This is a genomic window from Mesobacillus maritimus (assembly GCF_023715205.1).
Classification (GTDB): Bacteria; Bacillota; Bacilli; order Bacillales; family Cytobacillaceae; genus Mesobacillus_B; species Mesobacillus_B maritimus_C.
Map to the genome: position 1 here is coordinate 115,344 of NZ_JAMBNR010000003.1, position 115,343 is coordinate 230,686.

Genomic DNA, 115,343 nt, shown 5'->3' on the forward strand with positions numbered 1-115,343 from the left:
CGACTCGAATTCTCCCGATTTAATGAAAATTCAGGATGTCCCTGAACTTGTGCGAACATTTAAAAGTTTGTTAACATAAACTAAGAAAGGAGGAATGACTCCAAAAGTAAGAATTCAGGTCATAGGCTAAAAAAAGGAATTCTTTTTCCTACTTTCACAATGTGTCTTCTTTGCTAAAAAGAAGGGGAACTTTCTTAAGCAAAGAACGATTGGGTCCTTCTCGGATTTCGCAGCCGAGCTAGGCTCCAAAGTGAAGGAGACTGTTAAATTGTGAAGATAGGAAAACGTATTCTCGCCGAATTTTTACCACTATCTCTAACCTCATGAGCGCCTCTTGCTCTATGTTTATCGTGGTGACCCCCTTCGTTCTTACTTTTCAACATTTTATTTGCGGAAAAAAAGATCCGGAAAGGGAGAGTTGATGTTTAACAACAAATTAAATAGTGTCTTTTGGGTTTCAGCCATTACTTTAGGTATCTTTGTATTAGTTGGAGCTTTATTTCCTACTACCTTTGCTAAAGGTGCGAATGCTGCATTAAATTTCACTACTACATCCTTTGGCTGGCTCTATCTACTAGCTATCTTTATCTTCACGGCTTTTCTGATTTTCCTTATTTTTAGTAAGTATGGGAATATCCGCCTTGGTGGCCAAGATGAGAAACCTGCCTATTCCGTCTTCACGTGGATTGGAATGTTATTTTCTGCTGGTTTTGGAATCGCTCTCGTTTTTTATGGAGTAGGAGAACCAATGACGCATTTTAATGATGTTCCAGTCACCGGTGTGGAACCACTTTCCGAACAAGCTGCGCGAATCGCGATGGGTTACTCCTTTTTCCATTACGGAGTTAGTCAGTGGACAGTCTTTGCCATTGTTGGCCTAATCATGGCCTATTTCCAGTTTAAAAAGAAGAAAAATGGCTTAGTCTCTACGTCGTTAACACCGCTAATTGGAAATCGGAAAAAGCTAAAAAATGGAATTGATATTCTTGCAGTTGTGGCAACCGTTATGGGGGTAGCGACCTCTTTAGGAATGGGTATTATGCAAATCAATGGAGGGTTAAACTCTGTATTTGGAATTCCTACTGGTATTTGGCCACAACTAGCAATTGTTGCTGTGATGACGGGTTTATTCTTAATTTCGTCCTCGACCGGTTTGGATAAAGGAATTAAGTGGTTAAGCAACCTCAATCTTGGTGCAGCCTTAGTATTGATGTTATTTGTTTTCATCACAGGACCGACAGTGTTTATTCTTGATACCTTCATCGTCGGAATCGGTGATTATTTGTCCAACTTTATCAACTATAGTTTCCGTCTAAATCCTTATACCGAGGATAATTGGTCACGTGAATGGACGGTCTTCTATTGGGCTTGGGCAATTGCATGGTCCCCATTCGTCGGTGCTTTCGTCGCTAGGGTCTCAAGAGGACGTACGGTGCGTGAATTTATCCTTGGTGTCATGTTCGCCCCACCTGCAGTCGCATTAATGTGGATTGCCGTATTTGGTGGCACAGCTTTACACATGGATTTATTCGGTGGTACCAATATCGCTGCAGCCGTAAATACCGATATTACCAATGCATTATTTAGCTTGTTCGACCAGCTGCCATTGTCTTTTATGGTGTCTGTGTTAACTATGTTGTTAATTTTAACCTTCTTGGTCACATCAGCCGACTCAGCGGTCTATATCTTAAGTAGTATGACAACGGGTGGTAGCTTGAATCCACCGATTCGAGTTCGTGTAATTTGGGGAGTATTAATGAGTTCCATTGCAACCGTTCTCCTAATAACAAGCGGTTTAGCTGGACTTCAGACGGCATCAATTGTAGCCGCTTTACCATTCACGATCATCCTCTTGATGATGACCTTTACGCTTTATAAAGTGCTAAAACAAGATGTAGCTTCAACGGATGCGAACCAAGTAAAGGCCAAAAAGAAAAAGAATACAGCTTAATAAAAAAACAGCGAATTCCCTTCGCTGTTTTTTTGCGTGTTTTTTGACGGGCAGTGTTGCATTTCCAACAAGTTCGCCTGCCTCGATGACCGTTCTCTTCTTTTTTTACCTTGTGCGGGCACTGATGACGACTCTCGGTTACCGTTCTCTTCTTTTTTTACCTTTCACGGGCATTGACGACGGCTCTCGCTGACGGCTCTCGGTTACCGTTCTCTTCTTACTTTACCTCGCACGGGCACCGATAACAGCTCTCGGTTACCGTCCTCTCCTTTTTTTACCTTCTTCGGGCACCGATAACGGCTCTTGGTTACCGTCCTCTCCTTTTTTTACCTTCTTCGGGCACCGACGACGGCTCTCGATGACCGTTCACTCTTTTTTTCTCCGCGCACGGGCACCGATAACGGCTCTCGGTTACCGTCCTCTCCTTTTTTTACCTTCTTCGGGCACCGACGACGGCTCTCGATGACCGTTCCCTCTTTTTTTCTCCGCGCACGGGCACCGATAACAGCTCTCGGTTACCGTCCTCTCTTTTTTTACCTTCTTCGGGCACCGACGACAGCTCTCGATGACCGTTCCCTCTCTTTTTCTCCACGCACGGGCACCGACGACAGCTCTCGATGACCGTTCCCTCTTTTTTTCTCCGCGCACGGGCACCGATAACGGCTCTCGATGACCGTTCCCTCTCTTTTTCTCCACGCACGGGCATTGACGACAGCTCTCGATGACCGTTCCCTCTTTTTTTCTCCGCGCACGGGCACCGATAACGGCTCTCGGTTACCGTTCTCTCCTTTCTTCTCCGCTCTTGGCACAAAAATAACCTACCTTTCAACACCTACACAAATGCACGTTCTCCTACTTCTCTCCCCTTAAACTCAAACGAGCACAGTAAAAAACCTGTAGCGTCCCTAGCTACAGGTTTGTTTTCTTCCCATATATCGGATCATCGGCCCAGCGCTCTGCCAATTGCTCCTTCGTATAAATGACTCGCATCGGATTGCCACCAACAAAGGCGCCAGCTGGCACATCTTTATGGACAATGGTTCCAGCCGAGACAAACGCACCATCCCCAATTGTTACTCCTGGCAAAATAGTCGAGTTTGCCCCAATCATCACTTCATCGCCAATGAGGACATCCCCGAGTCGGTATTCTTTGATTAAATATTCATGAGCTAGAATGGTTGTGTTGTAACCGATGACTGTATTGCGGCCAACACTAATTTTCTCCGGAAACATCACATCTAGCATGACCATCAACGCAAAACTCGTTTGGTCACCAACTTTGACTTTTAAAAACGTCCGATACATCCAATTTTTCACCGCTAAAAAAGGTGTGTAACGTCCAAGTTGGATCACAATAAAATTTTTAACAACCTTCAAGAAAGGAACGGTTTTGTAAATATGCCAAAGCGAATTTGCGCCTTCAACGGGATAGCGAACCGTTTTTCTCATGTCACTTCACCCCAAGGATGGGTAGCAAATCTGGCATACGATCCAACATATAATCTGGATTGTATGTCGCAAGATGGTCTTTTCCTTTCAATGTCCAAGCGACTCCTGCCGTTGTAGTCCCAGCATTTTTTCCAGCTAGAACATCATGATGGTTATCACCAACCATTATCGCAGTCTCAGGCTTTGAGTCTAAAATATCCAATGCTTTATAGATTGGCTCAGGATCTGGCTTCGCTTTCGTCACATCATCAAGGGCAACAAGCACTTTGATATACTTATCCAAACCTGTCAACGCCAAGCCCATTTTTGCTACATCCGCAAGCTTTGTTGTCACAACTGCAAGTTTATAACCATTTTCGCTTAGAGTTCGAATTGTATCATTTACCCCTTCGAACTCAGTCACGAGACGATCATGATTCGCAATATTGTACTTCCGGTAAGTACGAATCATATCTTCAGCTTTTGTTACATCCATCCCCTCGAAAACCTCTTTTAATGGAGGCCCCATGAATGGAAGGACATCGTTCCGTTTATACTGACCAGGGTAGTATTGCTCCAATGTATGAAGATACGAAGAAACAATAAGTTCATTTGTGTCAATTAAAGTACCATCTAAATCAAATAATAGTGTATCAATTTGATTGTTCATAGATTGCTGCCTCTCCTTTCGCAACGTCGACTCTATTCCAGATAAACGCCACCGTCATGGTTAATAAAATGGCTACTACTACGCGAATGAGCAGCAAGGGAAGCACTGGAATCCCAAGCGGAATAAAAATCAATGTATCCTCAATCACCGCATGACATGCTACTAAAAAGATAAAGGCAATCGTTGCGTCTTTTTTCGTTACTCCATCCTCTTTTACTGCTTGAATCATCACACCTGCACCCATCGCCAATCCAATCAGTAAACCGGAAGCAAGGGTCATCGAGGTATTCTCCTTCATTCCCAACATTCTTGTGAATGGGGAAATCCATTTAGAAAACAGATCAAGCCATTTCAAATCTTTTAAAATCTGAATCATTATCATCAATGGAATGACAATAATCGCAATTTGTAAGATTCCTAAACCTGCTTTTTCTACTCCTTCGATTGCAATTGCACCCCAACCAGTTGGCTGTGCCTCTTGAGCAGGTATCATACCGTATTTGGCGATTTCAGAACCACCGTTCCACACCAAATTAATTACTATTGCCGACAAAAACGCTAACCCGAGCCGCACAACAAGAACAATCCATAGTTTAACGCCAACCTTTAACGCAACCCCTGATTCGATGAATAAATTATGCGAAAATGAAAGCATAACGGCAATGATGAAAACTTCTTTCACCGTTAATTCTAGCGAGAGGATTGCGCCAATCCCCGCGTAAAGATTTAAAAAGTTCCCTAGTACAAGCGGAATGGCTGCATCCCCTGATAAACCAATCAATGCCATTAAGGGTGTAATTGCCTCAATGACCCAAGGCAAGACTGGAGTATATTGTAAAATAGTCACAATCAGTGTCACTGGAAAAATAATCTTTCCAAGTGTCCACACAGTTTGCAAACCAACTAGACTCCCTTTTTTTAATGAAGACACCATTGAAGCATTTCCCCCTAAATTGATTCTCTTTTATTTCTTCGCTTTTTTTGTTTGCTTGGTCTGTTGCTTCGATTCAACATCTAAATATCTTTCCGTCGCATAACCACTCATTCTACGGTAAATCCATAAAGCGACAGCCGCGGCGACCAATACAATTGAAATCACTTGTGCAATTCTTAAAAAGTCTGTCAGCATTAAACTGTCTGTTCTTAGCCCCTCGACAAAGAAACGACCGATTGAATACCAAATTACGTAGCTAAGGAAAAGTTCTCCCCGTCGTAAATTCACTCTTCGAAGTCCAATTAACAAAACAAAACCAATTATATTCCAAATGGATTCATATAAAAAAGTCGGATGGTAATAGGTACCATTAATATACATTTGGTTAATGATAAACTCAGGCAACATTAAATTTTCTAGGAAAGCGCGACTAACTTCGCCTCCATGCGCTTCTTGGTTAATGAAGTTTCCCCAACGACCAATGGCTTGGCCAAGTATAATACTTGGTGCGGCAATATCTGCTACCTTCCAGAAAGAAACATCTCTTTTTTTACAAAAAACATACGCCGTTACGACCGCTCCAATTAACGCTCCATGAATAGCGATTCCACCATTCCAAATCGCAATGATTTCGGCCGGATGCTGAGAATAGTAATCCCATTGGAAAATAACATAGTAAATCCTCGCACTAATAATCGCAATTGGAATCGCAAATAACATTAAGTCTGCAAATAAATCCTTATCTAAACCGCGCTTTTCCCCTTCGCGCATCGCAATCCATAAGGCCAGAGCAATCCCTAACCCGATAATGACACCATACCAATGGACTTGAATCGGGCCTAAAGAAAAGGCGACTGGATCAATCAGTTGAAAGTTTTCTTCCATGTACAAATTCTCCTTTGCATTCTATCTCTTTTTCTTGGATATAAGAAGCGTGCCTCCTATGTACACTTGGTTACTCTCTTGCTCTAAATATCCTCATGGTCCCCGTCTTCAATAACATCAGCTAAACGATTCGAGAATTGTTCCGCCGCATTCATTCCCATGCGCTTTAGACGGAAGTTCATCGCTGCAACCTCAATAATGACCGCAAGATTTCGACCCGGACGTACTGGCAAAGTCAACTTGGTAATTTCCGAATCAATAATTTTCAACTTATCTTCATCTAACCCAAGTCGATCATAAGTTTTGTTTTTATCCCATAATTCTAAATCAATGTTTAAAGAAATTCGCTTATGCGTGCGAACGGCACCCGCTCCAAACAAGGTCATTACATTGATAATTCCAAGACCACGAATTTCGAGGAGATGTTCAATTAACTCTGGTGAGGTTCCGACTAGCGTATCTTGGTCTTCTTGTCGAATCTCAACGCAGTCATCTGCTACTAAACGATGGCCTCGTTTAACAAGCTCCAAAGCAGTTTCACTTTTACCAACACCACTTTTTCCGGTAATAAGTACACCAATCCCATAAATATCCACCAAGACACCATGAACCGCTGTTGTCGGCGCAAGTTTACTTTCAAGATAATTTGTTAAATGACTCGATAATCTAGTCGTTTTGTGATTCGATCTCATCAATGGTACTGATTCACGCTCAGCCGCTTCCTTAAGTTCCTCAGGTACTTCTAATTCTCTAGTAACAATAATCCCAGGGGTCAGGTCTGTACATAGCTGACTTAACCGGTATTCTCTTTCACTACTGCTTAATTTTTCAATAAAAGTAAGTTCAGTTTTCCCAAGTAATTGAACACGCTCAGCAGGGTAATATTCAAAAAAGCCTGCCATTTCTAGCGCAGGTCGAGACAAGTCACTAGTTGTAATTGGGCGGTTAATTCCTTCTTCACCACTGATCAATTCAAGTTTAAATTTTTTGATAATATCTTTTGTTCGTACTTTCGGCAATGAGGAATCCTCCTTCATTTTATTCAAAATTCAATACTACTTATTTTAGCATTATTTCTAACAGAACAAAACGCAGGAGATTGAAAATGGACATAAGAAAAGTAATAAACTTCCTTTAGAATCTAATTGAAATAGATGCGAAAAGTCCGACCACATTTGTGATCGGACTTCTCTACTCTTTTTTAAAAATTGTACTCTGGATAATAATGTTAAAGACAGACATGATGACTGCAGTAAGTAGCGCCATACCAAACCCACCTATTTGAAAAGCCTCACCCATTAAGCTGTCTGTTAACATCAATGTAATGGCATTAATGACGAATAAAAAGAATCCCAGAGTTAGCAGTGTAACCGGCAAAGTAAAGAGAATTAAAATGGGACGTACTAAAATGTTTAGAATGGACAGCAAAAAGCTTGCACCAAGTGCTGCTCCAAAACTCGAAACATAAAAGGATTCAAAGTAGCCTGCAATTGCAATAAAAAGTACGGCGTTGATGCCGATTCCTAGCAACCACTTCATATTGTTTTACTTAGTGAAATTGTTCCTGACTTGGACTCGGCAAAAATTCTCGTTGGATTGGCTTCCAATTCTCTCGTTGTAAACCGAAGCATCTTCTGAACCATCTCACTTTTTTCCTCTAGTATTTCTATTCCTTCAAGTTCGAGTTTAAATTGACCTAAATTAGTTTTCAGTTCGCCCCGTACCGGTGTTCCTACTGGAACTTGAACATTCACGGAGGCTGTAGCGGATGTAGCCTCAATACTTTCGCAATTCTGGTTTCGAACCGTACATGTGATACTGCCGCTGAACGATTGTAAATCGAGGGTATTGAAGTCACCTTCTACATTTATTGCGCCATTTAATGTTTCAGCTTCTAGGTCATAAATATGACTCGCCAATACATTGATTGCTCCATTCGCTGTCTCACTTTCAACCTTTTTACTACTCACGTTTTGAAGGCTTACCTTCCCATTTGCTGTTTTCGCTTTAAGGTCTGTTACTTTGAGGTTCTCTCCTGAAATCGCTCCATTAAAGAGGCGAATGCGAACTTTCTCATATTCTAGCCTTGGGATATAAAGAGTAACATCAAGTTTCATCCACTTTTGTTGGTTTGAGAAAATTAGTTTTTGCCCATCAATCGTAAATAATACTTCATCTAAAAGCTTCCTTCGCGCTTCTTCTTGATCATTCACTCGATAAACTTTAGCGGCACATTCTGCCCGAACATCCTCCTGGTCCCATGGAATTACTTGTAAGGACCCATTTGCAAGATCTACATCAATTTGAGTTAAATTCATTTGTGGCTGTTGAAATATATGGGTGATATCAACAGATTGACCAAAGTTCAAATCTAAGTCGACATCTTTGATTTTCTTAAACGCTGAATCAACAAAATCTACAATCTTATCAACAGCGGATTGCAGTTTCGGACCTGTTGCTTCCTCTTTCTTAAATGAACCTTGATAGGTGTGATCTTGCTTTACCGTTGTTGAAAGCTCGGTAATTAATTCAGCCTTCTTGTCTTCCATTGATTTTTCCTTTTTCTCTAATTCTTCAATTAAGAATAAGGCCTCTTCAACAGTTAACCTACCTTCCTCAACCATCTTTAATATTTTCTTTCGTTCTTCCTTCATTCACATTACCTCCCCGCATACTCAGTGTATTCAAGTTTTTTCATCTTAAGCCCTCTTTCCATACCCCGTTGCAATCTTAACTATTATTACGAAAAAGAGGGATGTAAAGTTTCACCTCTTATTCTTTCGAAGGCTGTTTTGTTATAGATTGTTGTTAAAATCCTAAAGGCGATTTTAACGATCTAGCAGCCATTTCGTATGTTTATATTTAGTTTGCAAGCTCTTTTCTCATAAAATGTAGCAATTTTTTTGAATAACCTAGCTTACACAGACGTATTTCTAGGTCAAAAGCAGCAAAGTTTGAGAAAAGAGCCTTCAAGAAAGACAACAGCTTATCATCCCTAGAACAACCATTAAGTAAGAAATTTTTATGAACTTCCATTAAGAAAGAAGACCCGCCAATAGGCGAGTCTTAAGGTGAAAAACAGAGACGTAATAGCCTTGAAATTCAGAGGATCGTTTCCGATTCACTTTGAGATCTATTCTTCAAGATGGTTCATGTACTGCTAATGCTCTCTTTTTCTTCCACTTGTTGCTTCATCCTGAGTCGGTCTCGCTCAAGAATTGGTTTTAAATATTTTCCTGTATAGGATTCTTTTACTTCCGCGACTTGCTCTGGAGTCCCTGTGGCGACAATCGTACCACCTTTGTCTCCGCCTTCTGGGCCAAGGTCGGTAAGGTAATCCGCTGTTTTGATAACATCAAGATTATGTTCGATCACAAGTACGGTATCACCATTTTCCACTAGGCGTTGCAACACGACTAGCAACCTTGAGATATCATCTACATGTAAACCTGTCGTTGGTTCGTCCAGAATATATAAAGACCGACCTGTTGAACGACGATGAAGCTCAGAAGCTAGTTTAACACGCTGGGCTTCTCCACCCGAGAGAGTAGTAGCAGGCTGTCCAAGCTTAACATAACCTAATCCAACATCTGCAATGGTTTGTAGCTTTCGCTTGATTTTAGGGATATTGCTAAAAAACTCCACTGCATCCTCTACAGTCATATCGAGGATATCTGAAATGTTTTTTCCTTTGTATTGAACCTCAAGCGTTTCACGATTATACCGTTTACCATGGCATACTTCACAAGGAACATAAACGTCAGGCAGGAAATGCATTTCAATTTTAATAATCCCGTCGCCACGGCAGGCTTCACAGCGCCCACCCTTCACATTAAAACTAAAGCGCCCCTTTTTATAACCCCGAACCTTTGCCTCATTCGTTGAAGCAAACACATCACGGATATCATCAAACACACCCGTATAAGTTGCAGGGTTTGAGCGAGGGGTCCTACCAATTGGAGATTGGTCAATATCGACAACTTTATCTAGATGCTCGACACCTTTGATTTCACGAAACGCACCTGGTTTGCTTTTCGCACGATGAAGCTGCATCGCTAATGACTTATGCAGGATTTCATTGACTAACGTACTTTTCCCAGAACCCGAAACCCCTGTCACAGCAATAAATGTCCCTAACGGAAACTTCACATTCACATTTTTCAAGTTGTTTTCTTTCGCACCTTTTATCTCAATATATTTTCCGTTCGGCTTACGTCTTTCGAGCGGTAAAGGAATAAATTTCTTGCCAGAGAGATATTGTCCTGTTAGCGATCTTGGGTCATTCATCACTTCTTCCGGTGATCCAGCAGAAATGATTTCCCCCCCGTGTACACCGGCGCCTGGACCGATATCGATTAAATAATCAGCTGCGAGCATCGTGTCTTCATCATGTTCAACAACAATTAAGGTATTCCCGATATTGCGCATATTTCTCAACGTATCAATCAAGCGATCATTATCACGCTGATGAAGCCCAATAGACGGCTCATCGAGGATATAAAGAACCCCTGTTAACCTCGAGCCAATTTGTGTCGCAAGTCGAATCCGTTGGGCTTCTCCACCTGAAAGTGTGCCTGCCGCTCGGTTGAGCGTTAAATAATCAAGTCCTACATTAAGAAGGAAGCCAAGTCGTTCTTTTATTTCTCTAAAAATAAGATTCCCAATCTGCATTTCCTTCTCAGAAAGTTGAAGGTTATTGAAAAAGTCTAAAGCCTCTTCAATCGATAGAGCAGTAATATGCCCTATATGGTGATTGTCGATCAAAACGGCAAGGGTCTCTGGTTTTAACCGGTATCCTCCACATGAAGCACAAGAATATTCACCCATATACTTTACCATTTGTTCCCGAATAAAATCAGAACCAGTTTCTTTATAACGTCGTTCTACATTGCGGAGTACCCCTTCAAATTGAATATAATTCTCTCGGATTTGGCCAAAATCACTTTCATAGCGGAAATAAATTCGGTCACTACCTGATCCATAAAGAATTTTATCCAGTTGATCTTTTGGTAAGTCCTTAACCGGAATGTCTAAGTCGATGCCATAATGATTGCAAATGGCTTCAAGAAGTTGCGGGTAGTATTGCGAACTTGTTGGTTCCCACGGAGCAATTGCATGCTGTCTTAAGGTTAATTCTTTATTAGGAATGACAAGGTCAGGATCCACCTTTATTTTAACGCCAAGTCCGTCACATTCAGGGCAGGCTCCAAAAGGGCTGTTAAAAGAAAACATTCTTGGTTCGAGTTCACCGATTGAAAATCCGCAAAATGGACACGCATGATTTTCACTAAACAACAGCTCTTCATCCCCGATGACATCAACAAGAACCTTTCCTTCTCCAAGCCTTAAGGCCGTTTCAAGGGAATCCGCTACCCGAGCTGAAATCCCTTCTTTAACGACAATCCGGTCAACGACAACTTCAATCGAGTGCTTTTTATTTTTCTCAAGTTCGATTTCATCATTGACATCATATAACTCGCCATCGATTCGGACACGAACATACCCTTGTTTCTTAATATCTTCTAGCACTTTCACATGTGCTCCTTTGCGTCCAGAAACAATCGGCGCTAAAATTTGCATCTTTGTACGTTCAGGGTATTCTAAAATCCGATCAACCATTTGCTCAATGGTTTGTGAAGAAATTTCAATTTTATGTATGGGACATACCGGGTGCCCCACTCTAGCAAACAACAAACGAAAATAATCGTAAATCTCTGTTACAGTTGCCACCGTTGACCGAGGGTTTCGGCTTGTAGTTTTTTGATCAATTGAAATCGCAGGGGAAAGCCCATCGATTGAGTCAATATCTGGCTTGTCCATTTGACCAAGAAATTGTCGGGCATATGCCGATAGGGACTCAACGTAACGACGTTGCCCCTCTGCATAGATGGTATCAAAAGCCAAGGAGGACTTTCCTGAACCGGAAAGCCCTGTTACAACAACAAGCTTATCTCTCGGAATGGTGACATCAATATTTTTTAAATTATGGGCTCTGGCGCCTTTCACCACTATTTTATCCATCGCCATGATTCTGTCATCCTTCCGCTTTTAACTCTAGAATTAAATCACGCAGCTCAGCCGCACGTTCGAAATTAAGCGCCTTGGCTGCTTCCTTCATTTCTTTTTCCATATTGACGATTAGCTCGTCACGTTCTTTCTTAGTTAGCTTCTTTAAACCTTCTGTAGGGTTGTATTCCTCTTGTTCCTCCGCTGCCACTGTCGCTCGAATGACATCACGAATTTCTTTTTGAATCGTTTGTGGCGTAATACCATGCTTTTCATTATATTCTTCCTGAATGGAACGACGACGCTTTGTCTCGCTAATCGCCATTTCCATTGAATGAGTCATTTTATCTGCATACATAATGACATGGCCGTTCGCATTACGAGCCGCACGTCCTATAGTCTGAATCAATGAACGCTCTGAGCGAAGGAATCCTTCTTTATCCGCATCTAGAATGGTTACAAGGGAAACTTCAGGAATATCCAACCCTTCTCTCAAAAGGTTAATTCCGACAAGAACATCGTATTTTCCAAGTCGAAGTTCGCGGATAATTTCTATACGTTCTAGTGTTTTTATTTCGGAATGGAGGTACTGCACCTTAATCCCAATCTCTTTTAAATAATCCGTTAAGTCCTCGGACATTTTTTTCGTTAGGGTTGTTACAAGGACACGCTCATTTCGTTTAACACGTTCTTGAATTTCCCCAATAAGGTCATCAATCTGACCTTCGATTGGCCGGACATCAATAGTTGGATCTAAAAGACCTGTTGGACGAATGATTTGTTCAACCATCTCTCGTGTATGTTCAATTTCATATGGTCCTGGTGTCGCCGAGACATAGACCGCATTATGAATGTGCTTCTCAAACTCGTCAAACGTGAGCGGGCGGTTATCAAGTGCTGATGGCAACCGGAATCCATGTTCAACAAGAACATTCTTTCTTGCTTGGTCCCCGTTGTACATGCCTCGAATTTGTGGCAGTGTCACGTGAGACTCATCGATGATCAGTAAAAAATCATCTGGAAAATAATCGAGCAACGTATAAGGGGTAGAACCCGGTGGTCGTAAAGTAAGATGACGAGAGTAGTTTTCAATTCCTGAACAAAAACCCATTTCGCGCATCATTTCTAAGTCATAACGAGTTCGCTGCTCCAAGCGTTGTGCTTCTAGTAGTTTATCGTTATCACGTAGCTCTTTAAGACGCTCTTCTAATTCTTTTTCAATATTTTCAATCGCCACTTTCATCTTCTCTTCTCGTGTGACGAAGTGGGACGCTGGGAAGATCGCTACATGTTCACGCTCGCCAAGAATTTCACCTGTCAGTGCGTCAACCTCACGAATCCGGTCGATTTCATCACCAAAGAATTCAATGCGAAGACAATGTTCATCCCGTGAGGCAGGGAAAATTTCAACAACATCGCCACGCACTCGGAAAGTTCCCCGTTTAAAATCGATATCATTCCGTTCATATTGGACATCAACGAGTTTACGTAAAAGTTGGTTGCGTTCAATTTCCATACCTGTTCTTAATGAAACAACCATTTCCCGGTATTCCTCAGGAGAACCGAGACCGTAAATACAACTCACACTAGCTATGATAATGACATCGTCACGTTCAAACAACGAAGATGTCGCCGAGTGACGAAGTTTGTCAATTTCATCATTGATACTAGCGTCCTTTTCAATGAAGGTATCTGTTTGTGGTACATATGCTTCTGGTTGATAATAATCATAATAGCTGACGAAATACTCTACCGCATTGTTTGGAAAAAACTCCTTGAACTCACTATAAAGCTGTCCTGCTAATGTTTTATTATGGGCAATGACCAAAGTCGGTTTGTTTATTTCCTTAATGACATTGGAAACGGTAAAAGTTTTTCCCGTACCAGTTGCCCCGAGAAGCGTCTGGTGCCGCTTGTCTTCCTTAATCCCCTGAACCAGTTGTCTAATTGCCTCAGGCTGATCACCTTGTGGGGAGTATTTTGATACTAATTCAAACTGGTCCACAACAAAGCCTCCTGTATAGTTAAATTCTAATTTTCAGTATGTATCCTGCTGTTTCATTCTCTATATCAACATTCTACCACAAAGCATGATAAACTAACCACTTTAAAGCAAACAAGTGTTCTAAAATAGGTGATAATGGGTCGTTTTTTGCGACGTCACCCATATCGGATACAAGATTAGGTGTTTTCTTTAGGTTTTTTTTCTGGTTGAGGTCGTATTAGATCATGTGAATGGAGGGGGTTTTTTAATTGGGTGATTGTTATAAAATGGTGCTTTGAAACAGCTTTAATGAATTCCTCCTTAAAGTTTGTCTTTTAAGTAGGGGGCGATTGGGACACTTTGATAAGGCATTGCTGTATTCCGTCTTATGAACCAGCTTTGTTAGACACCTTCTCTTTTGCTTCCTGCCTTTCTGTCTTTTAAACCACCTTTGTCAGACACTTTCTCTTGCTCTTCCTACTTTTCTGTCTTACAAACCAAATTTGTCAGACACTTTCACAACGGCAACCTGGAATTCTGTCTATTAACACAAGCTTTGTCAATCCCTTCACAAATCCTCCTCCCTATTCTGTGATCCCACATCCCCGTCTCTTATCCAAGCTTCCTATGGCCATTTTACTAGTTGCCCGTTAAATCAAATATAAAAAACTTGTTTAAAACCGTAGAAAGTGTGATATGCTCAACAGCTTTATTTAGAAACTTACGTTAAAATTGAAAGGTAGATTGCCCGAAAGGAAGTGACCTTCTTGTTTTATGACGAAATGGACCGTTTTTTTTACCTTCCAGTCGGTCTATGGCTGATTCAAATTTTAATGATTCTATTTCCTACGCTTTTTTACCAATCTTATTTTAAAAGAAAATTCCAATCGAAATCACAAAGAAAATTAGGGCTTATCTTTCTATATGGTGTTTCCATTCTAGCGTGTATGGCCTTTCCGGTTTCGATTAACGAGGGGTTTATGTTGGATTTTCGTTACATCCCCTTAATCTTAGGGTTCTTATATGGGGGCTATCAAGTGGGGCTTCCGCTCATGGGGCTGACCGTTCTAATGCGCATCTTTATTGGTGGCCCTGGACTATACTTAACGATTCTCATTTGTATCATTCTTCTAGGGTTATTCCGGGTGACTCTTCAAAAATACGAGAACTATAATTCTCAACAAAAAAGGATGTATGTACTCACCTTATTGTGGATTGCCCTCATGATGTTTGGATTTGGAACACAATTTTTAGATGATCGTGCTTTATCGGGGAAAGAGTTTAGTTTATGGATTCTTTTTGCGGTTTTAAATATTATCACGATGCTCGCCACAAGGCATATTCATGAATCTTTGTTAGAGTTGGACAAGATGTATTTTGAAGCGACCGATTATGAAAGAATGCATTTATTAAGCCAGTTTTCAATTAGCATTGCCCATAAATTGCAAAAACCGATTGAGCAATCTCAAGAACAGTTGAGTGCCCTTCAGCAAACAGAGCTTCTAGGAAATCAGCGAGCCTTGGTTTCTGAAGTGTCAGAGGAGTTGGAGGTTGCTCAAGATATTATTAACGATTACCTAGTGTTAGCAAAAGACCGGAAAAGCAAGAATACAAACCTAGATGTTCATCAAGAAATAGAGGGCATCATTCAGTCAATCCAATCTTATGCTCATTTACATGATGTGGAGTTGAAATTTTTCCCGGCAATTGATCGGAATTTATTCATTAAAGGTGACCCCTATCAATTTAGACATGCTCTATTAAATTTAACCAAAAATGGAATTGAAGCAACAAATGAAAATGGCTTAGTTGAACTGGCTGTTCATGAAATGCTAGATTCAATTTATATCATTATTGAGGATAACGGAAAAGGGATGAGCAATGAAGAGGTTGCGAATATCGGATCCCCGATTCAATCACAGAAAAAAAAATGGAACAGGATTAGGTACTCTTGTTGCCTTTAACATTTTACAAGCAATGAATGGGAAAATTGAGGTATCAAGTCAACTTGGCAAGGGCACTACTTTCTCCATCATACTTCCTAAAGTGATTAATTAATAAAGCGAAAAAAATAGCAATAGCTGTACAGTAGATAAAACCTACCACAGCTATTGCTTTTTGCGGTGTACCATTTGATTGGCAAAATAAAATCCGACTGTTAGAGAAAACGCATCGATAATAATGAGCAGCATAGAATCTGTATACCCTCGGTAAACAGAAGCGGCAATCAAAGCCACGGTTAGCACAAGTCCAAGATAATGGTTGTACACAACTCTTGTGAAAAACAACACAAAGGTTCCTGGTAACAGCAATGCCAACATATATTTCAATCCCATCATACACCTCTTCAAAGATTTTCTTTTCTTCAATAGCATACTTGTTTTCCCTTTCGCAGACAAGAAAAGATTCTTGAGAAGAATAGATTAAAAAGGACGTTTTAGATTCGTTCGTAACAGATGGACGCAACCCAACCTGCAATAAAAATCGTTAGCGTCGAAAATAGCAAACTCTCAAAACCTAAAGTCGGGTATCCTGCCAACACAATGACACCATCGATTAAAAAAATGAGAAATCCAATGTTTAATGGCGTTGCCTTCGATATAAAGTAAGCAAGAAGGTCTGTCCCACCAGTGCTTGTCTTATATCTCAACATTAGCCCGATGCCAGCCCCACTAACCACGCCTCCGATAACCGAACTTAACCAAATAGGCAAAGAGATTTGATGACTCAATGGAGCTAGGATATCAATAAAAAGCGAAGTCATCAGCATGCCTTGGAAACTACCATAAAACTGCTTCCGTTCATGAAACCATGCATAAACACTTAAAGGGATACTCAATAACGCCGTCCATAGACCTGTCCTGAAATCAAAATAATAATGGAGAATGAGCGCAATCCCCACAATTCCTCCATCTAATAAACGATGTGGAACGAGAAAACCATTAATAGCAATTCCAATTAATAAGCTTCCGATGGTCATAGCTGCTAATTTTGAATAAATGATCCCACCTCATTTCCCGCCATCAAAAAAGCTACCATTATACTTATGGTAGCTGTCCAATAATTATTCATTTTTATCGTAGACAATCCTATACTGTAGGCTGTTCATTCTCATAAAACTTTTCTAATGCAATGATGCCGCTGCCCATTCTTTCTAAATCGGGGACTACGACTCTCTTCAGTCCTTCATCTCGTAACGATGCAGCTGTCACTTTGCCCACTGCCACAGCAACAACTTCTTTTTCAAAAGCAGCTAACAACTTTTCTAGTTTCCCTTGTTCACGTGCGAATGAAAACAGAAATCGGCCTTGTGGTGTACTTGTAAAATAAACGGCATCGACTTCCGCGGACACAACTTCGTCTACTAATTGTTCCAGAATTTCTTGTTTTGGAGGGATATGTTGATAAGGAAGGATTTCCTTATAATCAGCCTGCATTTCGTCTAAAAAGGAAATTAATTTTGGTGCAGGGTCTCCATGTAATTGAAGAGCGACCTTGGTGTTCCGTGGAAACTCATTCTTCAGAGCCCTAACCAAACCAGCCGTGCTCCCATCGTCATCCCGCACAAGAGGAATGACGTCCATTTTCTTTAGCGCGTTCACGGTTTTATATCCTCGTGCGGCAACTTTAGATTGGCGGATGGTAGTTAAAAACTCTTGTCCAATCCCAAGATTCTCCGCTGTTTTATACAGAGTCTCAATCCCTAACCCAGTCGTAAAGATCAACCAATCATATTTACCAGTCACGAATTCACGGAGATCGTCTTCAAGCCGTGAATCATCTAAAAAAGTGGTTCCTTGTGCCGGGCGTAGGACTGGAATTCCCCCTAAATTCGTAATGATTTTACTCATTTCCTCTAGTTTCCGTGAACCTGCCAACACAACGCGCTTGCCTTCTAACCGTTTCATCCTGCCCCTCCTTTTTTCTAACTATACCATTTTCTGTTGGAAATTAGCATGCAACGTTATGAACGTTTCTGACTTTTCGTTAATTCCCAAATCTCCTTTAAAACGGGCATTTCTTCCTTTTCTTCATCTGTGACCAAATCCCATTGAATTCCGTTTGGCTTCGGATAGGGTGTATTCGTTGGAATGAATTCATTTTCTGTCGCAATAAAATCGACCGTCAAGTCATAGGGTTCTCTTGGCACATCAGCATCCGTTAATTGAGCGCTATGAATCGTACCGATAACCGGAATCTCCGGATTGCCTAATTCTCGAATAATGGCATATTCCCGATCAGCATATCCTTCTCCTTTGCCGACTCTCCGGCCATCGCGATGCAAAGCGACCGAACCAGCAAAAAACAAATCGATTCTAGGCAAATTCGCTATTGGAATTTCTTTTCCATACGACTTAATATGGGAAAGACTCGCAGCTTTTCGTTCTTCCCCTGCTGGTACCCTTTCCGGCTTAACCATAATAAAACCTGCACGAAGACGCGGTGTCGGGACAAGCAATGTCTTACCATCCCGTAAAATTTGGGCTCTTATTGGTAACTGCGGAGAATCCGGATTCACTTTAATCACTTGTGCTTGTTGATATTCAGGCATCTGAAAGACAAAGCTTGCCGCTTTTTCAGCTCCCTTAAAATTTGGAATTCGATTTTTTAATGGAAATGGAAACCGCCCAAACTTGTTTTTCTCTAAAATCTCCCAAGTATGTTCGCGGATTTCTTGCTTCGAAGTCTTCATATACTCTTCCTTTCTCTCCGAGGACATTGAACGAAAAAAAGCTAATTCCCAACACGGAAATCAGCTCTTTTCTTGATGAATCAAATTTTTTAAACAGATTTTTCACCTTTTACTCCGTTAATTGAGTAGCTAGCTGTTAGGTTCGCACTTAAAGAGTGAGAAACAGAGCAATATTTGTCCTTCGATAAAGTAATCGCACGCACAACTTTATCTTCAGGTAAATCGCCTTCTAACGCATAGTGAATATGAATGTCTGTAAACTTTTTTGGATGATCGTCGGCACGGTCTCCATGAACCTCCATTTTAAAAGAGGTCGGCTCTAATCTCATTTTTGTTAGGATGGAAATAATATCAATGCCAGTACATCCTGCAACAGCATTTAAAAGGAGTTCCGTCGGTCTTGCTCCTGTATTTTCTCCACCGATCTCCGGTGCTGCATCCATCTTAATTTCATGTCCAGACGGTGTCTCACTCGAGAAAGCCATCTTTTGATTCCAATTAATCGTTAAATCCATTGCTTACATCCAGCCCCTTTCGTTTGTTTTTTCATCCATTCTGTTAAAAGCTATTCGGTTTAAACTGGAAACAAGTCTGAAGACAAATAACGCTCTCCGGTATCTGGTGCTAAACAAAGAACCCTTGCTTCAGCTGGGAGGTTTTTGGCAATTTCAATCGCAAAGTGGGCAGAAGCTGCACCCGAAGCCCCAATAAAAATCCCCTCTTCAGCAGCTAAACGACGAGCCATTGTCTGAGCATCCTCATCATTAATATGAAGTATTTCATCATAGACTTCGCGATTTAAAATTTTTGGAATGAACCCTGGTCCTGTGCCTGGAATTTTATGCGGCCCTGGTTGTCCACCAGATAGAACGGGTGAACCAGCTGGCTCAACAACATAAATCTTAATGTTTGGGATTTTCTTTTTCAACTCTTCTCCAACCCCAGTCACCGTACCACCTGTTCCAGCAGTTAAAACAAGACCATCTAGTTTTCCTTCAAATGCTTCGTAAATCTCTACAGCGGTCGTTTCACGATGCGCATCAGCGTTGGCTTGGTTCTCAAATTGCATTGGAATAAATGTATCTGGAAGGTCCTCAGCCAAAAGGTTTGCTTTATCAATCGCCCCTTGCATTCGCTGATCAGCTGGAGTTAAATGAACCTCTGCTCCATAAGCTTTTAAAATTTTCACACGTTCTGCAGTAGCGTTTGCTGGCATGGTAATAATGCATCGATAGCCTTTCACCGCACAAACCATTGCAATACCGATTCCCGTATTTCCAGATGTCGGTTCAATGACAATGCTTTTTCCAGGAATAAGTTTTCCTTGTGCCTCGGCAGTTTCAATCATATTAATCGAGGCACGGTCTTTTACACTTCCTCCTGGATTAAAGGATTCTAACTTCATGTATACATCTCCACCCGTTGGAGCAGGTAGTTTATTTAATTTTACAATCGGCGTGTTGCCAATCAAATCTAAGATCGAATTGTATAATTTCATCTTTTTCCAACCTTTCACATCCATCATTACTGTAAAAAATAGTGCATGCTTTGCCATGTAAGTGGACTTAGTTAGAGCTAAATTTAATAGCTATAGTACTTAATTACAATTACATGCTCCTACACGTGCAGGCAGTCCTATCTTAGTTTTCCATAAATGAAGGGAAAATTGCAAAGAAAATGCCTACTATGTTCATCAACAATTAAGGATTAAGGAGCACCCTTCCTTATTCTTTGTTCTTTAATGATTTGTCTCTGTTTTCGCGTGACCAATTGATTCTAAAAGTCTTAATGGGAGAGCCATATGTTCCTCGTTTACATTGATTAATAGAGCTTCTTCATTCATGGAGTCATTTTCTTTAAAAACATTGATTTCTTTATTAATTCGTTCCATTTTCGCATCTAACTCTGCGGCTGCAGTTGCCGCATCTTTTAGTTCAGTTAACAAATGCTCTGGAACTTCCTTGTTGTATTTATAATAAATTTTATGCTCCAAACTTGCCCAGAAATCCATCGCAATGGTGCGGATTTGAATCTCAACTGGAATCAACTCCTCACCACTTGATAGAAAAACAGGGATTTCAAGTATTAAATGCAAACTTCGATAGCCGTTTGGCTTTGGACTTTTTATATAGTCTTTACATTCCAACACATTTATATCTTTCTGATTTTTAAGCATATCCTGGATTTTATAGATGTCTGATTCAAACGAACATGTGATGCGGACTCCTGCAATATCCTTAATGTTCTTTCGAATACTTTGCATATTTAAGTCGAGGTTTTTACGAACCACTTTTTTCAAAATACTTTCCGGGGATTTTACTCGTGATTTTACATGTTCAATCGGATTATAATCATGGATATAATTGAACTCTTCTTTTAAGATATTGATTTTTGTATTCATTTCATCTAACGCAAACTTATAAGCCATCATAAATCTTGTTAACTCGACTTTTAAAGCCTTCATATCAGTTAAACTTACGTTTTTCACTGTGCCCATCTTCTTTCTCTAAATCGTTGTTTTCTTTCAGGTCGAATCTTTTCTTTTTGATAAAAATCCTCCTTAACCCGATAAATACGGTAATGCCTATAAAAAGGAGCATACCAATTTCGTATTCATTTAAATCTGCAGTCAAAATGCCCGCTGGAATTAAAGATAGGAAGATAAAAAAGAGGAAGTTTCCCGCTATCGTTCCAAGTAAAAAGTGCTTGAAGCGGACAGAACTTAAACCTGCTAAAATGTTAATTAAGCTTGTAGGTACAAATGGAAAAATCCTTGCTTGAAACACATAGGTGAAGCCATTTTCCTCAACCTTTTTAATCAGTTCTGGGGAAAAACGATGGATTAACATGCTTCTAAATAAAAAACGAACACAAATAAAAACGAGAACACCTGCTAGAATACTCGTAAGCCAGCTCCATAAGAAACCATTTACGGCTCCAAATAAAGCAATATTTAGGGTAATCACCAATATCAGTGGAATGATTGTAAAACTATTTTGGACAGTCATTACAACCATCATAAAAAAATAGGCATAAAGTGAATTTCCAGCAAGAGTAGCTCGAATCGTTTCCGTATCCCCATCTAAAAGGGCATTAAACACATCGCGATTGACTAAAAGCAATAAAGGGAACAGCAGGAGTAGTAGCATCAGACCGACTACTAAAATGCCCCTTTTTAATTTATGGTCTTCTGTAAAAATTAGCTTGCCCCATTTAATTTTCATAATCACCTTATTCTCCACCTTAAACGAAGTGAGCATACTTTTAAAATAGCTGGAATTGTTAGAGGAAAGAATGAACAGTCGTAGTAAAAAAATTTCTATATCTCGCGCTGAGTGTGAAATAATTATCTCATTAATACAAGAAGGAGAGCAAGAAAAATACAGTGGTGAACTGGTTGAATATAGATGACTTAACCGTATTTTATTCAGTTATAAAAGCGAAAGGAGAGCCAGCCTAGGCCCTCCTGCTTTTTAAGCTTCTTTAAAATTTTCTCGATACCATTTGCCTGCGGCCTCTACTTCACCAAGTGTCAACTGATGCCCAAAGTTTTCCCAGTGAAGTTGTACGGATGCCTTAGCGGTTTCAAGCAATGACTTAAGTTCTTCTGATTCTTGAGCAGGACAAATCGGGTCATTCGTCCCTGCCCCAATAAAAACAGGTGTGCCCGTTAAATCCGGTAACTGTATTCCTCGACGCGGGACCATCGGGTGATGCAGAATGGCTCCTCTTAAAGCATTTTTATAATGGAACAACAAGCTCCCAGCGATATTCGCTCCGTTTGAATAACCAACAGCGACAAGATTATCACGGTCAAATTCATACTTTTCGGCCGCATCATTAAGGAAATCATTTAATTCTTTCGTTCGAAAAATTAGATCCTCTTCATCAAATACACCTTCCGCTAAACGCCTAAAAAATCGAGGCATGCCATGCTCGAGAACATTCCCACGCACACTCAGAACAGACGCTTGGTCATCGATTCTCTCTGCAAGCGGCAATAAGTCTTGCTCCGTGCCTCCTGTACCATGAAGCAATAATAAAGTTGGTTTTGTAAGGTCTGTCCCTTTTCGAAAAATATGTTTCATTGTTATCCTCCCTGCCTTTAATAAGATGTTCGTAATTACCTTGGTCGTTTAATGGTAAAAACCTCACCAATTTTTGCATAATCATTCCCTGCTAAACGGCTGACTGCAGCTAAGCCCTTAGCGTCAATTCTTCCTTGGTTGTAAATATCTTCTTCAATATGAAACTGAACGATTCTTCCAATGATAAAATCGGTACCATTCCCAATTTCCAAAGCGTGCTCCAAGACACACTCCATCCGGACTTTTGCTTCCTCTACTCCCGGCACGGAAACCTTCTTACTAGGAATCGTTGAAAAGTTGGCCATCTCTACTTCACTCTGGTCTGGTGGCAAACTGGCTGCTGTTTCATTCACCATATTAACGTTTTTTTCATCCACAATATGAACAACAAACTCTTTCATATCGGTAATATTCCGGGCGGTATCCTTTTGTTGGCCATTTGTCCTTTGAATGGATAATGAGATCATTGGTGGGTTTGCTGAAACGATATTAAAATAACTAAATGGTGCCCCATTTACAACTCCCGCTTTGGACACACTGGTCACAAAGGCAATCGGCCTTGGAATAATACTCCCAGTTAACAGCTTATAATTTTCTCTTTCGGTTTGGACTGAAGGATCAATGGAATGCATGTAAATCGCCTCCCTTAATTTTCCTTATTGTCTCACATTTTAAAAAAGGCTGTCACTAAACAACGTTAGGACAGCCTTTTACTACTTTCAGTTTATCTTAAAGTTTTTAAAGCCCCGCTCCATGCAACTACTTCTTCAAGCATAGCATTTACATTATCAAGATGTAAGTCTTGTGGCTTAAACTCAGACATGTTTTCAAAATCCGTAAATAAGCTCAAAGTTGGATGTGTGCGAACATCAGCCACTTTCACTTCACCTAAAATTCCACGTATGTGTTCAGCAGCACGAGCACCACCTGTTGACCCATAGCTTACAATTCCAGCAGCTTTGTTATACCATGCTTCACGAGCAAAGTCGATTGCATTTTTTAAGGCACCAGTAATGCTGTGGTTGTATTCTTGAACAACAAATACAAAACCATCTAAGCTTGCTAGTTTTTCATTCCATGCAGCAATTCCTGGCTCTGTGCCATCTGTTGTTCCTAAGAATGGCAAGTTATAATCAGCAATATCAACAATTTCAAATTCTGCGTCTGTACGCTTATCCGCAATTCCTTTTACCCATTCCGCTACTTGTGGACTAACACGACCTTGACGAGTACTTCCTAAAACGATTCCAATTTTAAGCATGAACCTTACCTCCATATATTTAATTCAAGTATTTTTATTTCGAGATATCAGACGAAAAAAATTCAAAAACCATTTAAGTCCCTGTTTATCTCGATTTCAAAGTAATTATAAGACACTAGATTGAAAGTGTCAAAGAAATAGTTTCTGTTCCAATTTCAGAAGGAGTCATAAGAAAGACGTGAACTTTTAACTGTTCACGTCTTTCTCATCTTTCATCGGTAGGTTTATACAGCCGCACTATCCCATTTCTTATCATCTTGTACAAAAAGGATCCCAAGTTGATGATGATCGCCTTCATATAAAGCACGTTGAGCAAATCGAATCTGCCCATTCGTATCAAGAACTTCAAGTTTGCAATGTGCCGCATTTTTTTGAATACCCTCATAAAAGCTTTTTTCATTATTTACAGGAATTCCATTGACCTTTGTGACCATCTCACCGACTTGCAATCCCATTTTATCTGCAGGAGAATGTGGAATGACTCCTAGAATCATAACAGCATGATTCTGCTTGGAGAAATAAAAAGGGCGATTTTCGTCTTTCATTCGCTGTACAAAATAAATCATTTCTCTTCCAATCATTGCAACACCTACAGCAGCAATAGATGCTAGTGGGTACCAATAACCAGCAACTCCAATAGCTAAAATGAACATACCCAGTGTGATTACCTTGCGACCATGAGCACGGACAGCCTCTATTGGTAGCATCCCTTGAATTTGTTGATGAAACCCGACTGCAAATGGAACGAGAATGAAGGAATATAGGTGATCCCCGATTGAAAATACTGGCCACCAAGAAAACATCGCTTCAATTTGCGCCCCTGGTACAATCAAAAACACCGGTAACATCCACAATCTTTTCGCTTCATGAATCCCAACTGTCTGACCTCGTCTGCTTTTCATCAACTTAGGCGAAGTGCCTTTCCCCCCATTTTTCCGAATGAGAAGTCCTTCTCCAATTAAAAGAAGCGCCAGAAGGAGAGCAATCGCAGGATAAATTTTCTCTGTTAATGAAGAAAAATACTCACCAACCAATGGGATTCCCCAGTCCTGTCCAGCCACAAGAATGAGCGCAAAAAACGCGGCTCCTACTACATGAACAGGTGAAAGAAATCTAACTCTTACAGGTAAACTAAATAGCAGAGTCACGACTGCCGTTAAGAGTACGAATGCAAATGGAACCACTAATCCTAAAGCAATCGTAATAACCGATAAGATAAGACCAATCAGTAATCCACTAGGAATCAGTTGCCTGAGTTCAAAGTAAGCATTCTCGGCGCGGACATGAAAATTTTTTCGCTCTCGCTTAACACGAGCAACTCCCATGTATGCGGCCATAAATAAAAAATAATAGAACAAAGGGTGCAGAAAAAATTTACCGAACCCCTTTAGTAACTCCATCAACCAAATGACCGTCACCCCATGTCACCAGCCTTTATATCAAGATTTATCGTTTCGATGTCAGTTATTACTATTCTATCAAAACTGGTCTATAAAACATATTACTAGTTTTGGAAAATATCACAATATGAAAAATTACCTGAATGGTAATGGAGAGAAGAGGGCATTATTACACCTTAGAATCCTGAAATAAAACTTATGCTTCTTAAGCTAATTGAAAACGCATGGATCCTTATGGACCCATGCGTTTTCAAAGCACTTTAGCGCTTTATCGAATAGATTGTTTGGTTCCTGTCACACTGATTTCCGTTAGTTCCTATTTTTAACGTACTAACAATTTAATCGCGGTTTGTAGCTGAGCATCATTCGCTTCTTTACGCATTTCCTCGCGAGCTGCTTCCTCTAGTGCGGTGGCTGTGTCACCATCAATAATTCCTGTCACCTTTAAATTTTGCTTTCGTTGAAAAGCTTTAACAGCCATTTCGGTCTTATCACTAAAATAACCATCTCTTCGCCCTGGCTCATAGCCAATACCTTCAAGAATTTCTTGTGCGTTTTTTACTTGCTCGTTATTCATATCCAGCTTTAGCGGCTTTTCGGCTTGGATTGGATGAGTATGATAAATACTAGGCTGTTCTACTGGCACAGTCGGCTCGATTCCTTGTTTATGAATCCAATTTCCATCCGGGGTTAACCATTTAAACAGCGTGAGTTTAATATTACTGCCATCCCCCATTGGCACTGCTTGCTGAACCGTTCCCTTTCCAAACGTTTTTTCACCAACGACTGGATACCCACCAGCCTCTTTCAAAGCACCAGCTAAAATCTCTGAAGCAGAGGCGCTTCCTTTATCCGTTAGAACGACAATTGGATATTCCTTTGCCTTTTTTAACGCAGAGAAATACCTCGTCCTTTCTCCGTCTCGTTCCTCAATTTGATATAAAGGCTTTTTATCTGGTACCAATTCTCTTAAAATGTCTTGCACACTGGTTAAGAATCCACCAGGATTACCTCGCACATCGATTACTAGCCCCTCCAAACCTTTGTTTTCAAGTTGGGTTAGTTCTTTGCTAAACTCTTTTGCCGTTTCTTCTGAAAAAGAAGTGATTTCGAGATAACCGATTTTCTCCCCTGCATGTTGTTTCATATCAGCGTGTACAGTGATTTGCGGGATTTCATCTCTTTTAACCTCAATCGTTAACGGCTCCTTCAAACCTTGGCGGGCAATTTCTAGTTCCACCTTGGTCCCTTTTTCGCCTCTAATTTTCATCGTGGCTTCATATAAATCTAATCCTTCAACACTCTCTCCATCAACCTTAAGGATTTGGTCATTTGGTTTTAATCCTGCCTTTTCTGCTGGTGAGTCCTTGAATGGGGAGACAATCACAATTTTATTGTTCACCATGCTCACTTCCGCACCAATTCCTTCAAATGAGGACTCTAACGTTTCATTAAACTGTTTCGCCGTTTCAGCATCCATATAAACAGAATAAGGATCTTCTAGCGTTGTGAGCATACCTTGAATGGCACCTTCAATAAGCTTTTCTTCTTCTACTTTCTCGACATAGCTACTTAAAATCAAACTATAGGCTTGTTCAACTTTATCGAGTTTTTTCGTAGAAAGAACATTTGGCTGGTCATCTTCATTCTTTTCGATTCCGAACCCTACATTATTATCTCCCGCTTCAGCCCATTGAACACCAACATATGTGCCACCTGCTCCGATAAGCAAGGAACCAGTCATTAGTAGAGCAATCCACTTTCGCTTCATCGTCGTCCTCCTCGCCTCTTCTGTCCGACCTTTTTATTTATTGGACTTGCTTTCCATTATATGACGACTATGGACGAGTTATGAAGCAATAATTTCTCTGAGTCCTGTTAAAACGAAACAGTCGAGCCATAAGGAGCTGCATTCGTTTTAGACGATCACCATATTCTTGGGGTCTGTTAATCAAGGATAAACAGGACATACTATAAAAAAACTTTAGGAGGCTAACAAATGGCTAGAAGAAATCGACGTCCATTGATACCAGGTGCACGTGAAGCACTGAACCAGCTAAAAGCAGATGTCATGAAGAAACAAGGATATGACGTCAACCCCGACCAACCTGACGATGTAAAATATGAAGTTTCCAAAGAAGTGGATGTTCCCCTTCACCGTGGCTATAACGGTGCACTCACTTCAAAAGAAGCAGGGAAAGTTGGCGGACCAATTGGGGGCAATATGGTAAAAGAAATGATCCGAATGGCACAAGAACAGATGAGAAATAAATAATTAGAGAAAAGTGGAGGGGACTCGTTTAACTACGACTGTCGTAAGACAAGCATTTATGAAGTATTTTACCTAATGAGCTGACTAGCATATGCGCGGATTTCCTAGGTGCTGCTGCTGGATTATAAAAGGTGGGGATGACTGTTTATCCCCAGAAACGCTGGAAGGCTGGCAGATGAGTCTCTCGCTGACTTCAACTTGTTGTTAGACTGATTTTTTGAGCGGCCCTTTCTTTCTTTCCTTCAACCACCTGTTGTTAGACAGTTATCTCGCTCTGACGCTTCTTTCCGTCTTACAAACGGTGATTACTAGACAATCTCCTCGCTCGGACTCTTCTTTCTGTCCTTCAACTGCTTTTTGTTAGACTGTTTGCTCGCTCGAACACTCCTTTCTGTCCGATAAACACTTTTACAAACCAAAGCGCTTCGAGTCCCCAACAGACACATCAAGCTACACCTATTACCCGCAGAGGAATAGAAAATTCTCAAAACTATAGGGTCTGGAGTTCATGATTATACAAGTTTAAAACTTTAATACTTAAGAAAGCCAGAGCATATCCAATGAGGATATGCTTTTTTGTTAAATTTATCCACACACATAGAGTTGTCCAAGCAAAATCCTAGTAAATTCATATAGTAGAGTAAGCAAGCTGAAATGGAGGTGAGGAAGTGGAATTTTTGCTTGATTTTTTAAATGAAAACTATTATATGCTTGTTCCTGCGTTATGGGTTATTGGTTACGGATTAAAACAAACACCTCGAATCCCTGATTGGACAATTATCTGGATTTTACTAGTCGTTTCCGTCGCTTTTGGTACTTTTGCCTTTGGTTTTTCCACTGAAGGAATCATCAATGGCATCATTGCAGCCGGTGTCGCGGTACTCGGTCACCAGATGTTCAAGCAAACAATCAACTCAAGGCGTGATAAAAAGGAAGTTATTAAAATTGAAGCAAAGATTGATCCTAGGGATGAAAAAGTCGAAGAAATCGATATAAATGTAGACGAGAACAAGGATAAGGCAGAGGACATAAACAAATCCAATTAAATCAGACTCATTTAACTTACAAGTTTATTGCGAGCTTTTTAGGGAATAGAAAAAAGGAGAGATTCACTCTCTCCTTTTGTTATTTGTCTTATGGTAGGTATGACAATGGGTTAACTGCATTGGATTTAGACATATTCCAGGCTCCTTTATGAAGCTCAAAATGTAAATGCTGTCCAAAAGACTGTCCTGTGTTGCCCATCGTTCCAATTCTTTGACCCTTTTTAACGACTGCACCACTTCCAACAGCGCGGTTGCTCATGTGGGCATAAACTGTTGTGTAAACTTGTCCATTTATTGAATGGCTAATAAAAATCGCATTTCCGTAACTAGAAGAATAGTAAGATCGAATTACGACACCGTCCGCTGCCGCAACAATCGGTACATTTCCGCCCTTCGCAATATCGATTCCATGATGGTTCCCAAGTGAACGAGACCCATAACCAGAAGATACATATCCAGATGCCGGCCAAGTGAATGACCCTCCAGAAACAGGAGGCGGTGTTGAAGCTGCTTGAACTGAATTAGAAGAACTAGATGAGCTAGAGCTTCCTCCATCATTAGAGCTGGTAGCTTTTGCACTTGCAGCAGCTGCAGCAGCCGCTGCTTCTGCTTCTCTTTGCTTCTCAAGTTCTGCTTGACGCTGTTGTTCTAATTGAATGGCTTTTTGGATGGCAGCCGCTTGAGATGCAAGTACCGCGTTTTCTTCTTCTTTTGCTAGAATCTCAGCATGCATATGCTCTTCTTCTTTCTGAAGAGATTCCATTAATTTTTTCTTTTCAGCCATTTGACTATCAAGCTCTGCTTTTAACACTTCTAGCTCTTTTTTCATGTCTTGAAGGTCCGCAAGCTTAGCTTTCACTTCTGCCTGCTTCGTTTCTAAATCCTTTTTATCTTGTTGATGTTGTTCAAGGATATCTTGGTCTGCTTGCACAAGAGTAGCGACAGCACCCACACGATCGACAAAATCGCTAAAGCTTTGTGCCCCGAAAAGTACATCAATGTAGCTGATGGAACCGCCACTTTCCTGATAAGAAGCTGCTCGCTCTTTCAATAATTCATTTCGCTTTTCGATTCGCTCGATTAAAATCTCAATTTCTTTTTCTAATTGTTCAACTTCTTTTTCCGTTTCATCAATTTGCTCATTCTTTTCAGCAATTTTATTCGTCGCGTCCGCAACTGCTAAATCAAGTCGCTTAATTTCTGAATCTACGTTTGCTTGTTCATTTTTCAATTCACTAATCTTGGACTCGCCTTGCTGAATGTCTGATTGCAAGCTAGACTGTTTTTTTTTTATATTTTCTTCTTTTTGTTTCAATTCTGAGATACCTTCAGCAGATGCCTGATTAACCATCGCAGGGTTAAACAGCATTCCGATACTCAAGGTACTAACTAATGCTAGCGAGAGTACTTGTTTTTTCACTAGATTTTTCTCCTCTCATTTCTTCTGTTGAATTTAGTCAATCGTATGATTGATACATGTATGTAAGGAAAGGAAGGGGATAACATCTCCCTTCACTCTTACACTTTCAAGAATTTACGTACGGACATCAAACTTCCCCAGATTCCAATCAGTGCTCCAATTAGTACTAAAACAGCAGATAATTGGAAGACAAATGGATTGAATTCTAGTAGTTTAATAAAGTTATTTGCCGCTAGTTTAGATTGGATCAAATCAAATAAATAATAGTAAGCAAGGGATACAACGGTAATTGGGATAATGGACCCTAAAATTCCTAACCATAGACCTTCGAGGAAAAATGGCCATCTGATAAATGAATTCGTTGCTCCTACAAGTCGCATAATTTCAATTTCTCGGCGGCGAGCCATAATCGTAATTTTAATCGTGTTTGAAATTAGGAACATCGCTGTGAATAACAAACCAATAATCAAAATAAGCCCGACATTTCGGCTTATATCAATAAACTTAAATAGTGATTCAACTGTTCCTTGTCCATATTTCACGCTTGAAACATAATTAAAGGATTCGATTTTTTTAGCCACATTGATTGTATCGGTTGGATTTTTCGTCTTTACGACAAACACATCTTTTAGTGGATTTTCTTGCTCCACAAGTTTAAAGGCTTGTCCTTCTTCCCCAAAGCTATCAATTAAACTATCAAGCTCTTCTTCTTTCGGGGAGAATTCAATGCTATCAACCTGTGTAATTCCACCAATTTGCTGTTTTAACACTTCTCTGTCTTCATCGTTCGCGGCTACATCAATATGAACTCGAATTTCTACGTCTTCTTCAATTGAAGTTGCGACACTATTTAAATTCATCATAATGACGAAAAAGACACCGACTAATAATAAGGTCACCGTCACAGAGCTTACGGACGCTACCGTCATCCAGCTATTTCGCCCTAGACTTTTAAAGCTTTCTTTTACATGACGGCGGAATGTTCTAGCTTTCATATCCGTAATCACCCTTCTGTTGGTCACGTGCAATTTTACCGCCTTCAATCGCAATGACTCGATGTTTATTCTTGTTGACAATATCTTTATTATGAGTTGCCATAACGACTGTGGTACCTCTTAGATTAATTTCTTCTAAGATTTTCATGATCCCCCACGAAGTTTCAGGGTCAAGGTTCCCAGTAGGCTCATCTGCTATTACCACTTTAGGAGAATTGACAATGGAACGAGCAATCGAAACTCGCTGCTGTTCTCCACCCGACAACTCTGTTGGCAACATTCTTGCTTTGTGCTTTAACCCAACAAGTTCGAGTGTCTCTAATACTCGCTTGCGGATGGTAGTCGGATGTTCCTCAATCACTTCCAGCGCAAACGCTACATTATCATATACAGAGATGGAATTTAATAATTTAAAGTCTTGGAACACAACTCCAATATTTCGACGAAAAATTGGAACATTCTTGTTTTTAAGTTTTGACAAATCGACACCATTTACCTTTATGGTCCCGGTAGTGGCTTTTTCTTCTCGGTACATCATTTTAATAAAAGTAGATTTCCCGGCCCCACTTGGTCCAACGACATACACAAACTCGCCTTGTTCAATGTTGACATTGATCCCGTTTGCGGCGGTTACACCATTAGGATATTTTTTATAAACATCTTTCATTTCTATCATATTATTATCACCCTGGATATTATTTTCCCACTGGCTATCATTCGACATTTTTTGTACCAAACCATTATATCATTAGAACCCTGTATTGGAACCTATTAAAATATTACAGTTTCTTTTCAAGAAAGAATCATTATCGTTAAATTTGTGAGAATTTGGTTTTTAATAGTAGATACTGGCATTTGATTCTACATAAAATAGCTCTATATAGAGGGTAAGCCTTTTCAAAATATCAATCCGAATTTTTCATTTTGATTACATTCTATCTATTAAAAAAGGGCTATTAGATTGTTTTATGTACGATATTGTAACTTACCTAACTGAATATGAGGTAGGTAAGGGTCGACATCTCCGTATTCCTGTTCCCTGTTCCTTCATTTATTCTACTTGTATTGGCCACGTTGCCCCTTCTATGTTACTACTACTTCTTTCTACCTTTTTTCCACCTGGAATTCCTCTATATTACAGCTAATCCTTTTTTTCTGCCGTGGTGGTCAGGTAGAACCCGTGTATGTTACCGTTAACTCCCTTTTCTCCCTTAGTTGGTCACGTAGACCTCTTCTATGTTACCGCTACTTCTTTTTTTCCACCTCTTCGGACACATAGAACACTTCTATGTTACCGCTACTTCTTTTTTTCCACCTCTTCGGACACATAGAACACTTCTATGTTACCGTCAACACCTTTTCCTCCCCAATTCGGGCACGTAGAACTCCCTCAAACTCGTTAGCAAATCCATTTACCCAAAGTAAAAAATCCCATAAAAGGGACAATAAAAGTGCAAAATAAAAAGGCTGCGAGGTCTTAGTCTCACACGCCTTTTGGGTTTTGCTATTATTTTTTAGCGGCAAGCCACTCTGCTACTGCGGATGCTTCTTCACCTTCAAGTAACTTAGGAGGCATTGTGCCTTGTCCATTAGCAATGATGTTCTCAATCTCTTCTTGAGAATATTTGCTACCAATTGCTGCTAGCTCTGGACCAGCTCCCCCTTGTAGTTCGCCACCATGGCAACCAGAACAGGATTGCGCAAACAATGTTTCAGGATCAGCCTTTGCAGTTTCACCGCCACCATCAGCAGCATCGTCACCACCACCGCCACATGCGGCTAGAGCGAGGGACGCTCCAAAAAGCAATCCAATTAATTTCTTTTTCACGCTTATAACCCCCTACAGAAAATTTTTCCTACATTCCTATGATATACCATTCCTACTCCCTTTTAAAGCCTTCCCCAAGGACCTCGGAAGCATCCGTAACAATGACGAATGCATGTGGATCAATGGCTTTGACTATTTGTTTCAACTTTGTGAACTCTGTCTGATCCACGACACACATCAGGATCGGACGTTCTTGGTCAGTATACCCGCCATATGCTGTTAGTTTTGTCATACCTCTATCGATTTTATTCAAGATTGCTTCACGTACTTCTTCTTGTTTTTCAGTTATGACCATCGTCATTTTCGATCGTCCCATTCCGACTTGCACCAAATCAATTGTTTTGCTGGTTACATACAAGCCAATAATCGCATACAATCCACTTTCAATATCAAAGATGGTTGCTGCCCCGAGTACAATTAAGCCATCGATTACGGCTACGGATGTTCCAAGCGAAAGTCCTGTGTATTTGTTTACGATTTGTGCAGCTAAGTCGGTTCCGCCAGTTGAACCCTTTCCACGGAATACAATCCCAAGACCAATCCCGACCCCAATTCCGCCAAATAAAGACGCTAATAGAGGTTCCATCGTCCATGGCTCCAAATCCTTAGTCAAATAAACGACTAACGGCAAAAAAGCCGTGCCAACCAATGTCTTCATCCCATACTGGCGGCCACCTAAAAGCATGACCCCTGCAATAAATAACGGAATATTAAAAGACCATTGAACAAAAGCTGGTTCCCACCCAAATAAATGAGCAAGTATGATACTGATCCCACTCACTCCACCGGATGCGATTTGGTTAGGGAGTAAAAATAAGTTAAAAGCTAACGCAACTAGCGCTGCCCCGATTAAGGTATATATGTATTCAAGAGCCTTCCTGAATTTTGGATTTAACTGAAAAGCTTTCTTTTTTTTCAACTGAATGTCCCCTTAGATGAATTTTACCAGCGTCGAGTATAACATGGGAGGAAATGAGTGTAAACGCTAGCTGATTACCGTGGTAAAGGAATAAAACTTGTCTTAGTTATCAATAGAGGGGAGGTATTTTATGCGTAAATTTAACGTTTTCTCCAATATAAAAAGCGCGAATTCCATTAAATGAATTCACGCTTTGGCCGCTGTTAATTTATTTTTGAACGCAAGTACGCATCAATAAATGGATCAATCTCGCCATCCATTACACCTTGAACATTCCCAGATTCTGTATTGGTGCGATGATCTTTTACCATCGAATAAGGATGGAAAACATAAGAACGAATTTGGCTTCCCCAGCCAATTTCTTTTTGTTCACCACGAATTTCTGCCAATTGCTTTTCTTTTTCCTCGATTTGCAACTGATAAAGCTTTGCCTTCAACATCGTCATCGCACGCTCACGGTTTTTAATCTGCGAACGCTCTGTTTGACATGTAACAACGGCCCCAGTTGGAAGGTGAGTGATTCGGACAGCTGAGTCGGTTGTATTGATATGCTGGCCACCTGCTCCACTTGCACGGTACGTATCTATTTTTAAATCCTCAGAACGGATGTCAATTTCGATATCATCATTTAATTCCGGCATCACTTCACAAGAAACGAAGGATGTGTGTCTACGACCGGAAGAATCAAATGGGGAAATCCTTACGAGACGATGAACCCCTTTTTCAGCCTTCAAGTAGCCATAAGCATTATGACCCTTGATGGATAGTGTAACACTCTTGATTCCTGCTTCATCCCCAGGTAAATAATCAAGTGTTTCGACTTTGAAACCTTTCTTCTCTGCCCATCTTGTATACATTCTCAAAAGCATCGAACCCCAGTCTTGTGACTCTGTTCCACCTGCTCCTGGATGCAATTCAAGAATCGCATTGCTTTTATCGTATTCTTCGCTCAATAAAAGAGTGAGTTCAAAGTCCTTTAGTCGTTGCGACAAATGATGCAGTTCATCTTCAAGTTCAGCCTGAAGCTCTGCATCACTTTCTTCTTTTACCAACTCATAGGATACTTCTAGGTTTTCAAACGTTTCATTCATCTGATGAAAAGCATGAACCTGGTCTTTAAGAGCATTTGACTCATTAATAAAAGTCTGAGCTTTTTGCTGATCATCCCAAAATTCGGGTGCAAGCATGATTTCATCTAATTCAGCAAGTCTCGCTTCTTTTGTTTCTAAGTCAAAGAGACCCCCTAAAGTCCGCTAATTTCTTAGCTGTTTTTTCTAATTCATTCCGAATTTCTGCTAATTCCAAATTTGCTCACCTCGTAAAAAAAGATAATTACCATTATAGCTGATTTTATAACAATTAGGAAAAAGAGGCGGCGAAAATTTTCGCCGCTCCTCTTTTAATAGACTCTATATAGATAAGTTTGTGCTTTAATATATGCAACCATGCTGCGTAATGACTCTAACAATCCATTAGCCTTGTGCTCCGTGGCAATTTTTATATTTCTTGCCACTTCCACAATAACATGGATCATTGCGGCCAATCTCCATTTGCTTGACAACTGGCTTTTTCTTGGCCTTTTGCCCGCCTTCTTCTTTAGGATTAACCGCATGACCTTTGGCCACTTCTTGACGTTGAAGGTTGTTGCGAATCTCTGCTTTCATAATGTATCGAGCAACATCCGCTTCAATTGCCTCAACCATGCTTTCGAACATCGCAAATCCTTCCGTTTGATATTCACGAAGCGGGTCAATTTGTCCGTATGCTCGTAAATGAATTCCTTGACGAAGGTGTTCCATTTGATCGATATGGTCCATCCACTTTGAATCTACACTACGGAGCACAATTACCTTTTCAAATTCCCGCATTTGGTCAGACTGCATGAGCTCTTCTTTTTCATTATAGCGTTGTTTCACTTTATCAAGGATGACTTCAACGATTTCTTCCCGGTCTTTGCCTTTTAATTCTTCTTCTTTTAGGTCACCTTCGGTTAATAGGTTTCCGTTTACATAGTCAATGATTCCTTCTAGTTTCCACTCATCACTAGATTCACTATCTGCTGTGTAGGCAAAAACGTTTCGCTCAACTGTTGATCGAATCATGTTCTCAATGATCGCCCGAAGATTGTCTGACTCAAGTACTTCATCACGTTGCTTGTAAATAATTTCCCGTTGTTGACGAAGAACATCGTCATATTGGAGCAATTGTTTACGTGCATCGAAGTTGTTTCCTTCCACTCGTTTTTGAGCGGATTCGACGGCTTTAGTGACCATCTTACTTTGGATTGGCTGTGAATCATCCATCCCTAGTCGTGCCATCATATTTTTCATATTATCTGAACCGAAGCGGCGCATCAGCTCGTCTTCCATTGATAAATAAAACTGTGTAATCCCTGGGTCTCCTTGACGACCTGAACGACCACGTAACTGGTTATCAATTCGACGGCTCTCATGTCGCTCCGTACCAATAACAGCTAAACCACCAAGTTCTTTTACACCAGGTCCTAGCTTGATATCTGTCCCACGACCAGCCATATTCGTGGCAATGGTCACAGCACCGCGATGTCCAGCCTCGGCAATAATCTCCGCTTCACGACCATGGTTTTTCGCGTTTAGGACGTTATGCTTAACCCCTTTTTTCGTTAAATACTTTGAGATTAATTCGGATGTTTCAATGGCGACTGTCCCAACAAGTACAGGTTGTCCAAGAGCATTCCGCTGAGCAATATCCTCGACCACAGCACGGTATTTCCCATCCATAGACGCATAAATCAAGTCGGCGCGGTCGTCACGTTGAATTGGTCGGTTCGTAGGAATGACGACAACATTCATATTATAAATATTGCGGAACTCTTCTTCCTCTGTTTTAGCCGTACCAGTCATCCCCGCAAGCTTTTCATACATCCGGAAATAGTTCTGGAACGTAATTGTGGCAAGAGTCATGCTTTCGTTTTGAATTTCCAAGCCTTCCTTGGCCTCAATCGCTTGGTGCAATCCATCACTATAACGACGCCCTTTCATAAGACGACCTGTGAATTGGTCAACAATCACAATCTCGCCTTCTTGTACGACGTAATCAACATCCAAGTGCATACTGACATTTGCTTTTAATGCTTGGTTAATATGATGGTTTAAGGTTACATGAGAAATATCAAAGAGGTTCTCAATCTTAAAAGCTCTCTCCGCTTTAGTAATTCCCTCTTCTGTTAACTGAACACCTTTTGTTTTTTCATCATACGTATAGTCTTCGTCTTTCTTTAGCATTTTGACAAATGCATTCGCTTGAATATATAAAGCCGCACTTTTTTGAGCGGAGCCTGAAATGATCAATGGTGTACGTGCTTCATCAATTAAGATCGAGTCCACTTCGTCAATAACCGCATAATGGAGCGGACGTTGAACCTTCTGATGACTGTATAGCACCATGTTATCTCTTAAATAGTCAAATCCATATTCATTATTCGTTCCGTAGGTAATGTCTGCACTATAGGCAGTCTGTTTTTCTTCACTCGTCATGCCGTTTAAGTTTAAACCGACTGATAAGCCAAGAAACTCATAAAGTTGTCCCATTTCATTCGCGTCACGACTTGCTAAGTATTCGTTGACGGTGACAACATGAACGCCTTTTCCTGTTATCGCGTTTAAATAAACGGGCATTGTCGCTGTTAAGGTTTTCCCTTCCCCGGTTTTCATCTCGGAGATATTTCCTTCGTGTAGGGAAATCCCCCCCATGAGCTGGACTTTATATGGGTACAGCCCTAGAACACGACGCGCACCTTCCCGCACTACCGCAAAGGCTTCTACTAATAAATCATCCGTTGATTCACCTTGTTGATATCGATTTTGAAACTCTTTTGTCTTCCCTCTTAATTCGTCATCAGAGAGTTTTTCCATATCGCCACTCAAAGCTTCAATTTGTTCAGCAAGCCTTGTTAGACGTTTAATATCGCGTTTATTCTGGTCGAAAATTTTGTTTAAGATCCCCATGCTAACGCTCCTTTTATCTATTCATTCCAAGAAGGACATCTCAAAAATAAAAAAGATTCGTTTAAACAAGCAACGAATCCTTGAAAAATCCGTACTATTCCTACTAATTTTACCACTTACAAATTAGAGTGACAACTAAGATAGGATTCCACGAAAATGTAGATTATTAATCATATACGATATTGAAACAAAAACCTTGGAAATTCCACCATAGTACATGATTAACCTTCTTTAATTTGGAACATTCGGAATTGAACAACTTCTGCTAACCTTAGCAGAATTGCCTAAAAGCAAATCTGTCTTTAACAAATCAAATGTATAGATAAAACATGATTTCGTTCGGCCAGCCTCTTTAACATTTGTAAACCCAACCATAAAAGAGCGGACCTCATGAAACCAGAGAAGGAGTCAGCAAGGGTTGACGGGCTCGACGTGCATTAGCCAATAGCTAGTTGGTGAGGTAACGGCTTACCAAAGCCATGATTCGTAGCCGACCTCAATAAGCGGATAAATTTCTCTTATATAGAAATAGCACTAAAAAATAGATTATATAGACGGAGACATTCCGGCTATGAATTCAAAAAAGCGCAAAAATGGTTATTTTGCTTTGCTTAAGCGAAAAATTTCCGCTTATTTAACCAGAAACGAGCTCTATTCTGCAGTTTAACCGAAAAGTCTCCGCTTATTTTTTGGGGTGCAATTGTGAGGGTACAACTGCCATTGTAATCCCTTTAATTTCCTTGTTGATTTTTCATAAACTCGAGTACTTCTAAATCAATTTTGCCCGCGACTTGTTCTCGTTCCTCAAAATTCTCTGTATGAAGATATGCGGTGAATGCTTTATGAATTTCCTCATTACTTCCAGAGGTATCTTTTAAATAGCCAAGACGTGTTAGATGAGAAATAACTTCTTCTTTTACATTTCTTTCAATTGCAACGATATTCTCCGGCTTTGATTTTGCAAAGTACAGCTGTTGTAAACCATAGATTCGAATCAGTTCTTTTATAGGCTGTGGATGGTCGTCGACACGCAAATCAATAAACCGGTCATTATATCCCCCGTACCCACCAGCTTCCTTCACGACTAAAAGCGCTGCGGATTGTTGCCCTCTACTGTCTCCGCCTGCCTCCTGTCCGGCATCTAGCGCAGCTAGTAACCGCTCCGCTAAAGTCCCTTTTGTTTCCTTAAAAGTGTTGGTCATTGCCTCAACAGTACCTGGAACAAGGATATTTCCCTGAACCGCAAAATGCGCTCCGGTAATCCCGCCTGCCCAGTCATAACAAAACTTGCCGGTAAATGAGGCAGCAGTTCCATTGCGATCAATGATGCCTACCTGACGCATCTCTTTATCTGGGTCATCTTTCGTTATGATTTCCAACGCTTCAGCAGCACTTTTTCCTGCTGCCATTAGTTCAAGAGCTTGTGGCCCATAAGCAGTATTCGCATAGGATTGGGTCGCTACTGCCCCTACACCCGCTTTCGCAAACGGCACGACCGCTCCAACTCCTAAAAATTTGGATTGAACCGCAATTCCCCATTCTTTTTCTTTTGGATCATAGCCTACAATTGAAAAAGTCAAAATCCTATCCTCCGTTTCTTTTTAGAGAAGAAAACCCACAGCTCTCGAAGCGAACTGCGGGTTTTTAATGCCATATTTTTATTGAGCTTCAATTAAGCCATAGCGACCATCTTTCCGCTTATACACAACGTTAGTATTGTTTGTATCAGCGTTATGGAAAACATAGAAGTTATGACCTAATAGGTTCATCTGAAGGATTGCTTCTTCGCTATCCATTGGTTTCAAGTCAAAACGCTTCGTACGAACCAATTCTAGTTCGTCTTCATCTCCGTGTGGCTCTGTTTCTGTGAAGATTGGAGCTACATCTTTGATGCTGTCTTGGCCACGGAACTTTCTGTTTACTTTTGTTTTATGCTTACGGATTTGACGTTCTAATTTATCTGTAATCAAGTCAATCGCCGCGTACATGTCTTCATGAATTTCTTCTGCGCGGAGGACCAGGTTTTTCATCGGAATCGTGATTTCCACTTTAGATTTTTTATCCTGGTAGACTTTTAGGTTCACGCTTACGCTTGCATTAGGTGTTTCATTAAAATAACGCTCCAACTTGGACACCTTTTTTTCAACATACTCTCGAATAGCTGGAGTTACCTCAATGTTTTCACCACGAATGTTATAGTTCATAAGCGATACTCCTCCTTTAAAATTACTATGTATCTATACTTCTATTTTACCCTAAAGAACTCCTTCTTTAACAGTGAAAAGATGTGACGATTTATTGAAGTTTTCTTCGTGTTCATAGTAAAAATGTTGAAAAATACATTGATTTGTAACGAACCTTGTCGAGAAGAAAATGATTGCTTATCTAGCTACCGTTAGCGAGTGAACCTCTCTTGCTCCATTCGCCTTTAAGACTTTAGCAGCATGACGAAGCGTCGAGCCAGTAGTATAAATATCATCTACTAAAAGGATCTTGCTGCCTTCGATAGGATAAGACTCGTTAGGGTTCAATTGGAATACTTGTGGCAAGTGAATCCGGTCTTTTCTAGACTTTTTTGACTGTTTTTCAGCATGAAGACGCGTTAACAAATGTGTTGCCGGAAAACCCGCTTGGACGATGAGGGCTTCCGCTTGATTAAATCCTCTCTCATACAAGCGCTCTTGACTTAAAGGAATCGGTACAATCCAATCAAACAGTCCAAGACTCATTTTCCCGGCCAGCTCTGTCGCAAAAACACTTGCAATCAGATAATCGCCTCGATACTTAAATTTAGCGATAACCTCTTTTAGATAATCATTATAAAGATACAAGGACTGATTCTGCATGAGAACACCTTGCCATTCTGGCTCTTCTTCCCACCGAAGACAATCCAAACAAAGGTCATTACGGCTATATTGTTTATCTAAAGGACGGTAACATGCACGGCAAATCTCTCCAGAAATCCTTTCAAGATTATTATTGCAAGGGTCACAAATAAGTGTTTCTTTCTGATAAAGAAAAACACTTGTCCACGTAACAACCGGTTCAATTTTAGCATGGCAAACTAAACAATTCTTTTCTCTAAAAAGGGTCATCTGTCTAGTAACCCTCTCTTTAGTCCTTGTTGATTCATCGTGGTAATTTGCTTACGCGCCCTGACCATTGCCTCGGTCCGGCCATGATGAAAAAAGACAACATCACCAGTTGGGAATTGAGCACTTCGCCCTGCGCGACCCGCTATTTGCACAAGCGCACTTTCAGTAAAAATGGCATCTTCCGTCCCAATGATTGCCACATCAATATTCGGAAACGTCACCCCACGCTCGAGAATGGTTGTCGTTACTAGCAACGGAATCTCCTTATTTCGCATCAATCCTACTTTTTCTTTACGAATTGGGTCTTCTGCATGAACCATTTCCGTTTTCGGATGAAGCTGACGAAATAGAGGGAGCATTTTTTCCATTAATCTAATTTTTGGCGCAAACACCAGCACTTGCTTCCCTTGCTTCAGTCGCTGGTCAATCCAAGTATTTATATTGTTCGGGAGGGTATTTCTTTCTAACTGCTTCTCCCAATTGCCACACCAAAGAAAAACGGGAACAGGAAGTGGTTGCCGATGATAGCGTGCAGGAATGGTTACATATTGACGCTTTCTAACGCGACAATCACGTTGCCAAGCTTGGCTAGGTGTAGCTGTTAAGTAAATCATCGCGGAATGGGGCTTTCTTGCTTGTTGAACAGCGTATTGCAGCGATTCATCCATTGAGTAGGGGAAAGCATCTACTTCATCCACAATCATCGTGTCAAATGCGTGGTAAAAGCGTTGCAATTGATGAGTCGTACTAATCGTGATTGCAGCGTACTTATGACGATCTTCACTGCCTCCAAATAAGGAGGCAACTTCAATACCGGGGAATACTGCTTTGATTCGTGGCGTGAGTTCTAGAACTACATCGGTTCTTGGGGTAGCGATGCAAACACGATCACCTTTCGTTAATGCATATTCAATTCCCTTGAATAACACCTCCGTCTTCCCCGCACCACAGACGGCCCAGACTAGAAGTTCGGTAGAAGTGCTAATTGCCTGGACAACATGGCGAGAGGCTTCCTCTTGCCCTTGTGAAAGCTGGCCCTGCCAATGCAATAAAGGTTCACTTGCTCCGGAGTCATTTTCCTGTGGAGACGGTCCCAACCAGCAAATGAGTGGTGTACAAGAACTGATACGCCCCATCATGATACATTTCCTACAATAAACACAATTTTCACCACAGCGGGAACACGGATACGAAGCAAACCACTGCCAATCTTTTGTGCCACATCTCATGCATTCATACTTCTCTAATGTTTTCTTTAGTGCCGGGCGATAGGCAATATAACCATTTTGATAATGCAGTTGAATTTCTTCTAATGAGAAAGGGAGATCCTCAAGCAATAATTGCTTACCTGAAAGATGTCGTTGAAGATTTGGGTTAAACGTAAAAGAAGGATTAAATGAAGGTTCTGGAATAGTGGGAATTTCGCTTATTTTATAAGTGAGTTGTGAGGTTGAGAGCAAAGGCTCCGGAATGAGGTGAGGCTGAAGTGCAAATCTCATAACCAAACACCTAGGTTCATGGTTTTCATAAGATTCCCCTTTAAGATTTTATAGAGGTCTAACTTATAATATAAGATTTTAAAAAAAAAGCAGGGATAACATCCTAAAAAAAGCCACTTCCGTGCATTGAAAAAAGCTTAGAAGTGGCATGGTGATTTCAAACAGAACTACTTTTTATACCAACCCATCCCTAGGGACCCTTCCCCAAGGTGAGTACCAATAACAGGACCAAAATAACTAATGGAGAACACTACATTTGGGTATTTTGCTTCAAGCGCAGCTTTCCACTCGTTCGCTTCCTCTTCACGGTTTGCATGGATGATGACTGCACGATACGCTTCACCACTTACAGCATCTTTTCCTAAAAGATCCGCTACGCGATTGAGTGCCTTTTTCTTTGTCCGCACTTTCTCAAAAGGCTCAATCTTTTTATCAACAAAGTGTAGCAAAGGCTTAACTTGCAACAAACTCCCAATAAAAGCTTGTGCATTCGAAAGTCTTCCACCGCGCTGTAAATGACTTAAATCATCCACAATAAAGTAGGCACGCATCGTCTGCTTCATTTCTTCTAAGCGCGCAACAATCTCCTCGGCTGATTTCCCTTGTTGAGCCAGCTCGGCTGCTTCGATTGCGTAGAAACCTTGAACCATGCAAGCACTTTCTGAATCAAACGAGTATACATCAATTCCATCTACCATCGAGCCTGCTGAAACAGCACCTTGGAACGTACCGCTAATTCCACTGGAAAGATGGACCGAAATAACTGCATCATAGTCCTTTGATAACTGTTCAAACAGTTCTACAAACTGCCCAATTGGTGGCTGAGATGTAGTTGGCAACTCACTCTTTTTCACCTTCTCATAAAAATCCTCCGCTGTAACATCGATTTCTTCGCGGAGAGATTGTTCCCCGAAAATCACACTGAGGGGAATCATATGAATATTTAATTGATCGCGCATTTCTTTCGAGATATACGCGGTACTATCCGTGACAACAGCCGTTTTCATGTATAGAATTACCTACCTTTTTTTATATAGATAAGAAAGTTTTTAAATATAGTATAAGAACATTGTTCATTCAAGGACTTTTTACGTTCTAGAAGATTCCTTTTCTCTCTAGACTTGTATCTAAAATACATTTTATATGAATTTCCATCAAAATGCATTCTTTTGGCTAAAAAGATTAAAACATACTTACCACGAGGGCAAGTATGTCTTATACAGTGCTAATATTAGCTAGTCTTCAATTGTCGCTTAGCTCCCAATTAGGAGGAACTACCTTTCTTATCTCACTTCTACCCAGCCGTTTTTAATCGCAACAACGACAGCTTGAGTACGGTCATTTACATTCATTTTTTGAAGAATGTTGCTCACATGGTTCTTCACGGTTTTCTCACTGATATATAAGGAATCGCCAATGGCACGATTGCTTTTACCATCTGCTAGAAGTTGAAGAACTTCACATTCACGTCTTGTCAATAAATGCAATGGTCGACGAATCTCAACTGGTGATAGTGTGGCCACATTCCCTCCACCCTCTTGCATTGAAAGTCTTCTAAACTCTTTGACAAGGTTATGAGTGACTTTCGGATGAAGATAAGAACCACCTTCAGCCACGACCTTGACCGCATTGATTAGCGCATCGGCATCCATTTCTTTTAATAGATAACCGGTTGCTCCTGTCTTCAGTGCATGTGTCACATAGTTCTCGTCATCATGTATTGAAAGGATGATGACCTTTGCTAGAGGATACTTATCAATCAATTGACGAGTTGCGTCAATTCCATTGATATTCGGCATATTTATATCCATAATGATCACATCCGGGTGATGGAGTTCAAATAAAGCCATTACTTCACTTCCATCGTCCCCTTCAGCTACCACTTCAAATGAGCTTTCAAAATCAAGGATTCGTTTAACTCCTTCTCTAAATAATTGATGATCATCAATGATTACAATTCTTGTTCCCATTGTTTCGCCCTCCCAGTCCATCTCAGTTCTAATTTTCACATAGTCGCAGGCGACCTGTTTATTTTCTTGCTTATAGAATCTATGCTTGACTTGCAAGCGGGACGTGAATAACTACCTTTGTCCCAGAGCCAATTGTCGAATCGATAAAGATTTCCCCTTCGAGCAATTCAACTCGTTCCTTCATTCCCATTAGGCCAAAGGACTGCGTTTTCTTCGTGTTTAAATCGAATCCTTGTCCATCGTCCTCAATGATTATTTTAGCCAATGATTCTGTAATCTCTAATTCTACTTGAATAAGGGATGCTTTTGCATGCTTTAGTGCGTTTTGAACAGATTCCTGAATCAGTCTAAACATAGCAACCTCGTATTTTGTCGGAAGTCGCTTGACTTCTCCACTATAGCAAAAGCGGATTTTTGTCTTATGATATTCTTCGGTTGTTTGCAGGTATTTTTTGAGGGTAGGCACTAAACCTAAATCATCAAGTGCCATTGGTCGCAAATCATAAATGATTCTTCTGACCTCATACAAGGCGGAACGAACGATCACTTTTAGATTTCGAATCTCCGCCATTGCCTCCTCACCACTTCGTTCTTTATATATCTTTTCAATTAGATCTGAGCGCATCATCACGTTGGCCAGCATTTGTGCTGGACCGTCATGAATCTCACGAGATAATTTTTTCCGCTCTTCCTCTTGAGCTTCAATGATCTTTAGTCCAAAGTCCTGCTTTTGTTTGGCAGTTTCAAGAGCTTGTCCCATTTCACGAATATCGCTCATCATATAATTCATTACAACAGACATCTGCGAAGACAGGTCTTCTGCGCGGTCTAGTGTATTTGTCAGTCCACTCAACCGGTGCTCTAGTTCTTCTCGTCTTTCTTTTAACTGTTTTTCAAGCTGGCGCTTCATCGTCAGTTCCATTTGCAACTTGTGAGCCTCTTCGTAAGCCTCTCGAACTTCTGACTCTGAGAACTCTTTGAAGTGCTTGCTCACCTCGGATAGACGTTTTCGCGCTTTCAGTACCTGCTCTTCAAGTTTGTCTCCCTCATCAACGATTTTCACTCCGAGTTTTTTTACCTCGTCAAGTTCTTCGATAATGGATTCATACTCATGCCTACTTTGCTCAGCAATGCTAAAGACTTCATTCTTGGTGCTCGTCACGGTATCAATCATTGTTTCAAGAATATGATCTAGTGAATTGGTCTCTAGTTTTTTTAGTACCATCGTATTCCTCCGAGGATTCGGCTTTTTATAAATGATTATTAATTGCCTATATGCTCTTTGCTTTAGTTACTATTTTGTGTAAAACGAATTACTTAGCCAAACCGTGTTTAACGTTTACCATTTTTACAACATCCGTAGTGTAAATTTGATAATATGTCCTATTATACCATTGTTCTAGTTTACGAATATTAAAGTTTATTTACATTCATGGAGGAATTTGTCGTTTACGCGCTGTCGATTTATAATAGAAACAAGAAGATTTTAGAAAGGAGCGGTATCATGCTGCCCCGATATAAAACAGTAAAAGGTTACGGCGAACACGAAATCAACATTCAACGTTCCCGCTTTATTGCCTATGTGGATCGAGCCGAAACCGAAGAAGCAGCACAAGAATTTATCCAATCCATTAAAAAGAAGCATTGGGATGCTACCCATAATTGTTCCGCTTATCTAATCGGTGAAAATGACCAAATTCAAAAAGCGAATGATGATGGAGAACCAAGCGGAACGGCGGGTGTTCCCATCCTAGAAGTACTTAAAAAACGTCACTTAAAAGATACAGTCGTCGTCATTACCCGTTACTTTGGTGGAATCAAATTAGGTGCCGGCGGACTGATTCGTGCGTACGGAAAAGCCACTTCTGAAGGATTAAATGCTACTGGGATTGTTGAACGGAAACTCATGCGCGTAATGCACACCACGATTGACTATACCCTTCTAGGCAAGGTCGAGAATGAACTGCGCTCTTCCATCTACTCCATTAAAGAAATTCACTACCTTGATAAAGTGGAAGTTGAAACATTTGTTGAAGAACAAGACACAGCAAATTTTTCAGCCTGGATGGTTGAGTTAACAAACGGACAAGCAGAGCTAGCTGAAGGCGAGATGCTCTATTTAGAAGAACCATTAAAGGAATAATGGTTCTTCTAAATAAGAAGCCGCATCAATGATCCGTAATCCCAAAAAGAGAAACTTGCCTTTATTCACTGTTCATCTTCTTTGTGCATAGACATAAAAGTTAAATAGGTGACGATTCCTAGAGCTAAAGTCCCGATAAAAAGCAAATTTCCATAAAATACGATTTACGAATAACGTAAGAAATTGTAAAATAAAAGGTAGGCTTATTGGTTATTTAAAATTCATGTTGAACTTATACTATATAGATTAATAGAAAAGGAGAATACTATGGCTGAAATTAGACGCAGCGATATTCACAAGCCCAAGAAGAAAAGAAAGAGAATCATTCGTTGGTTTATGTTACCTCTTCTTCTGGTACTCGTGAGTGTAGTCGCATATGGTGCACATTTATATAGCCAAGCAGAAACCGTGATGAAGGATTCTTATCAACCGGTTGATCGAGATTCAAAACGCGCAAGTGTCAATCCGTTTGAAGAAAACATTTCCGTTTTGTTTATCGGAGTTGACGATAGTTCTAAGCGTAAATTCGATTCAAACTCACGAACAGATGCTTTAATGCTTGCTACTTTTAATAAAGATGAAAAGTCCGTTAAGCTTCTAAGTATCCCGCGTGACTCTTACGTCTACATCCCGGATAAAGGGTTTTATGACAAAATCAATCATGCGCATGCCTATGGTGGCGTCGAATATACACTTGAAACTGTAGAAAACCTATTGGATATACCAGTTGATTATTATGTCAAAATGAACTTTGACGCGTTTATTGATGTGGTTGACGCTCTAAACGGAATCGAAGTTGACGTTCCTTATACGTTTACTGAACAAGATTCTAGAGACCGCGCTGGTGCAATTACATTAGAAGAAGGAGTACAAACCTTAAATGGTGAAGAAGCACTTGCTTTAGCACGTACTCGTAAGCTTGACAATGATATTGAACGAGGCAAACGTCAACAGGAAATCATCAAAGCCGTAATTAAAAAGGCGGCAAATGTTAAATCTCTTACAAACTATACTAGTGTTATTGAAGCAATTGGTTCCAATATGACCACAGACTTACGCTTTGAAGAAATGACTTCTTTCATTGATTATGCAGTCGCTGGAACGAAAATGAATTCTGAAACACTCAACCTCGAAGGTGCAGATTCTAGAATCAACGGTGTTTACTATTACCAGCTAGATGAAGTTGCACTAGAAGAAACGAAAACAAAACTCCAAAAGCATCTTGGATTGACCTCAGAAACAGATTTGGTTACTGAACCTGAAACTGATAACTCGACTGTAACTGACGCTGGTGCAGAATCAAGCCCTTCCTATTAGGAAGGGTTTTTTATTTGTTTATCTTAAGGTTAAACCCCGCTTAACAGGAGACTAGCGCTTTTTGTCTTTCTTACTGTACCCAATTAAAGGAAAATTAAACCATAATTTTCAAGTAACTCCTCTATTATTATTCCCACACTCCACTTTGAAAACAATAAAAAACCCAGTCAATGGACTGGGTTATCTGTTTTCCTTTACATATTTACGCCCTCGTAACATATTCAAGAGTGGACGATAATTTTTCCCAACTAAGCCGACACTTTCTACAATCAACTCAATTGAAAGTAAAATCACTGTGATTAGCAATAACGAGCCCCACATTGTCGTTAGCGAGAAAATAAACGCTGCTAAACCAAAAAGAGCACTGATTGCATAAATCATTAATACCGTTTGTCTATGGGTAAACCCAAGGTTCAAAAAGCAATGATGCAAATGAGATTTATCTGGTGCTGACAATGGTGTTTTATTAACAAGACGGCGAACAATCGCGAAGATTGTATCGGTCATTGGTACTCCCAAAATAATGATGGGAATGATAAACGAAATAAATGTTACACCCTTGAAGCCTAATAAAGATAGGACCGCAATCATGTATCCTAAAAATAACGCCCCGGTATCTCCCATAAAGATCTTTGCTGGATAGAAGTTGTAAAATAAAAATCCAACCGTACTAACAAGCAAAATAAAGCCAATGGTCATTACATAAACATCGCCCATGACAATCGCCATTCCTGAAATGGAAATTAAAGCGATAGAAGACACTCCTGCAGCAAGTCCATCTAAACCATCGATTAAATTGATCGCATTTGTTACTCCGACAATCCAGAGAATCGTAATCGGAATACTAAATGGGCCGAATTCAAGCTTGCCTCCAAATGGCAAGTTGATGAAATCTACATGAACTCCACCAATAAGGATCACAATAAGCGCAGCAGCTATTTGACTAAATAACTTTATCTGTGCAGAGAGCTCGTACATATCGTCTAAAATACCTGTTATTACAATAACCAAGCTCCCAAGCAAAATTCCGGTATGGGAAGGACTGAAAGGATCCATAATAAAGTGCCCGATCATAAAACTAATAAAAATAGCAAGACCACCCATTCGTGGCATAATCTTGGCATGTACTTTACGTTGATTCGGTCGATCGGTTGCTCCTAATCGAAACGCCAATTTTTTAATCATTGGAGTAAGAAGGATGGAGCTTAAAAAACATATAATTAAGGTCATTAAAAGCATATTGACCCTCCTTGTGATTAGGATGCCCCTGAGTAAATAAATTAGCAGGCCAATTTCTTCATGAAATCGAATCTAATTATAGCACAAAACCCCAGGAAGGGAATGGTATTTCATATTTTGCTAATGTACTAGTAACAATCCGTCATTTTTCCGCCTTTTTATTCCAATTCCCTAGGTGAGGTCAAACCATGACACTCTAATAATTGGACGAATGAATCCTTTAAAAGGTTTCATACAATCAAAAAGCCTTATTTTTTTGAAGAGAATTTCTCCTTTAAAACCTCCATTACAAACTCTGGCAAAGCAAGCATCCTTCTCCAACGGGAAGGTTGTTTAACTAGCCTATACAGCCACTCAATCTTTAATGCTTGCCAAATTTTAGGTGCACGTTTGACCGTACCAGCCAGAACATCGATACTGCCTCCTACGCCGATGAAAATTCCTTGTTGAAACCGGTCAATATGATTAACCGTCCATAACTCCTGCCTTGGTACTCCAAGAGCCACTAAAACAATATCCGGCTTCAAGCTTTGGATCTCATCAGGAATCCGGTCCTCTTTCCAGTCAAAAAAGCCGTGATGGCGCCCCACCAATCGTAGTTCTGGGTAGCGTTTTTCAATATTTGCTGCAGCTGCATCATTGACCTCTTCTGTACCACCCAAAAGATATACTTTCCATTGGTTCTGATTTGAAAGTTCTAGTAACTTTACAGTCAGATCAAACCCTGTTACTCGTTCAGGTAAAGGAGTATTTAACAATTTGGAGGCCAAAATAATACCATGACCATCTGGAACAATGTAATTTGCTGATTGTACAGCCTTTAAATAATCCGGATTTTTTTTGGAATGCATGACAATCTCTGGATTCGCAGTTACAATGAATGTTTTCTCTTTCGTTATGATCCTGTCCACGATCAAGTCAACCATGTCGTTAAAACGTTTTGTAATGAAGGGAATTCCCAATATTTTCACAAAGTTTTTTACCATTTTAAGTACCCATTTCTGTTTTCAATTTCAATATACATACATATTAACAAAACTAATGTAAACTTAACACTTTTTCACAAAAGTATATATATCAACGTGATGACATTTCTTTTTCATTGATTTTACATTCAAAATTTAAATATATTGTTCCCTTTGTAAGGCATAAAATAATGGCTTCTTTTAAAACAGCTTTTTTTTCATTAAAATCACGCAAAAAGGGTAACACTAAGTTTTACTTACATACATCACTATATAAGAAAACATAAGCCTCAAGTTTATTTTTCACTTGAACTTATGTCTGTAAAATTTTTTGTCCTATTGATCGAGTCGACTTCTATTGCATTTTGTACAATTTGGATTGTTTCTTACTATAGTGCCAATAAGTGCTGGAACAAAATATATTTTATACTAAGAGGATCTTCTCATACGATAATCATCTTGTGAATAATCACATGCAAAACCAAGCTATTCTTTAATCTACCTCTATTAGTTGAACTGCACAGGTACCACAATATTAATATATTGCTCTTCAACTAAAACCATATTTAATATCATGAACTACTTTCATTGTTCACCCTACAACGAACATTATATGTCTATACATATTAAAATTCAATGTAGCCATAAATTCAACGCAAAAATGTACTATTTAAATAAAGGTTGTTTTCGTAAAGTTTGTTGTTAAAATCCTAAAGCCGATTTTAACGCGAGATAAGCCTTTCTCTGCGTTACAACTTAGTTTGTAAGCTCTTTTCACATCTTGAAACGAACTTAGAATGGAATCATAGCTAAATCATTCTATATTTCCTTTAAAAAGCAAACAACCTTTGAGAAAAGAGCCTAAATAAAAAAGCATCCCCAAGGGAATGCTTTTATTTGTAATCCGGTACATCAAACTCAAGACTATAATCTGTTATTAAATCATACAGTCCTTTAATTCTATTAACCTGTTTAACTGCCCAACCAATATCTGTAGCATATTGATGTGTTCCAGGGTTTTCAGGATTCCATCTCATTTTATAAATGGTATCCTGTCCTTTTGAAACATAATTTTGTGCTACAAACTGAGCACCTCCAACAATCGCCTTCTCCGGTGTTGTCCAACCTTTATTATAGGCATATCGGGCACCACCAAGGTTTGCGTTGCTATCGTAAGCTCCAATTCCGTACATGTTGTAAACAATCGCATCATAATCGGAAGCTGTTCGATCTACCAACTCAACGTCAATAAGACCATTATCGGTATAAACAATATTGTTTTTAGAATCCTTTTTCACTTTAATTTTAATTCCTGTAGCTAAATCTGAAGTTCCATTTCCTGTCTCTAATAGAGCATGAGAAATTAGATACATTTCATTAATACTATAAGTTGAGCTAGCTTGAATAAACCATTCTGCTTTATCATGTAATATCCCTTTTCCAGAGAGAACATTATTGTTCACTTCAGTAACATTAGCACCTGCACTACCTGATAACCTCAAAAACTGGAAATACTCAGGTGTATCTTTTTTGAAATTATCTGGATTAATATAATATGCCACCTCAGAAGGATTGATTGGCACCGTCCATGCAGAGATTTTATACCATACCTGCCCCTTTGAATCAGTAGTTGAGCCATGGACTAAAACAGGATCATTATTAAACAATTGTCCTATTATCCCATCATTCGTACTACTACCCGTACGGACATTCCAGGAATCCCCACTAATTCTCCAGGCATTTTTTTCATCTTGGTACAATGCAGCTGAGCTAACATACACCGATGAGTAGTACGTACGTGGGCGATTAGCCATTTGGATGTCCAGCATTTCATTTAAACTGTAATCATAACTTGTCGTTGTATATACTGGCTCTTTCCAATTCGTATTAACATCATCTGTATGGATAAAACCTGTAGTAGCTTCACCGTTTAGATAAACAGTGGCTTTGTACCAATCTTTTGTGAAAGAATGGAAGATCAACTTACTTCCCTGTTCATAGCTCTTTAAGATAGAAGACCCTTTAGACGCATCTCTGTATACAGATGTAGGTGATTTTAATGCCTTCCCAATAAACTTCTCAGCATTTTCAATTGCATTTTCTACATCATCTACATGTATATATGCCATCATAGGCTTTCCATTGCGATAGACCTTAGCAATATACCAATTCTTTGTATATGTCTTATATTTTAATAGACTACCATTCGAATACGACTTTAGGACTGACGCGCTAAGTGATGGACTTGCATAAACTTTTGTAGGAGATTTAACAGCTATTCCTTCTAAGTTCTTTTGATCTGTATCAATTTTCTCAACATCATTAACATGAATATACGCTGTCATAGACTTTCCATTACGGTAAACCTTAGCAATATACCAATTTTCAGTATATGTCTTGAATTTCAATACGCTACCATTAGAATAAGACTTCAAAACTGTTGAGCTCTTTGAAGGACTCATATATACCTTTGTTGGAGAATTAATCGCTAATCCTTCTAAACTTGTTTGATTAGTGTTGATTGTCTCGACATCACTTTTTCTAATATAACAAACCTTAGCAACACCGTTAATGATTACTTTACCTGTGTACCAACCTGAGGAATAATCATAATATTTTAGAATTGCCCCCTGATTATAGGTTTTTAAGACTGTAGAATCTGTCGATGTAGAGGAGTAAACCTTTGTAGGAGATTTAGCTGCAATTCCTGATAAGCTTACTTTTACTTCAGCCTTATTCTCTCCAACATCACTTGCTTTAATATAGCAGGTTACAGCTTTACCATTTAGATAAACCGTACCAGTATACCAACCTGGTGAATGGTAAGAGTATTTCAATACAGAATTCTGCGAATAGCTTTTAAGTACCTTTGAGCTTACTGATGGCTCTGCATATACATTTGTAGGATTTAATAATGCGTATCCCGAAAGTGAAACGGCTTCTTTTGGAAGCTCATCTCCAACATCACTTGCTTTAATATAACAAGTGACAGCCTCACCATCTATATATACCTTCCCTTGATACCATCCCTCTTTGAACTCATGGAACTTTAATAGCTTCCCTTGTTCATAACTTTTTAAAACCTTCGATGTTTCTAGAGGTTCCGCGTAAACATTTGTAGGATCTTTTAAAGCATATCCTTGCAGAGACTCTTTAGAGACGACTTGTTGTTCTACCTTTAAACTTCTTGGTTGAACTTCAGAATTAGATAATTCTTCATTCGTTGATGAGGTAGCTTCTCTACTTAATACTTGCTTTTCTGTTACTGTCTCTTCCACTTCTTCTTTTTCATTTTCTGCACCATCTAATTCAGAATTAGTACCTTCTGCTGAACCTGAATCTAATTGCTCATTGTTTGATTCGTCATCTACTACCTCTTGACTCTGTGTTGGTTGTGCTAACGAATTGCTTTCGATAAAACCAATTAGAGTTCCCTCTTCACCAGCTGGATAGGATACTTTTGTAAAATCGTCAATGACTTCTAATTTGACAACCTCTACCCCGTTTGGTATTGATTCAATAATGGTACTTTCTTCTGAAGGTTCCTCATAAAGATTTACTTCTTCACTCGTAGAACTTTCAACCTTTAGAATCTCCTCCACCGCTGGTATAACTATCTCAGTATTTGATGCAGCGGCTGCATAGTAATTTGTATTTTGAAAGATTAATAGAAATGGAAAAACATAAGCAGCCTTTTTTATAATTTTGGAGCTTCTAGTATGACCCATATCTTCCTGTAAAATCCCCCTTTATTTTATTTCCTATATCAATTTAACAGAATAACTTTGTTTTCTCTACAAATTTTTATCATTTCCAGCAAAATGCAACATTTCTAACCAAACAAGTTTAATTAGAAAGTGAGAATACACTAGAAAAAGGAAATTAAAATAATAAAACGGGTATTTTAAGCGTCTCCGCAAATAAGGAGACACGATCTTTCAACAATCAAACAAATGGCAAAAGTTGAATGTTTTGCTATTCTTTGATATATAAGAAAAGAAAGTAATTACGATTAAAGGATGTCATAAAATGCCCCCATTATTTCGTGAGAATGCTAGAGCTCTTTTAACAAATAAAGAATTGTCAATACAAAATAATCCAAAAAGTATTATCAATAAGGTGTTTAACAAAACAAAAAAGGTAGCAGTTGTAACAGCTGCTTATAATTGCGCAGAGTATTTACCTAAAACCATTGACTCCGTTATCAACCAGACAATTGGATTTGAAAATATTCAATATATCATTGTAGATGATGGGTCCACCGATTCCACTAAGCAAATTATTGAAGAATATGCTACTAAATTTAAAAACATTTGCTATGTTGCTTTACATAAGAATACCGGTTCTCCCGGAACTCCAAGAAACATAGGAATAGAATTAGCAAATGCCGATTATATTACCTTTTTAGATGCTGATGACTGGCTAGCACCAAAAGGGATTGAAACACTTGTAAGAATTTTGGATGAGACGAACGATGATTACGTGGTCGGAAAAACAATCAAAGTGACTGAAAAAGGGGAAAGTATAATAGGCGAATTTGCGTCTGTTAAGGAAAGGCGAAAAATCTCACCCTTTTATATTCCTCACTTTTTTTATCACATGGGGCCAACTGCTAGAATGATGAAGCTTGCGTTATTGAAAGACAAAGAAATTGGGTTTCCTGAAATGGTCTTTGCTGAAGATAAGCTGTTTTTCTGTGATGTTTTCTTGGCAGCCCAAACCGTCTCTACAACAACTGAGCCAATTTATTATGTAAATAGGTTAGAAGAGAATCGAGACTCATTAACGAGGTCAACACATGTATTAGAGAAAAGAAAATCAGATTTAAAGGTTATAGACTATATTAAAGAAAAGAAATTACCTATCGAGAAAGAAAAAGTTATATTAAACAGACTTTATGAGTATGACTTTGTCAAAACCTTCGATAGTCAACTTTTTGTAAAATCCGGTCAGAAAGAGGATTTTCTTTCACTTCTACATCAAGTAATCGAAACAACTAATGATTTACGATATGATTTTAAAGAACAATTCAAAAATCCATTGTACAGAGTTAGTATTGAATTATTTTTAGAAAACCGTATCGAAGATTTTACAAATCTTTTTGTCTGGTTCAAAAATGATAAAAACAAGAAATATGTAATTAAAAACAGCTTGCCTTATTATGAAGTTCCATTCCTTAAAGACAAATACAAATATATTCCTATGAATTTGTTTGCTAGAGCTCTCGATTCTTATATTATTGGGAACACTTTTTATCAACATGTTGAAATTTTCGGAGACGATTTAGATCGGGTAAACCATGTTTTGATCAGAGATCGAACAAAGCATGATAACGATTTAATAGTTAACTTCGAACGAAATGGGAATCTTATCACTTATAAGATTCATTTAGAGGAGTTAACAAAATTAAGTCCTTCCTTATTTACCGTCTTTTTAAGATTCGATGAATATCAGCTTCTTAATATAAAGAAGATTTTAAAAAATCAAGTTTCCTACGACAATCGAGCTGTAGAGTTTTATACTAGTATAGCAAACAATTTAGGTATTTCCATTAAGCCGATCAAAAAGGAGTAGTATTTGCTTTGATTCTATATGCAATAAAGTTAAGGGCCGTTGCAATTATTGGCGTCCTCCTAATCCATATTTCAGCTCGACTCGTTCGCCAGGAAGTAGGCTCCTTTGAATGGTGGATTGGAAATCTAGTTGATAGTAGCAGCAGATGGGCTGTTCCATTATTTATTATGTTGAGTGGGATGCTCCTTTTAGGAAAAAAGGAATCACAATGGGATATTATCACTAATCGAATCCCGAGATTATTTCTAGCCCTGTTATTTTGGTCTTTTATCTATTCATTATGGGCCTTCCGTTATGACATCGGGTCTTATTCATTTACGGAATTCGCCATTAATCTTTATCAAAACGACATCAAATACCACTTATGGTACTTATATGCGATTTTAGGATTGTACCTTGTGATGCCATTATTTAAAACTTTTATTCAACAAGGCAAGAAAACAGATATACTTTACTTTTTATTTCTTAGTTTTGCTATCAGCGCCATTTCAACAACGCTTTCCTACTTATTTAAATTTCAGCTTGCAAATGGCTTTGAGTATTTCCTTGGATACGGCGGATATTTTATCCTTGGTTATTATTTAGCCAATACTGAGGTTAGTCGTAAAACCACTAATCTATTTCATCTACTAGGTATTGCCGGATTACTCCTAACAATATTGGGTACTTGGTTAGTCAGTGCACAAGAAGGGAGTCTAAATCAGGTCTTTTATGAATACTTATCTATTACTACACCGTTTGTTTCCATTTCTCTCTTCCTATTTATGAAGGATTTTGGGAACAAGCCAAATTCTAACCTTACCTCTATGATTGCAAAGTATAGCTTTGGAATCTATCTGACCCATCCTATGGTATTGGATGTCTTTAGAGGCAAAGAGTTTATACAATTAACAGGGATATCTCATTTAACAACACACCCTATCGTTTATACCGCTTTTATGCTCATTATTGTATTATTCATTAGTCTTCTTCTTACACTTATAATTAGTAGAATACCTGTTCTAAGGAAGTTTGTTTAGGGCAAATGAAAGAACCTCCAGCCATAATAGGCAGGAGGTTCTTTTCTTATCTGACGATTAATGCTCGTCTCCCAAGTTGATTAAAAATATCGTTGAATTTAATTTTACTTACCGTACTTGTGACTAAGCTACCAGCTGGATCTGTATAGGTGTAATTTCCTTTATCATCATATCCTGTCAAAGTGATAACATGATATTCTTCTGGAGCATACAATCTTTTTGCTCCTGCGTAATACCATTTCCATTGTACAGGAGCAAATTTCCAAACAACCCAAACATTAACTGGGTTTCCTTGTTGTAGTTCTGAAAGGATTTGCTTATCGCTAATATTATTTACAACTTCACTACCTGGTTGGTACTTTTTCGCTAAGCTACGTAATCCTTCTGGATAAATTAAATTCGGATCTCCTTGTTGACTTCTAAATGGTGAACCGACGTATCCTTTATATGGGTCATTTGAGTAAGGCATTGCACGAGCCATGTTAATTTTATCAAGATTATGGCCCTTGAAATTTAGTGATTGTGTCAAGGAAACAACCGCACAACCCCAAGGTAATTCAGGGTTCTGTTTAATTTTTTGTACGTAAAGTCTTTGACTCTTAACCCGAGTCCAATGACTACCATACTTTGTGCCTGAGTGAAATTGGAAAACACCTTTAGTATGATTTGTTCCTTTTTCCTTTAAGTAAGCAGTAGATAGTAAACCGTTCTTATCAATCGTGAATCTATACTTAATATTTTTTCCACGGTTAAGGATGGTTGTTTGCGGGTAATATTCATAGGCATTTGTCACTGTAAAAGAATTTTCTTTTCTTGTCATAGAATTCGTCATGAATCCATCTAAATCATAATGAAAGATATACTTGATTTTTGGGCCCTGTTTTCCGTAAACAGCTCCACTATAGTAAGTATATTCGGCTAAAATCCGTTTTGAGTTTTTCGCTCTTCTCCAAGATTTTGTTACATAGCCACTTTTGTCCAAGTTAAAGATGTACTCAATATTATTCCCACGTTTAGCAAATGATGTTCCACTATAATAATGATACCATGTTAAAATTCTCTTCGTTCCTTTTTCTCTCTTAGTGGCCTTTGTTACATAGCCGCTTGTATCAAAGTTATAAATATAGCTAATGCTCTTTCCATGTTTCCCAAAAACAGTATTGGGATAATAGTCATACCGTGCTACTGTTCGTTTTGACCCTTGGGCCCTTTTGCTCGCTTTTGTTACAAAGCCAGATTGATCAAAGTTAAAGATATATTTAATATTGTTTCCATGGTTACCATACTTAGTTCTAGGATGATATTGATATCTAGCTAGGATTCTCTTTGTTCCTTTTTCTCTTTGACTGGCACTTACAACATAACCAGAATTATTGAGATCAAATATATACCGGATATGATCTCCATGATTTCCAAATGCAGTTTTAGGATAATACTGATATCTTGAGACGATTCTTTTCGTTCCTTTTTCTCGCTTGGAAGCTTGAGAGATATAGCCTGAATCATCTATGTCAAATATGTATAGAATGTTGTAGCCGTGATTTCCATATTTAGTTTCAGGATAATATTGATAGTAGGAAGTAGCTTTTTGGGTTACTTCATCTAACTTTACTGCCTGCTCTATAAATGAATTTAAATCTATTTCAAATATATACTTAATATGCTCTTCGGCCTGTTCAATTGTACTTTCTGGATAATATTCTTGAATCCTTATGAGCATATCCCCTTTGTATACATGAGCATAATCAACGAATCCATCCCTAAGAAAATAATGGACATTATCGACGATGACCTCGCCGTCTGCTGGAATTTCTTTCGTTTCAATTTCCGTTCTTTCTGTTTTTATTTCAATCTGTTCGGTAGAAATTCGGAGCTCTTCTTTATTATCCTTCTCAGCTTTTTCTTCAACCTTTTCATTCAGGATGTCACCTTCGGTTTCATTTGTTTCTTCTGAAGGTTCTTTATCGGAATTTTCAACTTCCCCATCATCGGACGGTTTATTGTATGGCTCTTCTGTAGCATCTCGCTTGTCTTCACCTGATGGTGTTTCATTTTCACCGTCTAAATTTTCATCCCTTTGTGTTTCATCAACAGCGTCCGCATTATCCTCGTTCGATTCATCGGCCACATTCACTTGTTCATTACTTTCTTCTTCAAAGGCGGTTTCCGTTTCTGAAATAATAATTTCTGTATTAGCTGTACTTCCTATACCTTCCCCTTGAACTGTAGGCACTAAAGTTGATAATGTAAGCCCACAACACAAAGTAACCATGACCATTTTCTTCCTCATCTCTTGCTCCTTTCTCCTATTAAAACTCTAATCTATTAATATCACTAATTAATATTATAATAACAAATACTGGAACGGAAGAGAAAATTGTCAAATTATAGTCCTATATTAGGAAATTTGCACTAAAAAGTCCCTTGCTTGTAGAAAGAGCAAGGGACTTTCGATACTTTAACAAAACATTTTTTATTTAAATACCTGGTTCACTACCCTCTTTGCAGATTCTCCATCCTCTAGATAGCAAAATTTTTGATAGAACCGATCAAAGTTTTCGGGGAGCTGATAACCATTTTTCTCTAACTGCTTAATGATGCCTATCACTTCTTCTGTCTTTTTCACAAGTGGCCCTGGTGCATCTCTTTCAAAACCAAAATAAAATCCTCTCAATGTATCACGATAACTTTCGATATCATAAACAAAGAAAATCATTGGCCGCTTAAGATTTGCATAATCGAAAAACACAGAAGAATAATCAGTAATTAATAAATCTGCAAGTAAATAAAGTTCTCGAATATCTTCATGGTGTGAAGCATCGTAAGCAAATCCCTTATAAGCGGAGAAATCCATATTCTCCGCTATCAAATAATGCATTCGAAGAAGAATAACATAATCTTCGCCTAACTCTTCCTTCATTTTGTCTAAGTTTAATTCCAAATTAAACTTATACTTCCCTTTCTCATAGAATTGATTGTCCCTCCAAGTTGGCGCATATAAAATAACCTTTTTATCCGCCGGGATCTGCAGCTTTTGCTTTAAATTTTCTAGTATACTCTGGGGAATCTCATTATAGAGGATATCATTTCTTGGATACCCCGTCTCCAACATGGTTCTTTTAAAACCAAATGCTCTTTTGAAAATTTCTGAAGAGTATTGATTAGGTGAGATCAAATAATCCCATCTACTTGATTCTGTTAAAAAATTTTTCTTATAGCTCTCTGTATCTGTTCCAGGCATATGAACCTCGTCCATATCTGCGGCCAACCTTTTGAGTGGAGTTCCATGCCATGTTTGTAAATAAACCGTATGATTGGGCTTAGGAATCCATAATGGAAGGCGACTGTTTGAAACCCAATAGCGAGCCCTTGCCATTATAAACAGCCATTGAATAGAGAAGCGATTAACAACTTGTACATTCTTCCCCTCAAAGGAGGAAGCATAACGCGGATCTATGCTCCAATACATTTTATATTCTGGATGATGCTGCTTAAGGTATTCATAAATTGCCCGTGGATTGCAGCTGTATTGTTTTCCTAAAAAGCTTTCAAAAACAATGAGCTTCGGATCTGCTGGGAGCATCCCTACAAGCCTAAAAACTGTTTTATACACAGCTTTTGTATAATTCAATCGTTTCAAGTAATTAATAATTTTTTTTAGCATAAGTGAAATATCCCTTTTTAGTTATTCTAACCTTTTTCATCGAAGAAGCGATCCACAACTCGATTCGTTGCATTCCCATCCTCTAAAGGACAGTATTTGTTCTTAAATGCCTCATATTTACTACTGTAATCCTTTTTAACTGTATGAATATTTTGTACTGACTGAATGATGTCCCCTGTATCAAACAAGAGAGGACCTGGAGCTTCCTGTTCAAAGTCCATATAAAAGCCTCTGACATCATTTTTATATTCTTCAAGATCATAAGTAAAGAAAAGAATTGGTCGATCCGTATTCGCAAAATCAAACATAACCGAAGAATAATCCGTCATCAATATATCCGAAATTAAATACAAATCTTGAATGTCAGGATAAGATGAAACATTATATACAAATTCTTGCAGTTCTTCCGGAATCACAAGCTTACTACTAATGACTACATGCATTCGCATGAGCAAAATATACTCATCGCCTAAAGAGTCTTTCAGGGCATCTAAGTCCATATTTAGATTAAACGTAAACTTATTGTTAGAGCTGGTTTGATTATCCCGGAATGTAGGTGCATATAAAATAACTTTCTTGTCCAAAGGTAGTTTGAGCTTTTGCTTTACATTACGACTTATCTGTTCAAGACCCGGTTTATAGAATATATCATTTCTTGGATACCCAATTTCTAGGACTTCCCCTTCATAACGAAAAGCACTTCTAAATGCCTTAGTAGCATACTCGCTTGGAGAAATAAGGTAATCCCAATTTTTCGTCGCTCCATGAATTCTTTCCAAGTAACCTTCATCACGGCCCTGGATATTTTCAATATCAAACAACATCTTCTTTAATGGCGTACCATGCCATGTTTGAATATAGGTCGTTCCCTTTCGTTTCTTGATATAAGCAGGGAAGTTTTGGTTATTTACCCAATACCCGGCTCTTGCTAGGTAATAATAGTATTCAGGGCTTAGCCTCTTTATTTTCTTAGTATTTGGGTCATGAAACCGATTGTTGCTGTTATAAACCCAAACCTTTTTATAAGGCAAATCACGGGCAACAATTTCTTCATAAATATTTCGCGGACTGTCAGCATACTGCTTCCCAACTCCACTTTCAAAGAGAATCAAATCTTTTTCAATTGGCATAAAGGTTCGTGCCAATTTATAAAATGCCTTCATGGAAGGGAAATACCATTTACTCTTCCTAAATCGATTGAACAAAGCTATATATAAGCTGGATTCATAAAGTCTTTTTAATAGTGGCTTATCAATATTGGCATTTTTAACCACTTCAAATATTCTTTTTGAAGAGTTTCGATCTCTAAAATCAAGGAACTTTTCAGACCTTTTGCGATTTTCCTCTTTCATCTGCAAACCATTTTGCACATAATCTTCTAAACAAGAAAGAATCCCATCAAAACTATCTACAATATCTCCAGGTAAATCCTCATCTAAATTAAGGTGAGATGGCCTTTTTCCAATGAATCGACTGCGATCAAACTGATAATAAATAATCGGTTTGTGTAAAAAACTGAAATCAAACGCTACACTTGAGTAATCGGTAATCATAATCGCACTTTCTTTTAACAAGTGCTGAACATCTACTTCCCCTTGGCTAATGACCTTAACTGGAGCGTTGCGAAAATAATCTGTGAACTTCTGCATATTGGGGTGAAGGCAAAAGACCAATTCTAAATCGTTCTCTCTTGCCAAACGATGCAATTCTGGATGTAAAATCAATTCTTTATACCGCTCAAAATATTCACTTTCAAGAAACTGATCATCTGTTACAATCCAATCTCTCCAAGTAGGAATGATTAAAATTTGCTTCTTAAGTGGTACATCTTCCGCAAAAAGTTTATCAAAACGCGATAAGCCCGTAATAAAGACTTCATTCGGATCGTATCCAAAGTCATTTACAATCATTTCTTTTTCAAATGTTGAGCTAACTAGGAACAGATCCGTATTAAATCCACGAGCTTTTTTCCCATAGTTAGCAACCATATTTTTTGTCCCCATAACCCCATGTTGCAAGAAGACCTTAATGGCTTTAACTGCCCTATTAAATCTCTTTGTTCGAAGAGGATACAAATAATCAGGATGATGGGAAGAGATGACTCTAGTCGAAATCAAGGTTTGCCAAATATGCTCCTTTGACTTGAAAAAAAGCACATTTCCTAATGGGTCGACATTTCTTCGCTCAGGCGAGCCTTCTTCAATCACATAATAAACATTCTTTTCAGGATGATTCTCTCTCATATACTTAAAGAAATGATATCCAGTATCCTGAGCCTTATATGGCCTTTCCCCAACAATCCAAACGTTTTTCCGTTTATTCATTAACCTATGGAACCAGGCAAAACGCAACTTCCCTTGCAAGAAGTCAAATGTCTCCTTATCATAGGCATAGACCTCAAGCGATAAATTCGAGGCCTTAAATGTGTAATAGGGACTGACAATAGCTACTTGATTATCCTGAGCCGCACTCGTTTCTTTTATGAAATGCCTAGCTCTGAAAGCAGGTCGTCCAATTCGTACATCCTTTTCCTCACTACGATCATGGAAATTCAATCTCAAGAATAAATCATAGATATCCTCTTCCACTAGCTTCCCATTATTAATAGAAGAGAAATCAATGGTTGCAGTATATTCGTATCGGTTTAACCCATATTTTAACGAGGTTTGTTCTTCTCCCCATTGAAAGGTAGCGTCCGCTACTAGTTCTTGATTATTATTCCGCCCCTTCATCAAGATCTTTCCATTTAATATGCGTGAATTTCTTGTAAAGAGCTTTCCTTCAATTTTAAGGCCATTAGGAACTTTTCTTACAAAGTCAATTTGAATTTTGGTAGGAGACTCTGGCTCTTCATTCAACGCAAAGGAGAGGTTCCCTTTAGTCGTTACATAGCAAAGCCCTCGCCCATTGGGAGACGCCACATATTCTAACCCCTCCAAAATAGTGTGCTGGAACCGCCCTAGTCTGATGAAGTATTCAGCATATTGCCGATAATTTTCCTCGAAAAATTCAGCTCTGTCTTCTAATTTCGTTAACCCTTTTTCACTTAAAGTGTCAGTAGGAACCTTTATCTTTAGAAAGAAATCAAAAACTTTAGGTTCATCATCAACACAAAGCTTTTCGATTAAGGACGATAGCGAAAGATCAAAGCGAAATTGCGCACCTGATAGGTTGTTTTCAGCAATTGTAAATTTCTCTTCGCTATCTCTGATTGCTAAACAAAGCTGAGTAACCGTATAATGCTCTAACCCCAATTTACCAACTAAGGATAATTTCCCATTGTCTTGGGTTAGATGAATTGAATGTTTTAATGCAGATCGTCGCCGCTTGGGCTTAGACTTTTTTCTGAATATCATATGTAATCACCATTCTCATTTCAATTTTGCCGTTTCGTGTTTACTTATTAGAATGTGTATAATAGGAGAAAAAAACAATAATCTTATCATAAAACTTTTTAGTGTTTTCCTCAATAAACTTATGAACTGGTTATAATTTTGAAACAATACTAACATTTTTTTTGTTTTTTTAGAACATAGAGTTCTTTACTTACCTTTACTTTTACATTATTCACCTTACAGGTTTGTTACAAAGCTTAGTAACTCACGTATTCACCAGTAATCCCCATTGCAAAAGAACGCCAGTTATCTTAGAATGAAAAAGAGTTAGAATTTGCCTATGCCTATTCAGCACAACATATGACTGTTTCATAACGAGAATCTCTTAAAGGCGTAGGGAATTTAAACGGTGCCCTTTTATAAAAATATATACTACGAAACTATATCACGCCATGTTTTCCAAAGGAGGATTACAGTGAAAAAGGTAATAACATACGGAACATTTGATTTGCTTCATTGGGGTCATATCAACTTATTAAAACGCGCTAGAGACCTTGGTGATCATCTAACTGTTGCGATTTCAACAGATGAATTTAACGATATTAAAGGAAAAAAGTCTTATCATAGCTTTGAAAACCGTAAAATGATTCTTGAATCCATTCGATATGTGGACAAAGTCATACCTGAAAACGACTGGGAGCAAAAAATCAAGGATGTTGTAGAAAATGATATTGATGTCTTCGTAATGGGAGACGATTGGGAAGGAAAGTTTGACTTCCTTAAAGAATACTGCGAAGTCATTTATCTACCTAGAACAGTTGGAATATCTACAAGTAAGATTAAAGATGATTTATTACAGGTGAACAATGGTTAGAGAAATGGCCGTATATTTTTACTTACGGCTTTTTTCTTTGCTGTTTTCCTTATTCAACCTACTCCCATTACAAAAGAAAGTTGTCCTAGTGGCTTCTTTTACTGAAAACAACTTGCATATCTATGACGAAATGCAGAAACAAAACGTTGATTTTCGCACCATCATTCTAGCAAACGAGAAAGTATATCCCTATTTAGCATCTGAAACGAACGAAGAGACAGTTCTTTTATTCGAGATAAAAAGACTTACACATTTTATCATGTCGATTTACCACCTTGCTACCGCAAAGGTTATCTTTGTCGATAACTATTATGGTTTTCTTGCTGCTACAAAATTTAAAAAAGATGCAAAATGCATTCAGATATGGCATGCAAATGGGGCCATTAAGAAATTTGGTTTAAAAGACCAATCTATCGAGTTCCGAACAGAAAAAGCGAAAGAGCGCTTTAAAAAGGTCTATAATAACTTTCATAAAGTTATAGTCGGTTCTGAAGCAATGGCTGATATCTTTACACAGGCCTTTGGACTACCTGAAGATCGCATACTCCGAACTGGGGTTCCTAGAACAGATCTTTTCTATAATGCAGAGAAAAAGGATTCTATTGAACGATACATCTATAAGAAGTATCCCTTTTTATCTGATAAAAAGGTTATTTTATATGCACCAACTTTTCGTGACGAAAAGTTAGAAACCTTCGAACTGCATATCAACCTAAAGCTATTGCAGAAGGAGTTGGAGCAAGAATATATTCTTTTATTAAAACTCCACCCTGCAATTAAGAACTCTATTAGGATTACCGAAGACCTACAAGGGTTCGTATATGATTTTTCCGATTATCCTAATGTAAACGAGTTATTCTTTGTTTCCGACATACTAATTACAGATTATTCTTCCCTTCCTTTTGAATATGCGATTCTTAATAAGCCTATGGTTTTCTTTCCTTATGATTTAGCACAGTACAGTAAGACGAGAGGTTTCTGGGAGGATTACAAGAAATTAGTGCCCGGACCAATTGCATACTCTACTACAGAGATTATTCATAGCATCAAAACAAAAGACTTTCAATTAGAAAAGGTTGCAGCCTTTAATCAAAAGTGGAACACTTATTCAAAAGGTCATTCTAGTGGTAATATTGTTGCCTATACGCTTGGTTACCTGGGTTCTAGAAATGTACAGGCGAGGTCCACTGATTGAACTCAATAAAAAACAGCACTATGCGATGACATAGTGCTGTTTTTTTAACTGAAATATTATAAAGTACAAAGAACCTAACGCCTTTTAACTGTTAAAGTATCAATGAACCCATCGCTTGTTATCGTGAAGATAAAATCAAATTCGCTACCATAGTAGAACAGGGTATTTCCATGTTCCAAATGTGGTCGACCAATTTCATTAATCACAGCAGACTTGGAAGAGTCACTCACATTGATTGTAAAGCCATTTACTACATCTTCTACATAGATATACTCCGTAAAATTGAAAACTTCTTCCTCTCCCTTTGGCAATCCAATCATTGGAATAGCTTCATTTAATGATGGGCTAAAACCAATTAACTCATCGATTTTCTCAGCAATCTCTTCATCAATTAGGACTTCTTCAATACTAGCTAAGACATTACCACTTACCCATGCTTCGCTTGAATCATCATCCGAAATATTGATCCATTCCGTACCTGAAGCATCTTGTTCTACTTCTGTTGTCTTATAAGATTGTCCCAGTTTTGTTACACCAACGGCTGAGCTATTAAGGTCTGGATTTGAACGGATATTTGCACTATTAACCGTCACATATCGGATATCAGGAAGAGTTTCTTGTTGAACGGCCGTTTCCACAGGTTCCGTTTCTTTCGTTTCCGTCTCACTAGAAGAAACTGTTGGTTCCACGGTCTTTTTCGTACTCGCAAATAGATTGGAGTCCTTAAAATAGGCAAATCCACCGAATGCGAACCCGAGTAACACTAGCGCAATTAGCGACCCTTTGATTATCCCTCTCCAAGTCCCTTTTTTTTCCCTGCTTGTTCTAGACTTACGTGGTACCGGCTCAAGCTGTTCATCTGTTTGTTTTTCTTGCTCCCTTAATTTGCTACGCTTTTCTAATACTATTTTCTTAAAATTCTTCTGGTCTTCCTTCGACATTGCCTTAAATTCTTTGAGAAACTTTTCGTACTGAGGGATAATCTCCTGAATCGTCCCATATGCTCGGACTTCACCGGCTTCTAGCCACAGGGCTTTTTGACAGAATTTCTTCACCTGACCAATGCTATGGCTGATAAAGAAGATTGTCTTGCCTTTTGCCTTAAACTCATTCATTTTATCAAGACACTTATCAGCAAACGTTTGGTCTCCTACAGATAGCGCCTCATCGATTACTAAGATGTCTGGATCAATATTTACAGAAATGGCAAACCCGAGCCTAGATTTCATACCGCTTGAGTAGGATTTCACCGGTTGATCAATAAATTTCCCGATATCAGCAAAATCAATGATTTCAGGCATTAATTCGTTGATTTCCTTCTTACTAAAACCAAGCATTAAACATTTTAGCTCAATATTCTCTCTACCAGTTAGATTATTATTTAGCCCTGAGGCAATGGCAATCAATGAGGATTGTCCCTTGATTTCAATCTCTCCTGATGTAGGGGGAATGACACCTGTAATTAGATTTGATAGGGTTGACTTTCCTGCACCGTTTACCCCAATAATCCCAATGACATCGCCTTCCTCTGCAGTAAAACTAACATTCTGCAGAGCGTAGAAGTTCTCTCCAAATTTATCTGGAACTAGAATATCTAACAGCTTTTCTGAGGATTTGTTGTACATTTTGTACTTTTTCGTTACCTGATTAAAAATTACAGAACTACTCATATTCGCTCTCCATTTACTTATTTGTTTCCATACTATATAACTATACCAAAAATCTAGAGGACTTATCGATAAAAAAACAGTTACAATTTCAACCATTTGATTAAAAAACCAAAGAGGCTAAATTCGCTGATTTAGCCTCTTACGTAGATGGGATTGCTTGATGTAGTTTTCCACTTTGCTTTTCAATGGCTGCATGCCGGAAACGTTGTTTTTCTTCAATCGACATTGCTTTATATTCTTTTAAGAACGCTTCATATTTCGGCATAACATCTTTAATGGATCCATAGTCTTTTACTTCCCCGTACTCCAACCATAGAGCCTTGTCACAAAATTTCTTCATTTGTCCTAAAGAATGACTAATAAAGAAGATCGTTTTTCCTCGTTCCTTAAACTCATGCATCTTATCTAAACTTTTCTCTGCAAACGTCTGATCTCCAACGGATAATGCTTCATCAATCACAAGGATGTCTGGATCTACCGTAACGGATATCGCAAAACCAAGCCGTGACCTCATTCCACTTGAATAAGATTTAACTGGTTGATCAATGAATTTTCCAATATCAGCGAACTCTATAATCTCAGGTTCAATTTTTTTAATTTCATCCTTGCTAAAGCCGAGCATCAGACATTTTAATTCAATGTTTTCACGGCCTGTTAATTCATTATTCAACCCTGCATTGACAGCAATCAAAGCGGTTCTTCCTTTAATTTCAACAGTTCCGGATGTTTGCGGGATAATCCCGGCAATGATGTTAGACAATGTCGATTTACCCGATCCATTCACACCAACGAAGCCTACAACATCACCTTGTTCCGCTTCAAAATCAACATTTTGCAGAGCATAGAAGTCTTCACCATAACTTTTCGGCAAAATGATATCAAGTAGCTTTTCCTTTGCGCTATGGTACATTTTATACTTTTTCGTCACGTTTTTTAAAACAACCGTTTTGGTCATTCACACCACATCCGATTATAAAAAGTCTACAAAGCGATCACGGAACTTTACATGCAGAACCGAACCAAATATCAACAGTACTATTGTTATTCCCCAGAAATACAAGGTGTATTCCCATTGCTCAACAGCATACCATGATGTACCAAGGATAGACGCTCGGTAGCCTTCAGCTAGATAAAAGACAGGATTTAATTTCATAATCGTTTGAATGGTCTCTGGTAAGTGATAAGGCGGCCATAGGAACGGTGATAAGTATATTAATACCCTGACAACAGCCTGTAATAACATTTGGAAATCTCGAATAATCGTCGAAATAGTAGATGTAATTAACGATAAAGCAACTAAAAAGACAACGGTAGCTGCGATAAAATAAACCAATTGTAAATAATAGATACTTATGGGAAAGCCTAGGAATTGAAAAATAATTAGAACCACCGTTAGCAACATTAAATGTTGATAAAGTTTTGCAAAAATGACAAATGTCGGTACAACACTCATTGGAAAGCTCATTTTTGAAATCATTTTAATCCGTGAATAAATGGATTTAGATCCTTGTGTAATAGATTGATTAATGAAAAACCAGACAATGATTCCTGATAACATCCAGGGGAAATACGGAATCATCTCTCCGTTTAGCTCAACATCCGCTCTACCAGCCGATTGGAATATTCCATATCCAAACACAAACCAGTAGATGGCGATTTGAATCATGGGATTAATAATTTCCCACAGTATACCCAGGTAGGTGTTACTATTTGCACTTTTCATTTCATACGCAGACAAGCGTCTGACTAAATAAAAACTTTGAATTTGTTCTTTTAAAACGGATATTACTGTGCGCATGGGTTAGTCCTTTCTAGTAATAAGTTAAATTGCAATTTAAGAGGTCCTTAGACAATGAAAAGTTTCTTAGACAAACACTAATTATAACAAATATTGTCCTTTGACAGTTATAGGGGATACCTATAATAAATTATTAAATCAAACCTAACATTCAAATTTGAACTAAAATTCTCTTACGTTTTCTATACTTATATTTATTAGCAATCCCTACCCTATTCAAGAGGAAATTTTAAAAAGGGTATTTCCTGATAACCCTCTCCCCTTCTAAATCACTAGATAAAACAATTATAGTAGTTTGAGCGTTAATAATCTGAACCAAAGCTGGGCTAATTTTCCCTTTGTTCTTAAACATAAATATACCTTCATTTTCATATTCGTAATCTTCTTCATTGATTATTAAAGAAGGATAGGATTTGTTTATCATTTTAGCATAGCTTTTTCTCTCAAAGTAATAAATATTCTCTAATTGTCCTTGCATATTAATTACACTAATTGCAGGACTACCATTCTTAGATCCGTGTGATAAAATAATTTTATTTTTATCCATTGTAATACCTTGGGGTTTCTCAAAAAATAACTTCTCCCTATCTGTTTGGACTGTATGCACTAACTTTGGTGTTCCTCCAACAACACTATCAAAATTATAAATATAAAAAGTATCTAAATTTGAATTACTTGTAATTATAAATTGTTTATAATAATCAAAGCCAATTTTGTACTGCCCAGATAAATTAAAACTGCGTTCCACCTTATTACGGGTATAATTATAAATTGAGATACTATCTGCTGGTACTTGCCTTACTAAGAAACATAATTCTCCCTCACTATTTAGAAACCATGGTAGACCTTCTGCATATGAATTTGATTTTATTGAAACATGATTTGAGTCTTTTATTAGACCTGTAGTTAAATCCCTTATTTCAATAGTTAAAACAGTCCCACCATTAGACTGCCTAGCAATATAAATTTCATTTGCGTTTTGATTAACAGAAGCACCTTGTATCCAAGTATTATTATCCTCACGTACAGGGAACTTGAGGATAGCTTTTTGAAAATCTAAAAACCTGTGGTTTTCGTAAGTAAGTACCGATGTGGCTATAGTATCAATTTTTCGTGGTTTCACTTCGCTTTGTTTTAATGATGTAAGTGTTATACACATCATTAGAATATTAATTAGAGTTAAAGATATAAACACATTACTTTTCAAAGAATCACCTCTACAATTGATAGCTAGGCAAAGGCAAATTAAGCAGTTATTTCATTCACCCTCCTTGTTATTAGTGGACTAATATAAAATCTCGGTTTTTATAGATCCATTAACTTACTTTTATAAGATTTGATGTTTGCGTTTTTTTCTGTTTCACTAGTTGTATATGCCTTACAAATATAATAAAGCCCTCATAAAATCTGAAGGTACCTAAAAACTAAAAGGAAACCAACTGGGTAAATTTTTTGGTTTCCTTGTTAGATTATATTAAGTATCAGCTTGACCTTTGTGCCTTGCTAAGGCCCACTCAAATTAGAAACTGAAGCCCAAATCATTAGAGGCACGTGAACGACGTTTAGAGTATTCAATAATAGTATTTAAGCCTTTTTTCATAGTACTTATAAAAGTCCTCAACAGACCCTCCAATTAAGTTAGCTATTTATAAAAAAAGTCATTTAGCCTTATTGGGTAATAAGTAAATTATTAAGGCAAAAAGGAATAAATCAATACCATTTACTAAAAGGAGGCATATCCCATAAGGATGTTTATCAATTTTTCCTAGCTAAATTAAATAAACTCAACCACTTTTCCTTGTATATATCATTACTAAATCTAGAAATCCCCTGCCTTGCATTTTCTGATAACTCTTTTCTTAGTTCAGAGTTTTCCATAATATTAATTATGTTCCTCGCTAAACTTTTACGGTCTCCAATATCAACCAAATAACCATCTATACCATGCCTTACGATATCCTCAGGTCCATATTTAGTCCTATAAGTAACTATTGGAGTTCCTGCTGCTAAGCTTTCTAATAAAACTAATCCAAATCCTTCGTATTTAGATGTTAAAATAGAGCAAGCAGCCTCTTGATACTTTTTAACTGGATTTACAGAGAAGTCCTCCAAAAAAACGTTATTTTGTAATTTCAAGTCATTAATTAGTTGCTGAAGCTTCCCTTTTAATTCTCCATATCCATAAATAGAATATGTTGCATCTGGTAACTGGTCAACAACAATCCTAAATGCATTTATTGCTTCATGAAGTGACTTTTGATGAGCATACCTTGCCATTGTAACTGCATGATGTTGTTTTACTTCACCGTTATATGTACTTACGGGATTCGCAACATGTGAAATAACCTCAAATTTACTCTCATTTCCAAAGTCCTCTACTATATCCTTTTTTTGTTCTTTCGTAAGAACAATAACCTTATCAAACGTTTCTATATTATTGAACAAAGGTGAACAGGAAGGATCTACTTTTGAACCTTTCACATGAGGAAATGCAAAATGATTATTATGAAGGATAAAGAATTTTTTCAAATTGTTTCCTTTTAACTTTGTAAATATATTTACGTGTTCTCGTTTCTCACACATCAGAATCGGGTTGTTAAATTCCGAAACTTTTTTATTAATCCAATAAATGAGTAAATCGTCCAAACTACCAAACTCTATAGGGGTAGGACTATGCAAATAAAATCGTTCATCTTGTCCTGTGTCAACATTAACAGTTACTGTCATATAGCATGTACCATCTTTACTTAAATAACGATCTAATTTGGGCTTATTCTTGTTTTTATCCATATATCTTACTTTCACAAGATTACCAAATTCATCATAAATTTCCTGTGCTTTTCTCTGCCAGTTTTCACTAAAAAGATCTACTGAGATAATCTTTCCTTTACCATCAAATCTTTTGTACTTTTCATAAAATCCATTCTTGAAATATCTAAAGGAGTTCCCCGTTGCATTTTTATCTTTATACTTTACATAGCCATTTTCATTTATGTGTTTTTCGTTTGGTATTATATAGTCCGAGCAATTTGGTATATATTTTTTGGGGTCTAAATCTGTAAATAAATTATAGGCCTTAACGTTTCTTTCTAAGCGTCCTCTTTTGTATTGCTCTTCCATTACCTCTTGTAAATTCCTATGAAAATTTATCGTTAAAATCGGAACCTGATTTATATATTTTGATAATAAATTCGCCCTTGTAAAAGCAGCACTAGTCAGACCTCCGTTTTGTATCCCAACAGATCCTAATAAAAATACAGGAGTTGATATTTCAACCATAATTACCTCCATCTATTTATACTTTACACCATTTTTTTGAAAATTAGAAAAAAACAGACCTTCCTTTAAGGAAGGAATCTGTTATTATAGCTTCAACCCAAAAATATTACCCAAATAAGTGCTAGTTTATTCCACCAGATATTGGTAGAACATATCCATTGCCTCTTCATTATACTTTTTATAATCAAAAGTCTTATATTTTGTTTTTTGATACATTACTTTTTCCATACCAGAAACGAGCCCCTTAATGCTATTATCTACTATTTCTCCATATCCATTTTCAAGAACACTTCTATTACCAGGGATATTTGTTGCTATTATTGGTTTATTTAAAATTAAACACTCTAATAAAACCATAGGTTGTCCTTCATGGTTTGAAGGTAATACAAAACAATCACAATCCTGAATTAAGGGGAATGGATTATCCAATTGCCCAACTAAATGGATTTTGTCTTGTAGCCCATATGAATTAATTAATGATGTTAAATCAGTTTTCAATTCACCAGTCCCAATAATGTAAAGCTCAATATCCCTATTAAAAGTATACAACTCAGCAAATGCATTAATTAGCTTTTGTTGGTCCTTTTCAGGAGACATCCGCCCCATAGTAACAAAGTTAAACACATCCTTATTTGGTACTAGTTGTCCTTGTATATTGATAATATCGTTATTTATTGTGTTACCTCTCAAATAGTATTCCCTATTTCCTATTACTACTGTTTCTCTATTTGAAAGTGCATCCAATACATATTTATAATTTATGGAATTATGGACATAGACCATTTTCTTGTCACTATTAGAAACTAGGTGTTTTAATTCCCTTTTATTTTTATCTCTTGTATGTTCAGCAACAGAAACGATATAGTCAAAGTAATTATATAAAGGGAAAATTACATTTAAATTTTCTTTGTGCTTATATTTTCCATCGACAACCTTTTCGTATTCTTCCATCATTTCATTATGCTGAAAAATTAACTTCTTACTATCAGTATTGGTTGCAAAAAGCATTGTCCAGAACTTTACATATCCACTAAAATCAATGACAATGTCGATCTTAGAGTTACCAAACATGCGTTTAAATTCTCGCTGGTACATTTTTATAACTTCATCATCTAGATAATTCTTGGGACCTTTTCTATAAAATTGTTCTGCACCATATTTAAACAAGTAGTTTTGCTTATCCACTTCGCTTAACAAAACATTCATTGAACCCACACGATAGTATTTCTTAACGTTTTCATTTAACTTATTAAAGTTCTTAGCACTTTCTTCATCAAAATTAGCTTTATCCGCAATCATAACATTATACTTTTCATAATTAATGTTATTCATTAGGTTCAAAGCAGATGTAGTAACCCCATTATTTAAGAAGCCACCACAATAAAATAAAATGTTCGTTTTATTATCTGTAATTTGATAAGTATATTTATCATCCTTCTTAAAAAGCATATCAATAACGCGTTGAGTACTATTGCCATCCTCAAGTTTTGCAAACTTATTTATGCTAGCTTCTAATTTTTCTTTATATTTTTCTTGATAATCATCAGATAAGGAGATCTCTTCAATGACTTCAGAAATACTTCTACAAATTGGACCCGGCATATCCTTTAAATCAAGATAAAAACCACGTTCATTTTGATACTTTATTTGGTCATAAGCATAATATATAATTGGTCTTTTCGTAATTAAGAAATCAAAGAATAAGCTAGAATAATCTGTGATTAAAATATCCACATTGCTTAATAATTCATTCGTATCAATACTTTCTGGTACCATATTAAATCCTAGATTTTTATCCTTAACATACTTTTGCATTAAAGAATGGACCTTAAGTAAGATAGTGTATTTATTACCAATCGTTTCTTGTAATAAAGTCATATCCTCAACTAACTTATTTATCTCTCCAGAAACGTTTCCTACCTCACCTCTCCATGTTGGTGCGTATAGAATAACTTTCTCACTCGATTTAATTCCTAATTGTTCTCTAACTTTATTATTATTCTCTAGAACTAAATCAACTCTGGGATAACCTATTTCAGCAATCTTTCCTTTATAAATTCCCCTTAAGTCATGGGAATCAATAATTTTATCAGCAGTGAAGCTATTGGGATTAATAATATAATCTGTCTGAAGAAAATTCCTCATCAAGTTCTTGTGTTGACCCAAACTTCCATTCATATGTTTACCTAAAGTTTTTAAAGGTGTTCCATGCCAGGTATTTAAGTAAATTTGTCCTTCTTTTTTTATATAATATGGGGGGAAGGATGTATTGTTTATTAAGTATTTACTACTTGCCAAATACCTTAAATATTCATCACTGTGTACCTTTACGAATTCAACATTTGGTAACTCAGCATACTCGCTAGGACAATTGTCAATATCGTTCAAAGCCCAAATATGATGGAACGCACTGTATTCAGGATCATTTACCATCTTCTTAAATATCGCATAAGGATTACAACTCATATTTTTCCCATGAAAACTTTCATATAAGATAGTGTTCTCCTTAATTTCCAAGGCCTCGAAGTAGTTTGTATAATCGACTTCACGTCTAAAAGTAGCATTTTTCTTATATTTGTCTATAGTATTTGTACTAATTTCTCTATTCCTATCAAGAATCATATTTTTCTTTTCAATAAGTTCTGTTTCAATCAGTAAATTTACTTTGCTTTTCCTCTTTTTTGTTGCCTTTGCTTTAGGTTCGTGATTTGATACCGTGATTTGGTAACCAGTTAGTTTTTCGACAATTTTTTTTGCTTTCCTTAGAGGTATTATCATTTTCTTATTCAATTACTATTTCCCCTCGATACATTTTATTTTTTGCTAAATGATTAATTTGATTTTTATCATAGTCCTGATTTTTGGACATCTCTATGTTACAAACATTTTCATAAAACATGTTTAATGCTTCATTATTATATTTTACAAAATCAAATTTTTTACTAGCTATTTTCCCAGATGCAAATTTTTCCATACCCTTAATTAACCCATCCTCACTATTAATTACTAACTCTCCATAACCATTTTCTAGGATACTCCGAGAGCCAGGTATATCAGTAGCAATAATAGGCAAATCAATTATTAATGCTTCCAAAATAATCATTGGTTGTCCTTCATGATTAGAGGGTAAGATTAAACAATCACACATCTTTAATAAGTAAAAAGGATTGGTAAGATGACCTGTAAAAATCACCTTATTGTCTATTTCTAAATTAACAGCAAGTTCCTTCAAACTAGCTTCTAATGGACCATCGCCTATAATGTACAGCCTTGCATTTTTATGTGAGGAAACAAATTTTGAAAATGCCTTTAATAATTTTTGATGATCCTTTTCAGGAGATAGTCTACCAACACTCGCAAAGTTTAAATTTTCTTGATTTGGTAATTTAATACCTTCAGTTGATTTATCTAGGAAAAACTCGTCCCTATTAAAGGTATCTAATTCAGAAGGGTCATTTACCTGCTCCAAAACCTTAATATAGTCAATAGTATTATTACTATATACCGCCTTTTCACGAGGTATAAAATCCTTAAGGTTATGCAAGTTTATATCCCGAGTATGTTTAGACACTGATACAATAGAGTCAAAGTATTGATATAACGGAAAAATCAGGTTCATTTTTGATTTATGCTTATACTTATTATTTACTCTCTTAATGCTTTCAGCCTTCATATCATTATGCATATAGATACTCTTGTGTTTAAACTTACCGAAAGCAAAAAGTAAAGTCCAAAATGGTACATATCCACTAAAGTCAATAACGATGTCAAATCGCACATCTCCAAATAATCTGGATATCTCACGTTGATAAAGCTTGACAGGGATATAATTATGCAGTTTTTTATTCACTAAACCTTTTTTAGTGATATATCTATGCATGTAAAACTCACTTATAGTCACATTCATTATTCCTACTCTGAAAATCTGTTTTACATTATTATTTAATCTTTTAAAGTTCCTGCCTGTTATCTGATTAAATTCCCCTTTATCGACAACTACAATATTATACCTTGAATAATCCAGGTTATTTAAAAGGTTAATTGCTGATGTTGTTATTCCATTATTTAAAAAACCACCACAGTAGAATAAAATATTTTTCTTTGCATTTTTAACCTTATATACATTCTTGGTAGGATTTGAATTAAAAATAATGTCAATAATACGATCTGTTGAAAATCCGTCATTTAGAACACAGTATTCCTCTAACAAACGAGAATAATTATTACAATAGAGCCCCTTGTTTATATCAATAACTTTAATAGCATTAATCAACTCTTCTGTATTACTGCAAATAGGTCCAGGCATTTTCTCTTCTTTTACAAATAAACTTTGCCCGATATGAGAAATTTGTTTATTATTCATATAAAATATAATCGGCTTTTTAGTTACTAAAAAGTCAATAACTATACTTGAATAGTCACTGACTAGTATATCAACAGCTGATAATAACTCATTGGTTTCAATCCAGTTTGGAACACATATTTCTTTCAAATACTGATCATTTACTATAGTTTTATATAAACTATAGTGCACCTTCAAAAGAATTTGATATTCATCTGGAATTTTTCTTACTATCTCATTTATTCGGTGGAGGATTTTCCTCTCGTTATCTTCTGAATCGTTATCTTGAAGCTTCCAAGTAGGAGCAAATAATATAACTTTTTTATTATTAAATTCTTGCTTTAGCCTTGTACCGAAGCCGTTCATTAGCATTTCCCGGTCTGGATTTAACGTTAGATCACTCCTAAGGGAACCCTCTACAACTATATTTCCATTATATAAGCCGTCTAAATCATGCGATTTAATAATTTTATCGGCTGAATATTTATTTGGAGCCAAAATAAAATTAGAATGAATTAAATTTCTTTGTATGTTTTTATGGTGACCGATTTCTCCCTTTCCGTATTTACCTATTTTATTTACTTGCGTCCCATGCCAAGTATTTACATAAATCTGTCCCTCTTTTTTTTGGAAATAAGAAGGGAAACCATAATTATTTATCAGGTATCTTGCAGATGAAAGATACTTTAAGTATTTAGTGTCATGTACTTCAACAAACTCCACATTTTTTAATTCTTTATATAAGTTAGTGTAGTAGGATACAGCTGAATCAGAGTTTAATGCCCATATATGTTTATAGTTATTAAAACGGGGATCATTAATAATTTTCTTGAAAATTGCATAGGGACTATCAGTCATAGAATTGCCATAAGATGATTCGTATAGAATTACGTTATCTTCTATTGAAAGTTTCTCATAATACCTCGTGAATCTAACTGCCCTTTTAAAATTCACATCTTTTTTTATCTTTAGAAAAGGCAACAAAAGAAGTTGTAATGCTGTTATAACCTTCTGAAGTAGTTTAATGATCCCCATATTAATTCACACCCTTGTTATAGCATACCTGGAATAGTTATTTAACTGCAGCAAGCAATTCTTTCTTTATTTGAGTAGTAGATATCCCCTCTGTTCTAGGTAGATAAATCACTTCACAATAATCCTTTAGAAAATCAAACTTTCCTTTCCAATCATCCCCCATAACAAAAATATCAACTTCATGTTTATTTACATCCTGTACTTTTTGTTCCCAAGTATTTTCAGGAATGACCTCATCAACATATCGAATTGATTCGAGAATAAGCTTTCGATTCTCATAACTATGATAAGATTTTTTATCTTTTAACTTATTAAATTCATCAGTTGAGATTGCAACAATTAAATAATCCCCAAGATTTTTAGCTCTTTTCAAGAGATTAATATGCCCCCAGTGTAGTAAATCAAACGTCCCATAAGTTAAAACTTTTCTCATTTTGTAGTCTCCTTTATAATCGAATCCTAAGGTATTCCCAATATACATTAGGTTTTAGGAACCTAATTGTGTATAGTTTCTTTTTTAAACAATCCTTCCAACACTTTAAGGACATCATCACGTAATTCCTCGTGCTGCAAAGCAAATTCAATTGTAGTTTTAATAAATCCCAGTTTTTCCCCTACATCATATCTTTGGCCGGCAAAATCATACGCAAATACACGCTGAGATTGGTTTAACCTTTGAATAGCATCGGTTAACTGTATTTCTCCTCCAGCCCCTGTTTCTTGATCTTCAAGAAATCCAAAGATTTCAGGGGTTAAAACATAACGACCCATAATAGCTAAATTAGATGGCGCTTTACCGTGTTCCGGTTTTTCAACGAAGTTGTTTACTTGATATCTTCTTCCCTCAACACTAGAAGGATCGATTATACCATATCTATGTGTTTCATTATCAGGAACCTGTTGCACTCCAATGATGGAGGATCCTGTTTCTTCATATTGGTTAACAAGCTGTTGCACACATGGTATATCACTTTGAACGATATCATCACCTAAAAGTACTGCAAAAGGCTCATTACCAATAAAATTCCGTGCACTCCACACAGCATGCCCAAGTCCCTTTGGCTCTTTTTGCCTAATATAGTGGATATTAGCAAGGCTCGAAGAATAACGCACCTTATCTAAAAGATCTAGCTTACCTTTTTCTAATAAGTTTTGTTCTAACTCTGGTGCATTATCAAAATGGTCTTCAATTGCTCGTTTTCCTTTTCCAGTTACAATAATGATGTCTTCTATTCCGGAAGCAACTGCTTCTTCGATAATATATTGAATAGTAGGTTTATCTACAATTGGTAACATTTCTTTTGGCATTGCTTTCGTTGCTGGTAAAAATCTAGTTCCTAATCCTGCTGCTGGAATAATCGCTTTTCTTACTTTTTTCAAATTGATTCCCCCTGTAAGTAAGTTTAACTTTTGATTATCTAATTAATATCTTATAAAAAGATGATAATTTGAATGTAATTAATAAATTCGCATAGATAATTTAACATTGTAACATAATTTGTCAATTATTGTTCGTTTTTGTCACGTAATTGTAATCTCACAACAACGTTTTTCATACTATCATATATAAATTAGCTTCGAAATACCTTTTTTCTGGAAATAGATATTTCCATTTATATATAAGGAAGATGGAATTGATTGCTCTTTTCAACAGTTGAAAAAAAATGAGAAACCTCCTATTATATAGGCTTTCCTAAATGTCATGACAGTTATTAATTCCTATTTTTTCTATATTCAATTCCCCTATTTTCTGGTATTCTAAATCGTGAACGCAAAATTTGTAAAACGATGGAGGATAAGAATGAGAGCTAAACAAAAAAAGAAAAGAAAATGGCTCCGCGTTACTGGCATCATCTTTCTACTATTATTAATATCATTAGGAGCATACCTCTTTACCGTATATAGATCTTTAACTACTGCTGTCGATACGATGCACGAACCAGTTCAACGTGCACGGGAACCAAAGCCGGTTACTTTTGAAAAGAAAGAACCTTTTGCTGTTTTAATGCTTGGAGTTGATGAACGTGAAGGTGATAAAGGACGTTCTGATACAATTATTGCATTAGCCGTGAACCCTGAGAAAAACTCTATTAAGATGCTTAGTATTCCCCGTGATACTCGTACTGAAATTGTTGGTCGCGGTACACAGGACAAAATCAACCATGCTTATGCGTTTGGTGGCGTCGAAATGTCAATGGATACAGTTGAAAACTTCCTTGATATTCCAATTGAATATTATATTAAAGTCAATATGGAAGGTTTTCAGGAAATTGTGGATTCAGTTGGAGGAATTACTGTTAATAATGAATTTGCCTTCTCACAGGACCATTATCAATTTGCTGAAGGAACCCTTAACTTAAATGGTGAGGAAGCACTTGCCTATGTTCGAATGAGAAAGCAGGATCCTACCGGGGATTTTGGTCGCCAAAAACGCCAGCGCCAAGTTATTCAAGGTGTTATCAGTAAAGGTGCTAGCCTGAATTCCTTAACGAATTTTGGTAACATCTTCACTGCACTAGGAAACAATGTTAAGACCAATATCACGTTTGATGAAATGGTCGATATTCAAGGCAATTATCGGAGTGCAGCAGGTAATATTGAGCAAATGAAACTTGATGTGACTGGCTCGTATATTGGCGGAGTTTCCTACCAACTTGTTTCTGCCGAAGAACAGCAACGTGTTCAGAATGAATTGAGGGAGCACTTAGAAATAAATTAATAACAGGTAAGGGCAGGAATATTTTCCTGCCCTTTTTCTTATACTAAGCATGTCATACTAATACTTGATAAAAAGTCTCCATGGCTTCAGAGTTATATTGCTGATAATCAAATGGTTCACCTATTGAATTTTCATTATTTTGTATAATATTTTGCATTCCCTTCTCAAGCCCATTAATACTGTTTTCAACTAGTAAGCCATACTTTCCATCCTCCAAGACTGTTCGATTAGCAACGATGTCAGTCGCTACAATTTTCATTCCTAATGTCATGGCCTCTAATAACACCATTGGCTGTCCTTCATAATGTGAGGAAAGAACAAAACAGTCACATTTTTTTAGAAACCCAAACGGCTTTTCTACCTGCCCCATAAGATACACAGCATCCTGCAATTCCAATTTATTGATTAAGGTTTGAAGTTTTTCTCTCAACGGACCCTGTCCTAATATGAACAATTTACTATTAGGGGTTCTTTTATGAAAGTTTGCAAATGCATGAATTAAATTATCTTGACCTTTTTCTGGAGATAATCTGCCCATATTTACAAAGTTAATATCCTTATCATTTGGTTCTACAAGAACTTTTTCGTTTACATTCGAAACAACATTTTCAATCTCAACTTTTTCAGATGCCTCTATCAAGGTGAAGGCTTTTGAATCCAACCACCCAATTTTTTTATTATCAATACTAAATTGATAGTACACTCCTTCTCTGGTCTCATGACTTGTTAGGAGCTTCACCACTTGATTTGTATATTGCATAGCATCTGAAATTTTTCTACCACCGAAATTTGGATACGCCTTTGTCCAAACATCGTAACTTTCCGGAAAATCAATTCTTGCCCACTTTTCCTCATAAAAGTTTTCTTCTTTTAATGTACGGTCCTCCAAACGCTGAAGGAATGGTTGATTTAGTCGACTAAACTTAGAAAGAATTGCCTTTCTCTTACCATTTCGAATCCCCCGCTCTATCAGGCTTATGTGTTCATCAATTGTACAGTTTTCTAAAAACTGTAGCGCTGACTGATCGATCCAACCAATAATAGTATCCATAATAGAAATCCGGTGATAAGTCCCATGCAAAGTCTCTGCTTCCTTATCCACAGTAAATAACATATTTTTATAAGGATAGCTACCTGACACCTTGTGGATATCTGCAACATTATATGGCTGAGACCAAATATGATTCCGATTAGGTTTTACAAGCCTTGCTATTTTATTGATATTTTTTTCAGAGATAATGGTATCTGGAACTAGTTCTATTGCTTCTTCATGTATCCAACCGATTACTTGATTTTGATGAGTAAACTTATAATAAACGCTATCCTCCGTTACTAATTTCTTGGTAACGACAATTTCTGCTTGTTCAAGTTCTGGTATTGGACGCACCGGATGAGCTTGTGGATGGCCTGGTGGAAAGCTTAAGACGGCATGTTGGTTTATTGTCTTCAGGATTGCTCTCGCTTTAATATTTTCTACTTTATGATTAGTGCTATCTAATTCCTCCATAAGCTCTATCGGATCTTCAAGTATTTTGCTAGGATCAATTGAATTCATAACATAATCAAACTTATTGAAATCGGCATATTCTATTAAATTTGACCGATTTAATTCCATCGTTCCCTTCGAAACACTCACAAGTTTATCAAAGCGATGGTATACGGAAAATAGTCCTCTTAAGTTTATTCGGTGTGGTCTTTTCCCATTAACCTTTCGTTCACTATCAGATAGCAAATCATTGTGCATATAACAAATCTTCTTTTTAGCATCTGCAGCTAAGAGAAACTTCGCCCAATACAGACTATAACCACTAAAATCAATCACATAATCAAACTTGCTGTTTCCAAACAAACGTGCATGTTCACGGACATAGGCTGCTTCTGGATAAAGCTTTTTTCCTAAGTCCCCGTGTTCTCCCCGATTGTGTATAAATTTATCTTGATAAACCTCCCTTAATTTATAGACAGGTAAACCTGGTTTAAAAAGGAATCGAACATTTGGATGAACCTTTGCCAAATTTTTCAGTACTTCTTTGTCCTTTGGCGTTGCAGTAAAACAGCTCACATCATATTGATTAAAATCGATATTATTCATTAAATTAATGAAAGAAGAGGTAATCCCGTTATCTCTCATCCCACCAGGGTATATTAGAATTTTCTTTTTCTCTAAAGCTAATCCCTTTATGCAGTTCAATTCTTTATTTGATAACTTAAATATATAATGAACCATTCTTTCCGTTACATTTCCATCCTCATACAAGGTGAAATTCTTTTTCATTTTTTGATACCGCTCACGATACCGTTTTTGAATCGTTTCTATGTCCAACACTGCATCCGCTAATTCCATTGCGTTATATAGTTGTGGGCCTGGAAGGTCTTCATTACTTAAATATTGTCCTCGTTCTTCTGCATATTCATCTGCATCCCATGTATAAAAAAGAATTGGCTTGTCGGTTACAAGAAAATCGAAAAAAATACTAGAGTAATCTGAAATCAAAATATCTACAGTCGAAAGTAATTCATTGGGATCAACAAAATCAGGAACTAATTTTCCTTGCAACTCCTCATAAGTTTTCGCTGTCTTATATAGAAAGGGATGAACCTTAACTAGGATACTATATTGACTTCCCACTTTCTGATCAAGGTACTGAAGATCTGCAATGATTTGGAGCAAATCGTTATTTGCTTTAGATACATTGGTCCCTTTCCATGTTGGGGCATAAAGAATGACCTTTTTACTCTCTTCTATATTTAAGCCTAGTTTTTTTAAATCCTGTTTAAACCGGTTTGCATCTGTATTTAATGTTAAGTCTATTCTAGGGTAGCCTTCTTCAATGATTGTTCCATCATAAAGTCCTTTTAACTTATAACTGTCAGTAAACATCTTTGTCGTATGTGGGTTAGGGCTTAATAAGTAGGTGGTACTAAGGAAGTTTCGTAATACATTTTGTGATTGTGAAGGATTTCCTGGTATTTCAAACCCCATTTTTTTTAGAGGGGTCCCGTGCCATGTATTAATGTATATTTGTCCTTTCCTAGGAGTGTAAAATGACTGGAAGGTTGAATTATTAATGAGGTATTCACATGTTGCTAGTGATTGAAGGTACTCTTTTGAATTTCGTTTCACAAACTGAACATTATGATAACCATTGTATTTTGATATCACACTTGAAAGAGAATTGAAATCAGCAATCGACCAAATATGAATATAATCCTTGAAGTCAGGATGCTCCAACATATAACGGAACATCGCATAGGGGCTATCGGTCATGCTATTTCCATCTCGACTTTCATACAAAATGGTTTTCTTGTTAAGTGGTAAATTTTCATAGAAGGCGGCATAATGGTTTACTCGTTTATGATTTTCTTTTGTTACATAATTTTTGATTGGTTGGACAATAAAGTCTTTTCTTCTTTTTAATCTTTTCATATTCATTTGTTCTGCATCCTTTATTAATAGAATGGGTTGATTAACAAGTTCACGGCATCCTAATCTCAGATGCTACTATTCATCTGCCGCTTTGTCCTTGTTTGTTAGATGATATCTAAATGCTTAATACTTTGGTACTTTTATAGCATCATTTTACTTCAACTCAATAAATCTGTATATAAAGTCTGGATATTATTTCTATAAATACCCGCCTTTTTTACTGTAAATTCAAAAAGGTGACAAATCCCCTTTTATGGAGTTTGCCACCTTTTTACTATTAATAAGAAATCGCCCTCTTAGCTTGATTTCCCCAAATTTTATTAAATTGACTTTTTGACATTTTAACATTCTTTTCTCCAGTCCAGGACATTAAAGTAATAGTTGATATGGTCATATCCGGTTAGAACAAGTGCTTTCATGTAATTTTCAACACAAATTCGATTACAAATGATTTCATCATAGTTTGCACTATGAAATTATACTAAAAAACCGTATTTAATAAAGTTTTGATCCTGTCGATTTCTTGCACCTCCCACTATACATAAGCATAAAATAGCCAAAAAAGGTTAAGTTGAGAGGAGTGTGGGATCACTATGTCCGGAAAATCCAACAACAAAAATTCCCCAATGAACCCTGAGCCTTTCGGAAACTGGTTTAAATCATTCCAACAATTTATGAATGATGCTCCTGTAAAAGGTTTTTTAGATACTATTGATGATTTTTTTAGACAGCCGATGTTTGCTCAGGCAACATTCCCCGTTTCGGTTCGTGAATTGGGTGATCAGCAAATTGTCACTGCCGAACTTCCAGGGATTAAGAAAGAACAGATAGGTATTGATATCTTGGGAAATCGACTAACGATTTCGATTAAGAAGCAAGACGTTTATATTCATGAAGACGACAAGAGAAATGTTTATCAACAGAAAGAGTCATTTCAACAAATGAACCGAACCATTACATTTCCTCAACCGATTGATGAGAAAAAGGTAAAAGCCTCTTATCGAGATGGAATCCTAGAAATTACTGTTCCTAAGATAAAAGGAAAAGCGATTGACATCAATGAATAAAACAAGCAGGAATTGGATATCCTGCTTGTTTTTTTAGGTAGGTAATTATGCCGCATAGTTCTATAAACCCCATTCACGATTCATTAGTCGTATACAAACATAAATTTGATTTACAAATGTTTAGAACAGAAAAAAATACATATTATAAGCATTAAATACTTTATGCATCGTTATAACAGTAAGGGAGGAATGAACAATGAAAAAGGTCATTACCTACGGAACATTCGATCTGCTCCACTGGGGCCATATCAATATTTTAAAAAGAGCTAAAGACCTCGGAGATCATTTAACAGTGGCCCTTTCTACAGATGAATTTAATCAATTGAAGCATAAAACAACCTATCATAACTATGAAAACAGAAAGGTCATCCTCGAAGCCATTCGATATGTGGATAAAGTCATTCCTGAAACAAAGTGGGAGCAAAAGGTTGATGATGTTGTGAACAATCAGATTGATGTCTTTGTTATGGGCGATGATTGGAAAGGAGAATTTGATTTTCTAAAACCGTACTGTGAAGTCATCTATTTGCCTCGAACTGTTGGCATCTCGACAACTAAGATTAAGAAAGACCTTCACAAAAACTAATATACATAACAAAAGCAGCCAGTGTTTTCACCTGGCTGCTTCTCGCGTGTATTGGTTCTTTAACCGTGGGACTCATATTGTTCATGTTCTAAAGCTTGATAAAATGTCTCCATGGCAAGATGATTATAATCCCGATAATCAAAACGGTCTTGATCAGGCATGTCCTTAGTAATAATTGATGTCATTCCCTTTTCTAGACCACTTATGCTATTTTCAACCAACATCCCGTACTTACCGTTCTCTAAAACTGTTCGGTTGGCAACAATATCAGTGGCAATAATTTTCATTCCCAGAGTCATTGCCTCCAAAAGGACCATTGGCTGACCCTCGTAATGCGAGGATAAAACAAAGCAATCACACTTTTCCATAAAGACAAATGGATTTTCTAGCTGCCCCATGAGGTGAATAGAATCCGTCATCCCAAGTTCTTCAATTAGCTTTTGGAGAGGATCTTTTAAAGGCCCTTTCCCTAAGATATATAGTTGGCTATTGGGATACTTCTTGTGTATATTCGTAAATGCTATGATTAAATTGTCTTGTCCTTTCTCTGGAGAAAGTCTGCCCATATTCACAAAACGAATCTGATTATCGTCAGCTTTTGGAAGAAAGCCCCCTGTCAATTCCTCACCAAACTCTGTTTGAAATTCATTTAAATCAGGTAGAGCTTTTTTCAATTTAAATACTTGGCTGTCTAACCATCCAATTACTTTATTATCAATTGAAAATTGATAATACGTTCCTTCTTTTGTTTTCACCTTTTTTAATATTTTAGCTACCTTTCCTTTAAAATCCTTTGCGTCTGAAACTAGCTTTGCATTAAAAGTTTTATACGGTTTCGTCCAAATCGAATGCTCTACAGGTTCAGCAATTTCGGCAAACATTGGTTGCTCTACAATTTGTTCTTCTAAAGGTCGATGTTCAAGGTGATCAATCAATAGCCTATTTCTCCGATGATTGATTGTTTGAATAGCCTTCCTTTTCATGATTGTATTCAGTTTTGCTAAATGGCCCATCTCATCATGAATAGGAAGATATTTAGGAACAGCAAGCGCCGCCTGGCTAATCCAACCCATGGTTGTTCCCTTGATGCTAATCTGACTATACTTCCCATGGAGGGTCACAACCTCCTTATCCACATCAAATACAAGCCCTTTATAGTCCGAGCTATTCGAAATCATCGTACACCCAGGTAGATTGTAGGGTTTAGAGTAAATTGGGTTTCCTCCGGGTTTTACAAGTCTAGCTAACCTTTTAACTTTTTCCTCAGTTAAAATTTCATCTGGAAGCATATCCAGTCCTTCTGCAGCGATCCAACCTAAGATTTGATGGTCATAACTAATTTTGTAATACGTTTTTTCATCCTTTTCCAGCTTCCTAAAAACAATCACTTCAGCATGTTCAAAATGCTCTTCTAATGTGAATTCTTTACCATTTTCATGACCAGGGATAAAACTATATACAGGGTACTTGTGAATATCCTTTAAGATTGCCTTAGCAAGTGTCGGTTCTGAATGGAGCGTATTTTCCTGTACTTCTTCTTCATTCTTATTCTGAGTCTTACTTTGCAAAATTTTATCAGGATTGATGGAATTCATCACATAATCAAACTTGTCAAAGTCTGCATACTTTGATAAGTTTTTTCGGTTTAATTCCATTGTCCCTTTCGATACACTGACGAGCTTATCAAAACGATGATAAACAGAGAACAATCCTCTCAAGTTAATACGATGAGGTTTTTTGCCGTTAATGGTTCGCTCACTATCAGAAAGGAGATCGTTATGCATATAGCAAATTTTCTTTTTTGCCTTTGCAGCCAATAGAAACTTAGCCCAATAGAGGCTATAGCCACTAAAATCGATCACATAATCAAATTGGCTTTTTCCAAATAAACGCGCATGTTCTCGCATATAAGACTTTTCGGGATACAAACGTTTTCCAAGTCGCCCTCCCGCGCCTCGGTAATGAACATATTTATCGCGATAAACCTCAAACAAATCATAAATCGGGATCCCTGGATTAAACAGAAACCTCACCTTTTTATTAACCTTGTTGATGTTTTTTATGATTTCATTACTCTTAGGGGTCTTTGTAAAACAAGTGACATCATAATGCTCGAAATCGATATTGTTCATTAAATTAATAAACGATGTTGTAATCCCGTTATCCCTCATTCCACCAGGGTAAATTAAGATTTTTTGCTTTTGGTTTGCAAGACCTGTGATGGAACGAACCTTCTCTGTGTCTCCACTGAAAATAGTTTGAACAACTCTTTCCGTTACATTTCCATCCTCATAGCGAGTAAACTGTTGCTGCATCTGTTGATATCGACCTAGGAATTCAGGCTTTATATCATCAATCTGCTTAATGGTCTCTGCTAGTTCAAGCGAATTGTATACAATAGGCCCAGGGAGGACATCATTTGAGAAATATTGCCCTCTTTCATCCATATAAAGGTCTGCATCCCATGTATAAAAGATAATTGGCTTACCTGTTACAAGAAAATCAAAAAAGATACTTGAGTAATCCGTCACTAATAAATCAACGATCGCTAATAACTCATTTGTATCGATAAAGTCTGGAACCAATTTCCCTTTGAGTTCCTCATAATTTACCGCTTCCTTATATAAGAAAGGATGGACCTTTACCAAAAGCGAATATTCATCTCCAACTTGTTCTTCTACATATCGAAGATCGCCAATAATTTGCAACATATCGTTCTTAGCATTAGATACATTCTTCCCTTTCCAAGTTGGAGCGTATAACAGGGTCTTCGTCTGATTCTTGAATTCTAGACCTAAGTCTCTTAACTTCTCTTTAAATCCTTGAGGATCTGTTTTGAGTGTTAAATCGATTCTGGGATACCCTTCTTCAATGATGGTCCCTTCATAAAGACCATCGAGTTTATAACTATCAGTAAACATTTTCGTCGTATGTTCGTTAGGGCTAATTAGATAGTCCGTACATAAAAAGTTCCGAATCACATTCTGTGAATGGGCAGGATTTCCGGGTATATCAAATCCCATTTTCTTTAATGGCGTACCATGCCATGTATTAATGTAAATTTGATTCTTCTTTGGAAGATAGAAAGGTTGGAAAGTAGAGTTATTGATCAGATACTGACTAGACGCTAAATATCTTAAATACTCCTTTGAATTCCGACGGACAAATTGAACATTGGGATACTCTTTGTATGTCGAAATCACACTTGATAGTTCATTAAAATCCGCTACTGACCAAATATGTTTGAAATCTTTATAATCAGGGTGGTCAAGAATATATTTGAACATCGCATAAGGGCTATCAGTTATGCTTTTGCCATCACGACTTTCATATAAAATGACCTTCTCTTCGATTTTCAACTTTTCATAGTACCTTACATATTGATTTACCACTCGATACCGTTCACGTAAAAGATACTGAAAAGCGGGTTTCACCGCAAAATTGAGTCCCTTTTTTATCACATTTATATTCACGAACCATGCATCCTTTATGATTAAATTCTTATAGGGAAAGGGAAACCTACCTTCTGGGTGGCCTCCTTCCAAATTGACCCTTTATCATAAGAGAATTAACTTCATGGAGCATTTTTATACCTTTTTAAGAATGGTTCCCCAGTCCTAGTTAGAGCAGTTGCTTTTTGTCGAAAATTATTTCTTTCGTCCCTACTATTATTCCGTCTTTCGACACCTTATAATTTTCTAGAATAAATGAATTTTTAGGGGGAAAAGGGATGAAGTGGGTTGGTCGGTTGGTTTTAAGTTTGCTGCTTGCTTTAAGCATTTCGCCATCGGTTGGTTTTGCTTTTAGCGACAAAGAACTAGGAAGCTTTTTATCAAAAGAAGGAATTACAGAAGAACAACTTAGTGAGCATTTATCACGTTTTTGGGGCTCCACTATCGACGAGTTTGAGACAATTAAAGAATTAGATGAATTTCTTGGAGAAAAAATCACACCAGAAAATCTTCAAGAAACATTAGAAGTTTATGAGATTGCTAGTAAGGAAGAACTTGTTGCATTATTGGTTGAAAATGAGGAAATGGAAGCTACAGATACACTAGAGAATGTCTTCATCTATGTTGACGCTTTAGATATGACAGTGGACTTTTATTCTGGGACTGAAATAAATGAAGAAACTCTTCAACAGCTTGTAGATGATTATGGGATTACCCTTGAGGAACTACACGCCATTTTCGAAAAGAATGATGATTCAGTGGATGAGTATGATTTTATCGAGGATCTTGAGGACATGCTTTATGTTTATGGATTGCCGCTTAATGACCAAACATTGCAAAACTTGTTAGATGATTACGGTCTGACCCTTGAGGAATTGAATAGTATCTTAGCTGCAAATGGAGATTCCCTTGATCAGTTTGACTCAATAGATGACCTTGAGTATGCATTGCTTGAATACGGATTGCCTGTTACGGAGCAAAATTTACAAGAGTTACTGGATACTTTTGAGATGACAAGAGCCGAACTCGACGCTTTGCTAGCAAAGTACGACGACTCTGTGAGTAATTATGAAACCATTGATGAGCTTTATTTTACCGTCATTCTAATCACCATTTTAGAAGAAGACTCAGACGAATTGCTAGCTGACCTAGGCATTGGCTTAGACAAGCAAGAACTCGTCAACCTTGCAAAACATTTTATGACTCTTGATATTTTGGACGAAGCATTTATGGACAAGCTGACTGAGCTTGAAGAACGTTTGGCTGCATTCGGTGATTTCGAGAGTGCGAACGATTTAACTACCGAAGAAATGAGCGAATTGATTGCCATCTACCGTGAAATAATGAATTTATTCGAGCTTGACGCAAAGTATTACCTTGTCAAAGGCAACGAAAAAATTGCTCTTTCCGAACAAGAAGCGTTAACACTCGAAAATGCGAATGGCTATGATTTACTGATTGAGCTTTATAACTTAGAAGGTGTTTTCCTAGCAGACATCGTTTTAACAAATGACCTATTCGGATCCGATTTGATTGATAAAGTCGAAGACAAACTTGAAGTCGTCAAAACTGTTCCAAAAGAAGCCGCGTCTACAGAATCAGATGTCGTCAAAACAGTGAAAGGTGGAAAGTTACCGAACACTGCTGGAAACTATGCGGAAGGTTTACTAGCTGGACTGGCAATGATCATCATTGGAGCAATTTGGTTCCGTAAACGAACTGTGAAGCATTCATGATGAAAAAGGTATGGCTCCTACTTCCTGTTGGGCTAATTGTTTTCGGACTTTGGCTTGTAATCGGAAATCTAACTCCTTTCTTTGCAGGGGAGGAGTCAAAAGAGATAGAACCAGTTGCTCAAAAAATAGAAATACCTGAAGCTGAAGTTCAGAAAAAAAAGCCAGTAAAGAAAGTGGAAAATGAGGATGTCCTTTACCCTGTTCGTCCCAGCAAAGGTGAAAACATGGGTGAACTTTATATCCCGAAGCTTGATGCAACGCTTCCGATCTTTCACGGCACAGATGAAGACGAGCTTGAAAAAGGAGTCGGTCATTTTGCCGGAAGTGTCTTGCCGGGTGAAAATGACAATTCCGTTTTGTCTGGACATCGTGATACCGTCTTTCGTCGATTAGGTGAGGTCGGAAAAGGAGATTTGCTCGTTGTCCGGACAGTAGCTGGTGAATTCACTTATAAAATCCGGCAAGTCCGCATTGTTGATGCAGACGATCGGACGGTTATTGTACCGAAACCAAGAGCTACTTTAACGGTAACCACTTGTTATCCTTTTCAGTTTATTGGCGATGCTCCTGACCGATATATTTTAGTCGCCGATTTGCTGAAGAAAAAATAATCTTATAGAACCTTTGATTCTCTTAACCTGATAGGTCTTTGACTTATCAGGTTTTTTATTTAGATTTAAAAAAGGAAACAATCTCCTACTATCCCTTTCTCTCTTTTCCCGCGATAATAGATTTTGCTGAAACTAGTTTTCTAGCAGATAGATATAGAAAAGGGGTCAATAAATGAAAGGCATAAAGCGGGGATTTTTACTGCTGGTCATCATCATGATGGTATTACCAGTGATCACATATGTTCCAGTTCCATCTCAAGCATCAACCGTGGAACCAACTTTACAGGTAGCGTTAAAAAACTATCTTGGCAATACAAAAGAAATTAATCTGTTACCAGAAGTAGATTATTCTACGAATCTTGGAACAACTAAACTTGAAGCAAACCAATCTTACAAACTCAAAATCAATGGTGAGAAATTGGTTTTATACAAAGGGACTTCAGAAATAGGGCAAGCTCCTACACTTGAGTTAAAACCATTACAAGGAAATGGGCCCATTTCCATTAATCAACGGCCATATTTGGGTTCTTTTAAAATTGGGATTGATGGCGGAAACATTCGACCAATCAATACGATTGGCCTTGAAGACTATTTAAAAGGGGTCGTCCCTGCGGAAATGCCTGCACTTTGGAGCATGGAAGCTTTAAAAGCACAGGCAGTTACAGCGCGGACATATGCGATGGGATATCCAAACAGAGTGATTGATGATACCCAAGGATACCAAGTATATGGAGGCTACACATGGCACCCACGCTCCACAGATGCCGTGGATGCTACGACCGGACAAGTAATTACGTATAATGGGAAAGCAATCGGAAGTGCCGCACTGTTTTCTTCCTCAAATGGCGGCAAAACGGAATCCAATGTAAACGCATGGGGCTCAGCACCACTTCCTTACTTAGTGATAAAAGCTGATCCATATGATCCAAAGACACCGTGGAATTTCAGCGTAAAAAAACAACAGATTGATGTGGCAAAATTAGATCTTGCTAAAGCGGACGCATGGTGGAATAGCGTCAAAGAAGCGGAACAGTCAGCAGTCATCAACAATATGAAAACTTGGCTCAAAGCAAACAAGTACAAAGGAAAAGACATAAAAATTGCTGCTGTTCCAACGTTGTCTCTGCACGCTCCTACTTCGGGAGGTCGCGTGAGCAAAGGTAGCTTGACGATTGAGATTTTAGTAAAAGAACAAAACAAAGCCGTGTTGAACTCCTTAGAAATAGTCGATTATCCAGCATCGAGTATTCGCTCAATCATCGGAACTTCATTGATGAAGAGTTATCTAGTAGAAAAGGTTAATCAAACTACTGATACGATTACCGTTTCAGGAGCTGGCTATGGACATGGAATCGGATTAAGCCAATATGGTGCTAAAAAGGCTGCTGAATTAGGAAAATCGTACAAAGAGATTCTAGCCTTTTATTTTGATAAAACCAATGTATCAAAGATGTATCAAGTAACTCCTGTAGAAGCTGAAGTTCAACCAGATGCTGCCAAAGTTGTACCTGCGCCAACACCTGTTGAACCTACCGTTGCGGAACCTGTTGTTCCTGCACCGAAACCAGTTGAACCGGACGCAGATGCGGCGGAGCCTGCCGTACCGACACCAACACCTGCGGAACCAACTCCGGTACCGAGTGAGTCAAAGCCGACAAATGAAACGGTAAATACTCCTGTTCCTGCAATGGATACAGTCGCTCCCATTATCGGGGCGGCAAAAACGACTCTAGATACAAAATCGAATAAGGTAACACTCCAGTTTACGACTAACGAAGCTGGGAAAGTTTCAGTTTATGTCAAAGATTCACAAGGTAAGATTCTAACTTATCTGCTGAATGAAGTTCAAAAGCCTGCAGGTTCACAAAGCGTCACTTGGGATATTTCAAAGGTGAACAACGGAAGTTACAATTTCGGAATCATTGCGATCGATGCTAGTAAAAATCGTGGTTCAGCGCTGATAGCTTATAAATTAAGCAAACCAGCTACACCTGCTAAGCCGGTTAAGAAAGATACAAAAGCACCAACCATTAAATCGATTAAAACGCCGTTTGATTCGAAAAAGAATCAAGTAAAAATTAGTTTTACAACGAATGAAAAAGCAAAAATTACTGTAGCGGTTAAGGATTCAAAAGGGAAGGTTGTGACTACCCTTGCGAAGGATTCGCAAAAGGCTGCGGGAACTCATTCATTTGTATGGAATGTGAGTAAAGTCAACAACGGTAAATATTCCTTTGCGATCACGGCAATCGATGATAGTAAGAACAAAGGAACAGCTTCTAGTACGTATTCACTCAACAAACCGAAGCCTGCTCCGAAGAAACTGACAGGCAAAGTGAAAGCAACAACATTAAATATTCGTTCAACCGCTTCAACGAAAGGCAAGGTAATCGGAACCGTTAAGAAAAATCAAACGGTGACGGTTTTAAAGAAGACGGGTTCTTGGTATCAAATTCAGTATGGAAAGAAGACTGGATTTGTGGCTGCACAATATTTAACCAATGTAAAATAATGAGAAAACCGGTGTGAATATGCACCGGTTTTTCTTTTTGTCCCTAAAAACATAAATATAACTGCTTGTTCATATACATGTACAACTCATCTAGAATAGGGGGAGTATTATGCGTCGACGTCGATTTCCTCCCATTTTTGTTCCAGCTATCATTCTCTTAGTGATTGTTTTGCTGTTATTTGGGATTGGTTCATGGCTATTTTCTAGTGACCGGAATGCCGAAGAAATGGTCGAGGATTTTTATACTTATGAAGCGGATGGCGATTTCTCCAGGTCTTGGGAACTGCTTCATCCTTTTATGCAGGAGCGGTTTGCCAAAACAGCTTATATGCAAGACCGTACCCACGTGTTCATTGGACATTTCGGTGCGGAGACTTTTACCTATACTATTTCGGAAGCTGAACAAGTGGATAATTGGAAAATGGATGAAGGTCACGAACCTTTCGAAACTGCCTACAAATATCTCGTAACCCAACATTATAAAGGCAAATACGGTGCCTTTCATTTTCAACAGGAAGTGTATGTTGTTGAGTATAAAGGAGCTTGGCGGATTGTTTGGGATTATAACCTATAAACGGATCAAAAAAGAACCGTGAACAGTTGACGCTTAAAGCGGAAAAAGGTGGCCAATTAGGCCACCTTCTCCATTTAATCAAACGTTTGATTAATAAACTTAATGTGCAGTTCTTTTTTTCATAATCAGCCTAGAAGATGCGGATATGAGTATGACTAGGACAATGGAACAAAGAACAGCCGCTCCGAGCATCGCTAAGCCATTCATCGCAAATGAATACATGACTGGGGACATCCCTTCCGGAGCATAATCTCCCCAAAAGACGACACCGGCAATGAAATGCCAAAAATATCGAGCCAAACTTCCTACAAAAACCGCGACCACAATCCAGATCGAAACAGCCAGCTTGCTGCCTTGTTTTAATGCCTTTTGAATCACAGGATGGAAAAAGCCCGCAAAACCGATAAAAGCAAAGGCAATAAAATATTCAATCAAGAACTGGATAATCGATAAAAAATAAAAGTTTCCAGTTGTAAGCTGTAACAGCCCCCATAAAAAGCCTGAAAGAAAGCTTACTTTAAAGCCCCATCGGAAAGCCATGATAAAGATTGGAACCATTGAAAACGAAATCGTTACTGCTGGTGCTATAGTAATGGAAGGTAGTAAATCCAAAACCATCGCGATTGCTGCAAAGAAAGCCGCCTCAATCATGGCTACTAAACGCAATTTATTCATAAAAAAATACTCCCCCTTTTTCGAAGCACAGCAAACCTCAAGGGGAGTACATTCTATAACCAATTTTCATCTAGAATGACTATATAAAAATTCCACATCCCTGCGCTAGCATTAACTAACAGGTTCAAAGGGTCTGAACAGCCATATTGACTGTCCACTCTCAGCTTCAAGCTCCCCTTGTGGTTTTGCTTCGTATTCATTTTAATTTAGAACTATTGTATCCTATTAAATCCTACTAGGCAACAGTAGATATTTCCTTCACCGCGTTGCCGTGTCATTCGGTAGACTAGTTTCCTAGTAAAATAATTTAACTCCGTACGCTTCTAAAATCTGCTTTGGGACAAAGAATCTGGCTGTCATTAATGGGTCGACAATTTGCGAAACTTGAACTTGACCAGCTGCACTGAAAAGCATGGTAAGCTCTGCTAAAGTTAAATCTGTATGAGGTAAAAGTGTATCAACCATGATTTCTACGGCCGCTTTTGCTGCTTCGTCAAGCGTTTCCTTGGAGACAATCACCGCTATCCCTTCGCTATTTTCAACAAATGGAAATGGAATGCTTTTTCCTTTGATTACCTCAAATGTGACCGTTACTTTCCCTGGAATCTCAATGCCTGAAACACCGATTTCTCCGTCCCCCATGGCTGCATGAAGATCACCTAGACCAAATAATGCACCTTCTTGAAAGACAGGAAAATACAAAGTTGCACCTGTTGTAATGAGTGTTGTATCCATATTTCCACCGTGTGCACCTGGCGTTCCATTATTGACAGGTTCGCCCTCTGGCGCAACGCCAATTACGCCGATCATTGGGTTTAACGGCAGTTGGATTCTGTCATTAAACACTGCTTTCCCATCTTTGATTGGAATCATTTTCACCGTGAAGTCTTCAATACGGTGGCCCATAATGCCCAACCCTGGTCCAGTCGACAATAGCCCTTGGTCAGCAAGTTCAATATCGTCTATTTTTACCTTTAAGACATCCCCCGGCTGCGCTCCTTCAATATAAACCGGTCCTGTGGCTGGATTAATTTGATTCCAATCAACGGTGTTATACGATGTTTCCGCTGACTGAATTTGATTTTGGAAACAATCGTAAGTTTCGATTACTACGGTTGCCCCTGATGCTACTGTTTGTTTCGGTTCATTGTTTTTACTAAAAGCATAAAAAAACTGTTCTTTTGGCACTGCTGTACCCATGTGGCCCACCTCATTTTTCAGAAATATGAAATTTATCCTATTTTAACATAAATGAAGAGAAATGATGGATTTCGACTTTATTCGAAAAAGGATTCTGATAGAATGGGAAGAGATTTTTTAAAAGGAGATTTGCGATGCTAACAACGATTGAGTTTAAAGGAAGAAAATTTATCGCTGGCTTAAGCTATTTTTTATTCCTAGTGTATATTGGATTGGCTGCGATTCTATTATTTTTCAGTTCTTACCGGCAGGCAGTCCGTTTTGGGAGAAATGAAGCCATCACCGAATACAATCTCGTCCCTTTTGAAACGATCATGCGTTATATAAACGCAACGGGTTATATCAATACTAGCATTGTCATTACAAACCTAGCTGGAAATATCCTAGCCTTTGTGCCACTTGGTTTCTTTCTACCGCTATTATTTAGGGGTTATATGAAATTTTGGCGCACGTTCTTGTTAGTCGTAGCCTCCACTCTACTCGTAGAAAGTCTACAATTCTACTTCCGCGTCGGTAGCTTTGATGTTGATGATTTGATTTTGAATAGTGTTGGTGGAATCATCGGGTTTGGAATTTACCGGATTATTCATCGAATGTTACAAGCTTATGCAAAGTAAATATTGTTACTGGGGTCACCAATTCTTTGTTGGTGATTTTTTCTTTTTTTGAGGTATTGTTTGTATTTTTTGATGTTGGTGACTGGTTCCTATTTTCGTCTTTCTCAATCTATGTGACTGTCGCGTGGGAAAACTGGCAGGTCCGGGTACATAGAGGTGGGCTACGTGACCGTTGAGATAGAAATTAAGCTGGAGTGGGCACGTAGAAGTACTCTACGTTACCGTCGTAAGGGAGTGCTGGCAGAAGCAGTCCCATAGTAGTGTTCCACATGACTTCGGGAAAGATCGCCCTCCCACTTCGTTCACCAAGTACGACTAAACCACTATTCTCCCCCACCAAAAAAAGAGTTCGGAAGCACCTTCTGAATGCTTCGGAACCCTTTATAATCACCAATTAATCTCCTTTGATTTCAAGAAGCTTTTGACGTAGTTCGTTTTCCATGTTAGAGAGCTCGTACTCTGCCTGGCGGCGTTTGTTTCGCCCTTCTTCTTGAATACGCATGGTTTCCTCTAGTGTCGTAATTAGGTTTTCTTGCGTTTTCTTCAATGTTTCGATATCTACAAGGCCGCGCTCATTTTCTTTTGCGGTTTCAATTGTATTGCTTTTGAGCATTTCTGCATTCTTTAGCAGCAATTCATTGGTTGTTTTGGAAACTTGTTTTTGCGCTTCCACCGCGTGGCGCTGTCGAATTAACGTCAATGCGATTGCTACTTGGTTTTTCCATAACGGAATCGCAGTCATAATCGATGACTGAATTTTTTCAACCAACGCCTGGTTTGTGTTTTGGATTAAACGAATCTGCGGTGCACTTTGGATCGTAATTTCTCGACTTAATTTTAAATCATGCAGACGCTTATCAAGACGATCCGCAAATTGGATCATATCGTTCACTTCTTGAAACTTCATTTGATCATTTGTTGCCTGCGCTGCTCGCTTCAATTCAGGAATGGTTTTGTTGTTTAGTTCTTCAAGCTTTAACTCCCCAGCCGCAATGTAAATATTTAACGCATTAAAATATTCTTTGTTGTTTTCATAAAGTTTCTCGAGCATCCCGATATCTGATAATAAAACATTTTTACTGCGGTCCAATTTTACGCTGATGCGATCAATTTGAGCGCTTGTCTTTTGATATTTCGAAAGCACTTCTTGAACAGACTTTGAGATTTTACCAAACATTCTTCCGAAAAAAGAGGTCTTTTCTTGCTTAAGATCATCTGGAGTGACGTCTTTTAGGCGTTTCATCAAATCATTAATGATGTCCCCTACTTCGCCTACATCCTGCTTTTGCACATGCTCAAGCATCGTATGAGAAAATGTTAACAGTTTCCCCTGGGCTTGGGTTCCGTAAGAAATCATGGCCTGGTGATTTTTCGGATCAATTTGTTCAGCCAACTGGATTGCTTTTGCTTTGTTTTCTTCTGGAATTACATCAATCAGCCGTACTGGCTTGGCATCCGCCGACTGTTTTTCAGGTGCAGGCTGTAGCTCTAATTCTGAACTATTATCTCCAAATGGGTTATTTAGAAGGTCATCCATCAGATGATCGGTGTTTTTTAATAGATCTGGATTTTTTTCACTCATTCCTTGAACCTCCTGTTTTTATCCTTATATCTTGCTTCTCTACTAGTTGGGATTTTTACTTCTTCTTTTTCAGCCACTTTTGTATTAATAAAATAACGTGGTCCTGTTTCAGCTTGATTCGTTGATTCCTTATTTTTATCAAGTGGTTTTGTTTCAGGTACTGGATTTTCCTTAGAAATGGAGGCTCTTGTCACGGACTCTTCTAATTGCCCCGAATCTCTCACATTTTTTATCGAATATTTAGCAACATCAATTTCAAATTTTAAATCGTCGATGTCATCTTCTAACACATGGTAGAGATCCTTTTCAACCAATTTGGTCATTTCCGACAGTGTGGAACGCGTCTCTGCTAAAGACCATTCAAGCTCACGGTTCCGCTTCGGTTGCGACGATAAAAAGGCATATCGTTCTGTCAGTTCAAGAACGGAATCCAAATGTGAAAAATAAAACCGTTCCGCTCGGTAAAACCGCTTTGGCTCTTTTTTTGTCATTGTAAAGATTTTTCTTATCATGCGCAAAAGCTCCATTCGTTCTTTTAACGAAGGCAAATGACGAATGGAGAATAATGATTTATGCAATCGTGATATTTTTTTCTTTGCTTCATCTAAGTTTTTCTTAATATATCGGTATTCCTTCCTTGTCAGGCCATTTTTTTTCAAAAAACGTGAACCGGTATATAGGGAAACTAGCCAAAATACGAGTCCCCCACCAGCTAATGCCAAGCCGGAAGATAACCAAAAAGGATTATTTATAGCAAAAATGCTAACTAGCCAAATGGTCACTGCCGAAGGGAATGCCACAGCTGACTGAATAAGAAATGAAAGAAACGGGTTCATGAGTATCGACTCCTTACATATGCTTCCTCTGTATTCATACGAATGAACAGATTTATATGTTTCGTTTTAAACAGAAATTTTTATAAATGGGTGTATGCTTCTTACATTCAACAATACATCATAAATTCCCTCTTTTCCACAGTCCTCAACGGTAAGAATCCCTAAGACTTAAGACCGAGATGTTCTTCATAAATCATCTCTATTTTCAACCACTACAATAAAATCCACAAAAATTTCATAAAATTAGCAAATATAATTTGTAAAAACAATATTTTGAACCTAAAATATTTCTATAGGATATTATTCCCACTAAAGTCTTCATTTTCAATATGACAGGTGTTAACGGATCGTTACTGGTTCGATAGATTCTTTCGGTTATTGTTTGCCTTTTTCGAAAAGGAAATATAGAAAAAGACTATCAAATCTCTGATTAAAAACCAGAGACAAGATGGTAAACACATATTATTGGTTGAATCTACAAAACTAGGATTTCTTTTTATTCAATATTAATGGTCAGAATTATAAGAAGAACAAAGAAACTGGGAACTCTCTTCCATTAGAAGGAGGTGATATCCAATGAAAAAAGGACTTAAAGCTCAGGGAATTGCACTATCTAATGTTATAATGAATACAGTAGTATTCGGGTCTGTCATCGTTGCAGGTTTCAAAATTATCGGTATCTAAATATTAGAGGAGAAGTTGCTAATAACTTCTCCTTGAGTTTATCTAGGTGAGTGGTATAAATGGAAATTTTCAAGAGCTCAACCCATTCTTATAGCTTTGTGATTTCTTTTATGGGTGTGATAACAGCTTTTCTTTTTTTCGATGTAACTTCACATACGGATTCGGAGTGGATCACCTTATTTGCTATGACTGGTGCTGTTTTATTACTAAACCATCACCTTATCCAGCTTCCACCTAAAGGAAATACCCTTTCTATGGATTCCTCCATCTATTTGGCCAACCTTTTTCTATATGGATTAGAATTTAGCATGAGCATTTTAGTTTGTAGCTCCATCATATTTGCTTTTACTGAAAGAAGGACAAAGTGGCAGAATCACCTGCTTAATTTTTCTTTTTATTCTATGATGCTCGTTAGTTCTTATTATATGTTTATTTCAACAAACGGTCAGGTTGGGAACGTTAACCTGACTAATCTAATTCCTTATATATCCTCTTTAACTGTGTATTTCACTGTGAATACATTACTTGTTGGAATCTTTTTTCTGTTATCAGCGAATGAAAATTTAGTTACTGTTCTAAAAGGAATGCTTAAAGATACAATTGCAACTTATTTAAGTATGTTATTGCTGTCTTTAGTTCTGTTAATCCTTATTCATGGACAAAATTTATTTGGTTTGTTTCTATTTATCTGTATTACCTATTTACTTTCACAGGCCTTCAGACAGCATTTTGAACTATACAAAGAGGTAGCCCATAAAGCTAATATTGATGACTTAACAGGGCTCTATAACCACGGGGCTTTTAAAGAACATTTAGAGAAAGAAGTTAGGATTGCTAGAGAAACTGGACAACCACTAAGTGTCGCAATTTTAGATATTGATGATTTTAAAAAATACAATGATCTATATGGTCATCTTCAAGGGGATCAACTTTTGAAGAAGTTTGGGAATCTATTAAAAATGGAAGCAGAGGAGAATCACTTCCTTGTGGCAAGGTATGGTGGCGAGGAGTTTTCCCTCATTATGCCGAATACTCCTCAATCCGAGGCGATGACGTTTGTGAACCAACTTCGGAAAAAGACAAATAACACTCCCTTTGATGGCGTAGAGATCTTGCCTTATGGGTGTTTGTCGTTTTCTGGAGGAATTGCCGAATGGGAAAAAGAAACGTATGATGCGTCAGCGCTTCTAAATAAGGCAGACATGGCCGCTTATAATGCAAAAGATCAAGGAAAAAATATGGTGCTGATCTACAGTCATCAATCTGATTATTCGGCTCAACAATCACTTAACCTTGAAAATGATATAGCGGAAGCTGAACAGCAACTTAAAATCTTTTTATCCAAAGATGTTTATACGTATCGTCACAGCAAACGCGTCTATCAATATGCCATCGATTTTTCGAAAAAGCTTCAATTAAATGATCAGGAACGGAAAACTCTCATGCTCGGAGCACTCGTTCATGACATCGGGAAACTTGAAATTCCACGGGAGATTTTGGGTAAAAAAGGCAAACTTGACCCAGACGAATGGGCAATCATGAAAAAGCATGTAACCTGGGGGAAAGAGATTATATCGACCGATAAAACCCATTCAGACTTAATTCCACTTGTTGAACTCCATCATGAGCGGTATGATGGAAACGGTTATCCTTATGGATTAAAGGGTGACAATATCCCAAAACTTGCCCGGATTCTCTGCATCCTCGACTCGTTTGATGCGATGACAACGGAGCGTCCTTATCAAAAGACGAAAAGTTTTGAAGAGGCCATTGAAGAGTTAAAAAACTGTGCTGGCACACAATTTGATCCTGTTTTGGTAGCTGAGTTTATCAATATGATAAAAGTCAATTATTCCTTAAAAGATTGCGTTGAAGGATTAAACCAGGGAACAGGCTAAACCACCTTTTGTTCGTTATTATAGTGTTTATAGGAGTGAATAAGATTTTGACTTGGAAAATAAACAAAACAACCACTCAAAAAGTAGATCGTTTTGAGGTCATTGTGGACGAGGTTACCCTCCCTAATGGAGACGAGAAAACATTCTCTTACCTACAGTTTGCCAAAGGAGTTTGTATTCTCCCGATTACCATTGACCATGACATTCTCTGTTTAAAACAATATCGTCATGCCTTAAAAAGCTGGCAATGGGAGTTACCAGCTGGAGCAATTGATCCAAGTGACCCTTCCCCGTTAGACACAGCCAAGCGGGAACTAGAAGAAGAAACAGGATATAGTGCTGAGCATTGGCTTGAACTAGGAAGCTTCTACCCTTCCCCTGGTTCAACAAATGAAGAGATTTTCCTATTTGCTGCCGCTGGATTAACACCGACCTCACAACAATTGGAAAATAGTGAACAAATCGAGGTCAAAAAAGTCAGTATGGAGAAATTGAAATCACTGATTACCAACGGTGAGTTTAACCATGGTGCAGGGCTGGCAGCGGTAATGAGATATAAGTTTAAAACGGATTAAACTAACACAGAGAGACGCAGTTATACTTAAAAAAGCCTGAAATGAGAGCAACCCTCATTTCAGGCTTTTTATTTAGTGTGATTTAGTATATTGTTCTAGTTTCTCTTCCATATACCGCAATAACTCATCACGAAGATCAGGTCTTTGCAACGCAAACTCGATGGTCGTTTCAATAAAGCCTTGCTTTTCTCCGACATCGTAACGGTTTCCTTCAAACTCATAAGCAAACACGCGTTGAATTTTATTGAGCTGTTGAATTGCATCTGTTAATTGGATTTCATTTCCAGCCCCAACCTCTTGTTTTTCCAAGAACATGAAGATTTCTGGATTTAGTATGTATCGACCGATAATTGCTAAATTCGATGGAGCTGTACCAGGTGCAGGCTTTTCAATAAAGTTCTTCACTTGGAAAATCCGGCCGTCTGATTCATTTGGGTCAATAATTCCATACCGATGTGTTTCCGTTTCTGGTACTCTTTTGACCCCAATGACGGATGAAAAACGCTTATTATATTCATCCATTAGTTGTGCTAAGCAAGGTTTTTCGGCCTGAACAATGTCATCCCCTAACAGAACAGCAAACGGTTCATCCCCAATAAACTTACGCGCACATAAAATCGCATGTCCTAGTCCCTTTGGTTCTTTTTGACGGATGTAATGAATATCAATCATATTTGAAATGCTTTGTACTGTTTCAAGCAATTCGTATTTTTGTTTCTCTAATAAGTTGTTTTCTAGCTCTGTTGCACTGTCAAAATGGTCCTCGATTGCCCGCTTCCCTTTCCCCGTTACAATGATAATGTCCTCAATTCCAGATTCAACTGCTTCTTCGACAATATATTGAATGGTTGGTTTGTCAACAATCGGCAGCATTTCCTTTGGCATTGCCTTTGTTGCTGGCAGGAAACGTGTCCCTAACCCCGCAGCTGGAATGATTGCTTTTCTAACCTTATTCATCTTCAGTTCTCCTTTGCATGAAATAATATTTTGCTTTTGGAAAATTTAGTGACTATATTGTTATTTTAACAAATAACAGATCAAGAAAGATACTATGGCTCTGTAAATATCCTCGTTCGAAAAAAAGAACATTTTATTGGTAGATTATTCAAAATCTTCCGTTGAAGTGGTAGAATAGACTTAAACGAAAAGTAGGAGTAGATTAGGATGCCTCTGATTCATATGAAGGAGATTTTTACTCCACTAAGCTTCATCGGAATTAAATTCTTTCGTTCAAAGGAAGGCCAAATTTTTATCAAAATGGGGAAACAGCCTCGCAAACGAATCTGGTCTGGAAAGAGTGATTTAGTGAAGTAAGGTGTGGAAATGATTCGCTGGAACGAACTTAGAAAAGAAGTCTATCTGTTTAAACGCAGGTCTTTTTTTCTACCAATTTTACAATAGAGTTAAAATTAGAAAGGGGAAAGAGAACATGGCTAGTCAAGAAAGTATTATGATTCGACAACTATTAAAAGCAAGTGTTGCGGCCCAAAAACCTGGACAATCACTTGCTGACGCACGAAAAGGCTTGGAAGCACTCACTGCCCTTAATCCCTTAGCTCAAGATTTAACCGTTGAAAAGCTAACGGTTGAGGGTATGCCTGCTGAGTGGGTCAGTGCACCGAATGCAACAACTGATCAAGTATTTCTTTACTTACATGGTGGCGCTTATATTATGGGAAGCTGCAATACGCATCGGGATTTAGCATCGAAAATTTCTCGCGCTTCAGGATGTCGGGTATTGGTCATAGAATATCGTCTTGCACCGGAGAATCCTTATCCTGCAGCTGTGGAAGATGCATTGACCGCATATCGATGGTTGCTTTCTACAGGATTTTCTCCTAATCAAGTAGTCATTGGAGGAGATTCTGCCGGTGGTGGTCTGACGCTTTCATTGCTTTTATCGTTAAAAGAAGCTGGAGAAGCTCAACCTGCAGCTGCTGTCTTGCTTTCACCTTGGACAGACCTAGCAGGAACGGGTGCTTCTATGGAGAGTCGTGCCGAGGTTGACCCTTGGTTAAGTCCCGAACCGACGCGACAGACTCCTAGTCTTTACCTTGGACTTACAGACCGACGCAATCCCATCGTTTCTCCAATTTACGCTGATTTGCAAGGTCTACCACCGTTATTTGTTCAAGTTGGCGACCATGAAATTTTACTTGACGATGCAGTCCGTTTAGTGGAGCGTGCTCGTGAAGCCGGCGTAGAGGTCTCATTTAAAATTTGGGGCGAAATGTGGCATGTTTTTCAACAGTTCAACATGCCAGAAGCATTTGAAGCAATAAAGGAAATTGGCGAGTTTGTTAAAAGCAAAGCGCAAGCATCCGTTTAACTTACTACAAGTCATTTTTCACTAATTCTTGATATTCGTGTATGTTCTTAAGTGTTCCCCACTTTTGAGCATGCACGAATTTATTTTTCAGGCTCAATCCCCTTCTCCCTCCATTTACTCCAAAACACATTCGAATAGAAACCATTGTTTTCGTCCAAAATGCCAATAGTATATTATATTGGAGCGAAAAGCATGATCAAAAGGGTTTCTAAACTTGTTCAATCAAAATGGTTTGAACACAACCAACATAAAACGAAGTACCCATACAACCAGCATGGTTATTATATTGTCCATGACAAGGTTCCCGCTAAAAATTCTAAGGTTACCGTCGTCACACCAGTTTTTAATGCTGAAAAATTCATAAAAAAGACCATCGATTCTGTTTTAAATCAGTCACTTGGAATCGATAACATTCAATATATTTTAGTCGATGATAAATCAACGGACTCCACAAGGGATATCCTCATCGACTATTCAGCACGGTTTGAGCAAATTATCGCAGTCTTTTTAGCCTCAAACACTGGTACACCAGGTAAACCTCGGAACATCGGAATTGAACTTTGCAAATCGGACTATATCACTTTTTTAGATGCGGATGATTGGTTAGAGTCTACAGGTTTAGAGACACTTTACCAGATATTAGAGGAAACTGGTGATGATTATGTTGTCGGGAAAACAATTCAGGTAGAAAACAAGAAAACAAAAACAATCGGTGAACACGAGTCATGCAAAGAAAGACGAAGTGTCGCCCCCTTTTCGATCCCACATATTTGTCATCATTTAGGGCCACGGGCGCGAATGATTCGCACGAGTGTGATCAAGAATCATCACATTCGGTTCCCGGAAATGAAGTTTGCCGAAGACAAACAGTTTTTTATTGACGTGTTAATCCACAGTCAATCGCTCTCAACAACAAGAGAACCTATCTATTATTTAAACCGGCTAAACAATGCTCAAACACGATTAACAAATCAAACAAATATTATCCATAAAACGGATTGTAATCTGAAAGTCATCGATTATATTTTAAATAAAGATTTAGCGATGGATAAAAAGAAGGTCATTCTCAATCGTTTATATGAATTCGATTCGATTAATCGCCTTTTTAAAACACCTCATTTTGAAAAAACGAGCCTGAAACCGTTGTATTACCGCAAGTTTAACCAAGTATTAAAAACAACGAAAAATCTCGAATATGAATTCTCTGAAGAATTTTTTCAGCCTACAAACAAGGTAGCTTTCACCCTCCTTCAAAACAAACAATATAAAGATTTAGAAGCACTAATTGGGTGGGATAAGAACGAAAAGGTCAAGAAGGTTATGATAAAAGAAAATCTTCCTTATACCGTGGTTCCTTTAAATGAAGGAAATGAACAGTCTATTCGACTGCCCATGTATGCTGAAGCAGTACGCGACTTTTTTGAAGAAGATCAGTATATTCTCCAATTTAAAGTTTACGGCGATCATATTCACGACATTTGTGATATTTTTATCCAAAAGTGGGATGATGCACATGTCGAGTTTTCGTTGCCAGTAAAAGTTGATTCTGAGGGAACTGGGTATCTGGTTATCGACCTCATTCAACTATCCGGAATTCCACAGGGGAATTATTCGATTTTCCTGCGGTACAAAGACTATATGAAAGTAAATATTCGAAAAAACGAGCAAACAAAGTTACAACAGCATTTTAATGGCCGAGAATTTACTTTTTTTCAAACAGGTTATTCAAACGTCGCTTTAAAAACTCATTAAAAATGGAGCCCAACCTTAAGTTATTAGGTCGGGCTCCATTTTTTTAGCCATTGTATCCGTTTGGGTGATTCTGATGCCAGTTCCACGCATCTTGAATGATTTGGTGAATCGAAGTTCGTTTAGGATTCCACCCTAATACTTCCTTCGCTTTTGCTGAGGAAGCAATCAAACTGCTAGGGTCGCCCGCTCGGCGCTCAACGGTTTTTGCTGGTATTGGATGTCCGGTAACTTCTCTAGCAGTGTCAATGATGTCTTTTACCGAAAAGCCTTGGCTTGAACCAAGATTGAACACATTGCTGTCGCCTCCGTCATGCAAATAGCGTAATGCAAGGATGTGCGCATCAATTAAGTCCTCAACATGGATATAATCGCGGATACATGTACCGTCCTCAGTGTCGTAATCATCGCCAAAGATGGAAATGAACTCACGTTGACCAAGAGCGACTTGGAGAACAACTGGAATTAAATGTGTTTCTGGATCATGGTCTTCACCTATTTCACCAGTGGACCTAGCACCTGCAACGTTAAAATAGCGTAATGAAACAAATTTAATACCGTGTGCCTGGTCGCACCACTTCATCATTTTTTCCATCGTCAACTTGGTTTCCCCGTATGCATTCGTCGGAATTGTCGCCATTTCTTCCGTAATTGGCATTACCTCTTGTTCCCCGTACGTTGCTGCTGTGGATGAGAAGACAATATTCTTTACATCATATTCCGTCATGACATCAAGTAGGACCTGGGTGCCGTACACATTATTATCAAAATATTTAATTGGGTTGGTCATCGACTCGCCTACTAACGAACTCGCAGCAAAGTGAATCACCCCATCAATGCTCTCGCTTTTAAAGACATTTTGTAAAAAGGCTTTTTCACGAATATCGCCTTTATAAAACTTTGCTTTTGGGTGGATTGCTTGCTCGTGACCAGTTAATAAATTATCAACAACTACTACCTCATAACCTTGGTCAATCAATTGATATACTGCATGTGAACCGATGTAACCGGCCCCACCTAGCACTAGAATACTCATTCATTTCCCTCCATTTAAAAAGCCATGTTCATTCTGAAAGATTTTTTACCTTTGTTTATTTTCCCCCGTTCAAGTGGTTTTGACAAGGAAGATTCTAATAAAAAGAAAGAAACGCGATTTTTTCTATTCCACCGAATTTTAGAGAGTGATGATTTTTGTCGGTTTATGTCAATATTTTGAAATATGTGGGAGAACTGATGAATAGGAAAATCGGACGTGGTAGTATCTTTTTGAAAGGGCTTTTTGAGTTTTTGTATATTTGGTCTAACATTTCACAAAAGAGGTGCTCAATGTTTATTTATAACCATTACTTAGTTAACGATCATACTTACTGGATGAAAAAAGTTATGCACAAAGGAATTCATTATACACTTGTAATGGAGAAAAAAAGGCTCTTTCTTATTAAGAAAAGTCCTGAAGAACTGTTTGAGGATACATTGGGTTTCTATGGGTATGACTTTGAAGGAGCACGTAAAGCAGCTAGCAGTTTCCTAGGTACGACAAAGACAGGCGTGTTTATCGCTAATCCTACTAATACTGTCTGCTTTTTTCCCTCGAAAGATGAGTTAAAAACCGATTGTTATTTTATTAATACCCAGCAAATTGATACTCTTGAAAACTTAGGAGTTCAAACAATCGTTCATTTCCAGAATGGTCGAACCCTCCTCCTTCCTTTAAGAACAAATCATCTGAAATCCAAAATGGATGCTGCAAATAAATGGAGATATACCATTTTGGACAGAAATCTTGGTCTAGACTATCGTCCATCTTTAGACAAGATTGAGGTTGAATATTGTCGGGAAACAGGGATTGAGCTTATGAAAGAAGGAGACTTTGAATAAAAAACCCACCCATTATTTTTGCTCCAATTAGTATTTTATGTTAGCTAAGTTTACAAGTTTATTAAGTATTTTTAAGAATATTTAAACTTTGTAAATATATGAGGAATTTGTAATTTTTTGTAGAGTAATGTAGTTTGTATTGCTATTATTAAATTGGAAATTCAAAACCTACCAAACTATAGGAAGTTTTAAAACTACCAAACTTCTTCTAGCAAAAGCGAGGGATGAGATGGAGAAAAATGTTTCAGGAATATCTTTAACTTCAGGGAGTGAGAACGAACTCTCCTATTTGTTGCGTTTTAAGTAGTACATCGGGAAATTCAAATGAATTTTAGAGGAGGAAAAAAGCTTGAAGATATTTAAGAAACAATGGTTGATCCTAACGGCAATCTTTTCATTAATCGTTGGATATCTCGCACCAGTTGCGCAAGTTGTTAGTGCAGATGAGGGGTATATTACGGTTGCTGAAGCGATTGAGAATAACTCTGGTACTGCGACTGTGAAGGGGTATATTGTTGGTACGACCATTTCTAAAACTAACTTTGACCAAGAAGCTCCATTTACGGAAGATACAAATCTTGCTATAGCGGACAATGTAAATGAAACAGATCCATCTAAAATCCTTCCAGTTCAACTACCTAAGGGAGCTGTTAGGGATGCCTTAAATTTAAAGGCGAATTCTGATTTATACGGAAAAGAAGTATACCTTAAAGGATCCCTTGAACCTTACTTCGGAATCCCAGGTCTAAAGGGTGTATCGGAATACAGCTTCGACGGCTCAATTCCGGAAAATCCACCTGTTGAAGGTGTAGAAGGCCTTAAAATCAACCAAATTCAAGGAAACGGCCATGACTCTCCATATAAAGAACAAAATGTAGTCGGGGTTGAAGGAATTGTTACTTTTGTCGAAGATATAAACAATTTCTACATCCAAGATCCAAACCCTGATGAAAATCCAAACACATCTGAAGGAATCCTCGTTTATAAAAAGAACCACGGCGTTAAAGTTGGCGACCACGTTAGTGTTAGTGGTCAAGTTAAAGAGTGGGTGATTGCAGGTTACAGTGACAAGCTTCAAACAGACCTAGCTACAACTGAAATTAATGCAGACCGTGGTACAGTTGAAGTTATTGCTAACGGACAAGTTGTCCCTGAACCACTTGTTATCGGAGAAGACATTACTCCTCCAACTCAAATCATTGATAACGATCAATTTGGTGAATTTGATCCAGAACAAGATGGTATTGACTTTTATGAAAGCATCGAAGGAATGCTAGTTGCCGTTAAAGATCCAATTGCTGTTGGTCCGCAAAAATACGGTGAGCTTCCTGTCATTGCGGAAAAAGTAGCTGGAAAAACCTATACTACACCAGGTGGTCTTCCACTGCAAGAGGATAATTCAAATCCTGAAAGATTGCACCTACTATTTGATGACAATAATTTTGTCGCAAAAATTGGTGACAAATTAGATGGAACTGTTACAGGGGTTGTAACCTACACATTCCAAAACTTTAAGATTTTAACAGATAAAAACTCACTTCCTAAGCTCATCGAAAGTGATTACAAACCAGAAGTTGCTGAGCTAGCTAAAGATGCAGATAAGCTTAGCATTGCAACTTATAATATGGAAAACTATCATGCTGGCGAAACGGAGAAAACAGAAAAGATCTCTAAGTCTATTGTCAATAACTTAAACTCTCCTGACATTCTTGGGTTAGTTGAAGTTCAAGATAATGATGGCCCAACGGATAGTGGAACAACGGATGCTTCTCAAAGCTATGAAACTCTTATTGAAGCAATTAAAGCGAATGGCGGCCCGGCATATGAGTGGACTGACATTGCACCAGAAAATAAAGTCGATGGTGGACAACCAGGAGGAAACATTCGTGTAGGTTTCCTTTATAATCCAGAACGCGTAACTCTTGCTGAAGCAGAAAAAGGTGGCGCTTCTGATGCAGTTACGTATGAAAATGGTTCATTAACATTGAACCCAGGAAGAATTGACCCTACTAATGCTGCATTCGATGACAGCCGTAAACCACTTGCTGCTGAGTTTGAGTTCAATGGTGAAGAGGTTATCGTGATCAACAACCACTTTAACTCTAAAGGTGGCGACCAACCAGTCTTTGGTAAAAATCAACCACCTGTTCTTGGCAGTGAAGCACAACGTGTCCAAATCGCAACTATCGTCAATGGTTTTATTCAAGATGTTCAAAAGGAAAACCCAGATGCAAATGTTGTTGTCATGGGTGATTTAAATGACTTTGAATTCTCAAATCCGATTCAAACACTAAAAGGCAGTGAACTAACAAACTTGATTGAAAAGGTTCCTGCTGCAGAAAGATTTACTTATAACTATCAAGGAAACTCTCAAGTTCTTGATCATATCCTTGTCACAAACAATCTTGCTGCCGGAGCAGAAGTGGACATCGTTCACATCAACTCTCCATTTATGGAGGAACATGGACGTGCAAGTGACCATGATCCAGTATTAGCTCAGCTTGATTTAGGTGAAAGGGCAACAGAAAACTTTGACTTAACAGTTCTTCACACAAATGATACGCATGCAGCTTTAGACAATATGCCTAAAACTGTTACAGCTGTAAAGGAAGAACGCGCGAAAGATCCAAATGCTCTTCTTCTCCATGCAGGCGATGCATTCACTGGAACCCTATATTTCAATGAATTCCAAGGAAAAGCGGACTTAGATTTAATGAATTTAATGGGCTTTGATGCGATGACATTTGGTAACCATGAATTCGATTTAGGTTCTTCCTCTGAAGGACATGCTAGATTAGTAGACTTTATCAAAGGTTCGGAGTTCCCATTTGTGAGTGCAAACGTTGATTTTTCACAAGATGCACTATTCAATGGTCTCTTCAATGATTTAGTTGCTGCAGATGCGCAAAATGGCCAAATCTATGATGGCATCATTAAAGAAGTAAATGGTGAGAAAGTCGGGATCTTCGGGTTAACGACTGAGGAAACTGCCGATATTTCTAGCCCAGGCTCCATCGCATTTGAAAACTACCTTGCTGCTGCTGAAAAGGCTGTTGAAGACCTAGAAGCACAAGGGGTTAATAAAATTATTGCCCTAACCCATATCGGGTATGATGACAATGCCGCAATTGATAACGACTTAATCCTTGCAGAAAAAGTTGAAGGCATTGACATTATCGTTGGTGGACATAGCCACACTGCTTTAAATGAACCAACAGTAGTAGCGAAAGACGAAACACCGACGGTTATTGCCCAAACTGGAAATGGGAATAGCAACTTAGGTGTACTTAATGTCGAATTTGACAAAAATGGTGTAATCGCAGCACATTCAGGTCAACTCGTTCCTATTAAGGACCAGGTAGCAGACCCAAAAGCTGTTGAGGTTTTAGAGCCATACAAAACAAAAGTTAATGAAGTGGCACAACAAGAGATTGGTGTAACAACTGAAATCGCATTAGAAAACCCACGTACAGATGGTGATAATACAAAACCGAGTGTACGCAAAAATGAAACCATCCTAGGTAACTTGATTACTGATGGAATGCTTGAAAAAGCTAAATCATTTACTGGTGAAAATGTCATTATGGCACTCCAAAACGGTGGTGGGATCCGTGCAGCCATTGATGCTGGGCCAATCACTGTTGGTGAAGTAATTACAGTTCTACCATTCGGTAATACATTAGCTACCATGAACCTTACTGGTGCTGAGTTAAAAGAAGCATTTGAAATCAGTGTTGGTAATTATCCAGCGGAAAATGGCGGTTTCTTGCATCTTGCTGGTGGTAAAGTTGAATTTGATTCTACGAAACCAGCTGGCGAACGTGTCGTTTCCGTAAAATATTTAGATGATAACGGTGAATATGTAGAAGTTCAAGACGAGGAAACATACACCATCGCAACAAATGCTTTCACAGCTAAAGGCGGAGATGGTTATGATGTCTTTGCGAAAGCCTATGAAGAAGGACGTGTGACAGACCTTGGTCTATCCGACTGGGAAAACTTCAGAGATCATCTCGTAAGCTTAGACAAGATTCCAACTGAAGTGGAAGGTCGTATTGTAGACGTAAGTACTGTACCAGGTGAGGAACCTGGTCAAGAACCTGGTGAAGAGCCTGGTGAAGAGCCAAGTACAAACCCTGGCAAAAACCCTGAGGTGAACCCTGGTAAAAACCCAGACAAAAATCCAGGTAAAAATCCTGATGAAAACCCAGGAAAAAATCGAGACAAAAACCCTGGACATAACCCTGAGGTGAACCCAGGTAAAAAGCCAAACAAGGATGTAGTTGTTGAATCTAAGAATTAGATTTGCCAATTCAAATGTCTTTAAAAGGTATTTAGCTATTTAAACAAAAGAATCCCACCTGATTTTTCAGGCGGGATTCTTTTTGGTTTATAAAACGTTATATGATTAAATACCTGGTTGATAGCTCGTACGAGGAATCTGATCGTATTCTTTCGGATCTAGTTGTTCTACTGAGCCATCGGTCACTCCATTAATAATCCCGTATAGACCAGTCTCAACAGCTTTAACTAGTTGACCTTTTTTCTTTTGACCAAGCGAATGTGACTGACCTCTTACTTCAAAGAGAATTGTACCGCTACCGTTTAAAGCAAAGCTTCCTAGAGCAGTTCCTGGAAGGTCTAAGTTTTGACTATACAGTGTGATATTGTTAAACGGTGAGCTGTTTCCAAGTGATTGTAGCGCATTGTATGCTGCTAGATTTAACTGCTTGGAGTACTCTAAATTAAAATTGTCAGCGTACTTTGCGTATTTAGCTCCCTCTGCTGTATTTGGATCTGGGACAAAGTCAGCGGATAAAGACATAGTGAATAGATCATCTGTGCCTTCGACGTAGTACTGTCCTTGGTGATGTAAGTCAATAAAAACATCTACTTTGCCAAACTCCGCTTGAAGAGCCTTATAAACATCCCTTACTGTTTGTGATTCTGGAGTGAGGTACCAGCCAGGCTGGTTGGATGCTCCAGGTACATCTCCTGCTTTAGGGACATAGTTTAAATCTGGATTAAAATCACGGTTGACGTCAAAGCCTGGACGCTCGGAGTAATCACGTTGCTGCATGTTGCTCGATGTGTAATAATTCCATGTCGGCCCAACTTCAGCTAGTTGTGGAAACTGAGCTTGAACTTCTGCCCATGACATGTCATTCCCACGACGATCTAATTCAGATGCATCAGGATTCATTTTTGGTAAAGCCACTAAAGTAACCTCTTCGCGAATTTTCTTCGCTTCAGGCGAATTGCTAGAACCTAAATATTGAAGAATATTCAAGATTGCCTCTGTTCCTGTTTTTTCATTCCCGTGAATTTCACTTTCAATTAAAATCACTTTATCCCCAGTACCAACTCGTGCTTGATAAATATCTCTGCCTTGGTTAGACTGCCCCACTACTTCTAAGGCAACTCTACCTTGGCTATTGTTCACAATTTGGTGAAGTCGATCTACCATTTGCTTGTAGTCAGTAAAACCATTTACAGAATAGACTTGGTTACTATTTGATAGATTCCCATTAGGAGAATTACTCGCAAATGTCGGCGCCGCTAAACTAGCACACAATGCCAAAGCACTTACTCCAGCTAATAGCTTCTTCCCTTTCATATTTACCATCTCCTTGTCGCGATTGTTATGTACATCCTAAGTATAGGAAATGCAACTGGTAAATTCTTGATTAGTTTTAACTATTTTAATATTCAGATAAAATGATACTTTTATCCTATTTTCTAAAATAATAGATGATAGAATTAATAAAAATATGCCTGAAGCATAATGCTCACGTACACACTTAGCTCCAGACACTTTTATTCTATTGTTGTATTAAGCACCCGGAGGACAATCATTGAAATCATAATCAACTGGACCTGGTGCCACCCTTGCATGTTCTAACGCTGGTGTATCCGGTCTAGCAATTTGGTAGACCAAAGCTCCAACGATTTCGGCTGCTTCTTGAAGTTTGTTTTTGTCAATTTTATCAAGCGTATCATCAGGGGTATGGTAAGTAGATTCTAATGGCGAATGCATGAATCATGCTGCCGGGATCCCTAACTCATGAAATGGTTGATGGTCACTGCGACCTAACTGTCCATATGGGATGACTGTATCGGCTGCCGTTCTGGCACCGGCGGCAGAACCAAGGTCTGTTACAAGATTCTTACTGCCGTCAATTGTATACATGATTAATCCACCTGCTGGATGATCTCCCCCGCATCTCTAGCTCCTACCATGTCCATTTGGAAGTGAGCAACGATCCGATCAGCATCTTCTTCACTAAGACTTCCTGCATAATGATAGGATCCTAGAAGTCCTTTCTCTTCTCTGCGCCAAATGTGACTAAGCGAAGCTTAGTATCCTTTGGCATATTGGCCATCACTCTCGCAAGCTCTAAAACAGCTGTTACATCATCGTTAGCGCAAGGGCCACTGCCACGGAATCATGATGTGCACCAATCATGACAACTTGTCCCGGGTCTTTATTTTTGTGCGGCTTCATTTTTGCAATTACGTTGTAGGCGGTTTTTTCAACGAAGCCGGAACCCTCCACTTTAATTGTGGCCATAACTTCTTATACACCAAAATCCTCCTATTTTTTCATTCTAGTAATTATTGAATGGGAGTTTTTTATGTAAACGCTAATATTTCTACATTTCCCGGGAAAGTTCTTCATAAAAAATGACTTTTCACTCAGATTCTCTTCACCACACTGCTGGAATTTGTTACCTTTTGTTGAACCATTTTTATAGAATAGGTTAATAGGACCACAAAATAAATCTATAAACAACCATTGTCTTCTTTTACTATTAGAATGATAGGCTAAAAGACTGATTGTATTATTTTTCTGAATA

At 38.1% G+C, this 115,343-nt stretch carries 87 protein-coding genes, 2 pseudogenes and 1 riboswitch; of the genes and pseudogenes, 25 read left to right on the top strand and 64 right to left on the bottom strand.

Annotated elements, in window-relative coordinates; translation table 11 throughout:
* Positions 1–421 precede the first annotated feature (421 nt).
* On the top strand, positions 422–1,951 hold the full coding sequence (locus M3182_RS05225) for a BCCT family transporter (RefSeq protein WP_251557245.1): 1,530 nt from the start codon (positions 422–424) through the stop codon (positions 1,949–1,951).
* A gap of 909 nt (positions 1,952–2,860) precedes the next feature.
* Here M3182_RS05225 and M3182_RS05230 read toward each other — a convergent pair.
* The 9 genes from M3182_RS05230 to uvrB all read right to left on the bottom strand — a co-directional run bounded on the left by M3182_RS05230 (position 2,861) and on the right by uvrB (position 13,879).
* Positions 2,861–3,400, bottom strand: coding sequence for an acyltransferase (locus tag M3182_RS05230; protein ID WP_251426248.1), 540 nt, complete (start codon positions 3,398–3,400; stop codon positions 2,861–2,863).
* A 1-nt stretch (position 3,401) separates the two neighbouring features.
* Positions 3,402–4,049, bottom strand: coding sequence for a pyrophosphatase PpaX (gene ppaX / locus M3182_RS05235; RefSeq protein WP_251426249.1), 648 nt, complete (start codon positions 4,047–4,049; stop codon positions 3,402–3,404).
* Positions 4,033–4,983, bottom strand: coding sequence for a nucleoside recognition domain-containing protein (locus tag M3182_RS05240; protein ID WP_251426250.1), 951 nt, complete (start codon positions 4,981–4,983; stop codon positions 4,033–4,035). The genes ppaX and M3182_RS05240 overlap by 17 nt, the downstream gene beginning before the upstream one ends.
* A 30-nt stretch (positions 4,984–5,013) precedes the next feature.
* Complete coding sequence (lgt, locus tag M3182_RS05245) at positions 5,014–5,868, bottom strand: prolipoprotein diacylglyceryl transferase (protein ID WP_251557252.1); 855 nt, start codon at positions 5,866–5,868, stop codon at positions 5,014–5,016.
* An 83-nt stretch (positions 5,869–5,951) separates the two neighbouring features.
* Positions 5,952–6,887 (bottom strand): HPr(Ser) kinase/phosphatase, encoded by a 936-nt coding sequence (hprK, locus tag M3182_RS05250; RefSeq protein ID WP_251426252.1) that lies wholly within the window; start codon positions 6,885–6,887, stop codon positions 5,952–5,954.
* 172 nt (positions 6,888–7,059) lie between these two features.
* Positions 7,060–7,407 (bottom strand): phage holin family protein, encoded by a 348-nt coding sequence (locus tag M3182_RS05255; protein WP_251557254.1) that lies wholly within the window; start codon positions 7,405–7,407, stop codon positions 7,060–7,062.
* Positions 7,404–8,522, bottom strand: coding sequence for a DUF4097 family beta strand repeat-containing protein (locus M3182_RS05260; protein WP_251557256.1), 1,119 nt, complete (start codon positions 8,520–8,522; stop codon positions 7,404–7,406). The genes M3182_RS05255 and M3182_RS05260 overlap by 4 nt, the downstream gene beginning before the upstream one ends.
* A gap of 496 nt (positions 8,523–9,018) precedes the next feature.
* Complete coding sequence (gene uvrA / locus M3182_RS05265; RefSeq protein WP_251426255.1) at positions 9,019–11,895, bottom strand: excinuclease ABC subunit UvrA; 2,877 nt, start codon at positions 11,893–11,895, stop codon at positions 9,019–9,021.
* A gap of 7 nt (positions 11,896–11,902) precedes the next feature.
* Positions 11,903–13,879, bottom strand: coding sequence for an excinuclease ABC subunit UvrB (uvrB, locus tag M3182_RS05270; RefSeq protein WP_251426256.1), 1,977 nt, complete (start codon positions 13,877–13,879; stop codon positions 11,903–11,905).
* A 746-nt stretch (positions 13,880–14,625) separates the two neighbouring features.
* Here uvrB and M3182_RS05275 point away from each other — a divergent pair.
* Positions 14,626–15,822 carry a LytS/YhcK type 5TM receptor domain-containing protein gene (locus M3182_RS05275; RefSeq protein WP_285867131.1) on the top strand — a complete coding sequence of 399 codons (1,197 nt, stop codon included), beginning with the start codon at positions 14,626–14,628 and terminating at the stop codon, positions 15,820–15,822.
* Between the two features lie 144 nt (positions 15,823–15,966).
* On the opposite strand, the gene M3182_RS05285 is transcribed toward M3182_RS05275, so the two are convergent.
* The 13 genes from M3182_RS05285 to M3182_RS05345 form a co-directional block, all read right to left on the bottom strand.
* Positions 15,967–16,194, bottom strand: coding sequence for a CsbA family protein (locus M3182_RS05285; RefSeq protein WP_251426258.1), 228 nt, complete (start codon positions 16,192–16,194; stop codon positions 15,967–15,969).
* 101 nt (positions 16,195–16,295) lie between these two features.
* Entirely contained in the window at positions 16,296–16,838 is a 543-nt protein-coding gene (locus M3182_RS05290) for a YitT family protein (RefSeq protein ID WP_251557257.1), read from the bottom strand.
* Positions 16,839–16,947: 109 nt separating this feature from the next.
* Positions 16,948–17,766 (bottom strand): uroporphyrinogen-III synthase, encoded by an 819-nt coding sequence (locus tag M3182_RS05295; protein ID WP_251557260.1) that lies wholly within the window; start codon positions 17,764–17,766, stop codon positions 16,948–16,950.
* Between the two features lie 56 nt (positions 17,767–17,822).
* Positions 17,823–18,551, bottom strand: a complete 729-nt coding sequence (locus M3182_RS05300) for a 5-formyltetrahydrofolate cyclo-ligase (protein WP_251557262.1) — start codon at positions 18,549–18,551, stop codon at positions 17,823–17,825.
* A gap of 89 nt (positions 18,552–18,640) precedes the next feature.
* A complete protein-coding gene (locus M3182_RS05305) occupies positions 18,641–19,066 on the bottom strand; it encodes an OsmC family protein (RefSeq protein WP_251426262.1) in 426 nt (141 codons plus the stop codon).
* 59 nt (positions 19,067–19,125) lie between these two features.
* Positions 19,126–20,049 carry a cysteine synthase A gene (gene cysK / locus M3182_RS05310; RefSeq protein ID WP_251426263.1) on the bottom strand — a complete coding sequence of 308 codons (924 nt, stop codon included), beginning with the start codon at positions 20,047–20,049 and terminating at the stop codon, positions 19,126–19,128.
* 240 nt (positions 20,050–20,289) lie between these two features.
* Positions 20,290–21,048, bottom strand: a complete 759-nt coding sequence (locus tag M3182_RS05315; RefSeq protein WP_251557271.1) for a GTP pyrophosphokinase — start codon at positions 21,046–21,048, stop codon at positions 20,290–20,292.
* Complete coding sequence (locus tag M3182_RS05320; RefSeq protein ID WP_251557452.1) at positions 21,017–21,775, bottom strand: TVP38/TMEM64 family protein; 759 nt, start codon at positions 21,773–21,775, stop codon at positions 21,017–21,019. The genes M3182_RS05315 and M3182_RS05320 overlap by 32 nt, the downstream gene beginning before the upstream one ends.
* Positions 21,776–22,024: 249 nt before the next feature.
* The gene (locus M3182_RS05325; protein ID WP_251557273.1) at positions 22,025–22,639 is read right to left on the bottom strand and encodes an alpha/beta hydrolase; all 615 of its coding nucleotides are present in this window, start codon (positions 22,637–22,639) and stop codon (positions 22,025–22,027) included.
* Positions 22,640–22,674: 35 nt separating this feature from the next.
* Positions 22,675–23,271 carry a flavin reductase family protein gene (locus M3182_RS05330; protein ID WP_251557275.1) on the bottom strand — a complete coding sequence of 199 codons (597 nt, stop codon included), beginning with the start codon at positions 23,269–23,271 and terminating at the stop codon, positions 22,675–22,677.
* 92 nt (positions 23,272–23,363) lie between these two features.
* Complete coding sequence (locus M3182_RS05335; protein ID WP_251557282.1) at positions 23,364–23,900, bottom strand: NADPH-dependent FMN reductase; 537 nt, start codon at positions 23,898–23,900, stop codon at positions 23,364–23,366.
* Between the two features lie 224 nt (positions 23,901–24,124).
* Positions 24,125–25,318 carry a PDZ domain-containing protein gene (locus M3182_RS05340; RefSeq protein WP_251557284.1) on the bottom strand — a complete coding sequence of 398 codons (1,194 nt, stop codon included), beginning with the start codon at positions 25,316–25,318 and terminating at the stop codon, positions 24,125–24,127.
* A gap of 304 nt (positions 25,319–25,622) precedes the next feature.
* Positions 25,623–27,071, bottom strand: a complete 1,449-nt coding sequence (locus tag M3182_RS05345; RefSeq protein WP_251557285.1) for a S41 family peptidase — start codon at positions 27,069–27,071, stop codon at positions 25,623–25,625.
* A gap of 228 nt (positions 27,072–27,299) precedes the next feature.
* Here M3182_RS05345 and M3182_RS05350 point away from each other — a divergent pair, with 228 nt between their 5' ends.
* Both M3182_RS05350 and M3182_RS05355 read left to right on the top strand, forming a co-directional pair.
* A complete protein-coding gene (locus tag M3182_RS05350; protein ID WP_251557287.1) occupies positions 27,300–27,575 on the top strand; it encodes an alpha/beta-type small acid-soluble spore protein in 276 nt (91 codons plus the stop codon).
* A gap of 665 nt (positions 27,576–28,240) precedes the next feature.
* Positions 28,241–28,618 carry a phage holin family protein gene (locus M3182_RS05355; protein ID WP_251557289.1) on the top strand — a complete coding sequence of 126 codons (378 nt, stop codon included), beginning with the start codon at positions 28,241–28,243 and terminating at the stop codon, positions 28,616–28,618.
* Between the two features lie 88 nt (positions 28,619–28,706).
* Here M3182_RS05355 and M3182_RS05360 read toward each other — a convergent pair whose 3' ends face one another.
* The 14 genes from M3182_RS05360 to M3182_RS05425 form a co-directional block, all read right to left on the bottom strand.
* A complete protein-coding gene (locus tag M3182_RS05360) occupies positions 28,707–30,038 on the bottom strand; it encodes a murein hydrolase activator EnvC family protein (RefSeq protein ID WP_251557290.1) in 1,332 nt (443 codons plus the stop codon).
* Positions 30,039–30,136: 98 nt separating this feature from the next.
* The gene (gene ftsX, locus M3182_RS05365; protein WP_251426273.1) at positions 30,137–31,033 is read right to left on the bottom strand and encodes a permease-like cell division protein FtsX; all 897 of its coding nucleotides are present in this window, start codon (positions 31,031–31,033) and stop codon (positions 30,137–30,139) included.
* Positions 31,023–31,709: a cell division ATP-binding protein FtsE gene (gene ftsE, locus M3182_RS05370; RefSeq protein WP_251557292.1), complete on the bottom strand. Its 687-nt coding sequence runs from the start codon at positions 31,707–31,709 to the stop codon at positions 31,023–31,025. Before ftsE ends, ftsX begins: the two co-directional genes overlap by 11 nt.
* A gap of 831 nt (positions 31,710–32,540) precedes the next feature.
* Positions 32,541–32,861: a cytochrome c551 gene (gene cccB / locus M3182_RS05375; RefSeq protein WP_251426275.1), complete on the bottom strand. Its 321-nt coding sequence runs from the start codon at positions 32,859–32,861 to the stop codon at positions 32,541–32,543.
* 52 nt (positions 32,862–32,913) lie between these two features.
* Positions 32,914–33,780 (bottom strand): YitT family protein, encoded by an 867-nt coding sequence (locus M3182_RS05380; RefSeq protein ID WP_251426276.1) that lies wholly within the window; start codon positions 33,778–33,780, stop codon positions 32,914–32,916.
* Positions 33,781–33,983: 203 nt separating this feature from the next.
* Positions 33,984–35,085 (bottom strand): peptide chain release factor 2 gene (gene prfB, locus M3182_RS05385; protein WP_251426277.1). Its coding sequence is split into 2 segments (ribosomal slippage): positions 33,984–35,012 and positions 35,014–35,085, totalling 1,101 coding nucleotides; the frame shifts between segments, so codons are not numbered across the junction.
* Positions 35,086–35,252: 167 nt separating this feature from the next.
* A complete protein-coding gene (secA, locus tag M3182_RS05390) occupies positions 35,253–37,766 on the bottom strand; it encodes a preprotein translocase subunit SecA (RefSeq protein ID WP_251557305.1) in 2,514 nt (837 codons plus the stop codon).
* Positions 37,767–38,497: 731 nt separating this feature from the next.
* Positions 38,498–39,346: a DUF1028 domain-containing protein gene (locus tag M3182_RS05395; protein ID WP_251557306.1), complete on the bottom strand. Its 849-nt coding sequence runs from the start codon at positions 39,344–39,346 to the stop codon at positions 38,498–38,500.
* Positions 39,347–39,424: 78 nt separating this feature from the next.
* Entirely contained in the window at positions 39,425–39,970 is a 546-nt protein-coding gene (gene hpf, locus M3182_RS05400; RefSeq protein ID WP_251557307.1) for a ribosome hibernation-promoting factor, HPF/YfiA family, read from the bottom strand.
* Between the two features lie 177 nt (positions 39,971–40,147).
* Positions 40,148–40,861, bottom strand: a complete 714-nt coding sequence (locus M3182_RS05405; protein ID WP_251426281.1) for a ComFC family protein — start codon at positions 40,859–40,861, stop codon at positions 40,148–40,150.
* Positions 40,858–42,360 carry an ATP-dependent helicase ComFA gene (locus M3182_RS05410; RefSeq protein WP_251557308.1) on the bottom strand — a complete coding sequence of 501 codons (1,503 nt, stop codon included), beginning with the start codon at positions 42,358–42,360 and terminating at the stop codon, positions 40,858–40,860. The genes M3182_RS05405 and M3182_RS05410 overlap by 4 nt, the downstream gene beginning before the upstream one ends.
* 167 nt (positions 42,361–42,527) lie before the next feature.
* On the bottom strand, positions 42,528–43,367 hold the full coding sequence (locus M3182_RS05415; RefSeq protein ID WP_251557309.1) for a DegV family protein: 840 nt from the start codon (positions 43,365–43,367) through the stop codon (positions 42,528–42,530).
* A 276-nt stretch (positions 43,368–43,643) separates the two neighbouring features.
* A complete protein-coding gene (locus M3182_RS05420) occupies positions 43,644–44,330 on the bottom strand; it encodes a response regulator (protein ID WP_251426284.1) in 687 nt (228 codons plus the stop codon).
* 79 nt (positions 44,331–44,409) lie between these two features.
* Complete coding sequence (locus tag M3182_RS05425; RefSeq protein ID WP_251426285.1) at positions 44,410–45,555, bottom strand: sensor histidine kinase; 1,146 nt, start codon at positions 45,553–45,555, stop codon at positions 44,410–44,412.
* A 279-nt stretch (positions 45,556–45,834) separates the two neighbouring features.
* On the opposite strand from M3182_RS05425, the gene M3182_RS05430 reads away from it, so the two are divergent.
* Both M3182_RS05430 and M3182_RS05435 read left to right on the top strand, forming a co-directional pair.
* Positions 45,835–46,473 carry a YigZ family protein gene (locus tag M3182_RS05430; protein ID WP_251426286.1) on the top strand — a complete coding sequence of 213 codons (639 nt, stop codon included), beginning with the start codon at positions 45,835–45,837 and terminating at the stop codon, positions 46,471–46,473.
* A gap of 267 nt (positions 46,474–46,740) precedes the next feature.
* Entirely contained in the window at positions 46,741–47,790 is a 1,050-nt protein-coding gene (locus M3182_RS05435; RefSeq protein ID WP_251557310.1) for an LCP family protein, read from the top strand.
* Between the two features lie 180 nt (positions 47,791–47,970).
* Here M3182_RS05435 and M3182_RS05440 read toward each other — a convergent pair whose 3' ends face one another.
* From M3182_RS05440 to M3182_RS05450, 3 genes are all read right to left on the bottom strand, one after another.
* Positions 47,971–49,029 carry a glycosyltransferase family 4 protein gene (locus M3182_RS05440; protein WP_251426288.1) on the bottom strand — a complete coding sequence of 353 codons (1,059 nt, stop codon included), beginning with the start codon at positions 49,027–49,029 and terminating at the stop codon, positions 47,971–47,973.
* A gap of 248 nt (positions 49,030–49,277) precedes the next feature.
* Positions 49,278–50,015 (bottom strand): WecB/TagA/CpsF family glycosyltransferase, encoded by a 738-nt coding sequence (locus tag M3182_RS05445; protein ID WP_251557311.1) that lies wholly within the window; start codon positions 50,013–50,015, stop codon positions 49,278–49,280.
* A gap of 872 nt (positions 50,016–50,887) precedes the next feature.
* On the bottom strand, positions 50,888–53,722 hold the full coding sequence (locus M3182_RS05450) for a glucosaminidase domain-containing protein (protein WP_251557312.1): 2,835 nt from the start codon (positions 53,720–53,722) through the stop codon (positions 50,888–50,890).
* A 301-nt stretch (positions 53,723–54,023) separates the two neighbouring features.
* Here M3182_RS05450 and M3182_RS05455 point away from each other — a divergent pair, with 301 nt between their 5' ends.
* Positions 54,024–55,568, top strand: a complete 1,545-nt coding sequence (locus M3182_RS05455) for a glycosyltransferase family 2 protein (protein ID WP_251557313.1) — start codon at positions 54,024–54,026, stop codon at positions 55,566–55,568.
* Between the two features lie 8 nt (positions 55,569–55,576).
* Complete coding sequence (locus tag M3182_RS05460) at positions 55,577–56,587, top strand: acyltransferase (RefSeq protein WP_251557314.1); 1,011 nt, start codon at positions 55,577–55,579, stop codon at positions 56,585–56,587.
* A gap of 46 nt (positions 56,588–56,633) precedes the next feature.
* Here M3182_RS05460 and M3182_RS05465 read toward each other — a convergent pair whose 3' ends face one another.
* From M3182_RS05465 to M3182_RS05475, 3 genes and pseudogenes are all read right to left on the bottom strand, one after another.
* Complete coding sequence (locus tag M3182_RS05465; RefSeq protein ID WP_251557315.1) at positions 56,634–58,877, bottom strand: C39 family peptidase; 2,244 nt, start codon at positions 58,875–58,877, stop codon at positions 56,634–56,636.
* Between the two features lie 183 nt (positions 58,878–59,060).
* Positions 59,061–60,269, bottom strand: a pseudogene (locus M3182_RS05470) (CDP-glycerol glycerophosphotransferase family protein); the annotation flags it as partial.
* Positions 60,270–60,277: 8 nt separating this feature from the next.
* Positions 60,278–63,607, bottom strand: coding sequence for a CDP-glycerol glycerophosphotransferase family protein (locus M3182_RS05475; RefSeq protein WP_251557316.1), 3,330 nt, complete (start codon positions 63,605–63,607; stop codon positions 60,278–60,280).
* A gap of 454 nt (positions 63,608–64,061) precedes the next feature.
* Between M3182_RS05475 and tagD (M3182_RS05480) the strand changes: the two genes are divergently transcribed.
* Positions 64,062–64,460 (top strand): glycerol-3-phosphate cytidylyltransferase, encoded by a 399-nt coding sequence (tagD, locus tag M3182_RS05480; protein ID WP_251557317.1) that lies wholly within the window; start codon positions 64,062–64,064, stop codon positions 64,458–64,460.
* Complete coding sequence (locus tag M3182_RS05485; RefSeq protein WP_251557318.1) at positions 64,453–65,655, top strand: CDP-glycerol glycerophosphotransferase family protein; 1,203 nt, start codon at positions 64,453–64,455, stop codon at positions 65,653–65,655. Before tagD (M3182_RS05480) ends, M3182_RS05485 begins: the two co-directional genes overlap by 8 nt.
* A 74-nt stretch (positions 65,656–65,729) precedes the next feature.
* Here M3182_RS05485 and tagH (M3182_RS05490) read toward each other — a convergent pair whose 3' ends face one another.
* The 9 genes and pseudogenes from tagH (M3182_RS05490) to galU (M3182_RS05530) form a co-directional block, all read right to left on the bottom strand.
* Positions 65,730–67,325, bottom strand: a complete 1,596-nt coding sequence (gene tagH, locus M3182_RS05490; protein ID WP_251557319.1) for a teichoic acids export ABC transporter ATP-binding subunit TagH — start codon at positions 67,323–67,325, stop codon at positions 65,730–65,732.
* Between the two features lie 166 nt (positions 67,326–67,491).
* Positions 67,492–68,280 (bottom strand): annotated as a pseudogene (tagH, locus tag M3182_RS05495) (teichoic acids export ABC transporter ATP-binding subunit TagH); the annotation flags it as partial.
* A gap of 15 nt (positions 68,281–68,295) precedes the next feature.
* Positions 68,296–69,123, bottom strand: coding sequence for an ABC transporter permease (locus M3182_RS05500; protein ID WP_251557320.1), 828 nt, complete (start codon positions 69,121–69,123; stop codon positions 68,296–68,298).
* Between the two features lie 229 nt (positions 69,124–69,352).
* On the bottom strand, positions 69,353–70,330 hold the full coding sequence (locus tag M3182_RS05505; RefSeq protein ID WP_251557321.1) for a hypothetical protein: 978 nt from the start codon (positions 70,328–70,330) through the stop codon (positions 69,353–69,355).
* A gap of 548 nt (positions 70,331–70,878) precedes the next feature.
* Positions 70,879–72,402 (bottom strand): glycosyltransferase, encoded by a 1,524-nt coding sequence (locus M3182_RS05510; RefSeq protein ID WP_251557322.1) that lies wholly within the window; start codon positions 72,400–72,402, stop codon positions 70,879–70,881.
* A gap of 126 nt (positions 72,403–72,528) precedes the next feature.
* Positions 72,529–75,192 carry a glycosyltransferase gene (locus M3182_RS05515; protein WP_251557323.1) on the bottom strand — a complete coding sequence of 888 codons (2,664 nt, stop codon included), beginning with the start codon at positions 75,190–75,192 and terminating at the stop codon, positions 72,529–72,531.
* Positions 75,185–77,779: a glycosyltransferase gene (locus M3182_RS05520; protein WP_251557324.1), complete on the bottom strand. Its 2,595-nt coding sequence runs from the start codon at positions 77,777–77,779 to the stop codon at positions 75,185–75,187. Before M3182_RS05520 ends, M3182_RS05515 begins: the two co-directional genes overlap by 8 nt.
* A 37-nt stretch (positions 77,780–77,816) precedes the next feature.
* Positions 77,817–78,212, bottom strand: coding sequence for a glycerol-3-phosphate cytidylyltransferase (gene tagD, locus M3182_RS05525; RefSeq protein WP_251557325.1), 396 nt, complete (start codon positions 78,210–78,212; stop codon positions 77,817–77,819).
* 62 nt (positions 78,213–78,274) lie between these two features.
* Positions 78,275–79,159: a UTP--glucose-1-phosphate uridylyltransferase GalU gene (gene galU, locus M3182_RS05530; protein WP_251557326.1), complete on the bottom strand. Its 885-nt coding sequence runs from the start codon at positions 79,157–79,159 to the stop codon at positions 78,275–78,277.
* Between the two features lie 421 nt (positions 79,160–79,580).
* Between galU (M3182_RS05530) and M3182_RS05535 the strand changes: the two genes are divergently transcribed.
* Positions 79,581–80,498, top strand: a complete 918-nt coding sequence (locus tag M3182_RS05535) for an LCP family glycopolymer transferase (RefSeq protein WP_251557327.1) — start codon at positions 79,581–79,583, stop codon at positions 80,496–80,498.
* Positions 80,499–80,550: 52 nt separating this feature from the next.
* Here M3182_RS05535 and M3182_RS05540 read toward each other — a convergent pair whose 3' ends face one another.
* Positions 80,551–83,931 (bottom strand): CDP-glycerol glycerophosphotransferase family protein, encoded by a 3,381-nt coding sequence (locus tag M3182_RS05540; protein WP_251557328.1) that lies wholly within the window; start codon positions 83,929–83,931, stop codon positions 80,551–80,553.
* Positions 83,932–84,518: 587 nt separating this feature from the next.
* Between M3182_RS05540 and M3182_RS05545 the strand changes: the two genes are divergently transcribed.
* Both M3182_RS05545 and tagD (M3182_RS05550) read left to right on the top strand, forming a co-directional pair.
* Positions 84,519–84,992, top strand: coding sequence for an Hsp20/alpha crystallin family protein (locus M3182_RS05545; protein WP_251557329.1), 474 nt, complete (start codon positions 84,519–84,521; stop codon positions 84,990–84,992).
* 196 nt (positions 84,993–85,188) lie between these two features.
* On the top strand, positions 85,189–85,578 hold the full coding sequence (gene tagD / locus M3182_RS05550; protein ID WP_251426309.1) for a glycerol-3-phosphate cytidylyltransferase: 390 nt from the start codon (positions 85,189–85,191) through the stop codon (positions 85,576–85,578).
* 59 nt (positions 85,579–85,637) lie between these two features.
* Here the strand turns inward: tagD (M3182_RS05550) and M3182_RS05555 are convergent, their stop codons facing one another.
* The gene (locus M3182_RS05555; RefSeq protein WP_251557330.1) at positions 85,638–89,051 is read right to left on the bottom strand and encodes a CDP-glycerol glycerophosphotransferase family protein; all 3,414 of its coding nucleotides are present in this window, start codon (positions 89,049–89,051) and stop codon (positions 85,638–85,640) included.
* Positions 89,052–89,308: 257 nt separating this feature from the next.
* Here M3182_RS05555 and M3182_RS05560 point away from each other — a divergent pair, with 257 nt between their 5' ends.
* From M3182_RS05560 to M3182_RS05575, 4 genes are all read left to right on the top strand, one after another.
* Entirely contained in the window at positions 89,309–90,766 is a 1,458-nt protein-coding gene (locus tag M3182_RS05560; protein WP_251557331.1) for a processed acidic surface protein, read from the top strand.
* Positions 90,763–91,377 carry a class D sortase gene (locus tag M3182_RS05565; RefSeq protein ID WP_251557332.1) on the top strand — a complete coding sequence of 205 codons (615 nt, stop codon included), beginning with the start codon at positions 90,763–90,765 and terminating at the stop codon, positions 91,375–91,377. The genes M3182_RS05560 and M3182_RS05565 overlap by 4 nt, the downstream gene beginning before the upstream one ends.
* A 172-nt stretch (positions 91,378–91,549) precedes the next feature.
* Entirely contained in the window at positions 91,550–93,889 is a 2,340-nt protein-coding gene (locus M3182_RS05570) for a SpoIID/LytB domain-containing protein (RefSeq protein ID WP_251557333.1), read from the top strand.
* A gap of 109 nt (positions 93,890–93,998) precedes the next feature.
* The gene (locus M3182_RS05575; protein ID WP_251557334.1) at positions 93,999–94,463 is read left to right on the top strand and encodes a hypothetical protein; all 465 of its coding nucleotides are present in this window, start codon (positions 93,999–94,001) and stop codon (positions 94,461–94,463) included.
* 99 nt (positions 94,464–94,562) lie between these two features.
* Here M3182_RS05575 and thiT read toward each other — a convergent pair whose 3' ends face one another.
* Both thiT and M3182_RS05585 read right to left on the bottom strand, forming a co-directional pair.
* Entirely contained in the window at positions 94,563–95,138 is a 576-nt protein-coding gene (thiT, locus tag M3182_RS05580) for an energy-coupled thiamine transporter ThiT (RefSeq protein WP_251557335.1), read from the bottom strand.
* Between the two features lie 80 nt (positions 95,139–95,218).
* Positions 95,219–95,326: riboswitch (TPP riboswitch) on the bottom strand.
* Positions 95,327–95,432: 106 nt separating this feature from the next.
* A complete protein-coding gene (locus tag M3182_RS05585; RefSeq protein ID WP_251557336.1) occupies positions 95,433–96,338 on the bottom strand; it encodes an acetamidase/formamidase family protein in 906 nt (301 codons plus the stop codon).
* 134 nt (positions 96,339–96,472) lie between these two features.
* Here M3182_RS05585 and M3182_RS05590 point away from each other — a divergent pair, with 134 nt between their 5' ends.
* Positions 96,473–96,955, top strand: a complete 483-nt coding sequence (locus M3182_RS05590; protein ID WP_251557337.1) for a VanZ family protein — start codon at positions 96,473–96,475, stop codon at positions 96,953–96,955.
* Positions 96,956–97,349: 394 nt separating this feature from the next.
* Here M3182_RS05590 and M3182_RS05595 read toward each other — a convergent pair whose 3' ends face one another.
* Together M3182_RS05595 and M3182_RS05600 are read right to left on the bottom strand one after the other, a co-directional pair.
* Complete coding sequence (locus tag M3182_RS05595; RefSeq protein WP_251426316.1) at positions 97,350–98,537, bottom strand: toxic anion resistance protein; 1,188 nt, start codon at positions 98,535–98,537, stop codon at positions 97,350–97,352.
* A complete protein-coding gene (locus M3182_RS05600; RefSeq protein ID WP_349775421.1) occupies positions 98,534–99,373 on the bottom strand; it encodes a 5-bromo-4-chloroindolyl phosphate hydrolysis family protein in 840 nt (279 codons plus the stop codon). Before M3182_RS05600 ends, M3182_RS05595 begins: the two co-directional genes overlap by 4 nt.
* Positions 99,374–100,116: 743 nt before the next feature.
* Here M3182_RS05600 and M3182_RS05605 point away from each other — a divergent pair.
* Together M3182_RS05605 and M3182_RS05610 are read left to right on the top strand one after the other, a co-directional pair.
* Positions 100,117–101,955 (top strand): bifunctional diguanylate cyclase/phosphohydrolase, encoded by a 1,839-nt coding sequence (locus M3182_RS05605; RefSeq protein WP_251557338.1) that lies wholly within the window; start codon positions 100,117–100,119, stop codon positions 101,953–101,955.
* Between the two features lie 47 nt (positions 101,956–102,002).
* Positions 102,003–102,530, top strand: coding sequence for an NUDIX hydrolase (locus tag M3182_RS05610; RefSeq protein WP_251557339.1), 528 nt, complete (start codon positions 102,003–102,005; stop codon positions 102,528–102,530).
* A gap of 72 nt (positions 102,531–102,602) precedes the next feature.
* Here M3182_RS05610 and galU (M3182_RS05615) read toward each other — a convergent pair whose 3' ends face one another.
* Positions 102,603–103,487 carry a UTP--glucose-1-phosphate uridylyltransferase GalU gene (gene galU / locus M3182_RS05615; protein WP_251426319.1) on the bottom strand — a complete coding sequence of 295 codons (885 nt, stop codon included), beginning with the start codon at positions 103,485–103,487 and terminating at the stop codon, positions 102,603–102,605.
* A 207-nt stretch (positions 103,488–103,694) separates the two neighbouring features.
* Here galU (M3182_RS05615) and M3182_RS05620 point away from each other — a divergent pair, with 207 nt between their 5' ends.
* From M3182_RS05620 to M3182_RS05630, 3 genes are all read left to right on the top strand, one after another.
* Positions 103,695–103,844 carry a hypothetical protein gene (locus M3182_RS05620; protein WP_251426320.1) on the top strand — a complete coding sequence of 50 codons (150 nt, stop codon included), beginning with the start codon at positions 103,695–103,697 and terminating at the stop codon, positions 103,842–103,844.
* Positions 103,845–103,959: 115 nt separating this feature from the next.
* Positions 103,960–104,859, top strand: coding sequence for an alpha/beta hydrolase (locus M3182_RS05625; protein ID WP_251426321.1), 900 nt, complete (start codon positions 103,960–103,962; stop codon positions 104,857–104,859).
* A 192-nt stretch (positions 104,860–105,051) separates the two neighbouring features.
* Positions 105,052–106,611 carry a glycosyltransferase family 2 protein gene (locus tag M3182_RS05630; protein WP_251557340.1) on the top strand — a complete coding sequence of 520 codons (1,560 nt, stop codon included), beginning with the start codon at positions 105,052–105,054 and terminating at the stop codon, positions 106,609–106,611.
* A gap of 43 nt (positions 106,612–106,654) precedes the next feature.
* Here M3182_RS05630 and galE read toward each other — a convergent pair whose 3' ends face one another.
* Positions 106,655–107,644 carry a UDP-glucose 4-epimerase GalE gene (galE, locus tag M3182_RS05635; RefSeq protein ID WP_251557341.1) on the bottom strand — a complete coding sequence of 330 codons (990 nt, stop codon included), beginning with the start codon at positions 107,642–107,644 and terminating at the stop codon, positions 106,655–106,657.
* 290 nt (positions 107,645–107,934) lie between these two features.
* Between galE and M3182_RS05640 the strand changes: the two genes are divergently transcribed.
* Entirely contained in the window at positions 107,935–108,486 is a 552-nt protein-coding gene (locus M3182_RS05640; RefSeq protein ID WP_251557342.1) for a competence protein ComK, read from the top strand.
* 349 nt (positions 108,487–108,835) lie between these two features.
* Positions 108,836–112,789, top strand: a complete 3,954-nt coding sequence (locus M3182_RS05645; protein WP_251557343.1) for a 5'-nucleotidase C-terminal domain-containing protein — start codon at positions 108,836–108,838, stop codon at positions 112,787–112,789.
* A 105-nt stretch (positions 112,790–112,894) separates the two neighbouring features.
* Here M3182_RS05645 and M3182_RS05650 read toward each other — a convergent pair whose 3' ends face one another.
* The 5 genes from M3182_RS05650 to M3182_RS05670 form a co-directional block, all read right to left on the bottom strand.
* On the bottom strand, positions 112,895–114,103 hold the full coding sequence (locus M3182_RS05650) for a M14 family zinc carboxypeptidase (RefSeq protein WP_251557344.1): 1,209 nt from the start codon (positions 114,101–114,103) through the stop codon (positions 112,895–112,897).
* Positions 114,104–114,319: 216 nt separating this feature from the next.
* Positions 114,320–114,523, bottom strand: coding sequence for a M28 family peptidase (locus M3182_RS05655; RefSeq protein WP_251557345.1), 204 nt, complete (start codon positions 114,521–114,523; stop codon positions 114,320–114,322).
* 3 nt (positions 114,524–114,526) lie between these two features.
* Complete coding sequence (locus M3182_RS05660) at positions 114,527–114,676, bottom strand: hypothetical protein (RefSeq protein ID WP_251557346.1); 150 nt, start codon at positions 114,674–114,676, stop codon at positions 114,527–114,529.
* Between the two features lie 2 nt (positions 114,677–114,678).
* Positions 114,679–114,828, bottom strand: a complete 150-nt coding sequence (locus M3182_RS26355) for a M28 family peptidase (RefSeq protein ID WP_251557453.1) — start codon at positions 114,826–114,828, stop codon at positions 114,679–114,681.
* A gap of 67 nt (positions 114,829–114,895) precedes the next feature.
* Positions 114,896–115,057: a hypothetical protein gene (locus tag M3182_RS05670; protein ID WP_251557347.1), complete on the bottom strand. Its 162-nt coding sequence runs from the start codon at positions 115,055–115,057 to the stop codon at positions 114,896–114,898.
* Positions 115,058–115,343 lie beyond the last annotated feature (286 nt).

Bases quoted from the DNA above. Each gene is read 5' to 3' on its own strand.
- ppaX (WP_251426249.1), bottom strand. From the start codon at position 4,049: ATGAACAATCAAATTGATACACTATTATTTGATTTAGATGGTACTTTA.
- M3182_RS05620 (WP_251426320.1), top strand. From the start codon at position 103,695: ATGCCTCTGATTCATATGAAGGAGATTTTTACTCCACTAAGCTTCATC.
- M3182_RS05435 (WP_251557310.1), top strand. From the start codon at position 46,741: ATGGCTGAAATTAGACGCAGCGATATTCACAAGCCCAAGAAGAAAAGA.
- M3182_RS05285 (WP_251426258.1), bottom strand. From the start codon at position 16,194: ATGGGATTGAAATATATGTTGGCATTGCTGTTACCAGGAACCTTTGTG.
- M3182_RS05440 (WP_251426288.1), bottom strand. From the start codon at position 49,029: ATGCTTTTAATGACCTTAATTATATGTTTTTTAAGCTCCATCCTTCTT.
- M3182_RS05295 (WP_251557260.1), bottom strand. From the start codon at position 17,766: ATGAAACGGTTAGAAGGCAAGCGCGTTGTGTTGGCAGGTTCACGGAAA.
- M3182_RS05625 (WP_251426321.1), top strand. From the start codon at position 103,960: ATGGCTAGTCAAGAAAGTATTATGATTCGACAACTATTAAAAGCAAGT.
- M3182_RS05455 (WP_251557313.1), top strand. From the start codon at position 54,024: ATGCCCCCATTATTTCGTGAGAATGCTAGAGCTCTTTTAACAAATAAA.
- M3182_RS05535 (WP_251557327.1), top strand. From the start codon at position 79,581: ATGAGAGCTAAACAAAAAAAGAAAAGAAAATGGCTCCGCGTTACTGGC.
- M3182_RS05650 (WP_251557344.1), bottom strand. From the start codon at position 114,103: ATGAAAGGGAAGAAGCTATTAGCTGGAGTAAGTGCTTTGGCATTGTGT.
- M3182_RS05240 (WP_251426250.1), bottom strand. From the start codon at position 4,983: ATGGTGTCTTCATTAAAAAAAGGGAGTCTAGTTGGTTTGCAAACTGTG.
- M3182_RS05605 (WP_251557338.1), top strand. From the start codon at position 100,117: ATGGAAATTTTCAAGAGCTCAACCCATTCTTATAGCTTTGTGATTTCT.
- M3182_RS05565 (WP_251557332.1), top strand. From the start codon at position 90,763: ATGATGAAAAAGGTATGGCTCCTACTTCCTGTTGGGCTAATTGTTTTC.
- M3182_RS05305 (WP_251426262.1), bottom strand. From the start codon at position 19,066: ATGGATTTAACGATTAATTGGAATCAAAAGATGGCTTTCTCGAGTGAG.
- thiT (WP_251557335.1), bottom strand. From the start codon at position 95,138: ATGAATAAATTGCGTTTAGTAGCCATGATTGAGGCGGCTTTCTTTGCA.
- M3182_RS05255 (WP_251557254.1), bottom strand. From the start codon at position 7,407: ATGAAGTGGTTGCTAGGAATCGGCATCAACGCCGTACTTTTTATTGCA.
- cysK (WP_251426263.1), bottom strand. From the start codon at position 20,049: ATGAAATTATACAATTCGATCTTAGATTTGATTGGCAACACGCCGATT.
- tagH (WP_251557319.1), bottom strand. From the start codon at position 67,325: ATGAGTAGTTCTGTAATTTTTAATCAGGTAACGAAAAAGTACAAAATG.
- M3182_RS05415 (WP_251557309.1), bottom strand. From the start codon at position 43,367: ATGAAAACGGCTGTTGTCACGGATAGTACCGCGTATATCTCGAAAGAA.
- M3182_RS05425 (WP_251426285.1), bottom strand. From the start codon at position 45,555: ATGGTACTAAAAAAACTAGAGACCAATTCACTAGATCATATTCTTGAA.
- M3182_RS05445 (WP_251557311.1), bottom strand. From the start codon at position 50,015: ATGGTAAAAAACTTTGTGAAAATATTGGGAATTCCCTTCATTACAAAA.
- M3182_RS05465 (WP_251557315.1), bottom strand. From the start codon at position 58,877: ATGAGGAAGAAAATGGTCATGGTTACTTTGTGTTGTGGGCTTACATTA.
- secA (WP_251557305.1), bottom strand. From the start codon at position 37,766: ATGGGGATCTTAAACAAAATTTTCGACCAGAATAAACGCGATATTAAA.
- M3182_RS05290 (WP_251557257.1), bottom strand. From the start codon at position 16,838: ATGACCATCGGAAGCTTATTAATTGGAATTGCTATTAATGGTTTTCTC.
- M3182_RS05640 (WP_251557342.1), top strand. From the start codon at position 107,935: ATGTTTATTTATAACCATTACTTAGTTAACGATCATACTTACTGGATG.
- M3182_RS05595 (WP_251426316.1), bottom strand. From the start codon at position 98,537: ATGAGTGAAAAAAATCCAGATCTATTAAAAAACACCGATCATCTGATG.
- M3182_RS05315 (WP_251557271.1), bottom strand. From the start codon at position 21,048: ATGGGCACAGTGAAAAACGTAAGTTTAACTGATATGAAGGCTTTAAAA.
- M3182_RS05450 (WP_251557312.1), bottom strand. From the start codon at position 53,722: ATGGGTCATACTAGAAGCTCCAAAATTATAAAAAAGGCTGCTTATGTT.
- M3182_RS05345 (WP_251557285.1), bottom strand. From the start codon at position 27,071: ATGAAGCGAAAGTGGATTGCTCTACTAATGACTGGTTCCTTGCTTATC.
- lgt (WP_251557252.1), bottom strand. From the start codon at position 5,868: ATGGAAGAAAACTTTCAACTGATTGATCCAGTCGCCTTTTCTTTAGGC.
- M3182_RS05660 (WP_251557346.1), bottom strand. From the start codon at position 114,676: ATGTATACAATTGACGGCAGTAAGAATCTTGTAACAGACCTTGGTTCT.
- M3182_RS05330 (WP_251557275.1), bottom strand. From the start codon at position 23,271: ATGCATTCCATTGATCCTTCAGTCCAAACCGAAAGAGAAAATTATAAG.
- M3182_RS05575 (WP_251557334.1), top strand. From the start codon at position 93,999: ATGCGTCGACGTCGATTTCCTCCCATTTTTGTTCCAGCTATCATTCTC.
- M3182_RS05335 (WP_251557282.1), bottom strand. From the start codon at position 23,900: ATGCTTAAAATTGGAATCGTTTTAGGAAGTACTCGTCAAGGTCGTGTT.
- galU (WP_251426319.1), bottom strand. From the start codon at position 103,487: ATGAATAAGGTTAGAAAAGCAATCATTCCAGCTGCGGGGTTAGGGACA.
- M3182_RS05475 (WP_251557316.1), bottom strand. From the start codon at position 63,607: ATGATATTCAGAAAAAAGTCTAAGCCCAAGCGGCGACGATCTGCATTA.
- M3182_RS05420 (WP_251426284.1), bottom strand. From the start codon at position 44,330: ATGGGAACAAGAATTGTAATCATTGATGATCATCAATTATTTAGAGAA.
- galE (WP_251557341.1), bottom strand. From the start codon at position 107,644: ATGAGTATTCTAGTGCTAGGTGGGGCCGGTTACATCGGTTCACATGCA.
- M3182_RS05350 (WP_251557287.1), top strand. From the start codon at position 27,300: ATGGCTAGAAGAAATCGACGTCCATTGATACCAGGTGCACGTGAAGCA.
- hpf (WP_251557307.1), bottom strand. From the start codon at position 39,970: ATGAACTATAACATTCGTGGTGAAAACATTGAGGTAACTCCAGCTATT.
- M3182_RS05485 (WP_251557318.1), top strand. From the start codon at position 64,453: ATGGTTAGAGAAATGGCCGTATATTTTTACTTACGGCTTTTTTCTTTG.
- tagD (WP_251557325.1), bottom strand. From the start codon at position 78,212: ATGAGAAAAGTTTTAACTTATGGGACGTTTGATTTACTACACTGGGGG.
- M3182_RS05230 (WP_251426248.1), bottom strand. From the start codon at position 3,400: ATGAGAAAAACGGTTCGCTATCCCGTTGAAGGCGCAAATTCGCTTTGG.
- M3182_RS05560 (WP_251557331.1), top strand. From the start codon at position 89,309: ATGAAGTGGGTTGGTCGGTTGGTTTTAAGTTTGCTGCTTGCTTTAAGC.
- M3182_RS05670 (WP_251557347.1), bottom strand. From the start codon at position 115,057: ATGGCCACAATTAAAGTGGAGGGTTCCGGCTTCGTTGAAAAAACCGCC.
- tagD (WP_251426309.1), top strand. From the start codon at position 85,189: ATGAAAAAGGTCATTACCTACGGAACATTCGATCTGCTCCACTGGGGC.
- M3182_RS05600 (WP_349775421.1), bottom strand. From the start codon at position 99,373: ATGAACCCGTTTCTTTCATTTCTTATTCAGTCAGCTGTGGCATTCCCT.
- M3182_RS05225 (WP_251557245.1), top strand. From the start codon at position 422: ATGTTTAACAACAAATTAAATAGTGTCTTTTGGGTTTCAGCCATTACT.
- uvrA (WP_251426255.1), bottom strand. From the start codon at position 11,895: ATGGCGATGGATAAAATAGTGGTGAAAGGCGCCAGAGCCCATAATTTA.
- M3182_RS05520 (WP_251557324.1), bottom strand. From the start codon at position 77,779: ATGGGGATCATTAAACTACTTCAGAAGGTTATAACAGCATTACAACTT.
- M3182_RS05260 (WP_251557256.1), bottom strand. From the start codon at position 8,522: ATGAAGGAAGAACGAAAGAAAATATTAAAGATGGTTGAGGAAGGTAGG.
- M3182_RS05545 (WP_251557329.1), top strand. From the start codon at position 84,519: ATGTCCGGAAAATCCAACAACAAAAATTCCCCAATGAACCCTGAGCCT.
- M3182_RS05430 (WP_251426286.1), top strand. From the start codon at position 45,835: ATGCTGCCCCGATATAAAACAGTAAAAGGTTACGGCGAACACGAAATC.
- M3182_RS05510 (WP_251557322.1), bottom strand. From the start codon at position 72,402: ATGGTTGAAATATCAACTCCTGTATTTTTATTAGGATCTGTTGGGATA.
- M3182_RS05540 (WP_251557328.1), bottom strand. From the start codon at position 83,931: ATGAATATGAAAAGATTAAAAAGAAGAAAAGACTTTATTGTCCAACCA.
- M3182_RS05405 (WP_251426281.1), bottom strand. From the start codon at position 40,861: ATGACCCTTTTTAGAGAAAAGAATTGTTTAGTTTGCCATGCTAAAATT.
- M3182_RS05325 (WP_251557273.1), bottom strand. From the start codon at position 22,639: ATGAAACATATTTTTCGAAAAGGGACAGACCTTACAAAACCAACTTTA.
- M3182_RS05320 (WP_251557452.1), bottom strand. From the start codon at position 21,775: ATGAAAATTAAATGGGGCAAGCTAATTTTTACAGAAGACCATAAATTA.
- M3182_RS05585 (WP_251557336.1), bottom strand. From the start codon at position 96,338: ATGGGTACAGCAGTGCCAAAAGAACAGTTTTTTTATGCTTTTAGTAAA.
- ftsE (WP_251557292.1), bottom strand. From the start codon at position 31,709: ATGATAGAAATGAAAGATGTTTATAAAAAATATCCTAATGGTGTAACC.
- M3182_RS05630 (WP_251557340.1), top strand. From the start codon at position 105,052: ATGATCAAAAGGGTTTCTAAACTTGTTCAATCAAAATGGTTTGAACAC.
- M3182_RS05410 (WP_251557308.1), bottom strand. From the start codon at position 42,360: ATGAGATTTGCACTTCAGCCTCACCTCATTCCGGAGCCTTTGCTCTCA.
- ftsX (WP_251426273.1), bottom strand. From the start codon at position 31,033: ATGAAAGCTAGAACATTCCGCCGTCATGTAAAAGAAAGCTTTAAAAGT.
- M3182_RS05655 (WP_251557345.1), bottom strand. From the start codon at position 114,523: ATGCATTCGCCATTAGAATCTACTTACCATACCCCTGATGATACGCTT.
- M3182_RS05570 (WP_251557333.1), top strand. From the start codon at position 91,550: ATGAAAGGCATAAAGCGGGGATTTTTACTGCTGGTCATCATCATGATG.
- M3182_RS05300 (WP_251557262.1), bottom strand. From the start codon at position 18,551: ATGAAGACTTCGAAGCAAGAAATCCGCGAACATACTTGGGAGATTTTA.
- M3182_RS05500 (WP_251557320.1), bottom strand. From the start codon at position 69,123: ATGCGCACAGTAATATCCGTTTTAAAAGAACAAATTCAAAGTTTTTAT.
- M3182_RS05590 (WP_251557337.1), top strand. From the start codon at position 96,473: ATGCTAACAACGATTGAGTTTAAAGGAAGAAAATTTATCGCTGGCTTA.